This is a genomic window from Rahnella sp. AA, from assembly GCF_002834385.1.
Lineage (GTDB): Bacteria > Pseudomonadota > Gammaproteobacteria > Enterobacterales > Enterobacteriaceae > Rahnella.
Genome location: NZ_PITQ01000001.1, coordinates 922,742 through 1,038,084 on the forward strand (window position 1 = coordinate 922,742; position 115,343 = coordinate 1,038,084).

Genomic DNA, 115,343 nt, shown 5'->3' on the forward strand with positions numbered 1-115,343 from the left:
GCGTTTCGAATGGGTGGCGATCCTGACCATTTTGCCTGCGGCGCTGGTGGTCATTGCCGAGCACGTCGGGCATCTGGTCGTGACCGCGAACATCGTGAAGAAAGATTTGCTGCGTGATCCGGGTTTGCACCGTTCGATGCTGGCCAACGGTCTTTCTACCGTGTTGTCGGGTTTCTTCGGCTCTACCCCGAATACCACGTACGGTGAAAATATCGGCGTGATGGCGATCACCAAGGTTTACAGCACCTGGGTTATCGGCGGCGCGGCGATTCTGGCGATCCTGCTTTCCTGTATCGGAAAACTGGCGGCGGCAATCCAGGCCGTCCCTGTTCCGGTGATGGGCGGCGTTTCCCTGCTGTTGTATGGCGTGATTGGCGCGTCCGGTATCCGCGTGCTGATTGAATCTAAAGTCGATTACAACAAAGCGCAGAACCTGATCCTGACTGCGGTGATCCTCATCATCGGCGTCAGCGGCGCGAAGATCCACATCGGTGCGGCTGAGCTGAAAGGCATGGCGCTGGCTACGATCGTCGGTATCTTCCTGAGCCTGTTGTTCAAAGTAATCGAGATTTTCCGCGGCGAAGAACAGATCATTGATGTGGAAGACGAGCGGGAAAATCCGCCGGTCTGACGGTGATCATTCCTGGCCGGTTTGCCTGTACGCAACCGGCCAGGTGTTCGTATCGCAAGCGGTTGCACCCGGCACAGTTCATTTCACCACGGATCCTTGCTAGAATTCGGCAGTTCCTTTTATTGACGTGACAACATCTGCGGTCTTCATACCGCTTTGGTTGAGGTGCTTCTGAATACGCCGGCACAGCTTTCCCTGCCACTTTATCTTCCCGATGATGAAACCTTTGCCAGTTTTTATCCGGGGGAAAACCCTTCTCTGCTTTCTGCGATTCAGACCGCATTGCATCAGGAACACGGCACGTATATCTATTTTTGGTCCCGCGAAGGCGGCGGCCGGAGCCATCTTTTACACGCAGCCTGCGCCGAATTATCACAACGTGGTGAAGCCGTAGGTTATGTGCCTTTAGATAAACGCGCTTATTTTGTGCCTGAAGTACTGGACGGCATGGAACATCTGGCGCTGGTTTGTATTGATAATATCGAAGGGATTGCCGGGGATGATGAATGGGAAGCTGCCGTTTTCCATCTCTATAATCGCATTCTTGAAACCGGTCGCACGCGCCTGTTTATTACCGGCGATCGTCCTCCGCGCCAGCTGAATCTCAGCCTGCCGGATCTCGCCTCCCGCCTGGACTGGGGGCAAATCTACAAACTCCAGCCACTTTCTGATGAAGAAAAACTTCAGGCATTACAGCTGCGTGCCAAACTGCGCGGGTTTGAATTGCCGGAAGACGTGGGGCGCTTCCTGCTAAAACGTCTGGATCGTGAAATGCGGACATTGTTTATGACGTTGGATCAGCTCGATCGTGCGTCTATTACCGCGCAGCGGAAACTCACGATCCCGTTTGTGAAAGAAATTCTGGGGCTGTAATCCTGAAAAGTTCCGGGTTCGTGTGACGAACCCGGATTTGACGCGGGGAATCACAAAATCTCTTTCACCTGTTCCGGTGGCCGGCCTAAACGCGCTTTGCCGTTGGCGATCACAATAGGACGTTCAATCAGTTTCGGGTTTTCCACCATCGCCTGCAAAAGCTGAGTTTCACTCAGGTTTTTATCAGCCAGATTCAAGGTCTTATAAATCTCCTCGCCTTTGCGGATTAATTCCCGCGCTGAACTAAAGCCCAGTTTTTTCAACAGGCCTTGCAATGTCTCAACCGACGGAGGCGTATCGAGATAAAGGATAATCTCCGGAGAAATGCCTTCATCTTCCAGTAACTTCAACGTTTCCCGGCTCTTTGAACAGCGCGGATTGTGATAAATCGTCACTTCACCTGACATAATTTTCTCCCTGATAGATTCGGACGTCAGCCTTTCTGATACTGACGGAAACGCCCCTGCAACTGGCGGAGCTGATCGATACGGGCATCGTAACGGGCCTGCTCGAGGCTGCCCAATTTCTGCAATGCGCTGGCATTGCTCAGCATTTCAATTGCCTGATCCAGGCGCCCCACCAGCGCCATACTTTCAGCACGCGCGGCCAGTTCCTGCGCGCGCAGCCCTCGTGCAGCTGCGGCTTGCGACAATAAATCCCAGCCGTTCGGGTCACCCGGGTAATTGAATGTATAACGGTTGAGGATCTTCATCGCGTCAGCCGGTCTCGCACCCTCGAGATAGGCATTCGCCAGATTAAGTTGCAGCACGGCATTGGAACTGGTTGCCGCGCCGGCTTTCTCCAGCCTTGCAATGGCCTGTGGCGCTTTTTTACTGTCGATATCATTATCGGTCGCGAGATCGAGCAGCCATTCGTTACCCGGATACGCCACCAGCAGTGATTCAAGTATTGTGCGTGCCTGATCGTATTTTTTGGCTTTATAGAACTGCAGCGCCTGGCCATATTTCGACGCCAGCTGCTCGCGAACATTGCCATTCGCGAGTTTTTGCAAATAGTCATCGGTCAGCGGGAAGCTGTCAGAGCCGTACATACCGAGAATTCGCACCTTCGCCATCAGATAATCTTGCGAAGATTGAACGATGGGATGTGGCATCTGGTTAGCGCGGTTACGGATGTCAGAGAGGCGGCTGTCGGGCAAAGGGTGGGTCAGCAGCATTTCCGGCGGGCGTGTGGAGTAGCTCGCCTGATCTGCCAGTTTTTGCAAAAAGGCCGGCATTGCCTGCGGATCAAACCCTGAACGCTGCAACACCTGAATGCCAATACGATCGGCTTCCTGTTCGTTGGCCTGCGTGAAGCTGATCATCCCCTGTGCGGTTCCGGCCAGCGTGCCGGTCAGCGCCGCCATCCCCATTTGCGGGCTGGCCATCGCCAGGAGAATCGACCCCAGCGCCCCTACCCAGGTCAGCGGCGCATTGCGCTGCTGGTCTTCCATCGCACGCGCCAGATGGCGCTGTGTCACGTGGGAAATTTCGTGCGCCATGACAGAGGCCAGCTGACTTTCATTGTCGGTATAGCGGAAAAGCGCGGAGTGCAGCACCACGTTGCCGCCGAAGAAAGCAAATGCGTTCAGCTCATCGTTATTAACGATAAAGAAATGGAAGGGTGTACGAACAGAATAGGCATGCGAAACCAGGCGCTGTCCCAGTTCGTTAATGTATTGATTGAGCAGCGGATCGTTAATCAGCGGTGTGCTTGCTCGCATCTGGCGGACATAAAAATCGCCCATCTGCATTTCCTGATTGATACTGAGCGTGCCCCCTGCGGTGGTGCCGATATCAGGTAACTGGTCGCTTACCGGCGGGGCTAAAGGCGATGCCGTGTTTTTGGAGGCCCCCGCAGGCGTTGACCAGAACGAACTGTTGTCAGCGCCTGCGGGAAGGACTGTGCCAGTGAACAGGCTGCCCAGGCATAAGGCAATTACTGTTTTTTTCAACCGCATTACCATAAACATTTGCTTCCCAATAAGTTAACCGTGATGCCGATAAGCTTTAAAAGCTTTTCTTCCATGAAGATTAAGGATGTACGTTATTTTCTGGCGCTTTTCTTTGCGCCGATCCCTATAGTAGCTATCCTCGTCAAAGTTTAAAACACTCCAGAGCTACAGGAGTGTGACAACGAATTTTTGAGATAGTTACTTGTGTCTGGGTGCGCAGGGAACGAACAGCGCACACCCGCCAGGCCCGGAAATTACAGGAGCGTCATCTGATGTTGGACATGTTATTACAGTGGTATCGCCGGCGCTTTACCGATCCGCAGGCTATTGCGCTGCTGGCGATTCTGGTCGCGGGCTTCTGCATTCTTTATTTTCTTAATGGCATTCTTGCTCCGCTGCTGGTTGCGATTGTGCTGGCGTATTTGCTGGAGTGGCCAACGGTTCGTCTCCAACATTTTGGGCTATCCCGTACGCCGGCGGTCAGCGTCGTACTGATTATTTTTGCGGGTATTTTGTTGCTCGGAATGTTCGTCGTCGCACCGGTGACGTGGCAGCAGGGGGTTAATCTGCTGGCGGATTTACCGAGTATGCTTAACCGTTTCTACGATTTTGCCGCGACCTTGCCCAAACGTTATCCGGCGCTGGTGGATGCGGGCATTATCGATATGATGGCGGAAAATATGCGTAGCAAATTATCCGGGCTGGGCGAGTCGGTAGTGAAATATTCACTTGCGTCGCTGGTCGGGTTGTTGACGCTGGCGATTTACCTGATTCTGGTGCCGATGATGGTCTTTTTCCTGTTAAAGGACAAAGAGCAAATGCTGAATGCCGTGCGCCGCATTCTGCCTCGCGATCGTGGCCTGGCCGGGCAGGTTTGGGAGGAAATGAACCAGCAAATTACCAACTATATCCGTGGCAAAGTGCTGGAAATGATCATCGTTGGTGTAGCGACCTATGCCGTATTTGTCGTGATGGACCTGCGCTATTCGCTGCTGCTGGCCGTTCTGGTCGGTGTGTCGGTATTGATTCCGTATATCGGTGCAATGCTGGTGACCATTCCGGTGGTGATTGTCGCGATGTTCCAGTGGGGATTGGGGGCTGATTTCTGGACGCTGATTGTCGCGTATCTGGTGGTTCAGGGATTAGACGGCAACGTTATTGTGCCGCTGTTGTTCTCGGAAGCGGTAAATCTGCATCCGCTGGTGATTATCCTGTCAGTCGTTGTATTTGGCGGGCTGTGGGGGTTCTGGGGGGTGTTCTTTGCAATCCCGCTGGCGACGCTGGTCAAAGCCGTGGTTCACGTCTGGCCGGATGAATCCCTGAACGAAACGGTCTGAGTTTTTGCCCGGAAATGGAAAATAAAAAAAGCGCGTCTGCGCTTTTTTTTGTCCACCCTGACCCCTGACGTTATTTACCGTTCAGGTACGCCATTACGATGTCATGGTGATTGGTGGTTTTGAAATCGTCGAACACTTTTTCTACTGTGCCATTGCCGTCAAGCAGGAAGCTGATGCGATGGATCCCGTCATAGGTTTTCCCCATAAAGGATTTCTCGCCCCAGACACCAAACTGCTCGCAGACCTGGTGATCTTCGTCGGACAGCAGCGTGAAGTTCAGCAGCTCTTTCTCAGCAAAGCGTGACAGCTTTTCCGGTTTATCTGTGCTGATCCCCAGCACTTCAACACCGGCGCTTTTTAACTGATCCATGTTATCGCGCAGTCCACAGGCTTGCACGGTGCAGCCCGGAGTCATCGCTTTAGGGTAGAAATAGACCAGGACTTTCTGTCCCTGGAAGTCGGCCAGATTAATTTGTTCACCATCTTGATCGGGCAAACTAAATTGCGGCGCAGGGTCACCGGCTTTCAGTGGGCTCATTGTCTTTCTCCATATCTCGTAGCTGTTACTGCAGTTTATCTTCATTCTCAGAATAACTAACGACGTTAATACTGCCTTGCGCATTCAGTTCTGTACATAGCTGATGGAACGCTTGCTCAATAATTGCCGGGTCGGTATTGGCGGCACTGTGCGCGGTCATCTGAATAGATAACTGCGCAGGCGTGGTCGCATCGGCCGGACGTGTTTTTGACGCAAGTTCGGCGATATTCATCTGATGTGTATCGAATAAATCAGTAAAACGCTCAATCAGATGAGGGGAGTCTTTGACGTCAACTTTCACCCAAACCGTCGCAGGCATCGGCGGGCGTTCATGTGCGCTGGTACGTTTCATCACAATCAATAATTCCAGCTCTGCGCCTTTTTGCGGCAGGGTTGACTCGATAAGCGTGATGGCATTCCAGCTGCCTGAAAGTAGCATGATAAACGTAAATTCATCGCCGAGCATCGCCAGGCGGCTGTCTTCGATATTACAGCCGCAGCTGCTGACCTGACGGGTGATGGTGTTCACGATACCCGGGCGATCGGCACCTAACGCGGTGATAACCAGATAATGTTGTTGTGGCTGCGGCAAAATGAGTCTTCCTGTCGTGCTTGGGAGTATTCCCAAGGTAAACATAAAAAAAACCGCCGGACAAGCGCTTACCGCTCGTTGTTTGCTTGCTTTTGCAGTGGTGTCAAAAGTACCATGAGTGACCTGTTTGTGGAGGGGAAGGTCAATGTTTACGGGAAGTATTGTTGCACTGGTTACGCCGATGGACACCAAAGGTGCTGTCGATCGCGCGAGTCTGAAAAAACTGATTGATTATCATGTGTCCAGTGGTACTGCGGCGATCGTTTCCGTTGGCACGACCGGCGAGTCGGCCACGTTGAGCCATGAAGAACACGGTGACGTGGTGCTTCAGACGCTGGAACTGGCCGATGGGCGCATTCCTGTTATCGCAGGAACGGGGGCAAATGCCACCGCCGAAGCGATTTCTCTTACGCAACGTTTTGAAAAAAGTGGTGTTGTTGGCTGCCTGACGGTCACTCCTTATTACAACCGTCCGACTCAGGAAGGTTTGTATCAGCATTTCAAAGCCATTGCTGAAAATACCTCTCTGCCGCAAATTCTCTATAACGTGCCTTCACGTACCGGCTGCGATATGTTGCCGCCGACCATCGCGCGTTTAGCAAAATTGAAGAATATTGTTGCTGTTAAAGAAGCAACAGGGAACTTAAGTCGTGTTAGTCAGATCCAAGTGCTGGTTGATGATGAAGATTTCATTTTGCTGAGCGGCGATGACGCCAGTGGACTGGACTTTATGCAACTCGGTGGCAAAGGCGTTATTTCCGTTACTGCCAACGTAGCTGCCCGTGAAATGGCACAACTTTGTGAGCTGGCTGCACTCGGTAACTTTGCCGAAGCGCGTCGCCTGAATCAGCGCCTGATGCCGTTGCATCAGAATTTGTTTGTAGAAGCAAACCCAATCCCGGTGAAATGGGCCTGTAAGGCACTGGGATTGATGGCAACCGATACTCTGCGTCTGCCTATGACGCCGTTAACAGATGCTGCCCGTCCGGTCGTGGAAGAAGCATTAAAAAGCGCCGGTTTGCTGTAACTCTTAGGAAGATTTGATGGCCTCTTTATTTGACAAGAACAGTTTCCAGATGACCCGATTGCAAAAGACAGCCGTAGCGAAAGTGGTCGGGGTATCCCTGATTATGCTGCTGGCGGCCTGTTCAAGTGACCAACGTTACAAGCGCCAGGTGAGCGGCGATGAATCCTACCTGGATGCGGCTGCTCTGCATGAGCTTAAAGCACCGGCAGGGATGATTTTGCCTGTGCAGAATGGGACTTATGATATTCAGACTGGCACCATGCAGGGGGCTGTCGGTAAGCAACTCGACATCCGTCCACCATCCCAGCCATTGGCCTTGCTGAATGGTTCGCAGACACAGTTCGCGGGCGATACCAGTACTGTACTGCTGGAAAACACTGCGCAAAACCGCGATTTGTGGAACAGCGTAGTGAAAGCTGTTGAGCAAAATAAATACAAAATTGCCAGCCGCGATGATGCTAACCAGACTCTGTCTACCGATTTCGTTGACTGGAATCGCGCGGATGAAGATTTCCAGTATCAGGGCCGCTATCAGATCAGCGTGAAACAGCAGAGCTACCAGTTAGCGCTGACCGTGAAAACGCTTGAACTGAAACAGCAGGATAAAGCCGTGACTTCTACTGCGGAAATCCAGCGTTATAATAGCCAGATGATGAACTCCATCACCTCGAGCCTGGACAAAGTGCAGCAGGATACTCAGGCGCGCCTCGACAACCGTCGCGTGGGTGAGATTGACGTCCAGAGCGGTGCCGATGATACCGGTCTGCCGGTGCTGATCGTCCGCGCAACTTACGGCGTTGTTTGGGATCGCCTGCCGAATGCCCTGGCGAAAGCCGGTATGAAAGTGACTGACAGCAGTCGTCCGCAGGGGACGTTGTCAGTGACTTATAAACCGCTGAACGACGACGCGTGGCAGACACTGGGTGCGAAAGATCCGGGGCTGACTTCCGGTGATTACAAACTTCAGGTCGGTGACCTCGACAACCGTAGTAGCTTGCAGTTCCTTGATCCGAAAGGACATGCTCTCAGTCAGTCGCAAAACGATGCGATGGTGGCGGTCATGCAGGCCGCGTTTAGCCAGAGCAGCGCAAAATAATACCAAGGGGCTCCGGCCCCTTTTTACATCTGTTTTTTCCACTGGAGTAAGTAAAGATGCAAAAGTTAGCTGAGTTGTATCGCGGCAAGGCGAAAACCGTCTACACCACCGAAAACCCGGACCTGTTGGTACTGGAGTTCCGTAACGATACGTCAGCACTGGATGGTCAGCGTATTGAGCAGTTCGACCGTAAAGGGTTGGTTAATAACAAATTTAACCATTTCATCATGGCTAAGCTGGAAGAAGCGGGTATTCCTACTCAAATGGAACGCCTGTTGTCTGACACTGAAGTGCTGGTGAAAAAACTGGATATGGTCCCGGTTGAATGCGTTATCCGTAACCGTGCTGCTGGTTCGCTGGTAAAACGTCTGGGCATTGAAGAAGGTCTGGAACTGAACCCGCCATTGTTCGATCTGTTCCTGAAAAACGATGCGATGCACGACCCGATGATCAATGAGTCTTACTGCAAGACCTTTGGCTGGGTGAACGAGGAAAACCTCGCACGCATGAAAGAGCTGAGCTACAAAGCCAACGACGTTCTGAGCAAACTGTTTGACGATGCGGGTCTGATCCTGGTCGATTTCAAACTGGAATTCGGCCTGTTCAAGGGTGAAGTTGTGCTGGGTGATGAATTCTCACCGGACGGCAGCCGTCTGTGGGATAAAGAAACCCTGAACAAGATGGACAAAGACCGTTACCGCCAGAGCCTGGGTGGCCTGATCGAAGCGTACGAAGAAGTCGCGCATCGTATCGGTGTCAAACTGGACTAACCGACGACTATTTTTTTAGCCGGGGTGCGCAATCGTTTACGCGGTGCAGACCGGTGTTTAACGGGTGATGAAAATCATCACCCGCTCTTTTCTTTACGTTTTATTTTCTGTTTCCCTCACTGTTTTATTTCATTTAAATATTCCTCGCCTAAAATTACGCCCCTTCGCAGATGGTATTAATCGTTTGTGCTGGCTAGTCTTTAAAAAAACAGTCCGGAGGTGGGATATGCGTTGGCAAGGGCGTCGCGAAAGCGACAATGTAGAAGACAGACGCGGAGAAGGATCTAACGGCGGGCCGGGAATGGGCGGAGGCGGAATACGCATTCCTGTCCGTGGCAAAAGCGGCATTGTGATTATTATCGTGGTGCTGGTGGCGGGTTATTACGGCATCGATCTGACGCCGCTGATTGACGGCGGTCAGTCCGGCGACATACAGCGGCAGACGCAATCGCAATCCATCAGCCCGAAAGATGACGAGCAGGCAAAATTCACGTCCGTGATCCTCGCGTCAACAGAAGACACCTGGAAAGCCATTTTTCAGAAAGAGGGAATGACCTACCGCGAGCCGAAACTGGTGATGTACCGCGGCGCAACCCGAACCGGCTGTGGCACAGGTCAGTCGGTCATGGGGCCATTTTATTGCCCGGCTGACAGCACCGTTTACATTGATCTGTCCTTCTATCAGGATTTGCAGAATAAACTCGGCGCGGGCGGCGATTTTGCGCAGGGTTATGTGATTGCACACGAAGTCGGCCATCATGTGCAAAATCTGCTGGGCACAGAGCGTAAAGTCCGGCAGTTGCAGCAGGGCGCTTCGCAAACTGTGGTGAATCAGCTTTCCGTAAAAATGGAACTTCAGGCCGACTGTTATGCCGGTGTCTGGGGCCACGCGATGCAGCAGCAAAACGTTCTTGAACAAGGCGATTTAAAAGAAGCGCTGGATGCCGCGCAGGCCATCGGCGATGACCGTTTGCAACAGCAAAGTCAGGGGCGCGTGGTGCCAGACAGCTTTACGCACGGCACGTCCCAACAGCGCTATACCTGGTTTAAACGTGGGTTCGACACCGGTAATCCTGACCAGTGCAATACCTTCGCCAGCCGCTGATTAGATGAGAATAAGCTCTGGTCTGCCAGTAAAAACTGTTCAATAATCAATGTCCGACTCTGAGAGGCTCGCTGAGCCTCTCTTTCATCTGCATGTTGAACCGCTGGGAACGCCATGGCTTTTCTCGATCCAACCCTTTTAATTCTGCTTGTTTTTGCCGGTCTCGGAATTATCAGTCACAACAGTGCCGTCACTATCGCAATGTTTTTCCTCCTGACTGTGCGCATTACACCGCTCAACAATTTCTTTCCGTGGATTGAAAAATACGGCCTTACCATCGGTATTATTATTTTAACCATCGGCGTGATGGCGCCGATTGCCAGCGGCAAGATCAGCGCCAGTACGGTGGTGCACTCTTTCTTCCACTGGAAATCCATTCTGGCGATTCTGGTAGGTGTGCTGGTGTCATGGCTGGGCGGGCGCGGTTTAACGCTGATGGGTAGCCAGCCGCATCTGGTGGCGGGCCTGCTGGTTGGCACGGTGCTGGGCGTGGCGATGTTTAAAGGCGTACCGGTCGGACCGCTGATTGCGGCAGGCCTGCTGTCGATGCTGGTGGGAAAAACCTGAGCGGTAACCCATGGATATTACGCTAAAAAATACCCTGCAACGGCAGATGCTTGAACAAGGCGTTCGTCGTCTGCTGGTTTTCAGCGGCGAGGCCACGTGGTGTGCCGCACAGGCGGAGCAGTTCGCGCAAGGGCAACCTGGCGACTGGGTGTGGGTCGGCGGGAATTCCCCGGCAGGCGCGCAGTCTGTGACTTTTTCTGCAGTACACATGTTGCTGGGGCAGGAAAAACTGCACGGCGTATTCGACGCGCGAACCGGGCTGAATGCCGACGCGCTGGCGGTGTTTTCCGGCATTCTGAAAGCGGGAAGCTGGCTGATTTTACTGGTGCCTGAATGGGATGACTGGCCGCAGCGTCCTGATGCCGACAGTCTGCGCTGGAGCGAACAGCCGCAGGCGATCCCGGCTCCGCGTTTTATCCAACGCTTTCAGACTTTATTGCAAAGCCTTCCTGAAATTTCTGTATGTCGCCAGAATGCGGCTTTAGCCATTCAACCTTTATCGCCCGCCGTTCCGTGGACGCCCCCGGACGGCCAGCCAACGCCTCAGCAACACCTGATTTTACAACAGCTGATGAACGCGGACTCCGGCGTCTGGGTGCTGACGGCGCCGCGTGGTCGAGGGAAATCAACGCTGGCGGGAATGTTGACGAAACAGTGGCCGGGCACCTGCTGGATAACCGCACCGGGCAAATCTTCTGCAAACCAAATTCTCAGTCATCTGCCGGAGTCAGCCCGTTTTATCGCGCCGGATGCCTTGCTCGCATTATGTGACGCCGGGCCGGTGACGGACGCCGACTGGCTGATAATCGATGAAGCGGCGGCGATCCCCGCACCGATGCTGTCGGCGCTGATTGCGTCGTTTCCTCGTGTTTTACTTTCCACCACGGTTCAGGGCTATGAAGGCACTGGCCGCGGTTTTCTGCTCAAATTCTGCGCCTCGCTGCCGCACTGGCATGATTTGCGTCTGACCGAACCGGTCCGCTGGTCCGCAGGCGATTTGCTGGAGCCGTTCATCAGCGAGTTATTGCTGTTTTCGGAAGAAATTCCCGCCGGAGATACCACGACAGGAATGTCCGAAATATTCTCCATCGATGCCGGCGACTGGCTGCGTGAACCTGCGCTTTTACAGCAGTTTTACGGTTTACTGACCAGCGCGCATTACCGCACCTCGCCGCTGGATTTACGCCGCCTGCTCGATGCTCCGGGCATGATTTTCAGTGCCGCGCGGCAGAAAAACACGCTGACCGGTGCGCTGTGGCTGGTGGAAGAGGGCGGGCTGAGTGCGGAACTGGCGCATGAAGTCTGGGCCGGAAGGCGGCGTCCGCGCGGGAATCTGGTCGCACAATCTCTTGCCGCGCACGCCGGTTTCCCGCAGGCAGCGGTTTTGCGTTCGCGTCGCATCAGCCGTATTGCTGTTCATCCGGCGTTCCGGCGTCTGGGCATCGCCCGGGCGCTGTTGTTGGCACAAAAACAAAGTGTGCAGGATGCGGGGCTGGATTTTTTGTCCGTGAGCTTTGGTTATACGCAAGAGCTTGCCGCATTGTGGCAGCAGGCCGGTTTCCGTCTGGTGCGCGTGAGTACGCAGAAAGAAGCGAGCAGCGGATGTTATGCCGCTATGGCGCTGTTACCGTTAAGCCGTGCCGGAAAGGCGTTGACGGATGCCGCAGAGTCGCAGCTCAACCGTGACTGGCGCTGGCTGGCACCTCAGGTGGAGCTGACGTTGAATTTGGCCGACAGCCCCCAGCCTGATGAGCCTGACTGGCGTGAGCTCGCAGGATTTGCTTTTGCGCACCGCCCGCTGGAAAGCAGTTTACCTGCGTTAAATCGCCTGTTGCTGAGAAGTACTTTGCCTCTTCCTGCGCTGCGGGCTTCCCTGCAACAGGGGAAAAGTACGGCTGAAATTGTGCAAACGCTGGGGCTTTCAGGCCAGAAAGAATTGCTCGTACGCTGGCGTCAGGAAACACGGCTGGCGATGGAAAAAGCTGACGCAGCCGCCTGCGAACGCTGGCAACAGTTTGTCATCAGCCCGTATTCTGATGAATAAGCAGGCCGTTTCATTGCAAAAAATGGAAAGACTCGTTCAATAAAACCCGATTTCACTGACCGGCGGCCAGCGTATAGTGAAGGTATTAACCTAAAACGGGAGAAAACAATGAGCTCAGAACAGATCATCGTGCAACAGCCGGAAGAACGTGCTAACCAGCTGATTTTATTATTTCATGGTGTGGGTGATAACCCGATTTCCATGGGCGAAATCGGTAAGTTTTTCGCGACTTCATTTCCGCAGGCGCAGGTGATCAGCGTCGGCAGCCCGGATATTTGTGATTTTGGCCGTGGCTTCCAGTGGTTCTCTGTGCAAGGTGTTACGGAGCAAAACCGCCAGCCGCGCGTTGATGCTGCGATGCCTGTATTTATCGAAATTATTCGTGACTGGCAGCAGAAAACCGGTGTGACGCCGGAACAGACTACATTGGTCGGCTTCTCTCAGGGAACGATTATGGCGCTGGAATCGACCAAAGTGGAAGAGCATCTGGCTTCACGCATTATTGCGTTTAGCGGGCGTTTCTCTAATCTGCCGGAAAAACCGATTGCCGCAGGCACGGTGGTGCATTTCATCCACGGCGAGCAGGATCCGGTGATCAACCCGTTCCAGTCGAAAAGCGCGGCAGAACGCCTGAAATCGTTAGGCAATGAATGCACGCTGAATCTTCAGCCGGGTATGGGGCACGGGCTGGATTCACATATGATCAACACCGCGATTGCCCATCTGCAAAATTACGAGCCTAAATCGCATCAGCACTGATTTTCCCCTGATTTCATAAAAAACGCCTCCGCCGGATAACCCGCGGAGGCGTTTTTGTCGCTGTCAGGAGGATTATTTACGGTTTTTGCGCATGAAATCATCCATGAAGTTGGTCAGTTTCTCCGCGGCAGGCAGTGACAGTGCATTATAGATAGAGGCACGGATCCCCCCGATGGCGCGATGACCGGCCAGGCCAGAGAAACCTGCTTCATGGCTTTCCGACAGGAATTTTTTAACCAGTGTTTCATCCGGCAGTTTAAATGCCACGTTCATCTGTGAACGGTCTGCGACACTGCTCCAGCCATTGTAGAAACCGTCACTGTTATCGAGCATGGCGTACAGCAATTCGGCTTTATGGCGGTTGGTTTGCGCCATGTTTTCCAGGCCCCCCACGTCGTTGAGCAGCCAGCGGGTGACCAGCAGAACCACGTAAATTGCAAACACCGGCGGCGTATTCAGATTGGAATGGGATTCCACCTGGCGGCGGTAATTCAGGAACGATGGCAATTCTTCAGACGACGCTTTCACCACGGTGTCATGCACCAGCACGATAGTGACGCCTGCCGGGCCAATGTTTTTCTGAGCATGCGCGTAAATCACTGAGAATTTATTGGCATCGCAAGGCTTTGACAGGAAATCTGAGGACATATCGCAAACACGCGGGACGTCGTCGCGACCCAGGATACGCTGGAACTGCAACCCTTCAACGGTTTCGTTCGAGACGTAATGCAGATACGGTGCGTCCGGCGAAAACTCCAGTTCGTCATCCGCAGGCAGACGGTTAAAACCACAAGACTCACCGCTCCACAGTACTTTAACCGGGCCTTCACGACGCGCCTCGGTCACCACTTTGCTGCTCCAGTAGCCGGTATCGAGGTATTCAGCCGCATGCTTCTGGCCGCGAAGCAGCGTCATTGGCACCATCGAGAACTGCTGAGTCGCGCCCCCCTGCAGGAACAGGATGTGAAAATCTTTCGATAATCCCAGCAAAGTACGGATATTGTTTTCGGTTTCTTCAACAATCGCGGCAAACCAGTCAGAGCGATGGCTGATGCCGAGAATGGACAGCCCGACCTCCGGCACTTCTTTAATTGCGGCTTCAACCTGTGCGAGAACCGTTTCCGGTAATGCCCCCGGACCACCTGAGAAATTCAGAGCGTTGCGTGAAATCATGTTTATTCTTGTCCTGTTAGCGCATCAGCAGATGTATCGGTGTGCGCAAAGGCACGGGATAAAAGCAAATTGCGGCATGCTGTTTTAACTTTATTCATATGAATTTGTTTGTGCGGGAACATCACTTCCAGGTCCATGGCATGGACAACCATTGCCGGATCAATTTCAAATACCAGCAGCGTGCCTTCCGGCGTTTCACTACAATCGATACCCAGATAATCGAGCTGCGTGGTTTCGTAAATGGCCTTCAGCGCCTGTTGATGGCGGGCCGCAAATTCTTCGAAATGGTTCAGGAAATCAGCTTCTTCTTCGCGCTTCTTCTGGTCTTCGTACATGAAAGCATTGACGTAATGCACCATCCAGTGCGACGAAATTGCCATATGGCAGGCATAGGGCACACCGCTGATCAGTGAAATCCGGTACTTGCGAAACTGACCATCTTCGTTGCTGTAATCGATAAATTTTGACAGGAAATAGTCTTCGACCTGGACGCGAGCCAGATACCCGGCCAGTTCATCCTGGCGGGCGATTTTTTCCAGACCGTGGCCACCATGCGAACCCGCAGGGCGCAGGATCACCGGGAAGTGAGTGTCCGGCAGCGTCTCGCTAAGCACGGTTGTTCCGTCCGCGATGGCCGACAGCGTGGAAAATGTGACCGGATGTGCCTGCGCAATGGTCAACCCCGGTTTGTTCTGCAACAATTTGCTGGCCGTATGGCGTTCAGAGTTTGGGATATGCTGTGGCGCATTGATGACCGGCACTGGCCACTGATTCGTGATGCTTTCAAGTTGCTGTAGCAGGAACAGGTTTTCGGTGGTTGCGCTGATGCCAACCATCAGTAAATCGTGTTCAGGGATCGGCGCTTCGAAGGGCGCTTGTGGCGTAATGTAGTAATAAATCAGCTCGATATCGCTGTTTTCCAGCAGGCAATCGAGAGGCACATTGGCAGAGAGCGTGCCAGGTACCATCAGCATCAGTAAACGTAATTTTGCCGGGTGCCGCGCGGCTCTGAGGGTATAAACCTGTTGCATCGCCAGTGCCTGTTCCTGAATAGTCAGGCCCAGTTCAGTGCGTTGCAGGCACAGCATGACGGTGGACAGATTCATCCACAATACTGCGTCATCAGGAGTTTGTTGAGCGCGCGCGACCAGCTCTTGTGCTATCTGAGTGCATTCATCGCCCGCAATACTCATGCGTAAAAATGGCGCCAGCCCGAGAAACTGTGTTGCATCAAAAGGCTCAGACGCAGCCTGATCGGGGTGGGGAATATGTAATGTTTGCAATGGACTTGTTCTCTCCGTGCATCGGTTTCACGTCGCATGATATCGGGCAGGGAGAAAGTCAATCGGCGGAGAATCGCTACAATTTCCGCCGACTAATATTGATTAGATCTTTTGGCAGGGCAGTCTGGCGCTACTTTTTCTTCGGCCAGTCATCATCTTCATCCCATTCTGCATTATTATCGCGATGCGGTGGGATCTCCGGTTTATCTTTCAGATATTTTTTCACATCCACGCGGTTCAGCTCTTTGATGCCACTGATGAACATACCAACCAGAATGATCAGAACGATCCACCAGTAATCTTTAATCCACTCCATGGCGTGCTCCTTAATTTATGTAGGGTTTAGGGCGATAAAACGCGGAAAAATTGTCGCTATCTCACTGATGACCCAGTCAGAGCCGGCGATATCCTGGCCCTGCCACGCGCTGATAAGCACTTCCGGCGTCAGCTGTGATTCGCACTGCTGTGCCAGAGGGCGATAACTCAGGTGCCAGGGTTCAACGGCAACGCCGCCACGATCCTGCGCAAAAGGCCGGTAAAAGCCAAACGTTTCCATGTGCGCCGACATCCAGAGGTTCAGCGGATGAAAATAGCCGTTTTCCTCGTATTCCCACGGCTCCAGTTGCAGCGTCCGGCCTTCCGGCAGCAGAGACGGGTCGTAAACATCCAGATCGCTGCCCCAGTGGTGGCGGCTTGCGCCCGGCAGTGCCGACCAGCGCAGGATCAGTTCACAACGTTCAGCGGCAGACAACGTGCTGATGTCCACCGGCTGGCTGTTCTTATCTAATACTGGTCGCTCGCCGCGAAATTTGCCATTCCAGATGGCCTGCTGGCGACTGAAATCACGAAAAGTACTGGCGGGCTGCAAATTAAACCCGGCCTGCGCCGCTGCTTTTTGCATTTCTGCAAAGGCACCGGCGGCGGCTTTTTGTAACCGGTGCGGGCCTTCGCCCAATGTGACCAGATGCGCGTCTGAGCGGCCGGTCAGCATTTCGTGGCTGATCATGCGACTAACTGTTCCATGATGCGCTGATACATACGGCTGAGAACCTGCAAATCGGCGGCATGTACGCATTCGTTGATTTTGTGGATGGTGGCATTCACCGGCCCCAGTTCAACCACCTGAGCGCCCATCAGCGCGATGAAACGCCCGTCGGAGGTTCCGCCGGTGGTTTGCAGTTCTGGCGTGATTTCGCTGTAGTGGCGAACGGCATTCACGACGGCGTCAACCAGTTCACCGCGCGAGGTCAGGAACGGCTGGCCGGACACCACCCAGTTCAGGGTGTACTGAAGATTGTGGCGATCCAGCAGTTCAGCGACGCGCTGCTTAATGATGGCATCGGTCAGTTCCGTGCTGAAACGGAAGTTAAACTGCACATACAGCTCGCCGGGGATCACGTTATTGCTGCCGGTACCGGCGTTGATATTGGCGATTTGCATGCTGGTCGGCGGGAAGAATTCGTTGCCGTTATCCCAGACCGTTGCGACCAGTTCGTTGAGCGCTGGCATTGCGCGGTGCACCGGATTATCGGCCAGATGCGGATAGGCAACATGCCCCTGAACGCCATGCACGTGCAGGTTAGCGGTCATCGAGCCGCGACGGCCATTTTTCACAATATCGCCCACGCGCGTGGTGCTGGACGGCTCGCCGACCAGACAAAAATCCAGGCGCTCTTTGCGTTCCATCAGGGCGTTAACCACTTTGACGGTGCCGTTCACGGCGCTGGCTTCTTCATCGGAAGTGATCAGAAACGCCAGACGGCCTTTGTGATTCGGGTTTGCTGCCACAAAACGTTCAGCCGCGACCACCATCGCCGCCAGCGAACCTTTCATATCGGCAGCGCCACGGCCATACAACATGCCATCGCGCAGGGTCGGCTCGAACGGGCCGGTCACCCACAGATTGTGATCGCCGGTGGGTACGACGTCAGTGTGCCCGGCAAATGCCAGGGTTTTGCCTTCACCGCGCGTCGCCCAAAAATTCAGGGTATCGCCAAAATGCATCGGCTCAACGTGAAAACCCACGGCCTGCAGGCGGGCAATCATAATTTCCTGGCAGCCTGCATCGTCCGGGCTGAGGGAAGGGCGGCGGATTAACTGCTGGGCTAAATCGAGAACCGGACAACTCATGTTACTTCACCTGTGCGAGGAATTGCTGATAGGTTTCTGGTTTGAATCCCAGCAAAGACTGACCCTCCGGGGCCAGTAAAAATGGGCGTTTAATCACTGCGGGATGTTCAAGCATCACGGCTTTAGCGGCGGCTTCGTTATCACAGGCTGCGCGCGTGGCGTCATCCAGCTTGCGCCAGGTGGTGCCGCGGGTGTTGAGCATCGCTTCCCAACCCTGTTTGCTGATGAGGTTTTGCAGCAGCGCGTCGTCCAGGCCTTCAACCCGATAATCGTGGAACTGGCATTCAACGCCATTTTCTTCCAGCCAGCGGCGGGCTTTTTTGACGGTATCGCAATTTTTAATGCCGTAAAGAATAAAAGTGGTTTGAGCAGACGTCGTTGCCATAAAAAAACATAACCTGTGAGTAATAAAGGAACTTTTGACCAGCGCAAAAAGCGGGACACGAATAATTCACATAATGAGGCAAAATGCGGGCAGGATCCAGACGGGGCGGGATTGTGATCGCGATTAAACAATCGCGAATGAATTTTTGCGTGTACAAAAAATAGACGTATAATGATGCCGTCCAATCAAGGGGAGAAAAATGTTAGAGCAAGAATTAGGTAACTGGAAAGACTTTATCGACCGTATGTTGAAAGCGTAATTGCCCACAGTACCAGCGACAAAGCAAAGAGAAGATTTATTCACCGTGTCAGCGCGTCATAATAAAAACGTTTGTTCAGGAAGACCATTACGTCCATTTAGCGACGATTTACACCAGCCAATAAATCATTAATAAAAAAGGCGTTAATATCTATTAACGCCTTTTTTGTTTTCAGCGATTTGCGTTTCGTCAGTGTGTATCGGCTGGCGCTGTTTCAGCGATATCAGCAATCACCGGCTTACCACTTTTACCGGGGAAACGGCGGCGGATCAGCACAAAGAACAGCGGCACGAAGAAGATTGCCAGAACTGTCGCAGAAATCATCCCACCGATAACACCGGTCCCCACGGCGTGCTGGCTGCCCGAGCCTGCGCCCATGCTGGTCGCCATCGGCAGTACGCCGAAGATAAACGCCAGTGATGTCATCAGAATCGGCCGCAGGCGCATTCTGGCGGCTTCCAGTGTGGCTTCCAGCAACTCTTTGCCTTTAGTATTCAGATCGTTGGCAAATTCGACGATCAGAATGGCGTTTTTCGCTGACAAGCCGATGATCGTTAACATCCCGACCTGGAAATACACGTCGTTTTCCAGCCCGCGCAACCAGGTTGCGATGACAGCACCGATCACACCCAGCGGAACAACCAGCATAACGGAGAACGGTATCGACCAGCTTTCGTACAGGGCGGCCAGACACAGGAACACCACCAGCAAAGAAATTGCATACAGCGCCGGAGCTTGTGAGCCGGATAGCCTTTCCTGATACGACAGGCCGGTCCATTCCAAACCAATGCCCACCGGCAGTTTGGCGACCAGTTTTTCCATGTCATCCATGGCGGTACCGCTGCTGATACCTGTTGCCGGCTCGCCGACAATTTCGAGTGACGAGTAGCCATTATAACGTTCCAGACGTGGCGAACCGGTCAGCCAGTAAGACGTTGCGAATGCGGAAAAAGGCACCATGGTTCCCGCAGAGTTGCGGACGTACCAGCGGTTGACGTCGTCCGGCAACATACGGAACTGCGCCCCGGCTTGCACATACACTTTTTTGACACGCCCGCGATCAACGAAGTCGTTGACGTAGGTCGAGCCCCAGGCCGTACTGAGCGTACTGTTGATATCCGCAATCGCTACGCCAAGCGCCTGTGCTTTTACCTGATCAATGTTGATCTGCAACTGCGGGCTGTCATCCAGACCATTGTGGCGAACGCGGGTCAGGTTGCTGTCTTTTGAGGTCATTTCAAGCAACTGATCGCGGGCGGACATCAGGGCTGCGTGCCCAAGCCCGGCATGGTCTTGTAATTCCATATCAAAGCCGGTTGCGCTGCCAAGGCCGTTGATCGCCGGCGGGCTGCTGGCGATAACACGCGCTTCCTGAATTTTACGGAAGGCGGTGGTGGCTCGTTCAATCAGGTCAAATGAAGACTCTCCCGCGCCAGTACGCTGATCCCAGGGGGTAAGGCGTACGAACATACGGGCAACGTTCTGTCCGTTCCCGCCCGGGCCGGCACCGATGGTTGAAAACACGGAAAGCACATCTTTTTTATCTTCGGTCAGGAAATATTTCTCGACTTTTTCGACCACTTTTTGGGTTTGCTGCAATGTGGAACCCGGTGGCAATTGTATCTGAACGGTGAACACACCCTGATCTTCCAACGGCAGGAACGATGTCGGTAATTTGATGAACATAACGGCCAGTGCGACAACAATCAGCGCATAAGCCAGCATATAGCGCAGGCTGTTGCGTAAAATCCGCGCAACGCCATTTTCATAACGGCGGGCATTGCGGTCAAACATACGGTTAAACCAGCCGAAGAAGCCACGTTTGCCGTGATGGTGGCCCTGGGCGATAGGTTTGAGAATGGTGGAACAGAGCGCAGGCGTCAGCGTCAGTGCAACGAATACTGAAAGCACCATCGCGGAAACGATGGTAATGGAGAACTGGCGGTAAATCGCACCTGTGGTGCCGCCGAAGAAGGCCATGGGGACGAATACTGCGGACAACACCATCGTGATGCCGACGAGTGCGCTCTGGATTTGCCCCATCGATTTGCGCGTCGCTTCTCTGGGGCTAAGACCTTCTTCGCTCATCACGCGCTCGACGTTTTCTACCACCACAATGGCATCATCTACCAGCAAGCCGATCGCCAGAACCATCGCAAACATCGTCAATGTATTTATGCTGTAACCGAACTGATGCAATACCGCGAATGTGCCGAGCAATACCACGGGAACGGCAATCGTCGGGATCAATGTGGCGCGGAAATTTTGCAGGAACAGATACATCACCAGGAACACCAGTACGATCGCCTCGAACAGCGTTTTCACCACATCTGTGATGGCGGCTTTGACGAACGGCGTCGTTTCGTAGGCAATTTCGGCTTTCAGGCCATGTGGATAGTAGTGAGAAAGTTCATCCAGACGTGCACGAACGGCTTTATCAGTTTGTAACTCATTGGCCCCGGAAGCCAGTTTTACGCCCATCCCTGACGCTGCCTGCCCGTTATAGCGGCTGAGCAGAGCATAGTTTTCGGCACCCAGGCCAATGGTCGCGACATCACCAAGTTTGACCTGTGAACCATCCTGATTCACTTTCAGGGTGATCTGACGAAACTGCTCGGGTGTTTGAAGCTGTGCCTGCGCATTAATGGTGGCGTTGAGTGCCTGAAAATCAACGGAAGGCGCACCGCCAAGCTGTCCCACGGCAACCTGGCTGTTTTGTGCTTTGATTGCTGTGACAACATCTGCCGTCGTCAGCTCATAATTATTGAGCTTGTCCGGATCCAACCAGATGCGCATCGCGTACTGTGAGCCGTAGGCATCAATACTCCCGACGCCGTCGACACGGCTGAGTGGATCCTGAATGTTCGACGCCACATAGTCGGCGATATCCTGCTTATCCATGCTGCCATCGGTGGACACGAACGCCACCATCATCAGGTTCGTATCACCGGTTTTCGACACAGTGACACCCTGAGTCTGGACATCTTGCGGCAGTCGTTTCAGCGCCTGTTGCAGTTGGTTTTGCACCTGTTGCAGGGCTTCGTTGGGGTCTGTTCCGGCGGTAAAACTCAGGGTTATTTGCGATTTGCCGTCGTTACTGCTCTGCGAGGACATATACATCAGATTATCGAGGCCAGTCATATTCTGTTCGATAATCTGCGTAACGGTATTTTCTAATGTTTGTGCTGATGCGCCCGGATAGGTCGCAGAGATCCTGACATTCGGCGGAGCCAGATCAGGATACTGTTCAACCGGCAGAAAATAGATAGCGAGTGCGCCGGACAAGGAAATGATGATCGCTAAAACCCAGGCAAAGATTGGGCGATCGATAAAAAAGTTAGCCATGCGTCAAGAACCTCGTTGTCACTCTGGCTGAGTGACTAACATCAGCAAACAAACATAACGTCAGTAATCTGACAAAAAAATCCCTGAGAGTATTTTCACAGGGGCGGTGCTGTCCGGAAAGAACTGAGCGAGTGTTAGAGTATCGTTCTATGTCAGTGCACTTTACCTGCTCACAACGCATAAAACGTGGAGAAATAAAGGAGATGATGTAAAAAAGCCCCCCCACACACGGGGTTATATCTCAGACATGTTCGCTGAAACAGTCTACGCTTTGACTGCCATCTTTATATGACAAAATTTTTTTACCGACACGCAGGAGCTGTCCAGATGAGTTTGACTTTAAATTCGGTATTTGCCCGCCGTCTCTATCTTTGCTGGTTGCTGGACAATGAACCTAAACTGAATGTGCCGAAGCTGATGGAAATCACCGGCTGGCCTAGACGTACTTTGCAGGATGTGCTGAAAGCGTTACCGGGCATGGGTATCGAACTGGAGTTTGTGCAGCAGGGCGTGCGCAATAACGACGGCTACTATCAGATTTCCGGCTGGGGACCGCTGGATCCTCAATGGATTGCCCGACATCGCGGGCAACTTCTCGATGCAATTGAGCACGGCTGACGCTGGCAGGGGCGTACTATTGCGGCTATGATATCGGGCTTCTCTCACCCTTTCTGAGCGGAGGCACGCTAAATGTCATCTCATGGCAGGTCATCTAAAATCGAAAACGTCCAGACCGAGTTACTCTCTGATAACTGGTATGTTCTTCGAAAATTCACCTACGATTTAATCAAACGCAACGGTGAACGTCAGCCGCAATCCCGTGAAGTGTATGATCGGGGAAACGGTGCGACTATTCTGCTTTATAACCGGCCAAAGAAAACCGTTCTGCTGATCAATCAGTTTCGTATGCCGACGTATGTCAACGGCAACCCGACCGGCATGTTGCTGGAAACCTGCGCAGGTTTGCTGGATGACGATTCACCGGAAGATTGCATCCGCAAAGAAGCGATTGAAGAAACCGGTTTTGCCGTCGGGCACGTCGAAAAATTATTCGAATGCTATATGTCGCCGGGCAGCGTGACGGAAATCGTACACTTTTTTGCCGCAGAATATGATGAATCGCAGCGGGCGAATGCGGGCGGCGGCGTGGAAGATGAAGATATTGATGTGCTGGAAGTGCCGTTCAACGAAGCGCTGGCGATGATTAAAGATGGCCGCATCAAAGACGGTAAAACGATTATGCTGCTGCAATACGCGCAGTTGCAGGGCTGGCTGGCATAACGGCGATGCGTTATCTCGTGATGTAAATAACAAAGGCACCCGGAGGTGCCTTTGCTGTTTCAGTGGGTGAGACTGAGCGGAGTACTGCCTGCGTGACCTTTTATTGCTGACCAGGGGAGAACTGACCATTCCGGGCCTTCACATGAACGCAGCACACGGGCAAACGTTGGGTCAAAATACAGCCCCTGGGGAGTGAAATACCACGCAGGAAACTGCCAGACCGAAGGATCTGAATAATCACAATCATCTTCACTTTCGTCTGTCGGTTTTTGCATTTGCTGCGGGTACGCGGCCGTCAGTTGTTTCACCAGCCACGGTGCCCATTTTTTCGCGCGGTATTGCGCAAAAGTATCGAAATCCACATCATTTTTCCCTGTGAGGGCGCGGTCTTCCGCATTCAGATAATGGGAGGGCGCACCGTCTCCGACCCAGACAACATCTTCCAGGGTCAGCGTTTCCGCATTTTTAGCATTCAGATTGACAGGGGCTTCGCCGAAATCCGGATGTGCGCCGCCACAGTCGTAAGAAGTGAAGACGCTCACGCTGACGACCTCCGGGCTCAGGTATTCCGGCGTCACCGTTTGCTGATATTCACCCTGCCCAAAGCGGCTGGCGCCGAGCATACAGGCGTGCCAGCTGCTGACTTCCTGCCACAGACGGGCACGCAGCTTTTGGTTAATCGCCTGCAGACCAGCCTCGGGATAACCCGAAACAATCTCAAATAAACTGATTTTAGATTGCGGTTCAGTCCACCATTGCAGCTGATACCCCATCAGATTTTCGCTTTTGCCGGCCTTTAGCTGCAGCGCAGATAACCGCAAATACTCGTAGGGATCGATATGGATAAGCGAGCTGAGATAGCTGTCATCCGCCGCCGTTGCCGGCAATTGCGCAGGTTGCAACGTAACCGGTAAGGTTTTGCCTTTCGGATCCGTCCAGCTGCCTTGCCAGCCGCCATTCTCAGTTTTCGTGAGTGAAAGCTCAGGGCGTGGCGTATCGTCAAAATCATCCAATCCTTCCTGTAGCTTCAGGTCCTGACCATCCAGTGAACCATTCAGCGGCAGATCCAGACGATATTTCTGATAAAAATATCGACCGGTGACTTCATCTGGCTTATTTAAGTCCAGTTCGACAACAATATTGGTTTTACCCAGCGTACCGGAATACACCACAGGTGGCTCTTCAGCCAGCGCTGGTAGCGAGAACAGTGCTATCAGCCAAATCAATAACTTCATCCGTATCTCCCAGAGAAATGAACAGCATCCTTCCTGCTTGCCATTATTGTTTGTTTTAGGCGTGACCAGTGTACTGAAAGTTTCGTGACGTCACCATTACGTGATTTCGTACGTCATGAAAAATTATTATCGCTATGACCACAAATCTGGCTGAGTATCTCTTTCTTATTTCGAATAAAAAATGCTGGATTGTTGGCACTCTCCTGGCGAGGGTTACGCTATTATCAGAGGGATAATTTCGAACAGAGCTGAAACTCATAATGAGCAGATGGATAACCGCCCCTTTATGCCTGCTGGCCGGAATGCTGGTTTTTAGCACACAGGCTGAGCCGCTGCAGGCAATTTATAATGACTGGCAGGTCAGTTGCGACAATCTGAATCACTGTGTGGCGCGTAATTCTCAGGATGGACAGGAACTGGTGATGAAAATCACCCGCGAAGCTGGCCCTGAAGGGAAATCGTCAGTCAGTATTGATTACCAGCGCAACAGTGACGAACAGACGACGGATGCGCCGATTGCCAGCCGCCTGCAAATGAATGGCAAAACGCTGAGCTTTAATCACCGGGAATGGGATACCAGTAAAAAACATCTTTCGACCAGTAACCGTTTGGTGGTGAATGATTTTATCGAAGATATCCGTGAAGGCAGCAGTATCCAGTTGGCCGTGAAAGCGGACCCTTCTCAAACGGTAAAACCGGTGATTTCGCTCAAAGGGATAAAAGCAGCGCTGCTGGCAATTGACGCGCAACAAGGGCGCGTTGGTACGAAAACAGCCTGGATAAGCCGGGGTGGTAAACCGGCGAACGCTGTTCCGCCAGCCCCGGTTTCACCGGTTCTGCCGCGTTTCAGTGAGCCTCATGCCTTGTCTGAAACAGAGATTTCGGCCATTACCCAGAATGCCGCCACGACGATTGAAAATAACGATTGCAGCCTCGATCCTTCTGAGCGTGAAGTACACATTTTTGCCCTGAGCAATGACAAAGCGCTGATGACCGTTAATTGTGATATGGGCGCATACAATCTCTATACTTTGGGTTTTTTGGTTTCCCGCCAGCCACCTTATAAAATGGATAATCTGGCGCTGAATATGCCCTTCAAACTGGGGGAAGACGACGAATCACCGGAGCTTATCAACGCTGATTTTGATCCGAAGACCGGCATGCTTTCAACCTATGATAAAGGGCGTGGCGTTGGCGATTGCGGGGTGTCTTCACGTTGGTTGTTCGACGGAAAAGCGTTTCGGCTGGCTGCCTTCGCTTCTGAGCCAAGCTGTGACGGCTACAGCCGTGGCGGCGAATGGCCGGTGCTTTGGGTGACGCAGGTTCAGTAGGCTTTATTCCAATACAAAAATGCCCTGCCAGCGTGAAGCGAACAGGGCATTTTTTTGCAACAAAACCGCTTAAATCGTTATGCGGATGCTTTCACGACCACTTTGTTGCTGGCAAATTCGACCTGCTGATCGGCAACAATTTTGCAGCGTTTGCGGGTTTCGATTTTACCGTTGACCTTAACCTGGCCTTCTGCGATCACCGCTTTTGCGGTACCGCCGCTGTCACACCAGCCCATAAATTTGAGCAGATCGCACAGTTCAACGTGCGGGTGTTGTTCGAGAAAAAAAGTTTCCATGTGTTCCTGACTTTTTGTGTAGTGCTGCTTGTTTAAGGCTTACTGGCGCTGATGTCATGATATTCCTCGCACGCCTGCAAGGTATTTTGAATCAACGTTGCGACCGTCATCGGGCCTACGCCGCCCGGCACCGGTGTGATAAAGGAAGCGCGCTCGGCGGCGGCATCATATTCCACATCGCCGACAACTTTACCACTTTCCAGACGGTTAATACCGACATCAATGACGATTGCGCCTGGTTTAATCCATTCGCCCGGGATAAAGCCCGGTTTGCCAACGGCCACCACAACCAAATCTGCATTTTCAACGTGATGGCGCAGATTTTTAGTAAAACGGTGCGTAACCGTGGTTGTACAACCGGCCAGCAGTAGTTCCATGCTCATCGGGCGGCCAACAATATTGGATGCACCGATCACCACCGCATTCAGGCCAAAAGTATCGATACCGTAACGCTCGAGCAAGGTGACGATGCCGCGCGGAGTACAAGGGCGTAGCGTCGGAGCGCGCTGGCAAAGGCGACCCACATTATAAGGATGGAAACCATCAACATCTTTGCCCGGATGAATGCGTTCCAGCACTTTAATGTTATCGATGCCCGCAGGCAGCGGTAACTGGACCAGAATACCGTCGATTTCGTTATCGTTGTTCAGTTTTTCGATAAGATCCAGAAGCTCTGCTTCACTGGTGGTTGCGGGTAAATCGTAAGAGCGGGAAATAAACCCCACCTCTTCACACGAGCGGCGTTTGCTGGCGACATAAATCTGCGATGCCGGGTTTTCACCCACCAGCACAACGGCCAGCCCCGGTGCGCGCTTTCCTTGCGCCAGTCGTTGTTGAACACGCGCTGCAACTTCGCTTCTGACTTGCTGCGCAATCGTTTTACCGTCAATAATCTTTGCTGCCATCAGGGGATAAATCCATCAATTAATAAATGCAGGGGGATGCGGCTATTTTGTCAGAAGCGGCGGGCGCTGTCAGGCGCTGAATGCGAATAACTTCTGATTTTCGGGGACAAATTAACCTGAGACAGTGGCGAAAAAAGTGTCTATTTTAGAAACAGGTCTTTTTAAATCATAAGGAAAGGAACCAATGACACGCAAAGTGGGGATCATCGGCGCGGGGCATGTCGGCGCTGACGTTGCATTTTCTTTAGTCACGCAGGGATTGTGTGACGTGATTGTTTTGTTGGATGAAAACGAGCCTAAAGCAGCCAGCCAGGCACTTGAACTACGCGATATGGCCTCGCTCACTGTCTCCCGTGTTCAGATTATTGCTAACGATTACAGTGAACTGTCTGACGCTGACGTGCTGGTGGTGGCTGTCGGCCCGAAAACTCTGCTGCGTGAAGATCGCCTTGAGGAACTGGCTGAGACCCGTGCTGCCGTGCGTGAAGTTATTCCGCGCGTGATCGCCAGCGGCTTTGGTGGCGTGATTGTCAACATCACCAATCCGTGTGATGTCATCACACAGATTATTCAGCAGACCAGTGGTTTTCCGGATACTCAAGTTTTCGGCACCGGCACTTCGCTTGATACCGCCCGCATGAAACGCGTTGTGGGTGAGTTCTTTGGGTTTGATCCGAAAAGTGTCACGGGCTATGTGATGGGGGAGCATGGAGAGTCGCAGTTTGTCGCATGGAGCACCGTCACCCTTGGCGGGCGTCCGGTTGCAGAACTGGCGGGCGACCGGGATGTTGACTGGGCGAAAATGGACAATGCAGTACGCGGTGGTGGCTGGGAAATCCTGCAAGGGAAGGGCTGGACCAGTTTTGGTATTGCTACGGCCACTTCGCGTCTGGTGAGTGCAATTTTATCCGATTCGCACAGCGTGTATCCGGTTTCTGCGTGGGATGACGAATTGAGTGTGTATATCGGACAACCTGCGGTTATCGGTAAGAAAGGTGTGGTACGAACGCTGCAACCGGAACTGACGGCCTATGAGGGTGTGGCATACCATGCCTCTGCGCGCGTCATCGCCGCTGCGCTGAAATCCGAAAAATAGACGATACGGATCACATAACATGGCAAAGCAGCCCGGGAGTTACTGCAAATTGTTCAGGCATTAAGCAGTGAGTTCGAAACCCATTGACTCGACCCGGTCTGCCCGTATAATCCGAACCCGCAACGCTCCTGAAAGGGACAAGCAATGCGCCCTTAGCTCAGTTGGATAGAGCAACGGCCTTCTAAGCCGTAGGTCACAGGTTCGAGCCCTGTAGGGCGTACCATTTCTATAGATTCCCAGCCTCCCATTTCCTGCAATGCCGAAAGTGGTACTCCGGTCTGAACTAACCAGCTTGCCCACGTATGTCTCTGGTCATTAAAACGGAAGTTTTGGATCCCGGCACGCTTCAGTGCCAAACGCCATGCCGTATTCGAATCGACACGCAGTTTCCTGACTGCAGCGTAGCAAAATAAGAAATCGTGGATCCCGTCGTAACCGTTATTACGCCCGGAGCTCTTTCCTGAAGCAATCAGTACCATTTCAACCCCCAAATGGTATATTTTGACCGCCTGTCCCCGTTCCTGATTCTATTTGAAAATTCCCACGCTATATCTGTCTATGTTTAATTTTCAATTCATTCGAATTTTCACTTTGCTTACTATTTCTTATCTATTAATTATCCATGAGTATGAAATAGAACGATTCTGGCTAATTTATCTCATGAGGCTTGTTTTATAAAGCCGGAGAAAAGCTGATCAGGATCAATTTTATTGATCTGCAAAGTTATAACATTCCGGAGCTAACTTTACTTTGGGTGAAATATGAAAATAAAAGAGTTATTTGTTATGACTGCTCCGGGAAGGCGCAGATACGGTGTGGCTTTATTTGTCGGTATCATTTCTGGAGTTATTTCTGCATTTGTAAAATGGGGCGCGGAAGTTCCTTTACCTCCACGTACATTCTCAGGCGGGCGCGACGAGTTTAATCCTCCTTTTATTTTCCTGAGAGATTACATGGGGATTGACCCGACGCAGGCTATATATCATTTTTCTGAACATATAATAAACCCCGTCCATGTTACTCATATAATATTTTCTCTTGTGTTTGCTATTGGTTACTGCCTGGTTGCTGAGGTTTTCCCTAAAGTTAAATTATGGCAAGGTGCGCTGGCAGGTATAATCGTCACTGTTATTGTTCACGGGATAAGTATCCCTTTACTGGGATTAAGCCCTTCATTATCAGAAATCCCGGTCGATGAATATATCTCCGAAATCGTGGGCCATATATTCTGGTTTTGGGCGATTGAAATGATCCGCCGTGATTTACGTAACAGAATCACGCATGAACCTGATGCCGAAGTCCCTATCAATTCGCTCTCCCGTTAATACCTTTCGTTTTTCAATGAAACCACCAGCGCAATACTGGTGGTTTATAGCGTGCTCTTTTCTGTTGGCGCTGTTCGCCTGAAAAGGGGCGTCAGGCTGCCTGCTACTGGTGATCCCGATCACAAAAAATCCGGCGCAGCACGATTGTGTATATATGTGCCTTTCCTGCTCTCACCCCAATGATGACTTCTGCTTATCGTAACTGCGGAATGATTTTTTTCTGATGTCCGTTGCTGTATCCACTTTCCGGAGAAAAAAATGTCGTCATCTGATGTGGCAAAACTGACTGAAAGCCCGCTCAAAAATACCAAGGTTATGAACCTGTTCGTGTCTTTCGCTGCTGCAATGGCGGGACTACTGTTTGGCCTCGATATTGGTGTGATTTCGGGAGCGCTTCCCTTTATTACCGAACACTTCGTTCTCAGCAGCAGGCTGCAGGAGTGGGTAGTGAGTATCATGATGCTGGGCGCAGCATTAGGTGCGCTGGCCAATGGCTGGCTCTCTTTCCGGCTGGGGCGCAAGTACAGCCTGATGGCGGCAGCGCTGCTGTTTATTCTCGGTTCGCTCGGCTCATCCTTCGCTTCTAATGTCGAGATCCTGATGGTATCGCGCCTGATACTGGGGTTTGCCGTAGGCATTGCGTCTTATACCGCCCCCCTGTATCTGTCTGAAATGGCATCAGAAACTATTCGCGGCAAAATGATTGCGATGTACCAGCTCATGGTTACTCTCGGTATTCTGCTGGCGTTTCTTTCTGATACTGCATTCAGCGCCAGCGGAGACTGGCGTGCCATGTTGGGTATTCTGGCGGTCCCTGCATTTATACTGATGGTTGCCGTTTGTTTTTTACCCAACAGCCCGCGTTGGCTGGCCGCCAAAGGGCAGCATATTGAGGCTGAGCGCGTGCTGCGGATGCTGCGTGATACGTCTGAAAAGGCGCGCCAGGAGCTCAATGAAATTCGTGAAAGTCTGAAACTGAAACAAGGGGGCTGGGGGTTATTCAAAGCTAACAGCAATGTGCGTCGTGCTGTCGGGCTGGGCATGTTATTACAGGCCATGCAGCAGTTTACCGGCATGAACATCATTATGTATTACGCGCCAAAAATATTTAATCTGGCCGGATTCACCAATACGCGACAGCAAATGATTGCGACCATCATTGTGGGGCTGACATTTGTGCTGGCGACGTTTATCGCTATCGGAATGGTTGATAAAGCAGGGCGCAAACCCGCACTCAAAATAGGATTCAGCGTCATTGCGTTAGGAACGCTGGTGCTGGGTTATTGCCTTCAGCAAATTAATGCAGGATCAACCAGCGTTGGGCTTTCCTGGCTATCTGTCGGGATGACCATGATGTGCATTGCCGGTTATGCGATGAGCGCTGCGCCGGTCGTCTGGATCCTCTGTTCCGAAATCCAGCCGTTAAAAAGCCGCGATTTTGGCATCACCTGTTCGACAACCACTAACTGGATTTCCAATATGATTATCGGCGCGACGTTCCTGACGTTGATGGACAATATTGGTGCCGCAGGGACATTCTGGTTGTACACCGCGCTGAATGTGGTGTTTGTGGTGATAACGTTCATCCTGATACCTGAAACCAAAAACGTCACGCTTGAACAAATCGAAAGAAATCTTATGGCCGGTAAAAAGCTGCGTGACATCGGGCAGTAAGGCTGACGGAAATTTCATTCCGGATGTGGAATCTGAGCAGGGAGCGGAATATGCGAGACTTAATGAAAATGACCCGCGGGATGGATTACCAAATCAATGATGATGAATTGCGCGAAATTCGTTATCAGACCCGCGATATCGTGGATGCGTTTAACGCGCTGAGCGCCAGACAAACCGTTGAAAAGGATGCGTTGATCAGAAAGATATTTGGCCAGGTCGGGAGCAACGTTCATTTCGAAAAAGGGATGTGTATTGACTACGGCATGAATACGCATATTGGTGATAACGTTTTTATCAATTTCAATTTCGTATTACTGGATTGCGCGCAGGTCACGATCGGAAATAATGTCTTTATCGGGCCGGATGTGCAAATTTATACCGCACAACATCCGCTGGATATTAATTTGCGTCGCACACATATCGGCAGCGCCCGACCCGTGCACATTGGCAACGATGTCTGGATTGGCGGGGGATGCGTGGTTTTGCCGGGGGTAAACATCGGTGATGGCAGCACAATCGGTGCTGGCAGCGTGGTGACCCGTTCAGTTCCGGCGGGCGTTATCGCCGCCGGGAACCCATGTCGCGTGATAAAAAATATCGGGTGATGAGCTGCAATATCGTTTTTAGAAAAATGCACCATACTTGGGGAAGTGTTCATCCATCCCCCGCTTTGAGCATTTTAAAGGAATGATATATGCAGCCATTATTAAGTCATCCGGCTTTCTTTTTTGTGGTCTGTTTTGTTTTGATGTCGCTGGGCGGTTGTGGAAGTATTTTTGTATTGAGGCGTAAGAAAAAACTGGAAAGTGATGTGCTGGAGGATTTTGGCGTTGTGCAGGCCGCGACGTTGACATTACTGGCACTGCTGATCGGTTTTAGTTTTTCTATGGCAGTAAGCCGTTACGATCAGCGTAAAAATTATGAAGAAGAAGAGGCGAATGCCATAGGCACGGAGTATTTGCGGGCAGATCTGGCTCAGGAGGAAAATGCCGGCGAAATTCGCCTTCTGCTTAAAAGTTACCTTGCGCAACGCGTGGCATTTTATCAGGCTCACGGCAAGGCACAGCTGGATAGGATTGATGCACATACCGGTGTTCTGGAAAACAGGCTCTGGCAGGCGGTATTAGTGGAAGCTAAAAACAACCCGACGCCGGTAGTCGCATTGCTGGTGTCTGGTATGAATGATGTGATTAATACGCAGGGCTATACACAGGCAGCCTGGTGGAACCGAATTCCGGTTTCAGCCTGGGTACTGCTGATGGTTATCGCGTTATTCAGCAGCATGCTGGTGGGATACGGAGCGCGGAGTAATTCGGCCAAAAGTGCGTACTTACTTATCCTGCCGTTGATGGTTTCGCTTTCTCTTGCGCTGATCGCCGACATCGACAGCCCCCGGGGCGGGTTGATCCGCGTTGTGCCACAGAATCTGATTAGCCTGCAACACTCTCTGGGGTAATAACCGGAAGGTAATAATATTCCGTATGCAATATTATTAATATTCAGGCTATTTATACGCATAAAAAAGCCCGCTCCAGGCGGGCTGCAAATGCAAAAAATACAATATTTCTTAAAGTGTGCACAGGATGAATTAAAAATTATATAAAATCAATTAATTATTATTAAAAATAAAGAAGGTTCATTTCATGACTGCATTGATCAAATATTGATCATTATCCTTTCTGATGTTTTTCTTATTATCAATGCTAAATGGTCCGCTAATAAAAAAATCAGATTTTCTTCAGGTTTACGTAACTAAAGTAAGTTATTAAATTTTAGTTAGGGCAAGAATAAAAAAACATTTCACCGCGATTAATGAATGAAACTCATAACCTCATCCCAATTCAGGGACTTAATTACGCCGCAATATCCGGTTAAATTCTAAACTCCCTTATGAAATTTACGCCAGTTGCCAGATTTTGGCTGATGGCCAGCCAGAAGAAAATACTATGCGGATGGGCAATATGGAAACGCAGGCTCAGGCTTCTTCGCCAGGGAATATGCTGATGCGTCTTTTTAATGTGCACCAGGGAGAAGGCCGGGCGCTGGTCTGGGCCGGGCTTTACATTTTTTCGCTATTTCTGGCGTATTACGTCTTGCGCCCCGTACGCGATGAGCTCGGTGTTGCAGGGGGAGTACGACATTTGCCCTGGCTGTTTACCGGTACATTGCTGGCGATGCTGGCGATAAATCCGCTGTTTGCTGCCGCAGTACGCCGCTGGTCGCGGGAACGATTTATTGCGGTGACTTACCGGTTTTTCATGTTCAATCTGCTGATTTTTATGGCGCTGATGCATTTTTCCAGTGCGTCGCAACTGATCTGGGTTGGCAGGGCATTTTTCATCTGGGTATCCGTATTCAATCTTTTTGTCGTCTCGGTATTCTGGTCTTTTGTCGTCGATATTTTCGGGCAGGAACAAGGAAAGCGGTTGTTTGGTGTTCTTGCAGCGGGCGCAACGTTGGGCGGCATCGTGGGTTCCGTGCTGACTGTCAGCCTGGTTGAATTTATTGGTCAGCAGGGGTTGTTACTGATCGCCGTTGTGTTGCTCGAAGTGGCTGTCATGACGTCCCGGGGGCTGGCGCGCCACAGTGATGCGTTCCATACACCGCTGCAGCGCGAAGATAATCATAAAGCTCTGGGCGGGGGGATTTTCAGTGGCATGACGCACACTTTCCGCTCGCCGCGGTTACTGGGGATCGCCGTGTTTATGCTGCTTTATAGCATGACATCCACATTTTTGTATTTTCAGCAGGCAGCAATTGCAGAAAGCGCGTTTGCAGACAGTGCGTCACGCATTGCTTTCTTTGCCAGCATTGATTTTTGGGTTAACAGCCTGACGCTGGCGCTGCAGCTATTTCTGACCGGCAGGCTAATCAGCTGGTTTGGCGTCGCCGCAACGTTGTGCTCACTGCCATTCATCAGCCTTGCAGGATTTGCCGGTTTAGCCGCATGGCCGACGGTGACGGTATTTGTGGTTATTCAGGTGGCGAGGCGGGTCAGTAATTTCGGTCTGGCACGGCCTGCCCGCGAAGTTCTGTTTACCTGGGTTGTCCGCGAGGATCGCTATAAAGCCAAAAATTTTATCGATACGGTGGTGTACCGCACCGGCGACCAGGTCGCTGGCTGGAGTTACGCCGGTCTGGCTGCGCTTGGCCTGAGCATGACCGGTGTCTCGCTGGTCGCCGTGCCGCTGTCGGCATTGTGGCTGCTGCTTAGCTTCTGGCTTGGCAGGCAAAAATTTTCTCAACCTTCTGCTAAGGAGATTTAAGATGAAATTCTCACGACGTTCGGTTCTTGGCGCTGCGGGCGCGATGGTGTCTGTCAGTTTGCTGAACGGCATGATCTCTTTTTCTGCAATGGCCGATGCCCTTAACCCGACCGGTAGCCCTAAACGCATCGGAGTCATCGGCGCGGGCTGGCTGGGCGGAACAGTTGGCAGTGTGTGGGTTAAAGCGGGGCACGAGGTGATGTTTTCCTCCCGTCACCCTGATGAGCTAAAAAGCATGGTCAGCAAACTCGGGGACAAAGCTTCTGTGGGGACAGTACGCGAAGCCGCTGAATTTGGTGATGTGCTGTTGTTTGCGGTGCCTTATGCTGCGCTTCCACAGCTTGGAGGCGATCTGGCCGGGCTTATTCGGGGGAAAATCGTACTTGATGCCTGCAACTCATCGGCATCTTCTTCCGATGCTCTGACGCGTGAAGCACATGCTAATGGTGATGCAGTCACCACAGCTAAATATCTGGCGGGTGCCAATGTCGTTCGTGCGTTCAGTGCGGTTGATGCGACGGCCGTTGAGGCATCAGCGGCCAGAAACACTAATAAACTGGGGGTGCCAATAGCGGGTGATGACCTTAAAGCTGTGCAGGTGGTGGCTCAGTTAGTCACTGATGCCGGCTGCGTGCCCGTTGTGGTTGGCAAACTGGCTGATGCCACCAGTTTCCAGCGCGGCGGGCCAGGTTTTCGTGCGAATACCAACGCGCCGGAATTACGTCGTATGCTGAATTTGCCCGCAGAAAGTTGAGTGGCCGTACTGACATAACGGATGGCGGAAATACCGCTGTCCGTTATGTCAGTGAATGGAAATCAGAAGGGCGGGGTTACTTTTTATATCGCAAAGCATCAAGTAATAATGCAAAGGCGGTGGTGTGCTGTTTTCTGCTTGGGTAATAAAGATAATAACCGGGGAACGGTTCGCACCATTCTTCCAGCACCCGGATTAACTGACCGCTGGCGATTTCATTTTTCACGGAATCTTCGGGTACATAAGCCAGGCCAAATCCGGTGATCGCCGCATCAATTCTCTGACGTAAGCTATTGAAGGTTAATTGCCCGTCAACACGAACTTTTAATTCGCGGCCATCTTTGCCAAATTCCCAGGCATAAATGCCGCCCATCGTCGGCAGACGCATATTAATACAACGGTGGGACTGTAATTCCGGAGGTGTTAAAGGAATGTCCTGATGGGCGAAATAAGACGGAGAACCGACGACGGCCATGCTCATTTCTGGCCCGATACGAACCGCAATCATGTCTTTGGCAACTTGTTCACCGAGGCGGATCCCGGCATCAAACCGGCCTGTCACAATATCGGTGAGGGCATTATCGAGGGTGATTTCAATATTAATATCGGTGTATTCGGCCAGAAATGTTTTTAATACCGGCCAGAGAATTGAATCTACCGCGTGTTCACCGGCGGTAATGCGGATATTTCCGGCCGGGCGTTCGCGCATTTCGCTCAACGCTTCCAGCTCAGATTCAATTTCGGCAAAGCGTGGGCCGAGGCTGGCGACCATTTTTTCCCCGGCTTCCGTGGGGGCGACGCTGCGCGTCGTCCGGGTCAGCAGACGCAGTTCCAGCCTTTCTTCCAGGCCCCGTATGGAATGGCTGAGCGCGGATTGTGAAACGCCCAATTTTGCTGCGGCTTTGGTAAAACTGCGTTCTCTTGCGACAACGAGAAACGAAATTAAATCGTTGAAATTCTCTTTTAACATTCCGGACCTGATCTTACGGATGGGCTATTGGATAGATTATAATCAGTTGGTCTTTTTTATGCGACGGTTATTAATGTGTTTACGTTCATGATTAATGAATGGCATTCATAACGGCATTCGTAATTTACTGTCTTATAACGCGGTATTACGAATGTTAATATAACCCCATAAGAGTGAGGCTAACCCGGTCGCATGTAATCTTATCCACGCCATATCACCGCTGTTATTTTCAATCATCGCTTGAAAGCAGTTGTCATCTGAAAACAAAAACCAGTGTGATCTTGTTTCGAATCGCGCACTAAATACTCTATTTCTAAGAGGTATCTTGTGATGCACAGTGAAGTTATTAAATCTCTGATAGGTTGGATCGATGAAAATATCGATAAACCTTTGAAAATACGTGATGTCGCTGAAAAGTCAGGCTATTCAAAATGGCATCTGCAAAGAATGTTTCACCAGGTCATCGGAGAGACTTTAGGCAATTATATTCGCGATCGTAAGCTTGAATTAGCGGCGGATGAACTTCTCCATACAAAGAATGCGGTAATAGATATTTCCTTTAAGTACGGTTATGACTCACAGCAGTCATTTTCACGGACATTCTCGCGTAAATACAGTTTACCGCCACAGGCATACAGACGGATGCATCAGTCAAATTTAGCGTAATAACTATTTTATGATTTATTTTTGATTTTATTTTTATTTAACACAAATCCGCTTTTTTAGCGGAAATTCAGTTGGGAATATTGAGGTGGGAAACCATGAATGATTTGGGGCGTATCAGGCCTTTGGCAGCTTTTTGTCTGTTATCCGGGAGTTTGTTATTTGCGGGGTGCGATAACGGTAAAAATGCAGCCTCCGCTCAGCCAGCATTACCGGACGTCAGTGTTGTAAAACTGAGCACCGCGCCGCTGAGTATGACGTCTGAATTGCCGGGCAGAACTTCGGCGCTGCGCGTTGCTGACGTGCGTCCGCAGGTCTCCGGCATCGTGCAAAAGCGTTTGTTTACCGAAGGCAGTGATATCGCCGCCGGGCAGGCGCTGTATCAGATTGAACCGGCACCTTATCAGGCTGTTCTTGACAATGCTCTCGGTAGCCTGGCCGAGGCCGAGGCCAGCGCCCGCATTGCCGTCACCACCGTGAACCGCTACCGCACACTCACCGGAACACATTATATCAGTCAGCAGGATTACGATCAGGCGCAAGCCACGGCGCAGCAGGCCCGGGCGGTTGTGGTCGCAGCTCAGGCCGCCGTGAAATCCGCGCGTATCAATCTGGAATACACCACCGTGAGATCGCCGATTTCCGGCCGCATTGGCCGATCTTCGGTGACGGAAGGCGCGCTGGTTCAGAACGCGCAAACCGCTGCACTGGCAACGGTTCAGCAACTCGACACGTTGTATGTCGATGTCACACAGTCGGGTGATGAGTTTCTGCGTCTGCGTCAGGCGATGTCCCGCGGTGAGATTAAGCAGGTCAATGGCAAAGCTGAAGTCACGGTCGTGCTTTCTGACGGCGACACTTATACACCGAAAGGTACGCTGGAATTTTCCGATGTGACCGTGGATGAAACCACCGGCTCAATCACTTTGCGCGCTGTAGTGCCCAATCCTCAGCACCGTTTATTACCGGGAATGTTTGTGCGGGCACGGCTGGAAGAAGGAGTGGAACCCTCTGCATTGTTAGTGCCACAGGTCGCGGTAACCCGCAATCCGCGTGGTGATGCAATCGCCTGGGTGGTGGGTACGGATAATAAAGTGACGCTGAAAAATATCACCACCGGTAAAGCCTACGGCGATCAGTGGCAGGTGACGTCCGGCCTGGAAGCAGGCGATCGCGTGGTGGTCTCAGGCGTACAAAAAATTAAACCGGGTGAAGCCGTTGCGCCGCACGAGCAGCCGGTAAAGTCTTAATCAGGGAACGCGCAAATCATGTCTAAATTCTTTATCGACAGGCCTATTTTTGCCTGGGTGATTGCCATAATCGTGATGCTGGCCGGGGCAATTTCGATTCTCAATTTGCCGGTTGAACAGTACCCGAGCGTTGCGCCTCCGGCGATCCAAATCCGTGCACAGTATCCGGGTGCGGATGCCACAACCTTGCAAAACTCGGTGACCCAGGTCATTGAGCAAAATATGAATGGCCTCGACGGGTTGATGTATATGTCATCGACCAGTGATTCGTCGGGCACCTTGCAGTTGACACTGTCGTTTAAAACCGGAACCGACGCGGATATTGCTCAGGTTCAGGTGCAAAACAAATTGCAGCTGGCAACGCCGTTATTGCCGTCGGAAGTGCAGCAACAGGGGATTACCGTCAGGAAGTCATCCAGCACATTCATGATGGTTGTTGGTTTTGTGAACAGTAACGGCACCATGACGCAGCAGGATATTTCAGACTACGTCGGATCGAATATTAAAGATCCGATCAGCCGCATTGATGGTGTCGGCGATACGCAGATCTTTGGTTCGCAGTACGCCATGCGCATCTGGCTGGATCCGAACAAACTGAATAACTATCAGATGACGCCGGTGGATGTGATCAGTGAGCTGAACACCCAAAACGCGCAGGTCGCTGCCGGGCAAATCGGGGGCGCGCCACCGGTGCCGGGGCAGCAACTCAATGCTTCATTGATCGCGCAAACCCGCCTGATTTCACCCGAGGAGTTTGGCGACATTCTGCTGAAAGTGAATGCCGATGGCTCGCAGGTACGCCTGCGCGACGTCGCCCGTATTGAACGCGGGGGGGAAGATTATCAGTTCGTGGTGAAAATCAATGGACAACCGGCATCCGCGCTGGGCATCCAGCTGGCCACCGGGGCGAACGCACTGGATACGGCGGCGGCGGTACGCACTCAGCTGGAACAGCTCAAACCGTTCTTCCCGGAGGGTTTGCAGGTGGTGTATCCGTATGACACCACGCCGTTTATCAAAATCTCGATTAACGAGGTGGTGAAAACGCTGTTCGAAGCGATCGTTCTGGTGTTCCTGGTGATGTTCCTGTTCCTGCAAAACTTCAGGGCGACGCTGATCCCGACGATTGCCGTCCCCGTCGTATTGCTGGGCACATTCGGGATCCTGGCCGCCTGCGGTTTCACCATCAATACACTGACAATGTTCGGGATGGTGCTGGCAATCGGGCTGCTGGTGGATGATGCCATTGTGGTGGTGGAAAACGTCGAACGTGTAATGGCAGAAGAGGGGCTTTCTCCGAAAGCCGCGACGCGAAAATCGATGGCGCAAATCCAGGGGGCGCTGGTTGGCATTGCGCTGGTGCTGTCAGCGGTCTTTGTCCCGATGGCATTTTTCGGCGGCACAACCGGCGTCATCTACCGTCAGTTCTCGATAACGATCGTTTCGGCAATGGCATTGTCGGTTCTGGTGGCGTTAATCCTGACGCCGGCGTTGTGCGTAACCTTACTCAGGCCCGTCGCAAAAGGTAGCCACGGAAAAACCCGCGGTTTCTTTGGCTGGTTCAACCGTAAGTTCGATCAGAGCACACAGCATTACACCTCATCGGTTGGGCGGATTTTACAAAGCACCGGCAGGTACATTGTCATTTACCTGCTGATCGTGGCGGGCATGGTGGCCATGTTTATGCATCTGCCGACGTCCTTCCTGCCTGAGGAAGATCAGGGGGTGCTGGCAACGCAGGCGATTTTACCGGCTGGTGCGACGCAGGAGCGGACGCAGAAAGTGCTCGACACCATTACGGCGCACTACATGGATGACGAAAAAAGCAATGTGGCGAACGTGCTGACCGTCAATGGCTTTGGTTTTGCCGGACGCGGGCAGAACGTCGGGATTGCCTTTATCGGCCTGAAGGACTGGAGCGAACGTGCGGGGAATGCCAACAAAGTGACGGCGATTGTTCAGCGCGCCAATGCGGCATTTTCGAAAATTATTGATGGCACCGTAGTGGCCTTTAACCTGCCGCCGATTATCGCGCTGGGTAATGCCACCGGTTTTGACTTTGAGCTGATCGACCGTGGCAATCTGGGGCATCAGAAACTGCTTGAAGCACGAAATCAGCTGCTGGCGCTGGCTGCACAACATCCTGATGTGCTGATGGCCGTACGCCCGAATGGCATGGAAGATACGCCGCAGTACAAAGTGACGATTGATCAGGAAAAAGCCAAAGCGCTGGGGCTATCGCTGTCGGATATCAACACAACTTTATCGGCAGCCTGGGGCGGCAGTTATGTGAACGACTTTATCGATAATGGCCGGGTGAAGAAAGTTTACGTGATGAGTGATGCGCCATACCGCATGATGCCTGACGATCTCAACAACTGGTTTGTGCGTGCCACCAACGGGAAAATGGTGCCTTTTGCCAGTTTCTCGACCGCAAAATGGGTTTACGGATCGCCACGTCTGGAGCGTTACAACGGTCTGTCCTCACTGGAAATTCTCGGCCAGCCGGCACCGGGGAAAAGTTCGGGTGAAGCAATGGCGCTGATGGAACAACTGGCGGCGCAGTTACCGGCGGGTATCGGTCACGACTGGACGGGCATGTCCTATCAGGAACGGATGAGCGGAGAGCAGGCACCGGCACTGTATGCTATTTCATTGGTGGTCGTGTTCCTGTGTCTGGCGGCATTGTATGAAAGCTGGTCGATTCCGTTCTCTGTGATGCTGGTGGTGCCGCTGGGGGTTGTGGGGGCATTGCTGGCGACCAGCCTGCGTGGATTAAATAACGACGTTTACTTCGTGGTCGGGTTGCTGACGACCATCGGGCTGGCGGCGAAAAACGCCATTCTGATCGTTGAATTTGCCAACGACCTGATGCTTAAAGAAGGCAAACCACTGATTGAAGCGACGCTCGAGGCGGTACGCATGCGTTTACGCCCCATTCTGATGACGTCGCTGGCATTCATCCTCGGGGTTCTGCCGCTGGCTATCAGCAATGGTGCAGGGTCGGGCGCACAGAATGCCGTGGGCACCGGCGTGATGGGCGGGATGATTTCTGCCACGCTGCTGGCGATCTTCTTCGTGCCGGTGTTCTTCGTGGTAGTACGCCGTCGTTTTAGCCAGACCGGCATCAAAACAGAAGAGTGATAAACTTTTAAACATCAAGGTATTGCGCCTTACCGGCTCGGTGGGGGAAGGCGCATTGATGAGCTAAACTCATAGCTCCTTTCATATTTTGCTACCTAGTCCTCATAACCGATTGACGGTAACGTTTATCCGAACGTTGAGACGGTCATTATTTCAGGAGGAAGTGAAGATGAAAGGTTTAGCGGCAACGACGCTTTCACTGTCCATGATAATTTCCGGCGCTACGCTGGCTGCGACAACAGAGGCCAGAGGTGGTAACGAAGATTCATCCCGCGAGGAGAAGATAACCATGGTTTCACCTGCACTCGAAAATTACCAACGCAAAACCCTGGAAGGCGATTTATGGAAGCGCCAGGCTCTTTCGGCGCGTGACCGAAGTGTGATCACTGTCGCGGCAATTATCGCCCGTAACCAGGTTGCGTTAATGCCCGCGCAGTTTGCTCTGGCACTCGATAACGGGGTCAAGCCTGGCGAACTGTCAGAAATTATTACGCATCTGGCATTTTATTCCGGTTGGGGGAATGCGGCGGCGGCCATTGACGTGGCGCGCCCGCTGTTCCGGCAGCGCGGTATTACCGAAAAGGATTTGCCTGTGGCTCATCCGGAGTTGCTGCCACTCAATGAAAAGGCGGAGCAACTGCGCGTCAATGCGGTTGAGCAGTCTGTCGGCAGTGCGCAGTTCCCGGGGCTGGTCGGCTACACCACCGATGTTCTCTTCCACGATTTATGGCTGCGCCCGGCACTGGCACCACGCGATCGCAGTCTGGTTACGGTCAGTGCGCTGATTGCCGCAGGGCAGGTTGCCCAGGTGACTTTCCATCTTAATAAAGCGATGGATAACGGACTGACCGAAGCACAGGCTTCCGAAGTGGTGACGCATCTGGCGTTTTATGTGGGCTGGCCCAATGCAATGTCGGCTGTGCCTGTTGTCAAAGACGTGTTCGCTAAGCGTACCTAATCTTAACGGAGGTATGGCATGAACTTCCTTGCTGCATCTGCCGTAATCCTTTCTATGTTAGCGCCGGCCGCATACGCCGGAGCGGAGAATGAAATGACTGATACATTAAAAATCACCAAAAGCGGTTCCGTTCCTTCACAAAATGGCCCGGAAAATTACTTCACCGGCAAGGTTCGCATTGATTCACCTTTTAGCGGTACTGAACCCGCCCGTGTGGGAGGCGCGACGGTGACATTTGAACCCGGTGCCCGCACTGCATGGCATACACATCCGCTCGGTCAGACATTGATCATCACGCAGGGGCGTGGCTGGTTGCAGGAAGAAGGCGGGGAAATCCGCGAAATGAATGTCGGCGATATCGTGTGGATCCCTGAAGGTGTAAAACACTGGCACGGGGCAACGCCTGACAATTCCATGACCCACATCGCGATTGCCGAATCCCTGAATGGCAGCCCGGTTCAGTGGATGGAAAAAGTCACAGACGCGCAATACAGCAAATAAGTCTTCCCGGCTGACTCTCTCATCCTGCCCGGCCTTACCGGGCGGGATTTCTGACTTGATACCTATGCAGGAATAAAGAAATGACTCTTAAAGTTCTCGGTTACGCTGCACAGTCAGCAAAAGTTCCTTTAGCGCCTTTTGTGTTCGAGCAGCGTGATCCCCGCGACGATGACGTGGTGATTGACGTGCTGTATTGCGGTGTTTGCCATTCCGATTTGCATCAGGCACGAAATGACTGGGGGTTCAGTACCTATCCTCTGGTTCCCGGCCATGAAGTGGTCGGCCGCGTGGCAAAAGTCGGTAAAAATGTCACGAAATTCAAGGTCGGTGATTATGCCGGGATTGGCTGTATGGTTGATTCCTGCCGGGAATGCAATCCGTGCAAAAAGGGCCTTGAGCAGTATTGCGAAGAAGGCAATGTGCAGACTTATAACAGCGCTGACCGCCACGACCATATGCCAACCTACGGCGGTTATTCAAAGTCGATCATTGCGACGGAAGATTTCGTTCTGAAAATGCCGGAAGGGCTGGATCTGAAAGCGGCTGCGCCGTTGCTGTGTGCCGGTATCACGACCTGGTCACCACTGCGTCACTGGAATGTCACGAAAGGCAGCAAAGTGGCCGTCGTCGGTCTGGGCGGTCTGGGTCATATGGCCTTGAAACTGGCAAATGCGCTGGGTGCGGAAGTCACATTGTTTACCCGTTCAGCCAGTAAAGCCGAAGATGGCCGCCGCCTGGGCGCGCATCATATTGTGGTGTCTACCGATGAAGCGCAGATGTCTGCGATTAAAGGCGAGTTTGATCTGATTATTGATACCGTCCCTTATGTTCACGACATCAATCCCTACATGCCGACGCTGAATGTGGATGGTACGCTGGTGTTTGTCGGCTACCTGGGCGATATCAATCCGATGCTCAATACCATCACAATGATCCTGGGGCGCCGTTCTGTCGCCGGTTCGTGCATTGGCGGTATTGCGGAAACTCAGGAAATGCTCGATTTCTGCGCCAGACACGGCATTGGTTCTGATATCGAAATGATCAACATGCAGGACATCAATGACGCATATGAACGTATGCTGAAAAGTGATGTGAAATACCGCTTCGTCATCGATATGGCGACGCTGACGGCATAATCTTTAGAATTAACGGTGAGAAACGGCTGCCCGGAGGCGGCCGTTTTTGTTTTTATCCCCGCGGACTTTTTCTCGGTTTTGTCATTGAATTGCTCAACTCGTAAAGCCGGTTCATGGTTTGCAACGGGACTTTAGGCGATGAGGCGGCCAGTGCCAGCACCAGAATTTCCAGGCAGATCATCGGCGTGCCGTGAACCGGGATCTTTTCTGCATCAGCGCTGCGCGGGATGAAGACCACACAGTCTGCCTCTTTAATAAATACCGAATCATTGGTGCCGGTCAGCAGAATCGTTGAAATCCCCAGTCTTTTAGCTTCGGCCAGCGTCGTTAAACCTTCCCGGTGAGCACTGCGCTGCGCCATCATTATCAGGACATCGCCGGGACGCATGTTAATCAACTGCTCGCTGAGCGATGCGCCGGTACGGTTTAACACGTAAGCCGGCGTGCCGTTACGATTAAACAGGCGGGCCGTGTATTCCGCCAGCAGCGCCGACGCACCGATGCCGAAAATCGCCACCCGCTCTGCGGCCTGTAATAACCCGTTGGCATGTGAAAGGGCCAGCCGGTTTTTCTCTTCCGACAGCATCTGGCAGGTGTAGAGATACCCCTCAAGAACGAAATCAATGCTCGAATTGGTATCCGGCGTCAGTGAATTTACCGTGGTTGCCATTTTTGCCGATGACGTCAGCGTTTCCCCCAGGTAACTCGCCAGTACGTTTTTCAGGTCACGCAAACCGGAGAAACCCAGCGCCTGAATTGCCCGTACGACAGTGGCGTCAGAGCTTTGCGTATCTGCCGCAATTTCCAGCGCTGTTTTATCCAGCACGGCACCCCTGTGGGTATGGATATATTGTGCGACCGCAAACAGACGGGGGGAAAGCTGATCTTTACGCAGACGAAAACGCTCACCATAAAGATCCTGACGTGAACGGTTAGAAGAGTTTTTCGGGTTTTTCACAGTAGCGCCCATGGGTTCTCAATGCTGTTTGTTTTAAACAGGGTACCGGCAAAGCGGGTTACAGGCCTGCCAGATGTTCACGCTGAATTTCAAGCATTGCCGGTTCCAGGGGAACATAACCTTCCGGGCTGTGAGTTTGAGCTGCCACAATGGCCTGACCGGCGGCGGACAGCGTCAGTGCCACCCATTCTTTCACCTGCAGATCGAGTTTTTCTCCCGGCGGCAGATCGAAATACAGCGAAACATAACTGGAGAGCGGATATTTTCCCTGTTCTACATGCGAAAGCTGCGGCGAGTAGAATGCAGGATCACCCTGCGCTGCCAGCGGTAAAATGCGGACATCCTGCGAAAATAACGCCGCATTACACCACCCCAGAGAAGCCATGCCGAACGGGTCTTGCGCCACTGCCTCAACGATTGCGCGACGATCGGCCAGGCCTTCGTAATGACCCGGATAATGGTGGCCCGCCAGATGTGCCTGGCGAAACGCCGTGGCGTACTTGCCATTATCACGCAAGCCATAAAGGTGGATGCGCCGCGCCTTCCATTTGCCTTCAAGGCCGAGCTGTTGCCAGCGGGTGATGTCTCCGGCCGGGGTGCCGGCAGAGAAAACAGATGCAAGCTGCGTCATCGTCATCCCAGCCAGCGGGTTATCGCGGTGGACATAAATTGCTGGCGGGCTTTTCGCATCGGGGCGCGGGCCATGTCCGGTATAACCGACGTGGATCGCCGTCGGCAGGTAGCCTTTCGCCTGCCTGAACGCGGCCAGTTCATGCGGCCAGGGGGCACGCGACATCGGTGCAAGCCAGCTGGCATCGGCGGCCAGTGCCATGATCGCGGTCGACGAGCCTTCCAGTGTGCAATCGAAAGAAATGTCCGGATGCCTGTCGCCAAAGAGTGCGCACCACGGAAGAACCAGAGAAGCCATTCCGTCGTTACCGACGATCGGCAGCGGTGAAGCAAAGGAGTTTGAATTCATGAATGTACCGATAATAAAGCACGTTGCTGGCTGAGTTCACCAGGGTGTAAAGGGGTAAATGCAGAAGTCGCGATAATCGCCTGCCCGGCATCGGACAAAAGGAAATCAGCAAATTTTTGCGACGCGCTGTCGGTGATGCCCGAAGCATCCAACGGCAGATAAAGATGCAAAAAACGGGTCAGCGGCGTGGCGGGCTCCGCCAGTTTTACTGCACGGAGTTTTGGGTTTTCAATGCCATATTCAGCAATTCCAATACCATTCGGTGTGTTTTCCAGCTTTTTTAACAAACTCTCTGAGTCTGTGGCATATTCCGTGCGTGCGCTAAGTTCGCGCCCGGCAAAGTGATGTTTTTGCATGTATGTCTGAAGTGTACTGTCTTCAGGAAGGCTGAGCGGGCAAAGGTTGCCGCTTTTCTGTGCCCCCGGCACCTGTTCCCACCCGGAAAAATCACCCTGCGGGTTACCCTGAGTGAAAATCTGCGACAACTGCACTGCGGAAATCTCGACCAGCGGATTGCTGTGATGAACGTACAGCGTGGGAGGATCCGGGCTGATGGCAACTTGCAGGGCAAAGGGACGAGTTCCGCGCTGCTTTTTATAGGGCACGGCCTCAGTCGGTGTGATTTCCCGCTCAATCAGCGCCATTGAAGAACGGTCATTAATCAGAAAAGAGAAAGCGGAAGCTTCATGACATCCCTGTGTTATCACCTGAACTGACGGATGAATTGGCGTAAATGCGGTAATGAGCTTTTCGAGATACGGGATCAGTACAGGTTCCGCAGTAATGCGGATAACGGTCTGATTTGCATTATTACCCTGTATCGCGTGGGTATGACTGTCCGGGTTCAATCTGTATGGCCTCTCTTCTGATAAAGATTATCATTATCCTTTAAAATCATGATGAAGTACGTAACTGTAGTAGTCAACGTTACAAGGCGTGTTGCCACCTGACCGGAATTAAATGAAGTGAATTTTGTTTTGCCACCTGTTTTTTATTCTTTATATTTCAATGTCATGAAAAATAAACAGGGTGCCAGTTTTTCGTTTTAACCGGCTGTTTTCGCCGCAATAAGGTCTGTCATTTACTACTACATTCCCTTGTGTTGGAATGAGAATCATTCTAATTAAGTGGGCCTTTTATCTCAACGGGATCCGGATGGGATCTGGCACGGTGTTGCCGCTATTTCGCGGCATAACATTATAAATAATCAGGGTTATTACCTGACTGCGTCTGTACCCAGGTGCTGACGCAATAATAAAACCGGCCTGAAATAAATTTTGATTTAAATACTTTTACAGATGCTTTGGGGATGGTATGAACTTCAACACAATGAAAAAAAACAGCCTGGCGGTGTTAATCGCCAGCGTCCCGGTCTTATTCCCAGTCAGGGAAAGTCTGGCGCAGACTTATTCCGGGGAAAATAACGTCGCGTCCGCGAATAACCCTGAAATACGCAGTGATAATAAAAATTCACCGAAAGATGACACCATTGAAGTTAACGGTACTGCGTATAGCGAACCTTCCGGATACGTGCCGGGATACGCTGACGTTGGTGCTTATCAGGGGCGCGATATGATGGATGTGCCTGCATCGGTCAGCGTGGTTTCAAAAGAGGTGATTCAGGCGCAGCAGGGCACGGGGTTATTTGATGCACTGCGCAATGTCGCAGGTATTGTCCGTCAGCAGCAAAGCGGTATTGCTTACGACCAGCTTTCCGTGCGCGGTATTAACCTCGATAACCGCTCCAGTTATATGTTTAATGGCGTTTTGCCCTTTGATAATAACCTGCCTATTCCGATGGAAGATAAAGAGCGGATGGAAGTACTGAAAGGCGCATCAGCACTTTATTATGGTTTTGTTGCGCCGGGCGGGGTGGTGAATATGGTCACTAAACGAGCCGGACAGGAGCCGGTCAGGGCCGTTACGTTTTCCACTGACGATCAGGGTTCTTCGCTTGTGCACGTCGATCTGGCCGACCGTTTTGGCGAAGAGAAAAATTTTGGCGTTCGAATCAATGCCGTCACCAATAATATCCATACCCCTATTGACGGTGATAACGGCAATCGCCGGATGTTCAGTGCGGCGCTTGACTGGCAGGCAACGGACCGGTTAGCGCTCAAATATGATTACGAGTCAATTCGCGCCCGTATCACCGAGCAGGCAGCAATCGCGACACCCACGGCGGTCAACGGTGTAATGACGGTTCCGTCAATTCCTGACCCGAAAAAGTTGTTATCGATGAAGGGGAAAGACACACATTCTTCCGCTGAAACCCATTTATTGCAGGCCGAATATGCGCTGAGCAGCAGCTGGACCGGTAAGGTTAGCGCCGGACAATCCCGAACCAAGCGCGACCGCTGGCTGTGGGTGTTTGATAATTACAACGCGCAAACGGGCGCGGGGACGGTGTATGGCGCAGATCAACCGGGTCAGGATTACCTGAACCAGAATGTGCGGGCTGAGATCAAAGGGACGTTCGATACCGGTTCGGTAGGGCATGAATTGCTTTTCGGCGGCAGCCAGAATCGCCTTTTCCAGCCAAGTTTCCAGACTTACATGTATTCAGCATCGCAGAATATGTATGACCCGGTGACCATTACGTCTCTGACGCGAGCGGCGAAAAATACAAAGAAAACCCTGACTGACCGGGGTTTTAATAAGCAGACTATCCGTGATGGCGGCCTGTTCCTGCAAGACTGGATCACGTTAAACGATCAGTGGCAGGTGACCGGCGCTGTGCGCTACGGGCGTTACACCAGTACGCAGGTCGATGCGGCCTCCGAGGACGTTCACGCAGTGACCCCGGCCTTCAGCGTGCTGTATAAAGTGACGCCGGATATCAGCCTGTACGGCAGTTATGTGGAAGGACTGGAATCTGCGGGAACGGCACCTTCTACGGCGGCTAATGCCGGAGAATCGCTGAAAGCGGCCGTCAGTAAGCAAAAAGAGATCGGTATCCGTACACGAGTCTATGGTGAGCTTTATGCGTCAGCAGCCTATTTCGAACTGAAACAGCCTTCCGCCAGCACCGGGGATGACGATATTTATGCCCTCAACGGTGAAGCACGTTTTCGTGGCGGCGAGTTTTCGCTGCAGGGGGATATCACGGAAAATACGTCAGTCATGAGTTCGCTGATGTTGCTGAGCGCTGAGGTGACGTCAACCACCAATGAAAAGTTGCTGGGCAAAACGCCGGAAAATACGCCGAAGAAAGTCGCGAATGTGTTTATCAATCATAAACTCAGCGTTATTGACGGACTGGCAGTAAATGGCGGCGCTTATTATGTCGGGTCACGGCCGGTTAATGCGCAGAATCAGGCGTTTGTGGCCGGGTATACCACCTACAATGTCGGTGCCAGTTACACCACCAAACTGGCTGGCACCAAGGCGACCTTCCAGGCGACCGTCAATAATGTCACTGATAAACGCTACTGGAGTGCCGCAGGCAGCGGTCAGCTCGCGGTCGGAATGCCGAGGACATTACTGCTATCCTCAACGTTTGAATTTTAACCGCAGATCCAGATGTAATGCGGGCAGCCTTTGGGTTGCCCGTTTTTTATTCGACGTTTTAACTTGAGCCTGCAATGCGTGCGGTTATTTCTTCTTTTGAACCCTTTTATCCTAAATTATCTGCTCAACAGATAGCCCGTCATATTTAAGGTAAAAAACACCCGTTGTTCGGGGCATTAAAACCGGTGCTTTCTGTAGCTCTGACATAAGTAACTCGACTAATATAAATAAAAATCTACTAAAGAGTCGTTTCCGGTATGCCATATTATTCTCCAGGTGAAAGTCTCGTCCGTGAGCGCTCCGATCGCTTCTTACGACGAATGTACTTAATGCGCATGCTGGGCACTTTCCTCTGCTTTTTTCCGATCGTTTCCGTTCTTTTTGAACGCGACGTTTCTCTGATCCCGATATGTCTGCTGGTACTGAATGCTTTTATCTGGCCACACGTCGCGATGCTGATTTCCCATCGTTCGAAACACCCGAATCAGGCCGAATTCAGAAATCTTGCCTTTGATGCTATTGCGGGCGGTGCGTGGGTGGCGATGATGGGTGTTTGCCCGCTGCCGTCCGCTATTATTACCTCCATCCTGATTGCTGACCGTTTTTCCGCCGGTGGCTGGCAATTGCTGCGGCGCGCGGCGCTGTTTTACTGCGCCGGCTTTATTGTGTGCTGGCCGCTTTCTGGCATGACGTTCTATCCCACAGTGACCGACAGGACGTTGTGGCTGACGCTGCCGCTTTCCACCCTTTATATTATTGCGTTCAGCGCGGCAAATTACGCCATCTCCAGAAAGCTGCGCGATAAACAACACGAGCTGGAGAAGGCCGCGCTGATGGATCCTTTTCTCGGTCTGCCTAACCGTCGCTTACTCGACCGCCGGCTGATGCTGGAATTTGAACGCTCGAAGCATGATTTGTCATGCCTGATGGTATTGGGTGTTGATGATTTGAAAATGGTGAATGATCTGTTCGGGCGTGAGGCCGGGGATTCTGTTTTGCGTGCCGTTTCAGCCATTCTTCGTCAGGAAACGGGCCAGAATGATTTCCCTGCCATTCTTGGTGGCGATGAGTTTGTCGTGGTGTTACCGGGGGTCTCGGAAGAAGAGGCTTATGCTGTCGGATATCGCCTGCTGCTGAAAACGTCGGAAATCCGCTTATCGCAGGACTCCGGCTTCCAGTGTTCGTTAAGCATTGGGGTGGCGATGTCGAGAAATCATGAGAACTATAACCAGTGGCTGGCGGCAGCCGAGCGCGCATTGGTAAACGTGAAACAGAATGGTAAAAACAGTATTGGCAGCGTGGGAATGGCAGAAACCGCCAGTCAGCTACAATAAATTAAGATTAATGTTTTCCGGGATGAGTAATGAAAAATATCACAATAATACTGGTGGCAACGATGACAGTTACGGGCTTGCTGGCAGGATGCTCAGCGATTGATTCACCGGTCGGGCCTGAAACTTACCGTCCGGCTAATTACGATCCCTCCTATACTCAGGGGGAAGCAAGTTATACAACGTCAGTCTTCTCAATACTTGAGCGCCAGCGCCGTGCGGATACTTATCAAAAGATATTCGATTTTTGTACCGGCAAATTCCAGACTCTGGGCGAAAGTAACGACGGTGAAAAAGTGCACATCAGGTTTGCGTGCTTGCCGAAAGAGACTATTCAGAGTTCTTACTCTATGCAGCAGAAGTCACCTACGCTGTATTAAACACGTGAGACCGGAGGAAGTATGGGCAAGGAAAGACCTGATTTCATTCGTCACTGGACCGAACTTGAAGGGCCTGACGAAGGCACTTACCCTGGCGATGACGAGCTGATGTCGCAGGGGGCTCCGCTGGGCAAAGCTCTCGGGCTGACGCGCATTGGTATTCATCACGAGCGTTTATTGCCGGGACGTCGTACCTGCTACGCGCATGCAGAAAGTGCAGAAGATGAGTTTGTGTATGTGCTGGAAGGTCGTCCCGATGCCTGGATTAACGGCACGCTGTATCCGCTCAAACCGGGCGATGCGGTGGCGTTTCCGCATGGGACGGGCATCTGTCATACCTTCATCAATAACAGTGATGAAGACGTTCGTTTGCTGGTGGTCGGTGAGGCCAATAAGCCGGAAAACCGGATTTACTACCCGTTAAATCAGGAATATGAAGCGACGCGTAAAGACCGCTGGCTGGATGTTCCAGGGCAGGAATTTGGCAATCACGACAGCCTGTCAGATTTGCGGCGTCAGCAAAAGAAAAAACCGGTTTGATCAGAACCGGTTTCGCCGCACGTGCCGTGGCATAACAGGATTTACTGGACAGAAAGTGACTGCCAGCGTTGCTGGCAATACGGCATCATGCGGTGAATTTTCAGACTTTGTGCCTTATGCCGGTTCAGGGAATAGCCTTCCGGGGTAATTTCTAAGGTATCGCCGGTTTTCAGTGTAAAGTCATTATCGACAGACAGAATCAGTTTCAGATTTTTAAACGCCTGAATGCAGACATATTTTAACCCTGTCTGCGGGATGTTCAGGATATCAATGATTTTCCATTCCATACTTTCACTCCTGTTGGCCTGATTTCTACCTCTGTTTTTAACTCAAAAATGCGTCATTTTTTGTTATCACAAAGTAATGTTTTCTTTATAGGCGTTCCGATAACTTCAATGCTTGAACTGACTCACAAAAAAATACGGGGGTATCTTCGCGGGATCGCAGAATGCGTTAATTAAGACAAAATGCGGCGACAACGCATCCTTCCCCAACGCATAAAAGACTTGAAATTGTCAGGACAAAGCGGGTATTTCTGAATCCTTTCTGATTTTCAGGGCTGAATATCATGACAACTGATTCAATTTTTCCACCGCAGGATGAGTTCATCTGGCTAGAAGGTTTACGTAACGAAAAAGCACTGGTCTGGGCGCATGAGCAGAATGCGATTACGCTGGACGACTTTACATCAGGCAATGATTTTAACCTTGTCCGCGAAAAAGTGTTGAGCGGCCTGAATTCACCAGAACAAATCCCCGGTATCTGGAAGTGTGGTCACGACTGGTATAATTTCTGGCAGGATGCGAAGAACCCGAAAGGGCTGTTGCGTAAGACAACGCTCGATGAATTTCGTAAAAACGAACCGCATTGGGAAACCGTGCTCGATATTGATGCGCTCGGTAAAGCGGAGGGTACTGAGTGGGTTTTCTCCGGTTTCTGGAACCTGAAGCCGGGCTTTGAGCGTGCCTTTGTGGTGCTTTCACCGGATGGCGGCGATGCCTGTGAAGTTCGTGAATTCGATTTGCTGACCAAAGAATTTGTCGCCGGCGGTTTTTATCTGCCGGTTGCCAAAAGCCGCATCAGCTGGATTGATTTCGACCATATGTTTGTCGCCACCGATTTTGGCGAAGGTTCGATGACCGATTCCGGTTATCCGCGCATCGTAAAAATCTGGCAACGTGGAACCCCGCTCAGCGAAGCGGTGACGGTTTACAGCGCGGGCCAAAAAGACATGATGGCCGCAGGCTATCAGGAAGCTGGTGAAGGCTACAAACGCAATTATGTAGTGCGGGTCATCGACTTTTATCATCGGGAAGTTTTTCTGGTCGGTAACGCTGGCGCACTGGTCAAAATCGATATTCCGGCCGATGCCAAATTCATCACCTGGCAGGAATGGATCCTCATCGAACCGTCCAGCGAATGGCAGGTGAATGGCCAGTGCTGGCCATCCGGCTCGCTGCTGACCATGAATTTCGACGCTTTTATGGCCGGTGAGCGCACGCTGCAACCGCTGTTTGTTCCGGATACCGGTTCGGCGCTCAGCGGTGTGACGCAAACCCGCGATCAGCTCAACGGTTTCTCGCATACCCGCGATCACATCATTCTCAGCCTCACCCGTGATGTGGTGAATCGTCTTGAGGTGCTGACGCCTGAGAATGGCGAATGGCGACGTGAGCCGTTCGGCCATGTGCCGGAGCTGAGTAAAATCAGCGCCTGGGGCGTGGATGATAAAACCAACGAATACTTCATGAGCGTCAGTGGTTTCCTGCAACCCGCGAGCCTCTCGTTGGGCAATCTGGACAACGGCGCTGACGCCGAAGCCGAATTGCTGAAGCAGGACCCGTCGCATTTTGACGCTTCCCGCTATCAGGTCAGCCAGCATTTTGCGCAATCTGACGACGGGGCGCGCGTGCCTTATTTCGTGGTCAGCCGCAAAGATGTGGTTTATGACGGCGAGAACCCGACGCTGTTGTACGGATATGGCGGTTTTGAAGTGTCGTTGGATCCGTACTATCTGGGCGTGAGCGGTGTTTCATGGCTGGATCGCGGCGGTATATTTGTTGTCGCTAATATTCGCGGCGGTGGTGAATACGGTCCGGAATGGCATAAAGCCGCGCTGAAAGAAAAACGTCTGCGCGCGTATGAGGATTTCTCGTCAGTGGCGAAGGCGCTGATCGCCAGCAATATTACCTCACCGGCGCATCTGGCGGCGCAGGGCGGGAGCAACGGCGGATTGTTGGTGGGCAATATGCTGACACGCTATCCGGAACTGTTCGGCGCGATAGTCTGCGAGGTGCCTCTGCTGGATATGTACCGCTACACGCAGATTTCCGCCGGGGCTTCGTGGATTGCAGAATACGGCGACCCGCAAAAGCCGGAAGAATGGGCGTATATTCGTGAATTCTCGCCGTATCACAATATCGATCCGCACAAAAAATACCCGCCGGTATTGTTCTCCACGGCAACCAGCGATGATCGCGTAGGGCCAGACCATGCACGTAAAATGGCCGCAAAGATGCAGGCACTGGGTATTCCTGACGTGTATTTCTATGAGAATACCGAAGGCGGGCACAGCGCGGCGGCGGACAAAACGCAGTCGGCGTTTAAACGCGCGTTGGTGAGTGAGTTCCTGCTGCACTTCATCGGGCGTCAGTCTTCCCTGTAATCTTAAACCTAATGTAAACGGGATACCCTGTGAGGTATCCCGTTCATATTTCGACATGTTTTCCCGTCGCTATTTGCTGCAAAAACGTTGCCTCGCTAACCCTTCCTTGTTTATTATTTCTCCTTCATTTGATAACAATTATCAAAATCATTTCTTATTCATTCTCATTTTCGGGGTTTTGCATGTTAAAAAACACTGCTCGTGTGCTGTCTGTTGCCGGTCTGATGGCCACTTCGTTTGCCAGTTTTGCGACCACTTACCCGCTGACCGTGACGGATATGACCGGGCAAAAAGTCACTATCGATAAAGCTCCGCAGCGTCTGATTTTACAAGACGGGCGCGATATTCTGGCGCTGGCGGTGCTGGATAAAGCCAACCCTTTTCAGCACGTCGTTGCGTGGAATAATTTGCTGAAAAAAACCGACAGCGGTACCTGGGACATGCTGAAAAGCAAATGGCCTGAATCGGCGAAAATCCTCGATATGGGATTCAACGATAAAGGGCAGGTTGATTTGGAAACAGTGATTGCGAAAAAGCCTGACCTGATGATTGCACAGGTTCGTGCGAAAGAATCACTGGCACAGGCAGGGGTGCTGGATAAACTTTCAGCGCTGCATATCCCGGTGCTGTTCCTTGATTACGAACTGGATCCGGCAAAAGACACTGCGCCAAGCATCGAACTGTTGGGCAAAGTGATGAATCAGGAAGATAACGCCCGTGCCTATACCACGTTCTATAACGAGCATTTCCAGAATATTAAAAAAGCCGTTGCCGCGATTAAAAACAAACCGAATGTCTTTATCGAACCTATCGCCGGCCGTGACGATTCATGCTGCTTTACGCACGGTAATGCGGGCTGGGGTAAACTGATCCAGGCGGTGGATGCGAACAATATTGGTTCTAAACTGCTGCCGGGGGCATCCGGTTCCGTTTCTCTGGAACAGGTGATCAGCATGAAACCCGATGTTTACATCATGACGGGTTCATCCCGCCCGAAAAGTGGTTCTGTGACGCATATCCTGCCGTTCGGTTATGGCGCGAACGAAGCTGACGTTGATAAAGAAGCTAACGTGTTACTGTCACGCACCGGTGTTGCGCAGATCCCTGCGGTCAATGCGGGTCACGTTTATGGCGTTTACCATCAGTTCTACAACCATCCGTATAACATCGTCGGGATGGAATATCTGGCGAAGTTCATTTACCCGGAACAGTTTAAAGATCTGGACCCTGCGAAGACATATCATGATCTGGTGCGTAATTACACGAATTTGCCAGACCAAAACTTCATCTTTGGCTGGTCACCGAAAAAATAACTATATGATATTTCCGCCTGCGGTTTCGCAGGCGGGTTTTCAACCCCGCAACATTCCTTCTGCATTAACTTTACCTCCGTCACATTTGTTGACACTCCGTTAATTCATACCGAAATATAACTGTATTACTGTATCGGTATAACGTCGGCTGACGTAGTACGACATACCAACAAGGTGAATTTATGCAATCTGAAGAACAGCGTTTAATTGACGGGCTTTTTAGTCGCTTACAACAGGCTGAGTCCAATACGGCACCGCGTGATGCGGAAGCTGAGCGTGTGATTCAGGCCCATATTCGTCAGCAACCGTCCGCACCTTACTACATGGCGCAGGCGATGATCATTCAGGAAGCGGCGCTGACCAAGCTGAATGCTCAGGTGAAAGAACTGCAACAGCAAAACGAACAGTTGCAACAGCAGGCGCAGAACGCGAAACCGCAAAGTACCGGCTTCCTCGCCGGGCTGTTCGGCGGCGGTTCGGCACAACCTGAGCCAGCGCGCTCGTCCTCACAAGGCAGCCAGCCGATCCCTGGCACGCAAGCCTGGGGCGCCCAGCCACAACAGCAGCAATATGCCTCACAGCCACAATATGCACAGCAGCAGCAGGCTCCTGCGCAAACTGCGCCACAGGCACCGGGCTTTTTGGGCAGCGCACTGCGCACTGCGGCGGGTGTTGCCGGCGGGGTCGTTCTGGCGGATATGCTGACTGGGATGTTCCACCACAGCCAGCCACAGGAAATTGTTAACATTATCGAAGAGCCGCCGGTGCAGGATCTTAATCCTGCGGATAGCAGTTTCCTCGATAATAATCAGGGGTTCGACAGCAACCAGCCATCCTGGGAGGATGCGTCGCTGCGCAGCGATAATTCTGATCTCGGATTTGGCTCTGACGACTATGATTCAGATGATTACAGCAACGATGACGATTCGTTTTTCTAACCGGTTGATGTCAGAAGGCTATTAAACGCCATTTTGGCAGCAGAAAAAGGCAACAGAAAGCCAAGAGTGAGAGGTTTATCGCTTATTGCCATCAGAATTCTGGACAAAAGTTAAATCTGTTGCTGTACTGTATTTGACACACATTTTGTGTCCAACATTCACGTAAAGGTAAGTTTGATGTCTAAGATTAAAGGTAGCGTTAAGTGGTTCAATGAATCAAAAGGTTTTGGTTTCATTACCCCTGAAGATGGCAGCAAAGATGTTTTCGTTCATTTCTCTGCTATTTCAAGCAACGGTTTCAAGACCCTTGCTGAAGGCCAGCGTGTAGAGTTCGAAATCACCAATGGTGCCAAAGGCCCGTCGGCTGCTAACGTTATCGCTATCTGACTTTAGCCGAATTCTTAAAAAACCCGCCGAAGCGGGTTTTTTTTTGCCCTTACCACGGCAAATACTATGCCGCTTTACGCACCAATATCACGAACAGCGCAATGGCGATAGCGTAGCAACCCAGGATCGTCAGCGCCATCGACAATGCAGGCATGCTGCCCAATCCGGTGATTGGCACAGCGATTGCGCCAAGTGCAAACATACACACCCCCAGCAGCGCCGACGCACTGCCCGCGTTTTTTCCCTGGCTTTGCATCGCCAGAGACCCGGCGTTCGGGCCGATAATCCCGATCACCATCACCGAGAAGAACAGCGGCACCAGCAGCGTCACCAGCGGGGCATTCAGGCTGGCAGCAATCACCAGCGCAACAGACGCCACGGCGGCGATAGCTAATCCGGCTTTGACCAGTGCCATTTCGCCAAAGTGGCGGCTCAGACGTGTGGAAACTTGTGCGGAAATCACCAGTCCGATGCCGTTAATGGCGAAACAGAGGCTGAACATTTGCGGGCTGAGGTGATAAATCTGCTGTAAGACAAAAGGCGAAGCGCCGATGTAGGCAAACATCCCGGCCATGATGAAGCCTTGTGTCAGGCAGAGCCCCATAAATGGCCGATGTTTCAGCAAGCCGAACACAGAACCCAGCATGCTGATAATGCCGCCTTGCGCGCGGCGTTCAGGCAACAGCGTTTCGTGAAGTTTTAGTGAAGAGAAGCTGAACAGCAAAATGGCGATAAACGCCAGAACGCCGAAAATCCCCCGCCAGTTAACCCAATTGAGCAAGGCCCCCCCTAATACCGGGGCGACGATTGGCGCCAGCCCGTTGACCAGCATCAGGAGTGCAAAAAAACGGGTTAATTCATGACCATTATACAAATCCCTGGCGACGGCACGCGAAAGAACTGCACCGCCGGCGCCGGCAATACCCTGCAACAGACGGGCAACAATCAGCTGGTTGATGTCCTGTGCTACGGCGCACCAAACGGAGGCGGCGAGCAATAAAGCCAGCGACCATAATAAAGGGCGCATACGTCCGTAGCGGTCACTCAGCGGGCCAAACAGCAGTTGCCCGAAACCGAGGCCAAGCAAACCTGCGGTCAGGCTAAGCTGCGCACTGGCCGTAGAAGTACTCAGGTCACCCGCCATTTCAGGTAAAGCCGGTAAATAGAGATCGGTACATAGCGGGCCGAGGGCGGCAAGCGAGCCGAGAACCAGGGCGTAACCGAGGCGTTTTTCTTGCAGATGAGCGCTCATGGTAAAAGTTTATTCCAGTTTGCTGGTGGTTAAATCCGTTTCAAAGAGATCCTGGAAGTAGCGATTGTATAAAGCTTCCAGATGCTCTGCGTCGGCGTGAACGGTCGTCATACGTCGGAATGCGGTGCCTTCACAAATCACCGCTAAAGATTCCACTTTCGCCGTCATTTCAGCTTCTGAAAACTGCGGGAAAGTGGCACTGAGAAGCGATTTCGCTTCGTTGAATAGTTGTTTTTCTGACTCACGCCAGATGTTTTCCACGATGGGATTACGGGTGGCTTCTGCGGCAACTTCCAGCATCAAAGCGTGGTCAATTTCGGCCTGTTCTTTTTGTTCGGTGCATTGATCTTCTTTATAAGGCGCACTCAGATTACCGATCCGCCGGTGCGCCAGATTGTGTGCTACCTGCTGCAAATTGTGTGCGTTGCCGGTCATCAGGCGGATTTTTTTCATCACAATACGGCGCACTATGTCTTCGATGATGGCGTCTTTATTCGCAAAATATCGGTAGATCTGTCCCACACTAAGCTGCGAAGTCTTGGCGATTTCAGCCATGCCAGCACCATGAAATCCATGCTTGCGAAAACACAAACGTGCGGCGGCAATGATCTGGTCGCGTCGTGCGCTGATGCGCTCGTCTTTACTGCATTGTTGTGGGTGAAGCATGAGTTACCTGATAGCCTGGCCAATGTTGAGTGTGAACGATCATTCTCAATTATAGGCAATAAGGAGGAACAGGTAAATATTTGTATTATGAATGAAATGAAAAGTGACGTTTCGTTTCGGTGCGATTGATCCCGACGCAGAAATGCCAACGGCGCATCCATATGGAATGCGCCGTTGGCGGGAAGAGAGAGTCAGTTTTGTTGTTTGCGCGCTGTCGCTTCTGAAGGCTTAATTAAGAAAAATAGGCCTGTAAAAATGCGGCTACGGTTAACACACACAGGGCAACAGCCAGAAATTCAGAAGACGTTTTTGGTGCAGAAAACATGGCATACCTCAATTAATGAACCTGAGTAATTCGTGCCATTATCAGCATAAAACATGAAGGAAACATTAAGAGAGTGCGCGGGGAAATGAATCGGCGTCACAAATTCGTAACAACGATGCCTTTGTCATAAAAAAGGCATCGCCAGTGAGTAGGATTAGTGCGCGGTATACCAGCTGACCAGCATAAAACCGAGCAGGGTCAGGGCGATAGAACCGAAAAGATTGAGGGCGATATTCAGCAAGGCATCGCCAAATCGACCCATTTGCAACAGTGTTACCACTTCCAGTGAAAACGTTGAAAAGGTTGTCAGACCACCGCAAAACCCGGTAGTAATGAGTGCCTTAACGACGGGATCGACGCTGTTCATCCGGCCAAAAATAGCGATGGCAAGACCAATGATAAACGCACCTATCAGATTGACTGCCAGCGTGCCAAGGGGAATGACGGGGGTGATCGTGTTCATTTTCAGCCCGAGATACCAGCGAGCGACACTGCCAACCGCACCACCAATCAATACAGCAAGAAAGGTACTGAACATAAAAAAAACCTTAAAAATAAGTGAGGTTTAGAAAGGTCCGGACGCAATGCTACGAACCTCTCACGAGATTGCGTAGACATCATCAGCCGGTAAAAGGCGGTTTGGGAGGAATGTCATCTCCATATTGCAGACGCTGAGTTTACCTTGTAGGGCTGCGCTTGTGTAGCCGCGATACAGAAACAGACCGTTTTTATCAGGGGAAATGCCATGTTAATCAGAGAAGGTGTGGTAACGGATGCACAGATTTTGGCGCAATTACTTGGGGATCTGGATTATCCCAATCAGCCTGAAGCGATAGCAGAACGTGTGGCGAAAATGGCCGCCAATCCGGACAGCCGCCTGCTGGTGGCTGAAATAGAAGGCAATGCCGTCGGTTTTATTTCGCTGCATTTTATTCCACAAATCGCACTGGCCGGAGAATTTTGTCGTATCAGCTATTTATGCGTTAGCGACCTGTACCGCGGTAGTGGCATAGGTCAAAAACTGGTAGATGAAGCTGAACGGTTGGCCGCAGAGCGTGGCTGCGACCGGATGGAAGTTCACAGCCATACCCGCCGTGTGCGTGCTCACCAGTTTTATGCACGGGCAGGGTACGGGGAGTCGCCTAAATATCTGCTTAAAAAGCTCCCCCCTCGCTGAGGGCCTCAGGCACCTAACGCCAGTACGATGGCATCGGCAATCAGATCAACCTGCTCAGGTTTCATCTGGCTGGTGCTGATGCGAATAAACTGCCCCGGCCCGATGCGGCTGCGCTCGCCGGGCAATACGGCAATGCCCCGCGCGGCCAGAGTGACCAGTGCGAACTGCTCGGACGGCACCGGGATCCACATCGCCAGTCCGTCACGTTCAGGGATATTCACACCACGAATGCGCAGGGCATCCGACATTGCTTTACGGCGTTTTGCATAGGTATTTTTGGCGAGTGAAATACCTTCCTGTGTTTTAGGATCTTTGATAAGCCAGGCCAGCGCTTCCTGCAAAATCCGGCTTGACCAGCCAGCACCAAAATTACGGAATGATTTGATTTGTTTGATTAAATCATTCGACCCGGAGATAACCGCCAGCCGTAAATCGGGGCCGTATGCTTTGGAATAGGATCGAACATGCACTGTGCGGTCAGGCAATTTACTGCCCATGCTGAGCGGTGGATGACAGGATAATTGCCCGATACCATCATCCTCAATAATCAGCGTATTGCTTTGGCTGAGAATTCCCACCAGCGCAGCATAGCGTTCTGCATTGATAGCGTGCCCGCAATGGGAATGCGTGCGCGGTTGAAAAATAAATGCAGAAGGATTTTTGAGCAGTGCCTGAGCCAGGGATTCCGGTATGGGCCCGAACTCATCGCATTTCACCGGGATAACCTGTGCACCGAGGTTATCCAGCATATCCAGCAGGCGTGTTGCCGTCGGGTCTTCAATTGCAACCACTGAGCCCTGCATCAGCAGGGTTTGCAGTGTGAGGTTCATACCGTCAAATCCGCCGTCGGCAGACATAAACGCCGGTGCGTCGTAAGGCCAGTCGTGACGTGCGGCTTCCAGCAGAGAAGGCGCGATGGCTTCGCGCTGATAGCTGTTCAGATTATCTGCGTCAACGCCGTGCTGCATGGCTTCGCGTAAATCCGGCAACAGAGCAGGGTCGGGTGATGACAGCGCCAGATCGGCAATAATATGTTCGCCAAAATTGCCGATTTTTTCAAACCGAGCTGGCCGTGGCGACAGCATGTCACCACACACCCAGACGCCGTTGCGGCCTCGCCCTGCAATCACTTTTTGGCGGCGCAGCTGTCCCCAGGCGGCAGATACCGTGGCCGGGCTCACGCCGAGCGCCAGTGCCAGCTCCCGTACGGCAGGCAGGTGTGTGCCAATCTCGATGACGCCGGAACGGATCATCGCCGCAGTCTCAATGGCAATGCCCCGCATGGAACGATCCTGAAGTTGCGTTGCTAACCAACCCGCATCCAGCGTTTTTTCAAGAGAGTTTTCTGCCATTTTTTCGCCTTTTGTTCAGTAACAAAGATTCTATTGTACATATTAATTTATGCCATTAGTATCAAACTTAGCCAACGGAGGCGATAAAATAATCACAATGCAGTGAAGATGATCTCCTTCGTAAAAGAATCTGGTGCGTTTTCGATAGGGTTTGTAAACGCACAGTTGTTTTTCTGCATATCAACCATGCTGACACTTAAGGGGATAGATGTGACGATTACCATCAGGCTGGCAGTTCGTGACTGGGATTATTTTACGCCGCTGGCGTTAGGCGACCTTAAACCGGAAGGTTTCAATCTTGAGATAGACCGCGTGGGGACTTTGGTTGATAACCTGGCCACCAGCGACAAATATGATGCGGGTGAAGTGTCTTTCAGCCGTTATGCACAAGGGCGGGCTCGCGGTGAATCTGATCTGCTGGCGATCCCACACTTCCTGATGCGCGGCTTCCGCCAGCGCTGCATCATCACCCGTGAAGACAGCCCGCTGACTGAACTTTCCCAACTGGCGGGTAAACGCATTGGCCTGACCGGCTGGCAGGACTCAGGTAACACCTGGACACGAACGCTACTGGCGCTGGAAGGTGTCGGTATCGAAGATGCAAACTGGTACGTTGGCCGCCTGACGGCTGCGCATCCGATTGTCGACCGTCTGGCCGGGTTTGGCCGTGAAGGGCGCATCGAAGCCGTACCGGAAGAACGTCCTATGATGGAACTGTTGCAGGAAGGCTGGCTGGACGCCATTTTCACGCCTTTCATGCCTGATGGTTTCTTCAAGCCTGGTTCAGGTTTCCGCCAGTTCCAGCCCGATTTTCGCGCGGCAGAACTGGCCTATTTCAACCGCGTAGGTTACATCCCCGGTATTCATCTGCTGGCCATCAAACCCGTGCTGGCCGAAGAGCATCCGTGGCTGCCGCAGGCGCTGAGTGAAATCATTGACCGTTCTTATCAGGTCTGGATGGATAAACGCGCGAAATATGCCGATACCACACCGTGGCTGCTGGACGACCTGCGTCGTACGGTGGTTGATTTACCGGCGGACTGGAACGCAAACGGTTTCGCTGCCAATGAAAAAATGATTGATGATTTTGCTCAGGAATTACATGTCCAGGGGCTGACGGCGCAGCGCCTGACGCCGGCTGATTTGTTCCCTCAGTTCGCCACGCAAAAGTGACGGGAGAGTCAAAATGAAAGTTGCATTAGGTCAGTTTGCTGTTTCCCGCGAGTGGGAAGCCAACGTTGAAACCTGCCTTTCGCTGATGGCGAAATCTCTGGAAGCAGGCGTGGATCTACTGGTCTTGCCGGAAGGTATTCTGGCTCGCGATATCACCGATCCGGATTTGGTTCTGAAAGCCGCGCAGCCGCTGGATGGCCCGTTTGTCAGCCAGCTCGTTGCCGCAAGCCGTGGCAATCAGATGACCACCATGATGAGCGTACATACGCCAGCGCCAGATGGACGTGCGTTTAACGTACTGATTTCTATCCGTAATGGTGAAATTATTTCTGAATATCAGAAGTTACATCTTTATGATGCATTCTCTTCTCAGGAATCCAAAAACGTAACGCCTGGCGACGATGTTCCGCCGCTGGTTAACGTCGCCGGTTTTAATGTCGGCCTGATGACCTGCTATGACGTCCGTTTCCCTGAACTCGCGCGTCGTCTGGTGCTTGATGGCGCAGACGTGCTGGTATTGCCAGCTGCATGGGTCAAAGGCCCGTTGAAAGAGATGCATTGGGAAGTGCTGGTCACGGCACGCGCACTGGAAAACACCACGTATATGGTGGCCGTGGGCGAATGTGGCGAGCGCAATATTGGGAATAGCATGGTCGTCGATCCTCTGGGCGTGGCGATTGCCCGCGCAGCAGAAGCACCCGCACTGGTGTTTGCTGAACTGGATAAAGATCGTCTGGCGCATGCCCGTAAAGTGTTGCCGGTGCTGGCGAACCGTCGTTTTGGTTTACCGCAGTTGCGTAACGACTAAACCTGCCGGCTGCCGGTCCTCAACGGTAGCCGTTCAGGTTTCAAGCAGTACCGCGCCCTCACCAGGGAACGCGTTATCAGTAAAAGAAACATCCGGAAACTTGCCACGGAAGGTACTCACTATAAATACACAACACTCATAAACTCACAGACCGATTTTTTAGACAGAGGAATAAGAGAATGATGGCAAAACAACTACGTCAGGCTGCTGTACTGACTGCTGCATTACTTTCCGTATCTTCCATAAATGCCTTTGCTGCTGAAAATGTGACAATTCCGACTCAGACGATGGATCCGGCGATCCACGCTAAATTACCTGCAGATATCCAGAAGTCAGGCGTCATGACCTCCGTGAACAATGGCTCTTTCCCTCCATATGAAATTGTGACTGGCGCTAATGGCCTCGATGGGGCGAGTGCGGATCTGGCGCATGCGCTGGCCGAAGTGATGGGCGTAAAAATTGAACATGCCTCTGTCAGCGGTTTATCCGGCATCCTCAGCGGCATGGCCGCAGGGCGTTATCAGATGGGCATTGGCCCGATCGGTGATTACCCGGACCGTCAGGCAAAGAATGATTTCATCGACTTTGTAAAAGAATACGTGGTGTTTGGCGTGCGCAAAGGCAATCCGGAAAAGATTAATTCTCTGGACGACACCTGCGGTAAACGTATTGCCGTCATGGCGGGCGGTTCTGCTGAGCAGGTGATCCGCAAGCAATCTGATGTTTGTGTGAAAGACGGTAAACCGGCGGTGACAGTTCAATCTTTCAGCGATCAGCCAACGTCTATTCTGGCGGTCCGCTCCAATCGCTCTGATGCTTTCTTCTCTTCTCAGGCACCGCTGACCTATTTCGTTGAGAAAGCGAATGGCCAGCTGGAACTGACCGGTACCGGAAAATCCAACGGCTTTGGTGATATTTTCCAGGGCACCGTGGTGGCTAAAGATTCCCCTGTGCGTGATGCGATTCTGGCCGGTTATCAGAAGTTGTTCGATAACGGCACTTACGCCATCATCATGAAAAAATGGGGCCTGGAAGGCAATATGATTCCAGCACCGGGCATCAACCTGGCAAAGGCGCAGGCTAAATGACTGATAAAACGTATAGTTCAAAGCCGGCAGTCAAGGACGACTATACGCAGGATCCTCGACGTAACGTTGAGTTTTCCCATGCATCGCGTCACTACGGCCGCTGGATTGCCTGGATAGTTGTGTTACTGATTGCCGCTGATGTGATTTGGGCGGTTTCCCACAACCCCAATTTCGAATGGCATGTTGTTGCACAGTGGTTTACAGAAGGTTCGATCATCAAAGGCCTGGGCGTTACGCTCGGCCTTACCGTGGTTTCGATGGTACTTGGTGTCTTCATCGGCCTGATGCTGGCGATTGCCCGTTTATCTGACAGCCTGCTGCTGCGCAAACTGGCCGGTTTGTACATCTGGTTTTTCCGTGGCACGCCGCTGCTGGTTCAGCTGTTGTTCTGGTACAACATGTCGACGTTATTCCCCCGTGTGGTTTTAGGGATCCCGTTCGGCCCGGAATATATGAGCTGGAATACCAATGATCTGATCACGCCGCTGACCGCCGCGATTGCCGGGCTGGCGCTGAATGAAGCCGCTTATATGGCGGAAATCATCCGTGCCGGCTTGTTGTCTGTTGATAACGGGCAGGCGGAAACGGCTCAGGCATTTGGGATGAGCCGCGGGCGCGCGCTGCGTCGGATTATCATTCCTCAGGCTATGCGTTCAATCATTCCGCCGACGGGAAACCAGCTGATCAGCATGATCAAAGCGACGTCGCTGGTCAGCGTTATCGCCATGGGAGATTTGCTGTATTCGGTACAAACCGTCTACAACCGCACGTTTGAAGTGGTGCCGATGCTGATGGTTGCTGTGATCTGGTATTTGTTTATTACGTCATTGCTGAATCTCGGGCAGTCAGCGATTGAGCGCTATTATTCCCGTGGCACCCGCCGCACGTTGCCAGGCGTAAAACGACGTCCGGGCAAGACGGAAGAGAAAGCCACGCCGATCATCAATTCACCGGGCCTGGCCCAAAAGGAGGACTTATGAGTCAAATGCCATCCGACGCGCAGTCATCCGAACAGGCTTCTCTGGTCGTCGCCCGTAACATACATAAAAGTTACGGTGATAACGAAGTGCTGAAGGGGATTGATCTCGATGTTAAACCGAGTGAAGTTGTTGTGATCCTCGGGCCATCTGGCTCGGGTAAATCGACATTCCTGCGCTGTATTAATCATCTGGAAGATATCGATCGCGGCTCTATTATGGTCGGCGGTGAACAAATCGGTTATGAACTGCGTGGTGACCGCCTGCACAAACTGTCTGAGCGGGCGATTGCGCGCCAGCGTCGTGATATCGGTATGGTTTTCCAGCAATTCAATCTTTATCCCCACATGACCGTGCTGCAAAACATCATTGAAGCGCCGGTGGGAGTCCATAAAGAAAGTCGTCATGAGGCGGAGAAATATGCCCGGGAGTTGCTGCAAAAAGTCGGTCTGAGCGATAAAGCGGAAGCATATCCGCGGCATCTTTCAGGCGGCCAGCAGCAGCGTGTTGCTATTGCCCGCGCTCTGGCAGTCAAACCTAAGCTGATGCTGTTTGATGAGCCCACGTCGGCGCTTGACCCGGAACTGGTGGGGGAGGTGTTAGCCACGATGAAAGATCTGGCGCAACAAGGGCTGACGATGATTGTCGTGACCCATGAGATTGGTTTTGCGAAAGAAGCCGCCGATCGCGTGGTGTTCATGGATCGCGGGGTTGTTGTCGAACAGGGGGCGGCTGATGATGTGTTGGTGAACCCTCAGCATCCGAGAACGCAGGCTTTCCTGAGCCGCTTTATCTGACGAAACACGGGTTGAATCCGGGGCTGCAGAAAACGTTACTCTGCGATTTCTACCCGGTTTCGCCCGTTTTTTTTCGCTTCATATAATGCGTGGTCTGCCGCATTCAGCCATTGCGTGGGGGTTTCCTGTGTATCATCACATTCGGCAATTCCTGCGCTGATATGGATATGCAGTTGCGGATGCTGCGGGAACAGGTTGTTAGCCAGGCGGCTTTGCAGACGCTCTATCGCGCGTTTGGCCTGTAGTTTGGTGCTGTGCGGTAAAATAGCGGCAAATTCGTCACCGCCAAAGCGCCCGATGATATCGGCGGCGCGCATGGTTTGTTTTAGCTCCTGTGCCAGCAAAATAATGGCCTGATCGCCCACGCTGTGGCCGTAGCTATCATTAATGGCTTTGAAACTGTCAATGTCGATCAGGATCAGCGTCGTTTTGTGCCGGTAGCGGCGAAAGCTTTCCAGTTCATTGCTTAGCAGTGATTCCCAATGGCGACGATTGTATAGGCCCGTCAGGCCATCGCGTACGCTGATTTGCATAATGGCCTGCTTATGTTCAGCCAGTTTGCGGGACGTCCTGTAAGTCACGTTTCCCAGAAAAATAGGGTAAATCATGATCATCGGCAGGCAAAGATAGAGCTGGAAGGGCGTAGTTTGTGGCTGGAAAGGAAGTTCGGCGACAAATAATAATGCCAGAGCAGCCGTGATTTGCGCGGTAGCGCACCGGAAGAATAACGACTTTCCGCCTGCAGAGATATTATTCATGCCCATCATGGCAAAAATGGTGGCCGAGGGCAGGGCATTGAACCCCATGATGGCAATCCAGATCCCCCCAAAAACCGCATCAGCCTGAAGGTTGTGGATTTCACTGCGGAAAGGGGCCGATGAATGTTTGGCTTTCCAGTAGGCAATGTGGGGCCAGATAAACCCGTTGATAAACAGTAATAACCATAACCAGCCTGGCGTTGTGTGCTCAATCATCACTGAGCCGACGCAAAAGCTACCCGTGCCAAGCCCGACAATACGGGGCAAATAAGTCCGTTTCGCGAAACGCAGCCCGGAATGGTGAGTATCGTTGACCAGAGTCGTATGAAGCTTTTTCGGCATCGGTTCTCATTACAGGGCAAGTTAACCCAGGTGAATAAATCTGGTCGAAATCAATTTTAAAGCCATCTGGCTGCAAATAAAGACAGAATTACTTTATGAGTATCATATTCACGCTCATAATAACTCACTATGGTCACAATGCGCACAGTTCTGGATCCGTTCTGTTACATTTTCGGGTTGTATTAACGTCGCGAATGGCCGTTAATAACGGCAAATTGCCACTGCTGTTTTCCAGCACTCAGTGTAAAGAAGGTATGTATGGAAGGTTTAAGTATTACTAAATTGTTGGTGGTCGGCGTGCTGATCGTTCTGTTGTTCGGTACCAGCAAACTGCGTTCTCTGGGCGGTGACCTGGGTGCTGCACTGCGTGGCTTCAAGAAAGCCATGAACGATGACCCTGCCCCCGCTGAAAAAACGACAGCCGAAGAAAAACCGGCTGAACGCGTCGAGCACAAAGACTGAGTTATCGTACGAAAGTCTTTTCTGTGCCTCCCCGATGTAAAAAAGGTTGTTCTTGCGAACAACCTTTTTTTGCCTGTAAGCATGAAGAAGTAACAAAATATTAAACGCAGCGCTTGTGCGCTGCGCCGGCTATTATTTGACTTCCAGCCCTTTGGCTTGCAGATCTGCATGATAAGAAGAACGCACAAACGGGCCGCAGGCGGCGTGCGTGAAGCCCATTTCCATCGCCGCTTCTTTCATCTGATCGAACTCTTCCGGGCTGACATAACGTTGCACTGGCAGGTGATGGCGGCTTGGCTGCAAGTACTGGCCGAGTGTCAGCATCGTGACACCGTGGCGGCGCAAATCACGCATCACTTCAATGATTTCTTCGTTAGTTTCACCCAAACCGACCATCAGACCTGATTTTGTCGGGATTTCGGGATGTGCTTCTTTGAAGCGCTGCAGCAACGTCAGTGACCACTCGTAGTTAGCGCCCGGACGAACCTGGCGGTAAACACGCGGCACGTTTTCCAGATTGTGGTTAAACACATCCGGCGGGCTGGCATTGAGGATATCCAGCGCGCGATCCATGCGTCCACGGAAATCTGGAACCAGCGTCTCGATTTTGATGGTCGGATTTTTAGCGCGGATCGCCGTGATACAGTCGGCAAAGTGCTGCGCACCACCGTCACGTAAATCATCACGGTCAACCGAGGTGATGACGACATAACGTAATCCCATATCCGCGATGGTTTGTGCCAGTTTTTCCGGCTCATTGGCATCCGGCGCGGTCGGGCGACCGTGTGCCACGTCGCAGAACGGGCAGCGGCGGGTACAAATGGCGCCAAGGATCATGAAGGTCGCTGTGCCGTGGTTAAAGCACTCTGAAAGGTTCGGGCATGCGGCTTCTTCACAAACGGAGTGAAGGCCATTCTTACGAAGTGCGGATTTAATGCCCTGAATTTTTGTTGAGTCAGCAGGCAACTTGATTTTCATCCATGCCGGCTTACGTAACATTTCCTGCCGGTCACTGACCACGGTTTTCACCGGGATTAACGCCATCTTATCTGCATCGCGGTATTTGACGCCGCGTTCCATCTGAATCGGTTTACTCATAATCTTGCAGCTTCCAGGTTCGTCTCTTGTAACTCGAGTTTTTTCAGGACATTCAATGAACTGGCTGATTCATCAAAAAAAGTAGAAATAATGCGGAAATTATATCATCGAAGCATCCTCACGTTCAGCCCTTCGTCATGGCTGGAAGTGCTAAATGCTGCAATTTTTTAACCTTAAATAAGAATTACTCTCGAAAACGTAAAGGTGAAATGAGATTAATTTATTGAAAATAATGGGGAATGCTATTTCCTGCGGGCATGGTCTGTGCGGTGTTAATGGTGTGTAAATATTTTTAGAGTCAGCGCCTATTTATCCGAAGAGGCTTCCTGGTGGGCAAAAGCCTGGCCGATCGCGGTGATAATCATACTCAGCGTCTTATCATCCTTCACCGTTTTGTTGTAATACATGATGATGTCGTAGCCCAGCGGGGGAATTTCACATTCCAGGATTTGAACCGGAAATGTCTCTTTGAAAAGCTCGACCATTTTTTCCGGCAAAATGCCCACTAAATCAGTACTGGCCACCATGGAGAGAATATTGATGGCATTGTAACTGGTAAACACGACAGGCCGCTCGGGGAGTGATTCGCTGAGCTCGAAGTGCATCCTTTTGAGATCACTGGCATTGGTCATTATCGCTGTTTGTGGCATCACCTGCGCCTGCTCCGCAGAGAGTGTTTTATCCAGCACCGGATGGTTTTTGCTGCAAACGAAAACCGTGTTATCCGACATCAGCTTTATGCCTTTGAGTGATTTGTTGAATAACGGGCTGATATCGATCACCAGGTCTGCACGATGCTGAATAAGGGTATCTTCAGGGTCATTCAGTGGCAGGTGTTTCAGTGTGTAGTTGTTGTTAATCTTCTTCAGTTCTTTGAGGATCAGCGGAAAAGTAATCAGGGCGACAAAGGGATAACAACTGACCGTCAGAACGCGTGATTTATCGTTATCGTGCGTGAAGTCCAGGCCGGTCAGAATGGCGTTAAGCCCCTGGCTGATATGATTGTGCAGATTTGTGGCATAAGTTGTCGGGCTTATTCCCTGACCATTGCGGATAAAAAGCGGATCCGGAAATGTATTACGTAGCTTTTGAATGGACTGGCTCACCGAGGACGGTGTCAGTTTCAGTGCTTTCGCCGCATTGACGATGCCTTTATGCAAGTACACGGCTTCAAAAACGGTGAGTAAATTGAGGTCGAGTTTGTGAAGCTTATTCAGGCTGGCGCTAATATTTTTATTATCCATATAACATTCCTGACAGTGATAGAACTGTCCCGGCAGATGTTTGCCGGGGAGTGCGCTTATCCGTAAGCGATGAACTGCCGGGAAGCCAGTTGACGATACTAAAACAGAATTAAGTGTAAATGCGTTTATTTATCAATTAACTGGAAGCAAAATCACAGAGGGGATGTGGCATATTGTTCAAGTTGCCACGGGAGATAGTCAACCTGTTGGTAATCCAGGCGATGATTGAACGATTTCACCAGCACGGGCATGACCTGATCGACGGTTAGCCCCGGTTTCTCCCGGCTGGCCTGTGTCATTTCCAGACCGGCATATCCGCACGGATTAATACGGTGGAAGGGCTCCAGATCCATATCGATATTCAATGCCAGACCGTGCAGGGAGCACCCTTTACGGATACGTAACCCCAGCGAACAAATCTTTTTTCCATCGACATAAACGCCGGGCGCATCAGCTCGCGGATAGGCATCGATAGAAAAGTGCGCCAGCGTATCTACTACGGTTTGTTCGATAGCCGTGACTAACTGACGGACGCCCAGTTTTTTCCGCTTTAAATCGACCATCACGTACATCACCTGCTGGCCCGGTCCGTGATACGTGACCTGACCGCCGCGATCGCTCTGAATAACCGGAATATCGCCGGGCATTAAAACGTGCTCTGCCTTTCCTGCCTGACCCTGAGTAAATACGCGCGGATGCTGAACCAGCCAGATTTCGTCCAGTGAGTCGGCGTTCCGGTGCTCAGTGAAATGGTGCATGGCCAGAGAGACAGGCTCATACGGCTGAAGGCCAAGCTGGCGCAGTACGATACGTTCTTGCGGATTATGTGATTGCACGGCAGTTATCGTCAGTAGGAGGAGGGAAAACGCGCGACAGAGTTTCTCTCGCGCGGGCCGGTCAGAAAGGGCTTACAGCACCATGCGGACAATTTCGATATTACCCAACTCAGAATACAGAGTTTCGACCTGATCGATGTGGGTGGCGGTGATCGTAATTGAAACGGAGTGGTAATTCCCTTTACTGCTCGGTTTTACCTGAGGATTGTAGTCGCCAGGCGCATGGCGTTGCACGACTTCCACAACCTGGTCTACCAGCTCGGGTTGTGCCAGGCCCATTACTTTGTAGGTAAAGGAGCAAGGGAATTCGAGCAGTTCGTTCAGTTTGGTTTTCATGTGCACTCCAGCGTATTAAGTATTATCTCTGAAAGTATAACTCCCGCCGTAGCGGGAGCCATAATCTATACCGATTATATGGGGATTGTTGCAAACTTTTTCAAGCGGGCAACTTAGCCAAACCAGTGGTGGAACATCAGCTTGATATAATCGACGATACGACCGAAGAAACCGCCTTCTTTCACTTCGTTCATCACCACAAGAGGGCGTTCATCAATCGTTTTACCATCAAGCTGGAAATTGATGGAGCCAACAACCTGATTTTTCTGCAATGGTGCGTGCAGCTCTGGCGTGTTCAGCACGTAGCTGGCTTTCAAATCTTTCATGCGGCCACGCGGGATAGTCAGATAAGCATCTTTCTCAACGCCCAGCGCAACGCGATCGGTATCACCAAACCAGACTGGCTCCGAGGCGAACTCTTTTCCGGCCTTCAGCGGAGAAACGGTTTCGAAGAAACGGAAGCCCCAGGTCAGCAGTTTTTTACTTTCAACTTCACGGCCTTTATAAGTATGGCCGCCCATCACGGCAGAAATCAGGCGCATCTGGCCTTCAGTTGCGGATGCCACCAGGTTATAACCGGCGGAATCGGTATGGCCGGTTTTGATGCCGTCAACGTTCAGGCTGTTATCCCATAGCAAACCGTTACGGTTCATCTGGCGGATATTGTTGAACGTGAACTCTTTTTCTTTATAGGTAGCGTACTCTTCCGGCACGTCGCGGATCAGCGCCTGGCCAATCAATGCCATGTCGCGCGCAGAGCTGTACTGACCGGCAGCATCCAGACCATGAACGGTACCGAAATGGGTGTTTTTCAGGCCCAGCGCGTTCACGTAGTTGTTCATGATGGCAACGAACGCATCCTGACTTCCGGCTACGTGGTCGGCCATCGCGACGCAAGCGTCGTTACCTGATTGCAGGATAATCCCGCGGTTAAGTTCAGAAACCGGCACGCGATCGCCGGGTTTAAGGAACATCAGCGATGAACCTTTGAACACCGGATTACCGGTTGCCCATGCGTCCGGGCCGACGGTAACGATATCAGTCGGGGAAATTTTGCCGGCTTTGATAGACTGACCGATGACATAGCTGGTCATCATTTTTGTCAGGCTGGCAGGGTCACGGCGCGCATCGGCATTCATTTCTGCCAGAACTTTGCCGGAGTTGTAGTCGATCAGGACGTAGGCTTCTGCATCAATTTGCGGAACGCCAGGGATCATTGTTTTTAGATTAACATCGTCGGCATAGGCGGACGCTGCACTGAAAGTGATTACGGTGCCAAATGCGAGGCTTTTGACTAAACGTGAAGTATTTACAAGTTTCATGATCGGGACAACAACATCCGTGGGAGTAAGTGATAAACGTGCGCCACTATAGCAGAAGAGTCATAAGTCAGACATCTTCGATTACCGGCGCTTACTGACTTTTACTTATAAGAACGGGGCCGGAGCCCCGTATTTTAGATTACATACTGGCGGTGACAAAAGACTGCTGCTGGGCTTCACTGGCCAGTCGCTGTTGCAACTGAACGGCCTGCTGGCGGGTACTGAACGGCCCGAGCTGGACGCGGTAAGTACTGCCATTAGCCTGAACTTTTCCCGGAACAGAGAAGCGCTGGCTGAGGCTTTTTTGCCACAGTTGGGCGTTTTGGGCATTGCTGAGTGCACCGACCTGAACCATAAAGCCAGAGGATGGAATTGCGGCGGTATGCGCGGGTGCTGCGGCAACCGGTGCCGCAGAGGCGATAACCGGTGCTGCGCTGGCTGCCACCACCGGGGTTGCCGGTGCGCTGCCTTCAAGTACGCCTGCGCGCAATGGCGTAGGAGCACTCAGAAAACCGCCGCCGCTGTTGCCTGACATCGTTGTAGCAGCAGGCACATTTCCGTTGCTGTTATCTTCATCGTTGGTCAGCGGTGCTGCGTTCGGATTACTCAGCGTACTGTTGCTGATCGGGCGCACGTCAGAGGTGTTCACCGGTTGAGTAGAAAGCGTCGGGGTCCCCAGCTCACTGGCACCGAGACTTGGACGCGATGGCAGAGCATAAGATTGTTTCGCGACGGTCGTACCGATAGTACCTGGCCCGGAAAGTGTTCCATCAGGTGCAACGTTGATAAAATCAATGCGTACTTTCGTACTATTCGTCAGGTTTAAACGATCCGCAGCGGCCTGAGATAAGTCAATGATTTTACCCGGCACATACGGGCCACGATCATTAACACGAACAACCAGCATACGGCCAGTGGCCATGTTGGTGACGCGAACATAACTTGGTATCGGCAATGTTGGATGTGCGGCCGTCATGGCGGTCGGGTCGAATTCCTCGCCAGTCGCCGTGGTATTTCTACCATTTTCCTGCCCGTACCAGGCAGCCTGACCAACCTGAGAGAAGTTAGAAGGGTCTTTGACTATTTTATAGGTTTTACCATTAACGGTATAATCCTGCATTGTGCCCTGGTTATAAGGTTCGTAACGCGGATCGGCCCCGCCGATTTCCACCACCGGGCCGTTGTAGGCTTGCTGCGGTGCCGGTTGTTGTTGCTGAGTATCGTCAGTGGCGCAACCACTTAACAGCAAACCGATAATGACAGCTCCAAGCCACTCCTTACGCATTGCTCACCTCTATAAATTCTTCGACAACATTTTCCGATGAGTATGTATCGACATGACGATACCAAACCCTGCCATTAGCACGATGAGTGCTGACCCGCCATAGCTGACCAGAGGCAAAGGTACCCCAACTACCGGGACAATGCCACTGACCATACCGATGTTAACAAACACATAAACGAACAGAATCAACATCAATCCGCCGGACATCACACGGCCAAAAGTTGTTTGTGCGTTGGCTGCAATGACCAGGCCACGCATGATGAGACATAAGTACAGCCCAAGCAGCACCAATACGCCAATCAGTCCCAGCTCTTCTGCCAGGACGGCAAAGATAAAGTCGGTATGTCGCTCTGGCAGGAATTCAAGCTGGGATTGGGTGCCATGCAACCAGCCCTTGCCGGAAAGCCCGCCTGAGCCGATAGCAATTTTTGACTGAATAATATGGTAACCGGCCCCGAGCGGGTCGCTTTCCGGATCAAGTAGCATCATGACGCGATCCCGCTGATACCCATGCATCAGGAAAAACCACAGAATAGGGATAAAGGCGGCAACCAGAATCGCCGCGACCGCAATCAGTTTCCAGCTCATGCCCGAAAGGAACAAGACGAATAAGCCGGATGCGGCGATGAGAATCGACGTCCCGAGGTCAGGCTGCGCAGCAACCAGCAGGGTAGGGATGAAAATCAGCGCCAGCGCAATGGCCGTATTTTTCAGAGACGGCGGGCAAACGTCGCGGTTGATAAAACGGGCGACCATCAGCGGAACGGCAATTTTCGCCAGCTCCGAAGGCTGGAATTTGATGATCCCTAAATCCAGCCACCGCTGCGCACCTTTACTGATACTGCCGAATGCATCGACCAGTACCAACAGAAAGACACAAAATATATACAGATAGGGCGCCCAGCTTTCATAAACACGGGGGGGAATTTGTGCCATCACCAGCATGATCACCAGACCCATCAGGATCTGGCCGATTTTGCGTTCCATCATGCCCATGTCCTGACCGCTGGCACTCCACATCACGAAAGCACTGTACGTCAGCAGTGCAAGCACAATAAGCAGCATCGTCAGGTCGATATGCATTTTCGACCACAATGATCTTTTTTGTTGGTTCTCAGTCATTGCTGGTTAATCACCTTCGGTTCCAGGCGGCGCAGGCGCGTCGGCCGGTAATTGTGTCGTGTTATCGCCCAATAAAATATGGTCGAGTATCTGGCGCGAAATTGTCCCAACCGCCGGGCCTGCTCCGCCGTTTTCCAGTACGACCGCAACGGCCACCGTCGGTTTGTCGAACGGCGCAAAAGAGGTCATCAGCTTGTGGTCACGCAGATGCTCAGCAATCTTATGTGCATTATAGATTTCATTGGCTTTCAAACCGTAAACTTGTGCTGTACCTGATTTGGCTGCGGCTCTGTAAGGCGCATCAGCAAAGTATTTGCGGGCGGTACCGTTCGGACGGTTAGCTACGCCGTACATCCCGTCTTTGGCAACTTCCCAATAACCGGAATGAACATCCCCAATTTGGGTGGTTTCCTGCTGTTTATACGGCACCTGCTGCCCGTCAACTTTAGTACTTAGTAACAAATGCGGCGTTTTGACGTTGCCGTCATTAATCAGTGTGGTCATAGCTTTCATGATTTGCACCGGGGTTGCGGTCCAGTAACCCTGGCCGATACCCACCGGAATGGTATCACCCTGATACCAGGGCTTTTTAAAACGCTTAAATTTCCAGTCGCGGTTTGGCATGTTGCCGCTGCGTTCTTCCGACAAATCAATGCCGCTGTACTGGCCGTAACCGAATTTTCCCATCCATTCAGAAAGCCTGTCGATGCCCATATCATAGGCAACCTGATAGAAGAAGGTATCAGCAGACTCTTCCAGTGATTTTGTGACATTCAGGCGTCCATGGCCCCAGTGCTTCCAGTCACGATAGCGCTTGTCTGAACCGGGTAATTGCCACCAGCCAGGGTCAAACAGTGACGTGTTTCTGGTGATCACACCCGAAGTGAGGGCCGAAACGGCAATGTAGGGTTTCACCGTTGAGGCCGGTGGATAAACGCCCTGCGTTGTCCGGTTGATCAAAGGCTTGTTCGGATCGTTAAGCAGCGTGCTGTAATCTTTGCTGGAGATACCATCAACAAACAGATTGGGATCGTAGCTCGGATTAGAAACCAGTGCCCGGATAGCGCCGTCCCGCGGATCAGTGACCACTACCGCAGCACGGCTACCGGTCAGTAATTCTTCAATGTATTGCTGCAAAGGCAGGTCAATCGTCAGATAGATATCTTTGCCTGCCTGAGGAGGTTCTTCATGAAGCTGGCGGATCACACGTCCACGGTTATTGACTTCGACTTCTTCGTAGCCGGTTTTACCGTGGAGCGTATCTTCGTAATAGCGTTCAATGCCCAGCTTACCGATGTCGTGGGTGGCTGCGTAGTTGGCCAGAATACCGTCTTTATCCAGACGTTCCACATCACGGTCGTTAATTTTTGAGACATAACCGATAACGTGCGTCAGGGCGGAACCATAAGGATAATAGCGCCGCTGATAGCCTTTGACTTCAACGCCGGGGAAGTGGAACTGGTTCACAGAAAAGCGCGCGACCTGGACTTCCGTCAGCGCTGTTTTGACCGCTATAGAGGTAAAGCGCCGTGAGCGCTGACGTTCTTTTTTGAAGTTATCGATATCTTCAGGCGTGAGGTCGACGATAGGTTTGAGGCCTTCAAGCGTAGCCTGCAGATTATCGACTTTTTCCGGCACCAGTTCGAGCTGATAAATAGTACGATTTAACGCCAGCGGGGTTCCGTTGCGGTCATAGATAATGCCACGGCTTGGTGCAATAGGGACCAGCTTGATGCGGTTATCGTTGGAACGGGTCTGATAATCCTGAAAGCGAACAATTTGCAGGTTATACAAATTGAAAGCCAGGATACCGCTAAGTAGCAGAATGCCGATGAACGCCACCAGTGCACGGCGCACAAAGAGGGCTGATTCAGCCGTATAGTCGCGAAAAGGGTTACGATCTATTTTCATCCCACTACTTAATTCATGTTGCTGACATTCACCACCCGTTATTCGCGGTGGTATGGATGATTAGTGGTAATACTCCAGGCGCGGTAAAGACTTTCCGCGACCAGAACCCGAACCAGCGGGTGAGGAAGTGTCAACGGAGAGAGCGACCAGCTCTGTTCCGCTGCGGCTTTACAGGCCGGAGCCAACCCTTCCGGACCGCCGATTAACAGGCTGACATTTCGTCCGTCCTGCTTCCAGCGTTCCAGTTGTTGTGCCAGTTGCGGGGTTTCCCACGGCGTGCCTGGGATATCCAGGGTCACAATGCGATTTCCCTTACCGACGGCGGCCAGCATCTGTTCGCCTTCTTTTTCAAGAATGCGTTTGATATCTGCGTTCTTACCCCGTTTCCCCGCCGGAACTTCAGTCAGTTCAAACGGCATATCTTTCGGAAAACGGTGCAGGTAATCGTTAAAACCGGTTTGCACCCAGTCAGGCATTTTTGTGCCGACGGCGACAAGTTGCAGTTTCACGCATTAACCCCAGAGTTTCTCAAGCTCATAAAGCTGACGGCTTTCTTCCTGCATGACGTGGACGATGACTTCGCCCAGATCGACTACGACCCAGTCTGCTTCGTTAATGCCTTTTACGCCCATGGCGTCCATACCGGCCGCTTTCACTTCTTCAACCAGATGTCCTGCGATAGCCACAACGTGGCGGCTTGATGTACCGGTACAAATAACCATGCAGTCAGTGATACTGGATTTACCTTTAACATCAATGGCGATGATGTCTTGTGCTTTCAGGTCGTCGACTTTATCGACAACAAAATCTTGGAGCGCTTTACCTTGCAAAGGTTCCCCCTGGGGATATTTGAAACAATTGACCTCATGAGCGGTTCGCCGGTATGACACCGGAGCGATGAACATTCTCATGATGGATAAACATAGCGGTTGTCTGGAAAATAGCTTAAAGCGTTTAACAATCAATACATTGTACTGGTTTATGACGCAGCGTTATCAAGAGCCGAAATTAAGCGGCGCAGTATAGCACGCGTTGGCTACTCGCGGTATAAGCCCTGTGATTCTATGTAGCGCTCAACGGCGTAAGGTAATAAATCTGAACAATCAAGACCCGCATGGCGGCGCTCACGGATTTCAGTTGCTGAGATATCCAGCAGCGGCGTATTGACCTGATAAATAAATCCCGCAGGGTTTTGTTTAAGTTGCTGAGCATCCGTGGCCCGATGGATGTCATACCAACTCTGTAGCGCCGGTGTGTCGAGTTGCTCCTGATATCCCGGACGTGCCATCACCACCAGATGGCATACATTCAGCAGCGACTCCCAGCGGTGCCACCTATGCAGCGTCAGCAACGAATCCTGACCGATGATAAACGCCAGCGGGCAATGTTCGCCATGCTCTTTACGTAACGTTTCAAGCGTCTCGATCGTATAAGACGGCGTATCAACACAAAGCTCCCGGGGATCAACCGAAAACAGCGGGTTTCCTGCCACAGCAAGTTCCACCATATGCAGGCGTTGCTGAGGATTGGCTTCAGGCTGCGGGCGGTGAGGAGGAACATTATTAGGCAGCAGGATCACCTGATCAAACCCGGCATGTTGCGCCAGGCTGGCGACAGGTTTCAGATGACCATAATGGATAGGATCAAAAGTCCCGCCAAAAAAAGCCAGCAGTTTTTCCGGGCTGGCAGAAGAATGAGGGGGCATGAGTGGCATAGCGGTGTCCTGCTTCAATACAAGTCCGAACCTGCGAAACTGGTCGGTAGTGGTTTTCCACACAATAACATTGAGAGGCTTTCCAGCTCAGACCAGACGGATTGGCCGTAATCCTGCTTCAGCGTAATTTCCATTTGCGTCAGCATACGAACTGCCTGGGATAGTTGCCCAAGAGACAGCCGTTGGAGGGCTTGTGTCACCAGCGTCCGCCTGTTTTGCCATACTTTTTGCTGGTCAAATAGCGTGCGTAATGGTGTCGAGTCCATTTTGCGCTTCAGATTAAGCAGCATCAGAAGTTCGCGTTGCACCGTTCTCAGCAGAATAACCGGCTCGCTGTCTTCCTGCTGGAGCTGACGTAAAATATGCCATGCGCGTTTGCTTTTTCCGGCAAGCAGGGCATCCAGCCAGTGATAAGGTGTGAAATGTGCGGCATCGTTGACGGCTTCTTCAACGCGCGGGAGCGTGAGTTTGCCATCCGGATAGAGCAGGGAAAGCCGCTCAAGAGATTGCGCTAAAGCCAGCAGATTACCTTCGTAGCAATAGCATAAAAGCTGATTAGCGGGCTCGTCGAGTTCAAGCGACAACGCTTTGGCACGTCGTGTGACCCAGCGTGGTAACTGAGCCTGTTCGGGGGTCTGGCAACTGACAAACACGCCTTTATCGCTCAGCGCCTTAAACCATGCGCTGTTTTCCTGCCCTTTGGTCAGTTTCGTTCCGCGTAGCACCAGTAAAATGTCGTCATGCAACAAAGTGGTCAGCTTAAGTAACTGTTCCGACATCGGAGCCGTTGGGCCATTTTCGGGTAAAATAAGCGTCAGGGTCTGGCGGCTGGCAAAGAGGCTGAGCGCCCTGCAGATACTGAAAATCGACTCCCATTCGGTATGAAGGTCAAGAACGTATGTGTAGTGTTCCTGAAAATCAGCCCGTTGAGCCGCTTTGCGGATACTGTCCTGGCTTTCCTGCAAAAGCAGGGGGTCGTTTCCACACAGCACATAACAAGCGCGCAGCCCCTCATGGAGCTGCGCGTCGAGTTGCTCCGGATAAACTCGGATCATTGTGGGGAAATGCTGGCCGGTGCCACTGTCGTTGTTGAAACGGCAGAGGCATCAGACGACTTGCTGGCCGATGAACCCGTAGAAATGACCTCTATCTGGCGTCCGCCGACGTCGTCAGCTTTATGCAGTTCTGATGCATGGACCGTCAGCAGTTTACGAATTAACTGCTGTGCAGCCTGCTGTCGCATCTCTTCCACAATAATGTCCTGCTCGTTATCTTTAGCCAGCGCCGTTAACGGGTTGTCAAAGAAGGAGCGGAACACTTTCACATGGATCGGATAGAGATCTTTACCCGGCATCAGGACCGTTGCATTGACGTCCATCTGCATCTGATATTCAGCCGTTTTACCGTCCTGGAAGATTGATGCAGTACTTCTGCCCGTTGATTCAGCACCGATACGCAGGGACGGAACATCCTTGCGTTGCTGAGTCGTCGGATCATCAATAATCGTCACGTTACTAAGGCGAAGCTGAGTACGGATATCACGCGTTAGCGGACCATAGGGATCTCCACTGTCCAGAACGATGGTTCTCAGCTCGTCCGGAACGTTGGTTTTCCCACGTAAATGGAATCCACAACCTGCTGTAACCATGACTGCTGCGCTCAGCAGCAGTGTCATTATGGGATGTCGCACAGATCCTCCTTGACTCAACCTACTACCAGGTTAAGCAGTTTGCCCGGGACATAGATTACTTTGCGAACCGTAACCCCATCCAGATATTTCGCGACCAAATGTTCTTCTGCCGCGCGCTCGCGCACTTGCTGCTCGGTAGCATCAGCGGCAACGGTGATTTTAGCACGTACTTTACCATTCACCTGTACAACGACCAGCTTGGAATCTTCAACCATAGCCTGTTCGTCAGCCTGTGGCCATGGTGCGGTATCCACGTCACCTTCTCCGTTCAGCGACTGCCAGAGGCTGAAGCAAACGTGCGGGGTAAACGGATAAAGCATGCGGACAACGGCCAGCAGAGCTTCCTGCAGCAGTGCGCGATCCTGTTCAGTTTCCTGAGGAGCACGGCCCAGCTTGTTCATCAATTCCATCACAGCGGCAATGGCGGTGTTGAAGGTCTGACGACGGCCAATATCATCGGTGACTTTAGCGATGGTTTTGTGCAGGTCGCGGCGCAGGTCTTTTTGCGTTTCGTTCAGTGAAGCCGCATCCAGAGCAACGGTTACGCCTTTTTCTGAGTGCTCGAACGCCAGTTTCCAGACACGTTTCAGGAAGCGGTTTGCCCCTTCAACGCCGGATTCCTGCCATTCCAGCGTCATTTCTGCCGGAGAAGCGAACATCATGAACAGACGTACGGTATCGGCGCCGTATTTATCTACCATGACCTGCGGGTCGATGCCGTTGTTTTTAGACTTGGACATCTTGCTCATGCCGGCATATACCAGCTCACGGCCCTGCGGGTCGGTAGCTTTAGTAATACGGCCTTTTTCGTCACGCTCGACGGTGGCATCAGCCGGGGAAACCCAGACGCGCTCGCCGCCGCTGCCGGTGTAGTAGAACGCATCAGCCAGAACCATGCCCTGACAAAGCAGGCGCTTAGCCGGTTCGTCAGAATCGACCAGGCCCGCATCACGCATCAGTTTATGGAAGAAGCGGAAATACATCAGGTGCATGATAGCGTGTTCGATACCGCCAACATACTGATCAACCGGCAGCCAGTAGTTAGCCGCAGCCGGGTCCAGCATGCCTTCGTCATACTGCGGGCAGGTGTAACGCGCGTAGTACCAGGAAGATTCCATGAAGGTATCAAAGGTGTCGGTTTCACGCAGGCCCGGAATGCCATTGACGGTGGTTTTTGCCCACTCAGGATCAGCTTTAATCGGGCTGGTGATGCCGTCCATAACAACGTCTTCCGGCAGAATAACCGGCAGCTGATCTTCTGGTGTCGGGACAACGGTACCGTCTTCCAGTGTGATCATCGGGATTGGCGCACCCCAGTAACGCTGACGGGAAACACCCCAGTCGCGCAGACGATAGTTAACTTTGCGCTGGCCCACGCCCTGGGCGACCAGTTTGTCGGCAATCGCATTGAAGCCGTCTTCGTGATTCAGGCCATCGAACTCACCAGAATTAAACAGCGTGCCTTTTTCGGTCATGGCTTCCGCAGTGACGTCCGGCTGGCTGCCATCCAGATTCAGGATAACGGGCTTAATTTGCAGGTTATATTTGGTCGCAAATTCCCAGTCGCGCTGGTCGTGCCCGGGAACGGCCATAACAGCGCCTGTACCGTATTCCATCAGGACAAAGTTGGCTGCCCAGATCGGCAGTTTTTCGCCCGACAGCGGATGAACCGCATACAGGCCCGTTGCCATGCCTTTTTTCTCCATGGTTGCCATTTCTGCTTCGGCAACTTTGGTATTACGGCATTCGTCGATGAAATCGTTCAGGGCTGGATTATTGATGGCTCCCTGCTGTGCCAGCGGATGGCCGGCGGCAACGGCCACATAGGTCGCGCCCAGGAAAGTATCAGGACGGGTGGTGTAAACCGTGACTTTTTCGTCGCTGTCTGCCACGTCGAAAGTGATTTCCACACCTTCGGAACGGCCAATCCAGTTACGCTGCATGGTCTTAACCTGCTCAGGCCAGCTTTCCAGCGTGTCCAGATCGTTGAGCAGCTGATCGGCGTAATCGGTGATTTTGATAAACCACTGTGGAATTTCTTTACGTTCAACCTTGGTGTCACAACGCCAGCAGCAACCGTCGATAACCTGTTCGTTCGCCAGAACGGTCAGGTCATGCGGGCACCAGTTAACGGCAGAAGTCTTCTTATAAACCAGGCCTTTTTCATAAAGCTTGGTGAAGAACCACTGTTCCCAACGGTAGTAATCCGGTTTGCAGGTCGCGATTTCGCGATCCCAGTCATAGCCGAAGCCCAGCAGTTTCAGCTGGTTCTTCATGTATTCGATGTTTTCGTAAGTCCACGGCGCCGGTGCTGTGTTGTTTTTCACCGCAGCACCTTCGGCTGGCAGGCCGAATGCATCCCAGCCGATAGGCTGCAGGACGTTTTTACCGAGCATGCGCTGATAACGGGAAATCACATCACCGATGGTGTAGTTACGCACGTGTCCCATGTGGAGACGGCCCGACGGATAAGGCAACATGGAGAGACAGTAATATTTCTCCTTGCCAGGCTGTTCGGTAACTTTGAAGGTTTGCTTCTCTTGCCAGTGAAGCTGAACGTGTGACTCGATGTCTTCTGGACGGTATTGCTCTTGCATGGCGGCCGGTGGTCCTGTGAGTGAAAACAGCTACGCCTGTAGCTCAAAAAGTTTTAATCAAAAGATCCGCATAGCATAGCTGATAAGCGGCGGGAGCAACAACACCCAGCGAAGGCTAAAGGGCATTTCTGCCTTCTGCCGGGGCAATATTCACAATCTGCGAGCCTGCATGGGCTAATCTGCGCAACGGATCAGGGATTTACGACTAAAATAAAGACAATATGTACCGGTCGTGCGAACCGTCATGTCAGTTCAAGGAGAAGAGAATATGAGCCATATTACGCAATCTTATCGCCAGTTGGTGACATCGCTGACGGAGCGATTAAAAAATGGGGAACGTGATATCAGCGAACTGGTACGGGAGGCGCACATCAGTTTGCAAAATGAAGGCAAATTGACAGAAATTCAAATTGAGCAGCTCACATCGGCTGTAAGACGGGATTTGCATGAGTTTGCCCGCAGTTACGAAGAAAACCAGAAAGTCGTTGAAGAAGATGATGGTACTGACAGCGTCTTTATGCGCGTGATTAAAGAAAGCCTGTGGAAAGAGCTGGCTGATATGACGGATAAAACCCAACTGGAGTGGAAAGAAGTCTTTAAAGATGTCAGCCACCACGGGATTTATCACAGCGGGGAAGTGGTCGGGCTGGGGAATCTGGTGTGTGAAAATTGTCATTTCCACCTGGCAGTCTATACGCCGGAAATTTTGAGTAAATGTCCGAAATGTGGGAATACAGAGTTTACTCGCCGGCCATTTGAACCGTGATCATTAAAACCCTCAGCACGTAAATCAGATTAGGTGCTGAGGGTATTTTTCATTAGTGCAGGATTTTCGCCAGGAAATCCCGGGCACGATCTGATTCCGGGTTATTGAAGAAATCGTCTTTATTGCGATCTTCCACAATCTTCCCTTCATCCATGAAAATCACGCGGTTCGCCACTTTACGGGCAAAGCCCATTTCGTGGGTGACCACCATCATTGTCATGCCTTCGTTTGCCAGCTCAACCATAACGTCCAGCACTTCGTTGATCATCTCCGGATCAAGGGCTGAGGTCGGTTCGTCGAACAGCATGGCGATAGGATCCATACACAATGCGCGGGCGATAGCGACACGCTGCTGCTGTCCGCCGGAAAGCTGGCCGGGGAATTTGTTGGCGTGAGCGGATAAGCCCACACGTTCCAGCAGTTTCAGGCCTTTTTCTTTCGAGGCTGCTTTATCACGTTTGAGCACTTTCACCTGCGCAAGCGTCAGGTTATCGATGATCGACAAATGCGGGAACAGTTCGAAATGCTGGAACACCATGCCCACCTTCGCGCGCAGTTGCGCAAGGTTGGTTTTCTTATCATTAACCGCCGTACCGTTAACTGATATTTCGCCTTTCTGAATGGGCTCCAGCCCGTTAACGGTTTTGATCAGCGTTGATTTACCTGACCCGGAAGGCCCGCAAACTACCACAACTTCACCTTTTTTAACTTCGGTGCTGCAATCGGTGAGCACCTGAAAGTGCCCGTACCATTTAGAAACATTCTTCAGTGAAATCATGAAACGGTCCTTTTCTTCAAATAACGCACCAGCAAGGAAGCGGAAAGGCTGATAACAAAATAAATAAACCCTGCAAACAGCACCATCTCAACCAGCGTACCGTCACGGTCGCCAATATTGGATGCGCTGCGGAAGAAGTCAGCGAGGCCCAGAACATAGACCAGCGAGGTATCCTGGAATAAAACAATCGCCTGCGTCAGTAACAGAGGAACCATCGCGCGGAAGGCCTGTGGCAAAATCACCAACTGCATGGATTGCCATTGGGTCATGCCCAGCGCCAGCGCGGCGGAAGATTGCCCGCGGGCAATACTGATAATCCCTGCACGAATGATTTCGGAATAGTAGGCCGCTTCAAACAAGGCAAACGCGACCATCGCTGAAATCAGACGGATATCCGTTTTAGGGGATAAACCGAGCACTTTTTGCAGGAAGCCGGGCACAATCAGGTAGAACCATAACAGCACCATAACCAGCGGTACGGCGCGAAACAGATTGACGTAAGCCGAGGCAAACCAGCGGACAGGTTTGAATGACGACAGGCGCATCACGGCCAGCAGAGTACCCCAGAGGATACCGACCACAATCGCCAGCGACGTGATTTTCAGGGTGATGATCATACCCTGCCACAAATAAGGCAGGCCGGGGCCGATAGAACTCCAGTCAAATTCATGCATTCTTATTTACCTCCCATGTTGCCCGGCAGGCGGACTTTACGTTCTACAAAATGCATCAGAAGCATGATGACGGCATTGATAAGAACATAGGCAACGGTAATTGCAGTAAATGATTCATACGCATGAGCGGAGTAATCAAGCAACTTGCCGGCTTGTGCAGCCATATCGACCAGACCGATGGTGGAAGCAATGGCCGAGTTTTTCACCAGGTTAACCATTTCGGAGGTCATTGGTGGCACGATCACGCGGTAAGCATTAGGCAGTAGCACATAACGGTAGGTTTGTGGCAGCGTGAGCCCCATTGCCAGCCCTGCATTTCGTTGCCCACGCGGTAGTGACTGGATGGCCGCCCGTACTTGCTCGCATACGCGGGCAGCGGTGAACAAACCGAGACAAACCATTGATGACGTAAAGAACTGGACGTTAGGTGCCAGCCCGGATTTAAACCAGGTGCCAAGGCTTTCCGGAACCAGTTCCGGTACCACCAGATACCAGATAAAGAATTGCACGATCAGCGGCACGTTGCGGAATAGTTCAACGTAACAGGTGCCGATGCCTGAAAGGATGCGGTTGGGAACGGTACGCAGTATCCCGAAGAGTGAACCGACGAAGAACGCGATGATCCAGGCGCAAATCGACAGCGCGACGGTGACCTGAAATCCATTCCAAATCCAGCCCAGATAAGTGGTATTACCGAAGGGGGCTTGTTGCAGAAAAATGCCCCAGTTCCAATCTATTGACATAAAAACTCCGTAAAACGGGCAATGAATTACCCTCTGAGTGATGACGTAATCCGCGTGAAAATCAATAAGGGAATGCGGAGTGGGGAACGACCACCCCGCATCGGGTTTGCATCATCACAGGCTGGTGGGCCAGCCTTGTATTTTAGTTACTTCTCACTTCTCTTTGTCATACCCGTCCGTCTGGTATTTATTACAGCGCTTTATCGTTAGGCGCTTTGAACAGAGCTTTCATGTCGTCGGACAATTCAAAGTTCATGTTCAGGTTTTTCGGAGGAATAGGTTTTTTGAACCATGTTTCAAACCATTTGCCCGCTTCACCGGAGGTTTGCGCTTTCACAATGGTGTCATCAACCAGTTTTTTGAACTCGGTATCGTCTTTGCGCATCATGCAGCCATACGCTTCTTTCGACTGTGGCGTACCCAAGATGACCCAGTCATCCGGTTTCTTAGCTTTAGCACGTTCACCAGCCAGCAGCGCATCATCCATCATGAAGGCAACGGCACGACCCGTTTCCAGCGTACGGAAGGAGTCACCGTGGTCTTTCGCACTGATGATACGCATATCCAATTTCTTCTCTTCGTTCAGCTTGTTCAGCAGTACTTCTGAGGTGGTGCCTGACGTCACAACCACTGTTTTGCCTTTGAGATCAGCAAAGTCTTTGATGTCGGATCCTTTTTTAACCAGCAGACGAGTGCCGATCACGAAGATAGTGTCTGAGAAGGCCGCTTGCTGCTGGCGTTCCAGATTGTTAGTCGTTGAACCGCATTCAAAATCGTACGTACCGTTTTGCAGCAACGGAATACGGTTCTGCGAAGTAATTGGCATCATTTTGACTTGCAGGTTTGGCAGATTCAGCTTTTTCTTGACTGCGTCAACGATAGCGTCGGAATAGTCTTGTGAATAACCCACGACTTTTTGCTCGTTGTTGTAGTAAGAAAAAGGTACGGAGGATTCGCGGTGACCTACAACGATAACACCATTGTCTTTGATTTTTTTCAGGGTGCCGGTCAGTTCTTCTGCGTGAGCAAAGCTGCTTACGGTAACGCTTGCCAACAGTACTGATAACGCCAATTTACGCAATTGCATGTCCAACTCCTTGCTGTCATTAGGGATCCAAACTTAGGGATCAGAAAGTGCTAATGCCTCGTCATATGAAGCTAGAAAATAGCTGAATGTGAATATTATGAAACCACAATGTTTCTTTTTTGAGACGAAGCGCGCACCAAATCGAAGCAAGTAAAAAGCTATGCACCTATAAAGTGCATGAGGAGTAGCTTGTTTGTGCCAAAATGATGCATGACGTCATAAAAAGTAACTAATCAGATATCTTTCAATCAGATGTAGCAAGAGTCGTGCCAGATAGCCTGATTTAACTTCATTGCCGGTCAGATAATCAGCGCTTAATGCCGGGTTTATGACAAACGGCAGCAGGTAAAAGGGGGATGATGCAGAACGGGAAAAGGAGATGCGACAAAACAGTTCAGGCGCCTAAGGCGCCTGATTTAAAGAGAGATTCCGTAAAACTAGTCTTTACGACGGCGCAACCACAGTGCTGCAACCGCCATGATGAGCGTCACTATCCACACCGGCCACCAGCCAAGGCGCGCATACGGCGTCATACCCGTTGTCGGTGTGACCTTCACGTTCAGCACCTGGCGGGTAAATTGTGGAATTTCGTCGGTCACATCACCCTGAGCATTCACCACAGCAGTGATGCCATTGTTGGTGCTGCGCAGCAGCGGGCGGCCTAATTCCAGCGAACGCATACGCGCCATCTGGAAATGTTGCCACGGGCCAATTGAGTGACCGAACCAGGCATCGTTGGAAATGGTCAGCAGGAAGTCGGTGTCGGGCCGCAGGTTATCGCGCACCTGCTCACCAAATACCACTTCATAACAAATGGCGGTGGTCAGATTGAGCCCGCTGACAAACAAAGGCTTCTGCACATAGTCGCCGCTGGTCAGGCCCGACATCGGTAAATCGAAGAACGGTGCGAGTGGGCGCAGCAACGCTTCCAGAGGAACGAACTCCCCAAAAGGCACCAGATGGTGCTTGTTGAAACGGTTGTCATCCGGATAGCGATAAGCCCGTTCACCGCCCAGCACGATGGCGCTGTTATACACCTTCATACCTTCTGCATTGCGACGTGCGTCGATAATCCCGGTGATCAGCTGAGTCCCGTGTGAACGGTAGATATCATCCACCATGCTCAGGAAACTCTGCTGATCGGATTCAATATCTGAAATCGCGGATTCCGGCCAGATGATCATGCTGGATTTACCCAGATTAGGACGGCTGAGATCCAGATACGTTTGCAGTGCGCTTTCCAGCGCCTTCGGATCCCATTTCATGGATTGCGGAATATTGCCCTGAACCAGCGCAACGTCGACAGTTTTTTCCGGTTGTTCCTGATACCAGTGGATATAGCGCAGCGGCCATGGCAGCAACAACATTGCCAGCGCAACAACCCCCGGGGCTTTCCGGCGCTGGTAAATGGCATAAACCAGCAGACCGCTCAGTGAAGTCAGTAACAGCGTAATGCCGTTCACACCAGTGATTGGCGCAAGGCCTTTCAGCGGGCCATTGATCTGGCTGTAACCGAATTCAAGCCACGGAAAGCCGGTCAGTACCCAACCGCGTAGGAATTCGATAATTTGCCACAATGCAGGCGCGGCAATTGCCAGTTTCCACCAAGTGGTTTTTGGCCAGAGTTTGCTGAAAATACCGGCAAACAGCATGGTGTACAGCGACAAATAAGCCGCCAGCAAAATCACCAGGAACAGGTTGATGGCTTCCGGCATGCCGCCAAAGGTGGCGATACTGACGTAAACCCAGTTGACGCCTGTTCCAAACAGGCCAAATCCCCAGCAGAAACCTATCCACGCGGATTGTGCCGGACGGCGATCCAGCGTTAATGCCAGCAGACCGCAGAGTGAGACGATTGCGGCAGGCCAGAAATCATAGGGGGAAAAAGCGAGGGTGCCACAGGCACCGAATAAGAGCGCCAGCAGGGCGCGAACCCGCTGGCGTTGATATAAAGAGGCAATTGCCATGGAGTAATTATTCTTCCAGTATCGGTTGCGGCGCGTCGTCCGGTATTTTTACGTGAACCTGAATAATACGGCGGCTGTCGGCCATCGCAACTTTGAACAGGTAACCGTCAATTTCAATGCTTTCGCCCCGTGCCGGTAAATGGCCGAAGGATTGCATCACCAGGCCGCCAATCGTGTCGACTTCGTCGTCACTGTAATGGGTCTGAAAAACTTCATTAAAATCTTCAATAGGGGCCAGCGCGCGGACGGTGTAGGTATGGCGGCTAAGCTGGCGGATATCCAGATCTTCAGCTTCGTCATACTCATCGTCGATCTCGCCGACAATCAGTTCGAGAATATCTTCGATAGTGACCAGGCCGGATACGCCCCCGAATTCATCGACAACAATCGCCATATGGTAACGCTGGGAGCGGAACTCCTTCAGCATGCGGTCAACACGTTTGCTTTCGGGAACCACCACGGCGGTTCTCAGCACTTTATCAATGCTGAATGGCTCGGACTCTGTGCGCATAAACGGCAGCAGGTCTTTGGCCATCAGGATGCCTTCAATGTGATCCTTATCTTCGCTGATCACCGGGAAGCGTGAGTGTGCGGATTCGATGATGACATCGAGGCACTCTTCCAGCGGCTGATTGCGTTTGAGCGTGATCATCTGAGAACGTGGGATCATGATGTCCCGGACGCGCTGTTCGGCGATATCCATCACGCCTTCCAGCATGTCACGGGTATCGGGGTCGATCAGATCGTTTTGTTCTGAGTCACGGATCAGTTCAACCAAATCGCCACGGTTTTTGGGTTCACCGTGAAAGAGCTGGTTAAGAATAAGGGAAAAGAAGCCCTTCTTGGGACTGGGGCTGTCACTATTTTGTGAATGGTCATCGCTCATGGCGTTTGGTTTGTTTTACTCGTGTTAGTTGAAAATTATAATTAGGTCTTAATCCACAACGCCTGCCGGTAAGCAGGCGCTATGCGATTTAACGCTAATCTCAGTTATCTTCTTTCTCTGAAATATACGGATCCGGATAGCCCAGGCCCTGCATAATTTCAGTTTCAATCGATTCCATCTCTTCGGCTTCTTCGTCAACGATATGGTCATACCCCAGCAAATGCAAACTGCCGTGAATGACCATATGCGCCCAGTGAGCCAGAAGTTCTTTTTCCTGCTCTTTGGCTTCCTTCTCAACGACCTGGCGACAAATAATCAGGTCGCCGAGCAGCGGCATTTCCATGCCAGGAGGTGCTTCGAACGGGAAGGATAACACGTTGGTCGGTTTATCCATGCCACGATAAGTCATGTTTAATTCATGACTTTCCGGGATATCGACCAGACGGATGGTCACTTCCGACTCTTCCTGAAACTGTGGAAGCACAGCTTCCAGCCAGGTCTGGAAGTCATTTTCTGACGGTAAGCCTGCGTTTTCTTCACAAGCGATCTGTAAATCGAGGATTACCGTATTCATTGACTTACCTGCTGGGATGCGTTGTTTTGGTGTTCATGCTTACGCTCTGCGGCAATCGCATCGCGACGTTTCTGGTCTTCTTCTTCCCACGCTTCGTAAGCTACAACAATTCGTGCGACAACAGGATGACGGACAACGTCCTCACTGTGGAAAAAGTTAAAGCTCAGTTCTTCGACAGACGACAGCACTTCAATGGCGTGGCGCAGGCCTGATTTCTGATGGCGCGGCAAGTCGATTTGCGTCACGTCACCGGTAATCACCGCTTTGGAGTTAAAACCAATACGCGTCAGGAACATCTTCATCTGTTCGATGGAGGTGTTCTGGCTTTCATCGAGAATAATAAAGGCGTCATTGAGCGTACGACCGCGCATATACGCCAGCGGAGCCACTTCAATAACGTTACGTTCAATCAGTTTCTCAACTTTCTCAAAGCCCAACATCTCGAACAGCGCGTCATACAGCGGGCGCAGATACGGGTCAACTTTCTGGCTGAGATCGCCCGGCAGGAAGCCCAGTTTTTCACCGGCTTCAACGGCAGGGCGCGTCAGCAGAATACGACGCACTTCCTGACGTTCCAGCGCATCAACGGCGGCAGCCACGGCAAGATACGTTTTCCCCGTCCCGGCAGGGCCGATACCGAAAGTAATGTCGTGGTCCAGAATATTGGCGATGTACTGCGCCTGATTCGGTGTACGCGGTTTGACCATACCACGCTTAGTTTTAATGATGACCGCTTTGCCAAAATCAGGCACGCTTTCAGCCGTTTGCTCAAGCACGCGGCTTTCTTTAATTGCCAGATGGATTTTTTCAGGGTCGATATCCTGAATCTCACCACGCAGCGGCGCGGTATCTACGTACAGGTCGCGCAGAATATCAGCGGCTGCCGCAACCGGCAGGCTCTTTCCAACAAGTTTAAATGCGTTATCACGACGGTTGATTTCAACGCCCAACCGGCGTTCCAGTTGTTTGATATTGTCATCAAACGGCCCGCACAGGCTCAGCAGGCGCTGATTGTCTTCGGGCTCCAGTAAAATCTCTTGTGTTACAACGTTCAAACTTATCCTCTGGGTCACTCTGGACCAGTTTACCCTTCATACTTCGGGGACGTTCTGTGAGACACGCGGCTGGAAAATGCTTTCAGCCGTCAACCATACCTGAGTTAATAATACATGCCCTTGGCAAAATATGCTGCGGCTTGCAGACAGTTACAGGGGCCATCAACCGAATATGCGGCCTTTGCTGGAAAATTAAACCCTTGAAGCCGGTACCGCGTCCGAATTTTCAAAAGAAACAGGACGCCGGAGCGCCCTGTGGGGTTTTGTTATTCTTTGCTTCAATGTTTTAGGGCTGATATATCCCAACGCCTGATTCATTCTCTTTGCGGGTACGCGCAATAACAGATTCGGGTGATTCGTGCAGACGCAGCGCCATTTGCTCTTCTGTACGTACGACCACGCCGCGCAGGGAGTTGGCGTAGACATCGACAATTTCGACATCCACGAATTTGCCAATCATGTCCGGCGTGCCTTCAAAATTGACCACGCGGTTGCATTCAGTACGTCCGGTCAGCTCCATAATGTCCTTACGGGATGTCCCTTCCACCAGAATCCGCTGAACGGTGCCCAGCGTGGCGCGGCTAAACCGCATCACCTGTTGTGTGATCCGGTCCTGTAACAGCGACAGACGCTGTTTCTTCTCGTCCATGCTCACGTCATCGACCATGTCGGCCGCCGGCGTTCCAGGGCGCGGAGAGTAGATAAAGCTGAAGCTGACGTCGTAATTGACCTGTGCAATCAAATCCATAGTGCGTTCGAAATCATCATTGGATTCGCCTGGGAAGCCGATGATGAAGTCAGAACTGAAATGGATATCCGGACGCGCAGCACGCAGTTTACGGATAGTCGATTTGTATTCCAGCACGGTGTGAGGGCGTTTCATCATGGTCAGAATGCGATCAGAACCGCTTTGAATAGGCAGATGCAGGAAGCTCACGACTTCAGGCGTGTCTTTATAGACCTCGATGATATCGTCGGTAAATTCTACCGGATGGCTGGTGGTAAAGCGGATGCGGTCAATACCGTCGATGGCCGCCACCAGACGCAGTAATTCTGCAAACGTGCAGATGCCGCCGTCAAAAGAGTCGCCACGGTAGGCATTGACGTTTTGCCCCAGCAGATTAACTTCGCGCACGCCCTGGGCGGCAAGCTGAGCGACTTCGAACAGGACATCATCACACGGGCGGCTGACTTCTTCGCCGCGCGTGTAAGGCACCACGCAGAAGCTGCAATATTTGTTGCAGCCTTCCATGATGGAGACAAATGCGGTCGGGCCATCTGCGCGTGGCTCCGGCAGTCGGTCGAATTTTTCAATTTCCGGGAAGCTGATATCCACGACCGGGCTTTTGGTGCCACGAACGTGATTGACCATTTCTGGCAGACGATGCAGCGTTTGCGGGCCAAAGACAATATCGACGCAAGGCGCGCGTTTACGCAGTAGTTCACCTTCCTGCGAAGCCACACAACCGCCGACGCCGATGATGATATCCGGGTTTTTCTTCTTTAATAGTTTCCAGTGGCCGAGCAGGCTGAAAACTTTCTCCTGCGCTTTTTCCCTGATTGAACAGGTGTTCAGCAGCAGAATGTCTGCTTCTTCAGCGTTATCCGTCAGCTGGTAACCGTGGGTGCTGTCGAGAAGGTCGGCCATTTTGGATGAATCGTATTCATTCATCTGGCAGCCCCAGGTTTTTATGTGCAGTTTTTTAGTCATCAGCGTGTCAGTACTCAATACGGGGAACGTTAGATCGGCAGTGCCGCAGTGCATAGCGTTGTTCAGGGGCGGTATTGTAAACCCTCACCTTAGCGCTGACCAGTGCGGGAAAGCAGCTTAGGCCCTGATGCTGACACAAAAATCCGGTACACTTCGCATAATGAACTGATATAGAAAGCTGGAATAAAATGAATAATTCAGAGAAGTCATTTGATGCAGTGATTGTCGGTGGTGGGATGGTAGGCGCGGCGGCGGCTCTCGGGCTGGCACGGCAGGGGCTTCAGGTTGCGCTTATTGAAAATGAAAAACCGGCTGGGTTTGATGCATCTGCGTCAGCCGACCTGCGGATCTCCGCGATAGGTTGTGCCTCTGTGCGGTTTTTGCAGAAACTCGAGGCGTGGCCCGCTGTTGAAAAAATGCGCTCGGTGCCGTATCGCCGTCTGGAAACCTGGGAAGTCGACGGTTCTGACGTGAAATTCGATGCGCAATCGCTCGGATTGCCGGAACTGGGATTCATGGTTGAAAACCGCGTGCTTCAGTTGGCGCTCTGGCAACAATTTGACGCCTTTCCGAATCTGATCCGTTTTTGCCCGGCGAAGCTGCGTCACCTTCTGCAACATGATGATAAAACCTGGTCACTTCAGCTGACGACCGGCGAACTGCTGCGCACAAATCTGGTCGTCGCAGCCGACGGCGCGAACTCTCTGGTACGCCAGCTGGCGGGTATTGGCGTTGATGGTTGGGAATATCGCCAGCACTGCATGCTGATTAACGTTGAAACTGAAACGCCGGATCAGGATGTCACCTGGCAGCAGTTTTTCCCTTCCGGCCCGCGTGCGTTCCTGCCGTTGTTTGGCAATCAGGCGTCGCTGGTGTGGTATGACAGCCCGCAGCGCATCCGTTATCTGAAAACGCTGAACATGAAACAGCTGACGGCGGAGGTTATGCAGGCCTTCCCACCACGCCTTGGAAAAATCAATGCAATAGCAGCAGGCGCGTTCCCGCTGGTTCGCCGCCATGCGCAGCGTTATGTCCTGCCGGGGCTGGCGCTGGTGGGCGATGCGGCGCATACGATCAATCCGCTGGCCGGGCAGGGCGTGAATCTGGGGTATCGCGACGTAGAGGCGTTGCTTTCAGTACTGGAAAAAGCCCGTGACCACGATGAAGCGTGGAGCAGCGAGAGCGTGCTGCTACGCTATCAGCGTCAGCGTCGCCTGGATAATCTGCTGATGCAAAGCGGTATGGATTTGTTCTACACCGCGTTCAGTAACGATCTGGCGCCTGTCAAAGTATTGAGAAATCTGGCTCTCATGACGGCACAGCGTGCAGGCGCACTGAAAACCAAAGCGCTGAAATATGCATTAGGAATTTAATGAAGTGAGAGCAGGGCAGGCCGGACGAATGTCGGTTTGCCCTTGTTTGAGTCTGACTCAACCGACAGATAGCAAAAAGCCCGCACGAGGCGGGCTTTCTTAATGTGGCTGGGGTGCCAGGATTCGAACCTGGGTATGCTGGTATCAGAAACCAGAGCCTTACCGCTTGGCGACACCCCAATTTTAAAACTCACTACCTTTTGAGCAGTGCACTGCAAGTAAAATGGTGGCTACGACGGGATTTGAACCTGTGACCCCATCATTATGAGTGATGTGCTCTAACCAGCTGAGCTACGTAGCCAAATTCTACTGACTTACTTCAAAACTTCAAGCACTAATTTAACTAACTTAATAATAAATTTCAAGTGCTTACCAATTATACAGAAAGAAGTATGGCTGGGGTACCTGGATTCGAACCAGGGTATGCTGGTATCAAAAACCAGTGCCTTACCGCTTGGCGATACCCCAACAGTACAACTTCTTCAAATTGGTTTTTTCTCACATTCACACCAGAGATGCGAAGGGTAAGAAAATGGCTGGGGTACCAGGATTCGAACCTGGGAATGCTGGTATCAAAAACCAGTGCCTTACCGCTTGGCGATACCCCAACTGTGCTGCCGACTCGATGAAATGGTGCGGGAGGCGAGACTTGAACTCGCACACCTTGCGGCGCTAGAACCTAAATCTAGTGCGTCTACCAATTTCGCCACTCCCGCAAAAAAGATGGTGGCTACGACGGGATTCGAACCTGTGACCCCATCATTATGAGTGATGTGCTCTAACCAACTGAGCTACGTAGCCATCTTTTTTCGCGCTACCTTCATCGGCGTTGCGGGGCGCATTATGCGTATATGACCGTTTTGCGTCAACACCTTTTTTGGAGAAAAAGGCGTGAGAGCGTCCATTTGTCTGGCTTATAACCACTCTGGTGATTAATTGGGCAAAAGACATTATTTTTACTGGCTTTACCCATAAAAAAACGGGCCTGAAAAGGCCCGCTTGCTTCATGAAGAATAACCGGTAAAGGCTTATTTATACGCTGACTGGTGAACGCCAACCGCACGGCCAGAAGGGTCATCCATGTTTTTGAATGCTTCATCCCATTCGATGGCTTTCGCTGAAGAACAGGCCACTGACGGACCGCCAGGAACACATTCTGCCGCGCTTGGAACCGGGAACAGTTCTTCGAAAATGGTGCGGTACAGGTAGCCTTCTTTAGACGTCGGCGTGTTGTACGGGAAACGGAAATGCGCAGTTTCGAGCTGTTGATCGGTAATCTGCTGAGACGCGACTTCTTTTAACGTATCGATCCAGCTGTAGCCCACGCCGTCAGAGAACTGTTCTTTCTGGCGCCATGCAACGCTGTGTGGCAGATAAGATTCAAAACATTCGCGCAGGATATGTTTTTCCATTTTGCCGTTGCCGCACATTTTGTCTTTCGGGTTGATGCGCATTGCGACGTCGAGGAATTTTTTATCCAGGAACGGTACGCGGGCTTCAACACCCCAGGCGGACATGGCTTTGTTGGCACGGGCACAGTCATACATGTGCAGGGCCAGCAATTTACGCACGGTTTCTTCGTGGAATTCTTTCGCGTTCGGCGCTTTATGGAAGTACAGGTAACCACCCAGCACTTCGTCGGCACCTTCGCCGGACAACACCATTTTAATGCCCATCGCTTTGATCTTGCGGGACATCAGATACATTGGCGTTGACGCACGAATGGTGGTTACGTCGTAAGTTTCGATGTGATAAATCACGTCACGGATGGCATCCAGACCTTCCTGCACGGTGAAGTGAATTTCATGGTGCACGGTGCCTAAATGGTTTGCGACTTCCTGAGCAGCGCGTAAATCCGGGGAGCCTTCCAGACCGACCGCGAAGGAGTGCAACTGTGGCCACCAGGCTTCACTCTGATCTTTATCTTCAATACGGCGACCGGCAAATTTCTTGGTAATCGCTGAAATTACGGAAGAATCCAGACCACCGGACAGCAGCACGCCGTAAGGCACGTCAGACATCAAATGGCTTTTCACTGATTCTTCCAACGCGTCTTTCAGTGCCGCAGCGTCAGTAACGTTGTCTTTGACGTTTTCGAAATCGAACCAGTCACGCTGGTAATATTCACGGATTTCGCCGTCCTGGCTCCACAGATAGCTGCCCGCCGGGAATTCTTTGATGGTGCGGCAAACCGGCACCAGCGCTTTCATTTCAGACGCCACGTACATGTTGCCGTGTTCGTCATAACCCATGTAAAGCGGGATGATGCCCAGGTGGTCGCGGCCAATCAGGTACGCGTCTTTTTCTGTGTCATACAGAATGAAGGCGAACATGCCTTGCAACTCATCGAGGAAATCAGGGCCTTTTTCCTGGTACAGCGCCAGAATGACTTCACAGTCAGACGCGGTTTGGAACTCATACTTGTCGCCCAATTCAGCGCGCAGAGCCTGATGGTTGTAGATTTCGCCGTTTACAGCCAGAACGTGGGTATGTGCTGCGTTGTACAAAGGCTGTGCGCCGTTGTTCACGTCGACAATCGACAGACGCTCATGGCACAGAATCGCTTTGTCGCTGGCGAACACGCCGGACCAGTCAGGCCCGCGGTGACGCATCAGGCGCGAGAGTTCCAGCGCTTTTTTGCGCAGCTCGACGGAGTCAGTTTTGATATCGAGCACACCGAAAATTGAACACATATTTCTATCTCCCTAACGACGTTTCTCTGGCTGTCATTTTTATGTTTGCGAATGAGGATCAACGTTGCCGTTCTTTCAGTTTTAGTCAGGCTTTGTTGCGTTGCTGACTATGAAAATGCGTCAAAACCCCTGTGTTGTGCAAGCGGTTTAACGCTCTTCTGATAAATAGTGTGTTGGTGAGGCTGGTTTGTTAGCGGATGTTCAATTTAATGGCTTTTTCGTTGATGGATTATCAATTTAATGCCGAAAAATTGGTGGGAATTCAAAAAAACAAAAAAACGGATAAAAATCAGTCAGCAAGGTAAAAAAAAACGAGCCTGAATGCAGATTCAGACTCGTTTTCACAGGCTTACCCGACGCGGTCAGATGATATCGATATCCGCGACTGAAGGATAAATCCAGGTCGGGCGGAAAGGCATTCCTTCAATATCGTTCAGTGAAGAAACACCGCTCAGCACCAGGATCGTTTCCAGACCCGCCTGAAAACCGGCCAGAATGTCAGTTCGCAGGTTATCGCCAACGATGACCGTACCTTCTGAATGTGCCTGCATTTTATTCAGGGCAGAACGGATAATCCACGGGCTCGGTTTGCCGACATAAAACGGCTTACGTCCGGTGATTTTCTCAATCGGCGCGCATAACGCGCCGCAGGCAGGAACGAAACCGTGGCCGTGATTGTCCGGGTTTGTCGCAATAAAACGCGCACCGTTCGCCACGAAATAGGCCGCTTTATGGATCATGTCCCAGTTGTACGAACGCGTTTCGCCGACGATCACAAAATCAGGGTTGATATCTGTGATGGTAAAACCCGCTTTATACAGTTCGTGGATCAGAGCGCCTTCGCCAACGACGTAAGCTTTTTTGCCTTCCTGACGTTTCAGGAAATCAGCCGTCGCCATCGCGGACGTGAAGAACGCGCTTTCCGGCACTTCAAGACCGGCAGCGCTGAAGCGGTTTGCCAGATCCTGAGCGGTTTGGGAAGGGTAGTTGGTGAGAATGACCAGAGGCATTCCCTGTTCCTGAATTCGGGCCAGAAAGCGATCGGCGCCGGGTACAGCTGTGTTGTCGTGCAACAGCACGCCATCAATGTCACAGATTACATTCTTTATTGTCATGATTTCCAAACCCACATTTTCAGCCCCATTCCTGGCAGCCCTCTACTATAGCACGTCTTAATTTTCCATCAGACGCTGCAACAGAACGCCATTCAGCATAGCCCGTTTGACCAGCGCAAACGCACCAATCGCGGACTGATGGTTAAGCGCGGAAGTCACAACCGGCAAATTGCGGCGGAAATCTTTCAAAACCTGAGCATTAATGCAATTTTGGATAGCCGGCAGCAGGACTTTATCCGCTTCAGTAATTTCACCGGCAATCACCACTTTTTGCGGATTAAACAGGTTGATAGCGATGGAAACGCCTTTGCCAAGCTGACGGCCCACGTGTTCAATCACTTCGGTAGCCAGCGCATCATGGCGGTTGGCGGCTTTACAGATCGCGGAAATTGAGCAGTCGTTAAGGCTGAGTTTGCTGGCGTAACCCTGCGTGAGCAGATGGCGTACACGGTTTTCGATGGCGGCATTCGCAGCGACCGTTTCCAGACAGCCGAAGTTGCCGCAATGGCACCGTTCGCCCAGCGGGTCGATCTGAATATGGCCGATTTCGCCTACGTTGCCGTTGCTGCCGAGGAAAATCTGCCCGTTAACGATAATTCCTGCGCCGGTTCCCCGGTGCAGACGAACCAAAATGGAGTCCTGGCAGTCGCGGGTTGCTCCAAAATAGTGCTCGGCCAGTGCCAGGCTGCGGATATCGTGGCCGACAAAACTGGTGACTTTGAATCTGGCTTCCAGTGCATCGACTAATTTCCACGCGCCGACGCTGATATGCGGCATGTAGCGGACGATGCCTTTATTCGGATCGACGAGGCCTGGCAGGATCACGGAAATGGCTATCAGCTCGCGAATTTTGCGCTGATTCAGTTCGATAAATTGCGCGATCGACTCAAATAAGGCGTTCTCGAGCGTTTCCTGTGTACGTTCTGGCAGGGAATAATGCTGTTCGGCCAGTGATTTGGCACTGAGATCGTAGAGCGTGATGGTCGCGTCATGGCGACCAAGACGAACGGCGATGGTATGAAAAGGACGGGTTTCGGTGATGATTGAAATAGCGCGGCGTCCCCCGGTGGAAGCCTGCTGATCCACTTCTTTTATCAGCCCGCGCTCGAGTAACTGTCGGGTAATTTTGGTGACACTGGCGGGCGCTAACTGGCTCATGTCGGCGATTTGAATGCGCGAAATGGGCCCTTGTTGGTCAATCAGGCGGTAAACCGCCGCGCCGTTTAACTGCTTAACCAGATCAACGTTGCCGATTTGTGCCTGCTGTCCGCCAGTTGTCATCAATGCTGTTATCCGCTCAATTAAACTTCGTCACCATTAACGATAGTTTTTGTGATTTTAAAATCATGAGTGAACGCGGTGAGGTTGGCGACTTTGCCTGCTTCAATGCTGCCCAGCTGGCCGTCGAGGCCAATCGCGCGGGCCGGATAAAGCGATGCCATACGCAACGTTTCATCCAGTGCAATGCCGACATGTTCGACGCTGTTTTGAACTGCTTCAATCATGGTCAGCGCAGAGCCGCTCAGTGTTCCGTTTTCGTCCACACAGAGTCCGTCACGGTAGTATATTGTTTTACCGGCAAAAATGAACTCATCAATATTTGCACCCGCTGGCGCAGTGGCGTCGGTGACCAGTACCAGTTTCTCGCCTTTGAGCTTTTTCGCGTTGCGAATATTGGCGTAATCGACGTGCAAACCGTCCGCAATCACACCGGTATACACTTCCGGTGTATCGAAAATTGCACCAATCAGGCCAGGCTGACGACCTGTAATCGCCGGCATTGCATTATAAAGGTGCGTTGCGAAGCTGATACCGGCCGCAAAACCGGCGCGGGCTTCAGCATATGTCGAATTAGAGTGGCCGGCGGAAATAACAATACCGGCAGCGCGCAACTGGCGGATATAGCGGGCATCAACCTGTTCCGGCGCAAGCGTCAGTTGAGTGATCACATCGGCATTTTCACACAGAAAATCAATCATCGCGCTGTCAGGCTTGCGGATAAAGGCCGGATTGTGAGTGCCTTTTTTCAACGGGCTCAGATACGGGCCTTCAAGATGCAGACCCAGCGCCTGATTCGGATATTTTTCCAGATACGTGCGCATTACGCTGACGCCGTGCTTCATGTAGTCATCGCTACAGGTGATCAGCGTAGGTAAAAAACTGGTACAGCCGGATTTTTCGTTGGCTTTCTGCATGATTTCTAACGTTTCTACGGAAATCGCTTCCAGTGAATCGTTGAACTGCACGCCGCCACAACCATTAAGTTGCAGGTCGATAAATCCGGGGGCAAGAATGGCACCGTCCAGATCGCGGGTTTCCACATTGTCCGGCAGCTCGCTGACCGCGCAGACACGTTCGATTTTGCCATCGGCAATCACGACCGCATGGTTATCCAGAACGTCGTGGCCGGTATATACCCGGCCGTTAATCAAAGCGTACATCATGCCCCCTTGTTCGCTTGCCCTTCTCCAGTCACGCTGCTTCTGCGTTGGCTGCCTCACTCACTCCGGTCACTTACTTCAGTAAGCTCCCGGAGATTCGCGTCGTTGCCGCCTTGCTGCAACGCGACTGGCTTTGGGCATAAATTTTGTTAAAGGTTTTTCATATTTTCCGCTTCTAACTCGCGGAAATATTTAACAGTTTTGACTTTCAGTTCCATGGTGGACGGCTCGTCACACACCATAACGGCTTTTGCGTGCAATTGCAGGCAGCTGATGGTCCACATGTGGTTAATGTTGCCTTCGACGGCGGCTTCAAGTGCCTGCGCCTTCGCGTGGCTTGTCACCAAAATCATCACTTCTTCTGCATCCAGCAGTGTGCCTACGCCAACGGTCAGGGCGTATTTTGGCACCTGAGAGACGTCATTGTCGAAGAAACGGGAGTTAGCGATGCGGGTTTCGTGTGTCAGGGTTTTGATACGGGTGCGTGAAGCCAGTGAAGATGCCGGTTCGTTGAAGGCAATGTGCCCGTCGTTGCCCACGCCACCCATGAACAGGTGAATTTTACCGTAAGACTTAATTTTTGCTTCGTACTGACGGCATTCTTCGTTGACGTCTGGTGCATTCCCGTTCAGTAAGTTGATGTTTTCACGGGGAATATCTACATGATCAAAGAAATTTTTATACATGAAAGTATGATAGCTTTCAGGGTGTTCCTGCGGTAAGCCAACATATTCGTCCATGTTGAAAGTCACCACGTTCTTGAAGCTAACCTGGCCTGCTTTATGCATGGCGATTAAATGTTTGTAAGCTTCGAGTGGGGTGCCGCCGGTAGGTAAGCCCAAAATGAACGGGCGGTCGGCAGTGGGGTTGAAAGCGTTGATACGCTCAACGATATGACGTGCAGCCCATTTGCCAACTTCAGTGGTGGTGTTTAAAGGAATTAGTCTCATCACGTACCTCTAGTTTCAGAATATTGAATATACTGTTGATATCCTTTGTCCTTGACCTTGCAGGGCGTTGGCTGCTCTCGTTCACCCGAATCACTTACCTGCGTAAGCTCATCGGGATTTACTCGATTGCCGTCTTCCTGCAACGTCAATAACTGCGGATACACGTAGTCAAAGTAAAAACTAAGTTCGTCAGTTCAAAGGCGGTCTTGTTAAGCGTAAACCACCGAGGTGGTTTATGACTGGCACAATGCCGTCTAGATTTTTTTAATGATAAAATAAGTTTTGTGTCTTGACCAGTCTGATGGCATGTTATGACCTCTTTTTGGTGATAATTATCACAAAAAGAGAGGTTTTAATTTGCGATACGAAATAATCTTTTTACACTCGCAGTGCTGTTGGTTAAAAGTGCAGTTGGTTAAATCGGAACGGTAAATGTAAAGGTAGTAACCATACTAATTAAACTACTTAGGTGATTCGCCTGACGGCGGATAGGGGGAAATGTGAATATTCTTGGATTCTTTCAGCGTTTAGGCAGAGCGCTTCAGCTGCCGATAGCCGTATTGCCGGTCGCTGCTTTATTGCTGCGTTTCGGTCAGCCAGATCTACTTAACATGCCTTTCATCGCACAAGCGGGTGGCGGGATCTTCGATAACCTGGCCCTGATTTTTGCCATTGGCGTGGCATCAAGCTGGTCTAAAGACAGCGCAGGTGCTGCTGCATTAGCGGGCGGTATTGGCTATTTCATCCTGACGAAGGCAATGATTACCATCAACCCGGCCGTCAACATGGGCGTTCTGGCAGGTATCATCACCGGTCTGGTCGGCGGTATGGTTTACAACCGCTGGTCTGATATCAAACTTCCTGATTTCCTGAGCTTCTTCGGTGGGAAACGTTTCGTTCCTATCGCAACGGGCTTCTTCTGTCTGATTCTGGCCGCGATCTTCGGTTACGTCTGGCCTCCTGTGCAGGATGCAATCCGCGCCGGTGGTGAGTGGATCGTAGGCGCAGGCGCATTCGGTGCGGGTATCTTCGGTTTCGTAAACCGTTTGCTGATCCCAACCGGTCTGCATCAGGTGCTGAACACCATCGCATGGTTCCAGATTGGTGATTTCACCAACGCAGCAGGCACAGTATTCCATGGCGACATCAACCGCTTCTACGCAGGTGATGGCACCGCAGGGATGTTCATGTCCGGCTTCTTCCCAATCATGATGTTTGGTCTGCCAGGCGCAGCGTGCGCAATGTACTTCGCAGCACCTAAAGAACGTCGTCCATTGGTGGGCGGTATGCTGGTCTCCGTTGCGGTGACTGCATTCCTGACCGGTGTGACTGAGCCGTTAGAATTCCTGTTCATGTTCCTTGCCCCATTGTTGTATTTAGTCCACGCCATCCTGACCGGGATCAGCCTGTACGTTGCCACCGCGCTGGGTATCCACGCCGGCTTCTCCTTCTCTGCGGGTGCGATTGACTATGCGTTGATGTACAACCTGCCAGCGGCAAGTAAAAACGTCTGGATGTTGCTGGTGATGGGCGTTGTATTCTTCGTCATCTACTTCGTACTGTTCAGCGTGATTATCCGCATGTTCAACCTGAAAACGCCGGGCCGTGAAGACGACGCCGAGCATATCGGTGAGCCGGAAGCAAACAGCAATACCGAAGAAGGCCTGAACCAGCTGGCGGCAAGCTACATCAGCGCACTGGGCGGTTCTGATAACTTCAAAGGGATTGATGCCTGTATCACCCGTCTGCGTCTGAATGTGAAAGATGCCGGTACTGTTGATGATGCTGCCTGTAAACGTCTGGGGGCGTCCGGTATTGTTCGCCTGAACAAACAAAGCATTCAGGTTATTGTCGGTGCAAAAGCAGAATCTCTGGCTGATGCAATGAAGAAAGTGATGGCGCGCGGCCCGGTTGCCGCAGGCAGCGCAACCGCGCCAGTGACCGCCAAAGCGGTGCCACAGGCGGTGCCGAACAGCGTTAAAGCGGTCGTTGAAACACTGGTTGCGCCGGTTACCGGTGACATCGTGGCGCTGGATCAGGTGCCAGATGAAGCCTTCGCCAGCAAAGCCGTCGGCGACGGCGTGGCAATTCGTCCGACGGATAAAACCGTCGTGGCACCGGCTGCGGGTACCGTGGTAAAAATCTTCAATACCAACCATGCGTTCTGCCTGGAAACCACTTCCGGCGCTGAAATCGTGGTGCACATGGGCATCGACACGGTCACGCTCAACGGTCAGGGCTTCACCCGACTGGTCGAAGAAGGCGCGACGGTTGCTGCCGGTCAGCCTGTACTGGAACTTGATCTGGCTTATCTGAACGCTAACGCGCGCTCAATGATTAGCCCGGTTGTGGTCAGCAACATCGATGATTACACCGGTGTGATTTCACTGGCCAGCGGTTCAGTCGTAGCCGGTCAGACCAAACTGTTTGAGATTCAGGGTAAATAATTTCCTGACGCCGATTCAGTTGAGTTAAGTCTTAGCGGGAAGAGAGCAATCTCTTCCCGTTTTTTATTGTTTACGGACACGCGGTATGCAGATAACCACGATTTTATGCAACTAACGGTTGTTTCCCGACGTGGCTTGTTGGAACATAACAGGTTATCTGTAGAGTCAATGTTGCGTAGAGGAATTGCACAATGAGTGAGGCTGAAGCCCGCCCAACAAATTTTATCCGTCAGATTATTGATGAAGATCTGGCGACCGGGAAACACAATACCGTTCATACCCGTTTCCCGCCCGAGCCTAATGGTTATCTGCATATCGGCCATGCGAAGTCTATCTGCCTGAACTTCGGTATTGCGCAAGACTATCAGGGGCAGTGCAACCTGCGTTTTGACGATACCAACCCGGCAAAAGAAGACATCGAATTCGTTGAGTCGATCAAACACGACGTCCAGTGGTTAGGTTTCGGCTGGAGCGGTGATATTCACTATTCTTCCGACTACTTCGATCAACTGCACGGTTACGCGCTGGAGCTGATCAATAAAGGTCTGGCTTACGTTGACGAACTGTCTCCGGATGAAATCCGCGAATACCGTGGCTCGCTGACATCTCCGGGCAAGAACAGCCCGTACCGCGATCGCAGCGTAGAAGAAAACATCGCGCTGTTCGAAAAAATGCGCAGCGGCGAATTCGCTGAAGGCGCGGCGTGTCTGCGTGCAAAAATCGATATGGCGTCGCCATTCTTCGTTATGCGCGATCCGGTTCTCTACCGTATTAAATTTGCGGAACACCATCAGACCGGCAAAAAATGGTGCATCTATCCGATGTATGATTTCACCCACTGCATTTCCGATGCGCTGGAAGGGATCACCCATTCGCTGTGTACGCTGGAATTCCAGGACAATCGCCGTCTGTACGACTGGGTTCTCGACAACATCACGATCCCATGCCACCCGCGTCAGTACGAATTCTCCCGTCTGAATCTCGAATATTCCATCATGTCCAAGCGTAAGCTGAACCTGCTGGTGACGGATAAAATCGTGGAAGGCTGGGACGACCCGCGTATGCCGACCGTTTCTGGTCTGCGTCGCCGTGGCTATACCGCCGCTTCTATTCGTGAATTCTGCCGCCGTATCGGCGTAACAAAACAGGATAACAACGTCGAAATGATGGCGCTGGAGTCTTGTATTCGTGATGATCTGAACGAAAACGCACCGCGCGCCATGGCTGTCATCAATCCGGTTAAAGTGATCATTGAGAACTTTACCGGTGATGACGTGCAGATGGTGAAAATGCCTAATCATCCGAGCAAACCGGAGATGGGTACACGTGAAGTGCCGTTCACCCGTGAGATTTATATCGATCAGGCCGATTTCCGCGAAGAAGCGAACAAACAGTACAAACGTCTGGTGCTGGGCAAAGAAGTTCGTCTGCGCAATGCGTATGTCATCAAAGCTGAACGCATTGAGAAAGATGCCGAAGGTAATGTGACAACGATCTTCTGCTCATACGACATCGAAACGCTGAGCAAAGATCCTGCCGATGGCCGCAAGGTGAAAGGTGTGATCCACTGGGTTTCCGCTACTGAAGGCAAACCGGCGGAATTCCGTCTGTATGACCGTCTGTTCAGCGTGGCAAACCCGGGCCAGGCAGAAGACTTCCTGACCACGATCAACCCGGAATCCCTGGTGATCGCGCACGGTTTCGTTGAGCCTTCTCTGGTGGCTGCTCAGGCTGAAATCAGCCTGCAGTTCGAACGTGAAGGTTACTTCTGTGCTGACAGCCGCTATTCCAGCGCTGAAAATCTGGTCTTCAACCGTACCGTTGGCTTGCGTGATACCTGGGAATCAAAACCCGTCGCGTAATTCACCGATGAATGATTGCTAAACGCAGCTCCGGCTGCGTTTTTTATGTCAGAAATTCACGTAATTTTCTTTTTCATCGCGAATTAATGCATTTTTCATGTTTACTTTTTAGGACCTTCCTTTCCGAATATCAGAGTGCTGAAACGTTTAAACCAAGACAGTTTTTACTTAATTATCTGTTTTAGTTATCGATTACCAGAGTCCACTGATTTAATCCTTCGTATTCCTCGTTTGTTACACTTTTTCATCTTTATGTGCACTTTGTCATACTTCAGCTACCAGGGTTTAATTACTCATTGATAATTCGCGTCGCGAAAAATACTCTTGATCCTGCTTTATACGGTTACGCCTCTGGCGGCCGCTTTTAATACCCGTTTGGGTTTTGCACGTTTTTTAGTCAAAATGAGGAATTTCTATGCATAAGCACCTTAACAGGGGCAGGGGATCGGCTTACCTGAAACCTGTGATGTACACGCTGGCTGGCACTTTGTTGGGCGGCGGAATGATGTTCCCTGAAGAGGCCAGAGCGGCTGGCTTTATTGATGATTCGACACTGACCGGTGGTGTGTATTACTGGCAGCGCGAACGCGACCGCAAAGATTTGAACAAAACGAAAGAAGAAACCCGCCCTGACGGCACAAAAGTCACGGTGAATAACCCCGATTACGATAAATATGCCACCAACCTTTCGCACTCGACCGCTAACCTGAATCTCGATTTCTCCTCCGGCTACGCCTGGGATATGTTCGGTATCGACGTCGCCGCATTTACCGCGATCGAATTAGCCGAAGCCAGCGACAGCGGCCACCCGAACGAAATCGCGTTCTCCTCCAAAAACCATGCGTATGACGAAGACTACTCCGGCGATAAAGGCGGCGTCAGCCTCTACAAAGCCGCCGGTAAATTCAAATACGGCGGATTCTGGGGTCATGCCGGTTACATTCAGCCCACCGGACAAACGCTGATCGCCCCGCACTGGAGCTTTATGCCGGGTACCTATCGCGGTGCCGAAGCCGGGTATAAACATGATTTTGGCGATCCGGGCGAGCTGAGTTTCTCCTACATGTGGGCGGATGAATACAAATCGCCGTGGCATCTGGAAATGGATGATTTCCGTCAGAACGACAAGAAAACCGGTGTTTCCTATATTCACTCGCTGGGTGCGAAATACGACTTCAAAAATGATCTCGTGCTGGAAGCGGCTTTCGGTCAGGCTGAAAGTTACGTCGATCAGTACTTCGCCAAAGCGTCGTACAAAATTGATCTGATGGGCAATCCGCTCACTACCAGCTACCAGTTCTACGGCGCCGAAGATCGTATCAGCAACCAGAACGATCCGAATAGCCTGTATGACGGTTTAGCCTGGTTGCAGGCACTGACTTTCGGTTACACCACTGGCCAGTTCAACTGGCGTCTGGAAGGGACGATGGTCAAAGCTGAGGGGAATCAGGGGTATTTTTTACAGCGCATGACCCCGACGTATTCTTCTTCAAACGGACGTCTTGATGTGTGGTGGGATAACCGTTCTGACTTCAACGCCAACGGCGAAAAAGCGGTTTACGCTGGTGTGTTATACGATCTGGCAAAATGGGATCTGCCGGGCTTCGCAGTGGGCGGTTCTTATGTTTACGCGTGGGATGCCAAACCGAGTACCAATCCAATCTATGATCAGAGCCAGCGCCTGAAAGAAAGTGCCTGGAGCCTTGATGCGCTGTACACCATTCAGGAAGGTCGCGCGAAAGGTACGCTGTTCAAACTGCATTACACCCAGTACGACAACCACTCGGATATCCCGAGCTGGGGCGGCGGTTACGGCAACATTTTCCAAGATGAAAAAGACGTGAAATTCATCGTTATCGCTCCATTCACTATTTTCTGAGGACACTAAACCGATGAATAAATTACTGATGATGGTCGGGACTTCCCTGTTGCTGGCAGGTTGTGCACCAACGGCTACGCAAACCGAAAATGCGAAACTGCGTCAGGCGTACAGCAACTGCATCATAAAAGCAGAAGGCTCGCCGGACAAAGTGGCGTCGTGCCAGACCATTCTTGATGTTCTGAAACAGGAACAGGAGCACAAGCAGTTTGCCGAGCAGGAAACCGTGCGTGTTGTGGATTATCAGCGCTGTCTGACTGCGCGTAAAACCGGCGATGGCCAGGCTTTCGCGGCAGACTGCGGCAAAATCTGGCAGGAAATTCGTTCTAACAATTCGCCAAAGCCAACCAATTAACAGGACGTGAACACTGAATTCAGATTTTGGCTCCTGATATAAAGAAACAACAAACCCCGGCTTGCCGGGGTTTTGCGTTTTAACTCTCCGCCTGAATCGAAGACATAAAAAAACCGCCTTTCAGCGGTTAATTTATTCAGACTGACCGTGCAGATTACTGCGCAGGTTTATCATTATGCAAAGATTCATCTTCGCGACAATCACCTGTTTCACAGTGGCCGTACAAGTACAGGCTGTGGTTGGTCAGTTTGATACCGTGTTTCTTCGCAATCTCACGCTGACGGCCTTCAATGTATTCGTCGCGGAATTCAATAACGCGGCCGCAATCGAGGCAGATCAGGTGATCATGGTGATGTTGCTGAGTCAGTTCGAAAACAGATTTCCCGCCTTCGAAGTTATGACGGGTAACGATACCGGCATCATCAAACTGGTTCAGTACGCGGTAAACCGTCGCCAGGCCAATTTCTTCACCCATATCAATCAGTTGTTTGTACAGATCTTCCGCACTAACGTGATGACCTTCCGGCGCTTGCAGCACTTCCAGGATTTTGAGGCGCGGAAGCGTGACTTTTAAGCCGGCTTTCTTCAGTGCGGTGTTGTTGTCAGTCATGCGGATTCAGTCCTGTTACTATGTGCTAATCAAGTTGAGGCATGCAGCCTGTGGCATCGGCGGCACAAAAATTTGTCGTTTAAGGATTCTTCGCTTAAGGGAAGTGTACCAATTCCCAAAAACGACAGCCTGTTAATAAAGATCACAAAATGCCTGTCACATTCGATAATGCAACGACTTGATCGATAGAAAAAACAGATGAACTCAGTGTACCTTGATACCACCGAAAGTTACAATTTTGTAGCGGTTAAATTGTTAATTTCAGTAATAGTTTGGCCCTTCAATTGTAGAATAAATCCTCAGGGCCAACAGGGTTTTTAGCCAATAATTTCTGAAAGGCTCAGTTCTTCTTTAATCTGTTTGACCCATGCGTCAACACGTTCGTTGGTCAGCTCAGGCTGACGATCTTCGTCAATTGCCAGCCCGATGAAGTGTTTATCATCTGCCAGACCTTTTGATGCTTCAAAGTGATAGCCTTCGGTTGGCCAGTGTCCAACAATCACTGCACCGCGTGGCTCAATGATGTCACGCACGGTACCCAGCGCATCACAGAAGTATTCGGCATAGTCTTCCTGGTCGCCACAGCCAAACAGCGCGACCAGCTTACCGTCGAAATCTATCTCTTCCAGCGTCGGGAAAAAGTCGTCCCAGTCACACTGCGCTTCGCCGTAATACCAGGTTGGAATTCCGATCAGCAAAATGTCGAATTTTTCCAGATCCTCTTTGCTGCTCTTCGCAATGTCATGCACCTCTGCAACATCTTTACCCAATTGCTTTTGGATCATTTTCGCGATGTTTTCGGTGTTACCTGTATCGGATCCAAAGAAGATACCCACTACGGCCATAAGATTACCTAACCTCTTGTTCTCAATGAAGTGCTCTGCATTGCAGGCAATAATAACGCAGATGATAGCAAACTCGCGAGGCGGAGAATATGTTTCAGCTCGCCTTCTTAACTGGTGGATAAGTTTATCGGGCAATCTTTTTAAGTGTTATCGCCTTCGTGTGCTTTCAGTTGCATTGCATTAACCACAAACTTATTGAGGTCAAAAGCAAAATTAAGAAATATGTTCTCACAATACTAAATTTTGAGAATAACCCGCCGATAGATGATGCGAGAGGAATCTCAACATAATAAAGAAATCGATGCCCGGAGAGGTGTTCAAACATGTCCGGGGGCAAAAGCCTGCCGGCTACCTGTCTTGATTCTCCGCATCCCCGTCAATCCTCAGACCAGAAACAGTTCTGTTTCGAGAGAGGCATACCGTGCAGTTTTTAAAAAATATCACCATCAGGGCCGCTTTATTAACCATTCTTGGCATCTTTTGTGTCATGTGGGCCAGTGTCTCTATTTACACCGTCTCATCCCTGAATACGCTGACGCAAAATACCAAGAATAGTACTGAGCTGGTCAACAATATGGCGCTGATCAGTAAAGGAAACGATCAGTATTTTCGCACCGTGACCCGCTTAAGCCGTGCCGTATCTCAGAACCAGGCCGACCCGTCAAAAGGGCCGGAAATTTTTGATACGGCAAAACAATCACTTGATGGTCTTTCTCAGGCTCTGGCAAGCTTTAAAACGACTCCGCATCCGGGGTTAGACGATGCCTCGGTTCAGGAGTTGATCTCCAGTTGGGAAACTCTGGTGACGCAGGGCGTTGCACCTCTTTATGCAGCGGCAAGTGGCAAGAATTACGATACTTATAATCAGCTGTCCAATGATACCGTCCCTGCCCTGAGCCGTAATTTTGGCGTATCAATGACGAAGGTCAGCGGGCAGATTGCGGTTGATTTCGAGGCTGCTCAGACCCAGTCTAACCATCTGACTTATTACAGCAAAGTTATCCTGCTGACCGCTTTTTCAATCGGCCTGATTATTCTGCTTCTGACGGATCGTTATCTGGTGATGGCGCTGGTGAAACCGCTGGATAAAATCCGTGATCACTTCGCTGTTATCGCCAGCGGCGATCTGACGCATTATCTGGAAGAGTTTGGTAAAAACTGTGCGGGCAAACTGATCCCGTTACTCAACGTGATGCAGTCAAGCCTGGCCAATACCGTTCAGACTATCCGTAACTGTACTAACCACATCTATCAGGGCGCGTCTGAAATTTCTGCCGGGAATAACGATTTATCTTCCCGCACCGAAGAACAGGCATCCGCACTGGAAGAAACCGCAGCCAGTATGGAAGAACTGACGGCAACGGTGAAACACAATGCGGACAACGCGCATCACGCGAGCCAGCTGGTGATGGAAGCGTCTTCTACCGCGCAAAAGGGCGGCAACATTGTGGCTGATGTCGTCAGTACCATGAAAGATATCTCCGGCAGTTCGAAGAAAATCGCGGAAATTACCTCTGTAATCAACAGCATTGCCTTCCAGACTAACATTCTGGCGCTGAATGCCGCAGTAGAAGCAGCGCGCGCGGGCGAGCAGGGGCGTGGATTTGCGGTGGTTGCCAGCGAAGTGCGTAATCTGGCCCAGCGCAGTGCGCAGGCAGCGAAAGAAATTGAATCGCTTATCAGCGAATCGGTTTCCCGCGTTGACAGCGGTTCTAAACTGGTCGAAAACGCCGGTCAGACAATGAATGAAGTCGTGCGCTCCATTACGCACGTCACCGATATCATGGCTGAAATTGCTTCCGCGTCTGATGAACAAAGTAAAGGCATCAGCCAGGTTGCCGTTGCGGTAACGCAGATGGACAGCGTAACGCAGCAAAACGCCGCGCTGGTCGAGCAGGCATCACACGCCGCGGTATCTCTGGAAGAGCAGGCGTCATTACTCAACAATGCAGTCGCAACCTTTAAGTTAAAAGACGTTGTCACTAACGTGACGTCACGGTCTGCGAAAGCTGTTTCAGCGCCATTATTGCGCCCGGATACAGGCATGATTTCAGCGAAGAGTTCTGAAAACTGGGAAACGTTCTGAGTAAGAAGCAGGAAGTAAAGAATTAGAAAAAACAAACGGGTAGCCTGAGAGGGTTACCCGTTTTTCAATCAGCCTTCATGACCGTTAAGGTGCGACAGCAGCATCTCTTCAATCAATTCGCTACGGCTGATATTGCGTTCTTCTGCCAGCTTATTGAGCGTATCAACAGCATCGGCGTTCATTTTCAGCTCCACGCGACGCAGGCCGCTCGCTTTATCGCGGCGTAACTGGTTGCGCTTATTGATCCTGAGCTGTTCATCACGGGAAAGCGGATTAGTTTTTGGACGCCCCGGACGGCGGTCATCTGCGAACAGATCAATCGTCGTGCGATCCAGTTGTTCTTTTGCCATAGGTAGCGGTACAACCAGGGAAGTTTTTACATCGGAAAACGGCAAGCCGATTCCTGACGAGCGTTTCACACATTTCGGGCTAAGAAACCCTGACCCAATTCACCTCCCGCCACTCAACCTGAGTAAAACGGGCGGCAAAATTATAGCGCGCAATCATACACTGGCGCGCCTGGGGTTCACAACGCTTAATAGCCCTGATTTCATGATAACTTTCGAAGTTGTGCAGGCTTTTTGCACAATTTATCCCCAGGATGTTAAACCTCAGGCCGCATCGATGAATCGGTGCACAGCGCGCAGCACCGCATCAGGTTTTTCCGCATGCACCCAATGACCGGCTCCTGCGACCACATAGGCTTTTGCCTGCGGGAACTGGCGGGCAATATTTTCACGATAGGCGTCCTGCACATAAGGTGAATCACCGCCGCGGATGAACAGCGCCGGACGCCTCCACGCCGGGACCTCTTCCCAGCCGACAATTTTTGCGTACTCATTCAGCAGAACCGGCACATTGAAACGCCATTCTCCCTGCTGGAAAGATTTCAGCAAAAACTGAATCACGCCGTCTTCCTTTATATACTGATGCATACATTCGGTGGCGGAAGAGCGGTCGCGCAATCCGGCTTCGGTGACGGCATTAATGGCGGCAAAAATCTCATCGTGGCGACGGACGTGATAATCCACCGGCGCGATATCAATGGCGATGAGCTTCTCAATTCTTTCGGGGATCAGCGCCGTCAGTGCCATAGCCGCTTTTCCGCCCATGGAATGGCCGATTACGATGAATTTTTGGAAACCGACTTCATCTAACGTTTCCATTAAATCCTGCGCCATCGCGGCGTAGGACATTTCCGGTGAACGCCCGGACTGGCCATGGTTACGCAAATCAACCTGCAACACGCTATGCTGTTGTTTCAGGTCACGGGCCAGAATGCCCAGATTATCAAGGGTTCCGAACAACCCGTGGATCAGGAGAACCGGCAGCGCATTGCTGCCGTCGGCTTCAGGTTCTTGCAGGCGATAATGTAATTTCATGGCGAAGTTCATACAGATAAACAATCTCATTAGGTTATCATGAGTGGCGGATGATTTTTTTAAAACAGAAAGTTTCTGCCAGATGCCTGAGCGGGATTTGACAACGTGGGACAGAACAGACTGTCGGCTGCGAAAACGGGAAGTAATCTGCTTTTTGCTTAGCGACACAATTCATCTGTTTGTGAACGCGTAGAAATTTGTATAATCCTTTTGAATGAATTTAGTAGAAAAAACAGTACTGGATAAAAATGAAAACTATTGAGGTTGACGAAGAACTCTACCGCTACATTGCCAGCCACACGCAAGCAATCGGTGAAAGTGCGTCTGATATTTTGCGCCGTATGTTGAAATTTACTGCCGGCCAGACCGCTCCTGCCGCACCCGTCACGACAGCCGTTATTGCCGGAACCGTCGCACAGGAAAAACCTGCCGCCGCCGCCGCGCCTACGTCGCGTGAAAAAGTCCGTGCCGTGCGCGAACTGTTGTTGTCTGACGAATATGCAGAGCAGACCAAAGCGGTTAACCGCTTTATGCTGATCCTGTCGACCTTGTATATCCTGAACCCTAAAGAATTTGCTACGGCGACCGACTCTCTGACGGGTCGCACGCGTACCTATTTTGCCGGTGACCAGCAAACCTTGCTGCAAAACGGAATCCATACCAAACCTAAACACGTTCCCGGAACGCCGTATTGGGTTATTACGAATACCAACACAGGTCGCAAACGCAGCATGATAGAGCACATCATGCAACTCATGCAGTTCCCGGCGGAACTGACTGAGAAAGTGTGCGGCACCCTCTAATTTCAGCGTCTGGGAGAAACGCCAGTGGCTAATCACCCCCGTGCAGGGCAACCTGCTCAGCAAAGCGATTTGATCAATGTGGCGCAGTTAGCGTCACAGTATTACGTCCTGCAACCGGACCCGCAAAACCCGGCTCATGCCGTGAAATTCGGTACGTCCGGTCACCGCGGCAGCGCGTTGCGTCACAGCTTTAATGAAGCACATATTCTGGCAATTGCGCAGGCGATTGCTGAAGTGCGTAAAGAGCAGGGTACAACCGGCCCGTGCTACGTGGGGAAAGACACCCACGCGCTGTCCGAACCGGCGTTTATCTCTGTGCTGGAAGTACTGACGGCCAACGGCGTTGACGTCATTGTGCAGGAAGATAACGGTTTCACCCCGACACCGGCGGTGTCTCACGCCATTCTTACGCACAACCGCAACGGCGGCGCACTGGCGGATGGCATCGTCATCACGCCTTCGCACAACCCACCGGAAGATGGCGGGATTAAATACAACCCGACCAACGGCGGCCCGGCTGATACCAATCTGACGTCTGTGATTGAGAAACGCGCTAACGCACTGCTGGCGGCGAAGCTCGCGGGCGTCAAGCGTCAGTCGCTGGATCTGGCGTGGAAGAGTGGCCATCTGGTGGCGCAGGATCTGGTTCAGCCGTTTGTTGAAGGGCTGACTGACATCGTGGATATGGCCGCGATTCAGAAAGCAGGTCTGAAACTGGGTGTGGATCCTCTCGGCGGTTCCGGTATCGAATACTGGAAGCGTATCGCAGAGCATTACAAACTGGATCTGACGCTGGTTAACGACGAAGTTGACCAGACTTTCCGCTTCATGCATCTCGACCACGACGGCGTGATCCGCATGGACTGCTCGTCTGAATCCGCAATGGCCGGCTTACTGGCGCTGCGTGATAAATTCGATCTGGCCTTTGCTAACGACCCGGACTATGACCGCCACGGTATCGTGACGCCTGCCGGTCTGATGAACCCGAACCATTATCTGGCGGTGGCGATTCAGTATCTGTTCCAGCATCGTCCGCAGTGGGGCAAAGACGTCGCCGTCGGCAAAACGCTGGTCTCCAGCGCGATGATCGACCGCGTTGTTGAAGACTTAGGCCGTAAACTGGTCGAAGTCCCGGTCGGTTTCAAATGGTTCGTGGATGGCCTGTTTGACGGCAGCTTCGGTTTTGGTGGCGAAGAAAGTGCAGGGGCTTCTTTCCTGCGTTTCAACGGCACGCCGTGGTCTACCGACAAAGACGGGATCATCATGTGCCTGCTG

At 51.7% G+C, this 115,343-nt stretch carries 107 protein-coding genes, 7 tRNA genes, 1 pseudogene and 1 riboswitch (2 of these 116 running past the window's edge); of the genes and pseudogenes, 52 read left to right on the forward strand and 63 right to left on the reverse strand.

Annotated elements, in window-relative coordinates; translation table 11 throughout:
- Both uraA and hda read left to right on the forward strand, forming a co-directional pair.
- Window positions 1-631 carry the 3' end of a uracil permease gene (uraA, locus tag CWS43_RS04160; RefSeq protein ID WP_101075559.1) on the forward strand. Its footprint begins 662 nt before the window's first position, so the window shows 631 of its 1,293 coding nt (coding positions 663-1,293); its start codon lies off the left edge, out of view; the stop codon is at window positions 629-631.
- A 165-nt stretch (window positions 632-796) separates the two neighbouring features.
- Complete coding sequence (gene hda / locus CWS43_RS04165) at window positions 797-1,504, forward strand: DnaA inactivator Hda (protein WP_101075803.1); 708 nt, start codon at window positions 797-799, stop codon at window positions 1,502-1,504.
- Window positions 1,505-1,554: 50 nt separating this feature from the next.
- Here the strand turns inward: hda and arsC are convergent, their stop codons facing one another.
- Both arsC and CWS43_RS04175 read right to left on the reverse strand, forming a co-directional pair.
- Window positions 1,555-1,911 (reverse strand): arsenate reductase (glutaredoxin), encoded by a 357-nt coding sequence (gene arsC / locus CWS43_RS04170; protein ID WP_101075560.1) that lies wholly within the window; start codon window positions 1,909-1,911, stop codon window positions 1,555-1,557.
- Between the two features lie 26 nt (window positions 1,912-1,937).
- The gene (locus CWS43_RS04175) at window positions 1,938-3,470 is read right to left on the reverse strand and encodes a M48 family metallopeptidase (RefSeq protein WP_198555777.1); all 1,533 of its coding nucleotides are present in this window, start codon (window positions 3,468-3,470) and stop codon (window positions 1,938-1,940) included.
- Window positions 3,471-3,730: 260 nt separating this feature from the next.
- Here CWS43_RS04175 and CWS43_RS04180 point away from each other — a divergent pair, with 260 nt between their 5' ends.
- Window positions 3,731-4,795, forward strand: a complete 1,065-nt coding sequence (locus CWS43_RS04180) for an AI-2E family transporter (protein WP_101075562.1) — start codon at window positions 3,731-3,733, stop codon at window positions 4,793-4,795.
- A 70-nt stretch (window positions 4,796-4,865) separates the two neighbouring features.
- Here the strand turns inward: CWS43_RS04180 and bcp are convergent, their stop codons facing one another.
- Entirely contained in the window at window positions 4,866-5,333 is a 468-nt protein-coding gene (bcp, locus tag CWS43_RS04185) for a thioredoxin-dependent thiol peroxidase (RefSeq protein WP_101075563.1), read from the reverse strand.
- Between the two features lie 25 nt (window positions 5,334-5,358).
- Entirely contained in the window at window positions 5,359-5,970 is a 612-nt protein-coding gene (locus tag CWS43_RS04190) for a glycine cleavage system transcriptional repressor (RefSeq protein WP_198555765.1), read from the reverse strand.
- Between the two features lie 100 nt (window positions 5,971-6,070).
- Here CWS43_RS04190 and dapA point away from each other — a divergent pair, with 100 nt between their 5' ends.
- The 7 genes from dapA (at window position 6,071) to ypfH (ending at window position 13,293) form a co-directional block, all read left to right on the forward strand.
- Window positions 6,071-6,952: a 4-hydroxy-tetrahydrodipicolinate synthase gene (gene dapA / locus CWS43_RS04195; RefSeq protein WP_101075565.1), complete on the forward strand. Its 882-nt coding sequence runs from the start codon at window positions 6,071-6,073 to the stop codon at window positions 6,950-6,952.
- Window positions 6,953-6,968: 16 nt separating this feature from the next.
- A complete protein-coding gene (gene bamC / locus CWS43_RS04200) occupies window positions 6,969-8,048 on the forward strand; it encodes an outer membrane protein assembly factor BamC (RefSeq protein ID WP_101075566.1) in 1,080 nt (359 codons plus the stop codon).
- A gap of 56 nt (window positions 8,049-8,104) precedes the next feature.
- Window positions 8,105-8,818, forward strand: a complete 714-nt coding sequence (gene purC, locus CWS43_RS04205) for a phosphoribosylaminoimidazolesuccinocarboxamide synthase (protein WP_101075567.1) — start codon at window positions 8,105-8,107, stop codon at window positions 8,816-8,818.
- A gap of 226 nt (window positions 8,819-9,044) precedes the next feature.
- Window positions 9,045-9,923: a neutral zinc metallopeptidase gene (locus CWS43_RS04210; RefSeq protein WP_101075568.1), complete on the forward strand. Its 879-nt coding sequence runs from the start codon at window positions 9,045-9,047 to the stop codon at window positions 9,921-9,923.
- A gap of 114 nt (window positions 9,924-10,037) precedes the next feature.
- A complete protein-coding gene (locus tag CWS43_RS04215) occupies window positions 10,038-10,490 on the forward strand; it encodes a DUF441 domain-containing protein (protein ID WP_101075569.1) in 453 nt (150 codons plus the stop codon).
- A gap of 10 nt (window positions 10,491-10,500) precedes the next feature.
- Window positions 10,501-12,534, forward strand: coding sequence for a tRNA(Met) cytidine acetyltransferase TmcA (locus CWS43_RS04220; protein WP_101075570.1), 2,034 nt, complete (start codon window positions 10,501-10,503; stop codon window positions 12,532-12,534).
- Window positions 12,535-12,642: 108 nt separating this feature from the next.
- Window positions 12,643-13,293 carry an esterase gene (gene ypfH / locus CWS43_RS04225; RefSeq protein ID WP_101075571.1) on the forward strand — a complete coding sequence of 217 codons (651 nt, stop codon included), beginning with the start codon at window positions 12,643-12,645 and terminating at the stop codon, window positions 13,291-13,293.
- Between the two features lie 72 nt (window positions 13,294-13,365).
- Here the strand turns inward: ypfH and CWS43_RS04230 are convergent, their stop codons facing one another.
- The 6 genes from CWS43_RS04230 to CWS43_RS04255 form a co-directional block, all read right to left on the reverse strand.
- Window positions 13,366-14,466: a phosphoserine transaminase gene (locus CWS43_RS04230; RefSeq protein ID WP_101075572.1), complete on the reverse strand. Its 1,101-nt coding sequence runs from the start codon at window positions 14,464-14,466 to the stop codon at window positions 13,366-13,368.
- A 2-nt stretch (window positions 14,467-14,468) separates the two neighbouring features.
- Window positions 14,469-15,749 (reverse strand): RimK family alpha-L-glutamate ligase, encoded by a 1,281-nt coding sequence (locus CWS43_RS04235; protein ID WP_101075573.1) that lies wholly within the window; start codon window positions 15,747-15,749, stop codon window positions 14,469-14,471.
- Window positions 15,750-15,879: 130 nt separating this feature from the next.
- Window positions 15,880-16,065: a YpfN family protein gene (locus tag CWS43_RS04240; RefSeq protein WP_101075574.1), complete on the reverse strand. Its 186-nt coding sequence runs from the start codon at window positions 16,063-16,065 to the stop codon at window positions 15,880-15,882.
- Between the two features lie 15 nt (window positions 16,066-16,080).
- Complete coding sequence (locus CWS43_RS04245) at window positions 16,081-16,755, reverse strand: M15 family metallopeptidase (protein ID WP_101075575.1); 675 nt, start codon at window positions 16,753-16,755, stop codon at window positions 16,081-16,083.
- Window positions 16,752-17,879: a succinyl-diaminopimelate desuccinylase gene (gene dapE, locus CWS43_RS04250; RefSeq protein WP_101075576.1), complete on the reverse strand. Its 1,128-nt coding sequence runs from the start codon at window positions 17,877-17,879 to the stop codon at window positions 16,752-16,754. Before dapE ends, CWS43_RS04245 begins: the two co-directional genes overlap by 4 nt.
- Window position 17,880: 1 nt before the next feature.
- Window positions 17,881-18,264 (reverse strand): ArsC family reductase, encoded by a 384-nt coding sequence (locus CWS43_RS04255; protein ID WP_101075577.1) that lies wholly within the window; start codon window positions 18,262-18,264, stop codon window positions 17,881-17,883.
- Window positions 18,265-18,463: 199 nt separating this feature from the next.
- Between CWS43_RS04255 and ypfM the strand changes: the two genes are divergently transcribed.
- The gene (ypfM, locus tag CWS43_RS27745) at window positions 18,464-18,523 is read left to right on the forward strand and encodes a protein YpfM (protein WP_152328030.1); all 60 of its coding nucleotides are present in this window, start codon (window positions 18,464-18,466) and stop codon (window positions 18,521-18,523) included.
- A gap of 189 nt (window positions 18,524-18,712) precedes the next feature.
- Here ypfM and acrD read toward each other — a convergent pair whose 3' ends face one another.
- Window positions 18,713-21,868, reverse strand: coding sequence for a multidrug efflux RND transporter permease AcrD (gene acrD, locus CWS43_RS04260; protein ID WP_101075578.1), 3,156 nt, complete (start codon window positions 21,866-21,868; stop codon window positions 18,713-18,715).
- A 327-nt stretch (window positions 21,869-22,195) separates the two neighbouring features.
- Between acrD and CWS43_RS04265 the strand changes: the two genes are divergently transcribed.
- Both CWS43_RS04265 and nudK read left to right on the forward strand, forming a co-directional pair.
- Window positions 22,196-22,486: a helix-turn-helix domain-containing protein gene (locus CWS43_RS04265; protein ID WP_101075579.1), complete on the forward strand. Its 291-nt coding sequence runs from the start codon at window positions 22,196-22,198 to the stop codon at window positions 22,484-22,486.
- Window positions 22,487-22,558: 72 nt separating this feature from the next.
- Window positions 22,559-23,149 carry a GDP-mannose pyrophosphatase NudK gene (gene nudK / locus CWS43_RS04270; RefSeq protein WP_101075580.1) on the forward strand — a complete coding sequence of 197 codons (591 nt, stop codon included), beginning with the start codon at window positions 22,559-22,561 and terminating at the stop codon, window positions 23,147-23,149.
- 59 nt (window positions 23,150-23,208) lie between these two features.
- Here the strand turns inward: nudK and CWS43_RS04275 are convergent, their stop codons facing one another.
- The gene (locus CWS43_RS04275) at window positions 23,209-24,384 is read right to left on the reverse strand and encodes a hypothetical protein (RefSeq protein WP_101075581.1); all 1,176 of its coding nucleotides are present in this window, start codon (window positions 24,382-24,384) and stop codon (window positions 23,209-23,211) included.
- Between the two features lie 260 nt (window positions 24,385-24,644).
- On the opposite strand from CWS43_RS04275, the gene CWS43_RS04280 reads away from it, so the two are divergent.
- The gene (locus CWS43_RS04280) at window positions 24,645-25,715 is read left to right on the forward strand and encodes a DUF1176 domain-containing protein (protein WP_101075582.1); all 1,071 of its coding nucleotides are present in this window, start codon (window positions 24,645-24,647) and stop codon (window positions 25,713-25,715) included.
- Between the two features lie 77 nt (window positions 25,716-25,792).
- Here CWS43_RS04280 and ybcJ read toward each other — a convergent pair whose 3' ends face one another.
- Both ybcJ and folD read right to left on the reverse strand, forming a co-directional pair.
- Window positions 25,793-26,011: a ribosome-associated protein YbcJ gene (ybcJ, locus tag CWS43_RS04285; protein WP_101075584.1), complete on the reverse strand. Its 219-nt coding sequence runs from the start codon at window positions 26,009-26,011 to the stop codon at window positions 25,793-25,795.
- A gap of 32 nt (window positions 26,012-26,043) precedes the next feature.
- Window positions 26,044-26,916, reverse strand: coding sequence for a bifunctional methylenetetrahydrofolate dehydrogenase/methenyltetrahydrofolate cyclohydrolase FolD (gene folD, locus CWS43_RS04290; RefSeq protein WP_101075585.1), 873 nt, complete (start codon window positions 26,914-26,916; stop codon window positions 26,044-26,046).
- Between the two features lie 184 nt (window positions 26,917-27,100).
- On the opposite strand from folD, the gene CWS43_RS04295 reads away from it, so the two are divergent.
- Both CWS43_RS04295 and CWS43_RS04300 read left to right on the forward strand, forming a co-directional pair.
- Complete coding sequence (locus CWS43_RS04295) at window positions 27,101-28,012, forward strand: L-lactate dehydrogenase (protein ID WP_101075587.1); 912 nt, start codon at window positions 27,101-27,103, stop codon at window positions 28,010-28,012.
- A gap of 146 nt (window positions 28,013-28,158) precedes the next feature.
- Window positions 28,159-28,235 (forward strand) — tRNA-Arg (locus CWS43_RS04300).
- Window positions 28,236-28,239: 4 nt separating this feature from the next.
- Here the strand turns inward: CWS43_RS04300 and CWS43_RS27750 are convergent.
- Window positions 28,240-28,491, reverse strand: a pseudogene (locus CWS43_RS27750) (tyrosine-type recombinase/integrase); the annotation flags it as partial.
- Between the two features lie 282 nt (window positions 28,492-28,773).
- Here CWS43_RS27750 and CWS43_RS04310 point away from each other — a divergent pair.
- From CWS43_RS04310 to CWS43_RS04335, 6 genes are all read left to right on the forward strand, one after another.
- Window positions 28,774-29,337: a DUF1440 domain-containing protein gene (locus CWS43_RS04310; protein ID WP_101075589.1), complete on the forward strand. Its 564-nt coding sequence runs from the start codon at window positions 28,774-28,776 to the stop codon at window positions 29,335-29,337.
- Between the two features lie 258 nt (window positions 29,338-29,595).
- Window positions 29,596-31,011, forward strand: a complete 1,416-nt coding sequence (locus CWS43_RS04315; protein WP_101075591.1) for a sugar porter family MFS transporter — start codon at window positions 29,596-29,598, stop codon at window positions 31,009-31,011.
- Window positions 31,012-31,061: 50 nt separating this feature from the next.
- Window positions 31,062-31,616, forward strand: coding sequence for a sugar O-acetyltransferase (locus CWS43_RS04320; RefSeq protein WP_101075593.1), 555 nt, complete (start codon window positions 31,062-31,064; stop codon window positions 31,614-31,616).
- 89 nt (window positions 31,617-31,705) lie between these two features.
- Window positions 31,706-32,467, forward strand: a complete 762-nt coding sequence (locus tag CWS43_RS04325) for a hypothetical protein (RefSeq protein WP_101075594.1) — start codon at window positions 31,706-31,708, stop codon at window positions 32,465-32,467.
- Between the two features lie 490 nt (window positions 32,468-32,957).
- Window positions 32,958-34,277, forward strand: coding sequence for an NTP/NDP exchange transporter (locus CWS43_RS04330; protein WP_232776649.1), 1,320 nt, complete (start codon window positions 32,958-32,960; stop codon window positions 34,275-34,277).
- A gap of 1 nt (window position 34,278) precedes the next feature.
- Window positions 34,279-35,031: an NADPH-dependent F420 reductase gene (locus CWS43_RS04335; RefSeq protein ID WP_232776652.1), complete on the forward strand. Its 753-nt coding sequence runs from the start codon at window positions 34,279-34,281 to the stop codon at window positions 35,029-35,031.
- Between the two features lie 76 nt (window positions 35,032-35,107).
- Here the strand turns inward: CWS43_RS04335 and CWS43_RS04340 are convergent, their stop codons facing one another.
- Window positions 35,108-36,001 (reverse strand): LysR family transcriptional regulator, encoded by an 894-nt coding sequence (locus CWS43_RS04340; RefSeq protein WP_101075596.1) that lies wholly within the window; start codon window positions 35,999-36,001, stop codon window positions 35,108-35,110.
- Between the two features lie 330 nt (window positions 36,002-36,331).
- On the opposite strand from CWS43_RS04340, the gene CWS43_RS04345 reads away from it, so the two are divergent.
- The 6 genes from CWS43_RS04345 (at window position 36,332) to CWS43_RS04370 (ending at window position 43,653) form a co-directional block, all read left to right on the forward strand.
- A complete protein-coding gene (locus tag CWS43_RS04345; protein WP_101075598.1) occupies window positions 36,332-36,667 on the forward strand; it encodes a helix-turn-helix domain-containing protein in 336 nt (111 codons plus the stop codon).
- Between the two features lie 95 nt (window positions 36,668-36,762).
- Window positions 36,763-37,914, forward strand: coding sequence for an efflux RND transporter periplasmic adaptor subunit (locus CWS43_RS04350; RefSeq protein WP_101075599.1), 1,152 nt, complete (start codon window positions 36,763-36,765; stop codon window positions 37,912-37,914).
- Window positions 37,915-37,932: 18 nt separating this feature from the next.
- Window positions 37,933-41,058 (forward strand): efflux RND transporter permease subunit, encoded by a 3,126-nt coding sequence (locus CWS43_RS04355; RefSeq protein ID WP_101075601.1) that lies wholly within the window; start codon window positions 37,933-37,935, stop codon window positions 41,056-41,058.
- 169 nt (window positions 41,059-41,227) lie between these two features.
- Entirely contained in the window at window positions 41,228-42,016 is a 789-nt protein-coding gene (locus CWS43_RS04360) for a carboxymuconolactone decarboxylase family protein (RefSeq protein ID WP_101075602.1), read from the forward strand.
- A 54-nt stretch (window positions 42,017-42,070) separates the two neighbouring features.
- Entirely contained in the window at window positions 42,071-42,517 is a 447-nt protein-coding gene (locus tag CWS43_RS04365) for a cupin domain-containing protein (RefSeq protein WP_101075806.1), read from the forward strand.
- 80 nt (window positions 42,518-42,597) lie between these two features.
- On the forward strand, window positions 42,598-43,653 hold the full coding sequence (locus tag CWS43_RS04370; RefSeq protein ID WP_101075604.1) for an NAD(P)-dependent alcohol dehydrogenase: 1,056 nt from the start codon (window positions 42,598-42,600) through the stop codon (window positions 43,651-43,653).
- A gap of 52 nt (window positions 43,654-43,705) precedes the next feature.
- On the opposite strand, the gene CWS43_RS04375 is transcribed toward CWS43_RS04370, so the two are convergent.
- The 3 genes from CWS43_RS04375 to CWS43_RS04385 are packed head-to-tail and all read right to left on the reverse strand — an operon-like array spanning window position 43,706 to window position 46,438.
- Window positions 43,706-44,623: a MurR/RpiR family transcriptional regulator gene (locus CWS43_RS04375; RefSeq protein ID WP_101075606.1), complete on the reverse strand. Its 918-nt coding sequence runs from the start codon at window positions 44,621-44,623 to the stop codon at window positions 43,706-43,708.
- Window positions 44,624-44,669: 46 nt separating this feature from the next.
- Window positions 44,670-45,590, reverse strand: a complete 921-nt coding sequence (locus CWS43_RS04380) for a PstS family phosphate ABC transporter substrate-binding protein (protein WP_101075609.1) — start codon at window positions 45,588-45,590, stop codon at window positions 44,670-44,672.
- Window positions 45,587-46,438, reverse strand: a complete 852-nt coding sequence (locus CWS43_RS04385; protein ID WP_101075611.1) for a PstS family phosphate ABC transporter substrate-binding protein — start codon at window positions 46,436-46,438, stop codon at window positions 45,587-45,589. The genes CWS43_RS04380 and CWS43_RS04385 overlap by 4 nt, the downstream gene beginning before the upstream one ends.
- Window positions 46,439-46,919: 481 nt before the next feature.
- Here CWS43_RS04385 and CWS43_RS04390 point away from each other — a divergent pair, with 481 nt between their 5' ends.
- From CWS43_RS04390 to CWS43_RS04405, 4 genes are all read left to right on the forward strand, one after another.
- Window positions 46,920-49,100, forward strand: a complete 2,181-nt coding sequence (locus CWS43_RS04390; protein WP_232776654.1) for a TonB-dependent siderophore receptor — start codon at window positions 46,920-46,922, stop codon at window positions 49,098-49,100.
- A 329-nt stretch (window positions 49,101-49,429) separates the two neighbouring features.
- Entirely contained in the window at window positions 49,430-50,434 is a 1,005-nt protein-coding gene (locus CWS43_RS04395; protein WP_232776657.1) for a diguanylate cyclase domain-containing protein, read from the forward strand.
- Between the two features lie 29 nt (window positions 50,435-50,463).
- A complete protein-coding gene (locus tag CWS43_RS04400) occupies window positions 50,464-50,811 on the forward strand; it encodes a hypothetical protein (protein WP_101075616.1) in 348 nt (115 codons plus the stop codon).
- A 21-nt stretch (window positions 50,812-50,832) separates the two neighbouring features.
- Window positions 50,833-51,351, forward strand: coding sequence for a cupin domain-containing protein (locus CWS43_RS04405; RefSeq protein ID WP_101075618.1), 519 nt, complete (start codon window positions 50,833-50,835; stop codon window positions 51,349-51,351).
- Window positions 51,352-51,392: 41 nt separating this feature from the next.
- Here the strand turns inward: CWS43_RS04405 and CWS43_RS04410 are convergent, their stop codons facing one another.
- Window positions 51,393-51,638: a hypothetical protein gene (locus CWS43_RS04410; RefSeq protein ID WP_101075620.1), complete on the reverse strand. Its 246-nt coding sequence runs from the start codon at window positions 51,636-51,638 to the stop codon at window positions 51,393-51,395.
- Window positions 51,639-51,919: 281 nt separating this feature from the next.
- Between CWS43_RS04410 and CWS43_RS04415 the strand changes: the two genes are divergently transcribed.
- The 4 genes from CWS43_RS04415 (at window position 51,920) to cspE (ending at window position 56,654) form a co-directional block, all read left to right on the forward strand.
- Window positions 51,920-54,016 (forward strand): prolyl oligopeptidase family protein, encoded by a 2,097-nt coding sequence (locus tag CWS43_RS04415; protein WP_101075622.1) that lies wholly within the window; start codon window positions 51,920-51,922, stop codon window positions 54,014-54,016.
- A 182-nt stretch (window positions 54,017-54,198) separates the two neighbouring features.
- The gene (locus CWS43_RS04420) at window positions 54,199-55,329 is read left to right on the forward strand and encodes an ABC transporter substrate-binding protein (protein WP_101075624.1); all 1,131 of its coding nucleotides are present in this window, start codon (window positions 54,199-54,201) and stop codon (window positions 55,327-55,329) included.
- A 182-nt stretch (window positions 55,330-55,511) separates the two neighbouring features.
- Entirely contained in the window at window positions 55,512-56,267 is a 756-nt protein-coding gene (locus CWS43_RS04425; RefSeq protein ID WP_101075626.1) for a DUF2076 domain-containing protein, read from the forward strand.
- 177 nt (window positions 56,268-56,444) lie between these two features.
- Window positions 56,445-56,654, forward strand: a complete 210-nt coding sequence (gene cspE / locus CWS43_RS04430) for a transcription antiterminator/RNA stability regulator CspE (RefSeq protein WP_009636912.1) — start codon at window positions 56,445-56,447, stop codon at window positions 56,652-56,654.
- A 64-nt stretch (window positions 56,655-56,718) separates the two neighbouring features.
- Here the strand turns inward: cspE and CWS43_RS04435 are convergent, their stop codons facing one another.
- From CWS43_RS04435 to crcB, 3 genes are all read right to left on the reverse strand, one after another.
- The gene (locus tag CWS43_RS04435; protein ID WP_101075628.1) at window positions 56,719-57,906 is read right to left on the reverse strand and encodes a multidrug effflux MFS transporter; all 1,188 of its coding nucleotides are present in this window, start codon (window positions 57,904-57,906) and stop codon (window positions 56,719-56,721) included.
- A gap of 9 nt (window positions 57,907-57,915) precedes the next feature.
- On the reverse strand, window positions 57,916-58,572 hold the full coding sequence (locus CWS43_RS04440) for a TetR family transcriptional regulator (RefSeq protein ID WP_101075631.1): 657 nt from the start codon (window positions 58,570-58,572) through the stop codon (window positions 57,916-57,918).
- Between the two features lie 479 nt (window positions 58,573-59,051).
- A complete protein-coding gene (crcB, locus tag CWS43_RS04445) occupies window positions 59,052-59,435 on the reverse strand; it encodes a fluoride efflux transporter CrcB (RefSeq protein ID WP_101075633.1) in 384 nt (127 codons plus the stop codon).
- A 66-nt stretch (window positions 59,436-59,501) separates the two neighbouring features.
- A riboswitch (Fluoride riboswitch) is annotated at window positions 59,502-59,565 on the reverse strand.
- 77 nt (window positions 59,566-59,642) lie between these two features.
- Here crcB and CWS43_RS04450 point away from each other — a divergent pair.
- On the forward strand, window positions 59,643-60,074 hold the full coding sequence (locus CWS43_RS04450; protein WP_101075634.1) for a GNAT family N-acetyltransferase: 432 nt from the start codon (window positions 59,643-59,645) through the stop codon (window positions 60,072-60,074).
- Between the two features lie 5 nt (window positions 60,075-60,079).
- On the opposite strand, the gene CWS43_RS04455 is transcribed toward CWS43_RS04450, so the two are convergent.
- Window positions 60,080-61,426, reverse strand: coding sequence for an aminotransferase class I/II-fold pyridoxal phosphate-dependent enzyme (locus CWS43_RS04455; RefSeq protein WP_101075636.1), 1,347 nt, complete (start codon window positions 61,424-61,426; stop codon window positions 60,080-60,082).
- A 210-nt stretch (window positions 61,427-61,636) separates the two neighbouring features.
- On the opposite strand from CWS43_RS04455, the gene CWS43_RS04460 reads away from it, so the two are divergent.
- From CWS43_RS04460 to CWS43_RS04480, 5 genes are all read left to right on the forward strand, one after another.
- On the forward strand, window positions 61,637-62,599 hold the full coding sequence (locus tag CWS43_RS04460) for a nitrate ABC transporter substrate-binding protein (protein WP_101075638.1): 963 nt from the start codon (window positions 61,637-61,639) through the stop codon (window positions 62,597-62,599).
- Window positions 62,600-62,612: 13 nt separating this feature from the next.
- Entirely contained in the window at window positions 62,613-63,407 is a 795-nt protein-coding gene (locus CWS43_RS04465) for a deaminated glutathione amidase (RefSeq protein WP_101075641.1), read from the forward strand.
- Between the two features lie 179 nt (window positions 63,408-63,586).
- Complete coding sequence (locus CWS43_RS04470; protein ID WP_101075643.1) at window positions 63,587-64,495, forward strand: ABC transporter substrate-binding protein; 909 nt, start codon at window positions 63,587-63,589, stop codon at window positions 64,493-64,495.
- A complete protein-coding gene (locus tag CWS43_RS04475) occupies window positions 64,492-65,475 on the forward strand; it encodes an amino acid ABC transporter permease (protein ID WP_101075645.1) in 984 nt (327 codons plus the stop codon). The genes CWS43_RS04470 and CWS43_RS04475 overlap by 4 nt, the downstream gene beginning before the upstream one ends.
- Window positions 65,472-66,269, forward strand: a complete 798-nt coding sequence (locus tag CWS43_RS04480) for an amino acid ABC transporter ATP-binding protein (RefSeq protein WP_101075647.1) — start codon at window positions 65,472-65,474, stop codon at window positions 66,267-66,269. The genes CWS43_RS04475 and CWS43_RS04480 overlap by 4 nt, the downstream gene beginning before the upstream one ends.
- A gap of 35 nt (window positions 66,270-66,304) precedes the next feature.
- On the opposite strand, the gene CWS43_RS04485 is transcribed toward CWS43_RS04480, so the two are convergent.
- Window positions 66,305-67,369 (reverse strand): diguanylate cyclase, encoded by a 1,065-nt coding sequence (locus tag CWS43_RS04485; protein WP_101075649.1) that lies wholly within the window; start codon window positions 67,367-67,369, stop codon window positions 66,305-66,307.
- Between the two features lie 258 nt (window positions 67,370-67,627).
- On the opposite strand from CWS43_RS04485, the gene tatE reads away from it, so the two are divergent.
- Window positions 67,628-67,831, forward strand: a complete 204-nt coding sequence (tatE, locus tag CWS43_RS04490; RefSeq protein ID WP_095921144.1) for a twin-arginine translocase subunit TatE — start codon at window positions 67,628-67,630, stop codon at window positions 67,829-67,831.
- Between the two features lie 132 nt (window positions 67,832-67,963).
- Here tatE and lipA read toward each other — a convergent pair whose 3' ends face one another.
- From lipA to leuS, 14 genes are all read right to left on the reverse strand, one after another.
- Window positions 67,964-68,929 carry a lipoyl synthase gene (gene lipA / locus CWS43_RS04495; protein ID WP_101075651.1) on the reverse strand — a complete coding sequence of 322 codons (966 nt, stop codon included), beginning with the start codon at window positions 68,927-68,929 and terminating at the stop codon, window positions 67,964-67,966.
- Window positions 68,930-69,234: 305 nt separating this feature from the next.
- Window positions 69,235-70,173 (reverse strand): YbeF family transcriptional regulator, encoded by a 939-nt coding sequence (locus CWS43_RS04500; RefSeq protein WP_101075652.1) that lies wholly within the window; start codon window positions 70,171-70,173, stop codon window positions 69,235-69,237.
- A gap of 152 nt (window positions 70,174-70,325) precedes the next feature.
- Window positions 70,326-71,009: a lipoyl(octanoyl) transferase LipB gene (lipB, locus tag CWS43_RS04505; RefSeq protein ID WP_101075654.1), complete on the reverse strand. Its 684-nt coding sequence runs from the start codon at window positions 71,007-71,009 to the stop codon at window positions 70,326-70,328.
- A gap of 72 nt (window positions 71,010-71,081) precedes the next feature.
- Window positions 71,082-71,345 carry a DUF493 family protein YbeD gene (gene ybeD / locus CWS43_RS04510; RefSeq protein WP_101075657.1) on the reverse strand — a complete coding sequence of 88 codons (264 nt, stop codon included), beginning with the start codon at window positions 71,343-71,345 and terminating at the stop codon, window positions 71,082-71,084.
- 113 nt (window positions 71,346-71,458) lie between these two features.
- Complete coding sequence (gene dacA / locus CWS43_RS04515; RefSeq protein ID WP_101075658.1) at window positions 71,459-72,667, reverse strand: D-alanyl-D-alanine carboxypeptidase DacA; 1,209 nt, start codon at window positions 72,665-72,667, stop codon at window positions 71,459-71,461.
- 139 nt (window positions 72,668-72,806) lie between these two features.
- On the reverse strand, window positions 72,807-73,952 hold the full coding sequence (gene rlpA, locus CWS43_RS04520) for an endolytic peptidoglycan transglycosylase RlpA (protein WP_101075660.1): 1,146 nt from the start codon (window positions 73,950-73,952) through the stop codon (window positions 72,807-72,809).
- 9 nt (window positions 73,953-73,961) lie between these two features.
- Entirely contained in the window at window positions 73,962-75,074 is a 1,113-nt protein-coding gene (gene mrdB, locus CWS43_RS04525; protein ID WP_101075662.1) for a peptidoglycan glycosyltransferase MrdB, read from the reverse strand.
- 6 nt (window positions 75,075-75,080) lie between these two features.
- Complete coding sequence (gene mrdA, locus CWS43_RS04530) at window positions 75,081-76,985, reverse strand: peptidoglycan DD-transpeptidase MrdA (RefSeq protein WP_101075664.1); 1,905 nt, start codon at window positions 76,983-76,985, stop codon at window positions 75,081-75,083.
- A 38-nt stretch (window positions 76,986-77,023) separates the two neighbouring features.
- The gene (gene rlmH / locus CWS43_RS04535) at window positions 77,024-77,494 is read right to left on the reverse strand and encodes a 23S rRNA (pseudouridine(1915)-N(3))-methyltransferase RlmH (RefSeq protein WP_013576495.1); all 471 of its coding nucleotides are present in this window, start codon (window positions 77,492-77,494) and stop codon (window positions 77,024-77,026) included.
- Window positions 77,495-77,497: 3 nt separating this feature from the next.
- Window positions 77,498-77,815, reverse strand: a complete 318-nt coding sequence (gene rsfS / locus CWS43_RS04540) for a ribosome silencing factor (protein ID WP_101075665.1) — start codon at window positions 77,813-77,815, stop codon at window positions 77,498-77,500.
- 206 nt (window positions 77,816-78,021) lie between these two features.
- Window positions 78,022-78,690: a nicotinate-nucleotide adenylyltransferase gene (gene nadD / locus CWS43_RS04545; protein ID WP_101075807.1), complete on the reverse strand. Its 669-nt coding sequence runs from the start codon at window positions 78,688-78,690 to the stop codon at window positions 78,022-78,024.
- Between the two features lie 23 nt (window positions 78,691-78,713).
- A complete protein-coding gene (gene holA / locus CWS43_RS04550) occupies window positions 78,714-79,754 on the reverse strand; it encodes a DNA polymerase III subunit delta (RefSeq protein ID WP_101075667.1) in 1,041 nt (346 codons plus the stop codon).
- Entirely contained in the window at window positions 79,751-80,389 is a 639-nt protein-coding gene (gene lptE / locus CWS43_RS04555) for an LPS assembly lipoprotein LptE (RefSeq protein ID WP_101075669.1), read from the reverse strand. Before lptE ends, holA begins: the two co-directional genes overlap by 4 nt.
- A 14-nt stretch (window positions 80,390-80,403) precedes the next feature.
- Entirely contained in the window at window positions 80,404-82,986 is a 2,583-nt protein-coding gene (gene leuS / locus CWS43_RS04560) for a leucine--tRNA ligase (RefSeq protein WP_101075671.1), read from the reverse strand.
- A gap of 268 nt (window positions 82,987-83,254) precedes the next feature.
- Between leuS and CWS43_RS04565 the strand changes: the two genes are divergently transcribed.
- Window positions 83,255-83,752 (forward strand): zinc ribbon-containing protein, encoded by a 498-nt coding sequence (locus CWS43_RS04565; protein WP_101075673.1) that lies wholly within the window; start codon window positions 83,255-83,257, stop codon window positions 83,750-83,752.
- Window positions 83,753-83,804: 52 nt separating this feature from the next.
- On the opposite strand, the gene CWS43_RS04570 is transcribed toward CWS43_RS04565, so the two are convergent.
- From CWS43_RS04570 to miaB, 9 genes are all read right to left on the reverse strand, one after another.
- On the reverse strand, window positions 83,805-84,530 hold the full coding sequence (locus CWS43_RS04570) for an amino acid ABC transporter ATP-binding protein (protein WP_101075675.1): 726 nt from the start codon (window positions 84,528-84,530) through the stop codon (window positions 83,805-83,807).
- The gene (gltK, locus tag CWS43_RS04575; protein ID WP_101075677.1) at window positions 84,527-85,204 is read right to left on the reverse strand and encodes a glutamate/aspartate ABC transporter permease GltK; all 678 of its coding nucleotides are present in this window, start codon (window positions 85,202-85,204) and stop codon (window positions 84,527-84,529) included. Before gltK ends, CWS43_RS04570 begins: the two co-directional genes overlap by 4 nt.
- 2 nt (window positions 85,205-85,206) lie before the next feature.
- Window positions 85,207-85,947: an amino acid ABC transporter permease gene (locus tag CWS43_RS04580; RefSeq protein WP_101075679.1), complete on the reverse strand. Its 741-nt coding sequence runs from the start codon at window positions 85,945-85,947 to the stop codon at window positions 85,207-85,209.
- A gap of 190 nt (window positions 85,948-86,137) precedes the next feature.
- Window positions 86,138-87,034 carry an amino acid ABC transporter substrate-binding protein gene (locus CWS43_RS04585; RefSeq protein WP_101075681.1) on the reverse strand — a complete coding sequence of 299 codons (897 nt, stop codon included), beginning with the start codon at window positions 87,032-87,034 and terminating at the stop codon, window positions 86,138-86,140.
- Between the two features lie 437 nt (window positions 87,035-87,471).
- Window positions 87,472-89,001, reverse strand: coding sequence for an apolipoprotein N-acyltransferase (lnt, locus tag CWS43_RS04590; RefSeq protein ID WP_101075683.1), 1,530 nt, complete (start codon window positions 88,999-89,001; stop codon window positions 87,472-87,474).
- 7 nt (window positions 89,002-89,008) lie between these two features.
- Window positions 89,009-89,887, reverse strand: a complete 879-nt coding sequence (gene corC / locus CWS43_RS04595) for a CNNM family magnesium/cobalt transport protein CorC (protein ID WP_101075684.1) — start codon at window positions 89,885-89,887, stop codon at window positions 89,009-89,011.
- Between the two features lie 100 nt (window positions 89,888-89,987).
- Entirely contained in the window at window positions 89,988-90,461 is a 474-nt protein-coding gene (ybeY, locus tag CWS43_RS04600; protein WP_101075686.1) for an rRNA maturation RNase YbeY, read from the reverse strand.
- Entirely contained in the window at window positions 90,458-91,534 is a 1,077-nt protein-coding gene (locus CWS43_RS04605; protein WP_101075688.1) for a PhoH family protein, read from the reverse strand. The genes ybeY and CWS43_RS04605 overlap by 4 nt, the downstream gene beginning before the upstream one ends.
- A gap of 268 nt (window positions 91,535-91,802) precedes the next feature.
- Window positions 91,803-93,227, reverse strand: coding sequence for a tRNA (N6-isopentenyl adenosine(37)-C2)-methylthiotransferase MiaB (miaB, locus tag CWS43_RS04610; RefSeq protein WP_101075808.1), 1,425 nt, complete (start codon window positions 93,225-93,227; stop codon window positions 91,803-91,805).
- A 188-nt stretch (window positions 93,228-93,415) separates the two neighbouring features.
- On the opposite strand from miaB, the gene ubiF reads away from it, so the two are divergent.
- Entirely contained in the window at window positions 93,416-94,600 is a 1,185-nt protein-coding gene (ubiF, locus tag CWS43_RS04615) for a 3-demethoxyubiquinol 3-hydroxylase (RefSeq protein ID WP_101075690.1), read from the forward strand.
- A gap of 105 nt (window positions 94,601-94,705) precedes the next feature.
- Here ubiF and CWS43_RS04620 read toward each other — a convergent pair.
- From CWS43_RS04620 to nagB, 11 genes are all read right to left on the reverse strand, one after another.
- Window positions 94,706-94,780 (reverse strand) — tRNA-Gln (locus CWS43_RS04620).
- 44 nt (window positions 94,781-94,824) lie between these two features.
- Window positions 94,825-94,901, reverse strand: a tRNA-Met gene (locus CWS43_RS04625).
- A 92-nt stretch (window positions 94,902-94,993) separates the two neighbouring features.
- Window positions 94,994-95,068: transfer RNA gene (locus CWS43_RS04630), tRNA-Gln, on the reverse strand.
- 65 nt (window positions 95,069-95,133) lie between these two features.
- A tRNA-Gln gene (locus CWS43_RS04635) sits at window positions 95,134-95,208 on the reverse strand.
- Between the two features lie 23 nt (window positions 95,209-95,231).
- Window positions 95,232-95,316: transfer RNA gene (locus CWS43_RS04640), tRNA-Leu, on the reverse strand.
- A gap of 8 nt (window positions 95,317-95,324) precedes the next feature.
- Window positions 95,325-95,401 (reverse strand) — tRNA-Met (locus tag CWS43_RS04645).
- A 227-nt stretch (window positions 95,402-95,628) separates the two neighbouring features.
- Entirely contained in the window at window positions 95,629-97,293 is a 1,665-nt protein-coding gene (asnB, locus tag CWS43_RS04650; RefSeq protein WP_101075692.1) for an asparagine synthase B, read from the reverse strand.
- 362 nt (window positions 97,294-97,655) lie between these two features.
- Window positions 97,656-98,408, reverse strand: a complete 753-nt coding sequence (locus CWS43_RS04655) for an HAD-IIA family hydrolase (RefSeq protein ID WP_101075809.1) — start codon at window positions 98,406-98,408, stop codon at window positions 97,656-97,658.
- Between the two features lie 57 nt (window positions 98,409-98,465).
- Entirely contained in the window at window positions 98,466-99,689 is a 1,224-nt protein-coding gene (locus CWS43_RS04660) for an N-acetylglucosamine repressor (RefSeq protein ID WP_101075694.1), read from the reverse strand.
- 20 nt (window positions 99,690-99,709) lie between these two features.
- Window positions 99,710-100,849 (reverse strand): N-acetylglucosamine-6-phosphate deacetylase, encoded by a 1,140-nt coding sequence (nagA, locus tag CWS43_RS04665; protein WP_101075696.1) that lies wholly within the window; start codon window positions 100,847-100,849, stop codon window positions 99,710-99,712.
- Between the two features lie 149 nt (window positions 100,850-100,998).
- Window positions 100,999-101,799 carry a glucosamine-6-phosphate deaminase gene (gene nagB, locus CWS43_RS04670; protein WP_101075698.1) on the reverse strand — a complete coding sequence of 267 codons (801 nt, stop codon included), beginning with the start codon at window positions 101,797-101,799 and terminating at the stop codon, window positions 100,999-101,001.
- Window positions 101,800-102,299: 500 nt separating this feature from the next.
- Here nagB and nagE point away from each other — a divergent pair, with 500 nt between their 5' ends.
- The 4 genes from nagE to chiQ all read left to right on the forward strand — a co-directional run bounded on the left by nagE (window position 102,300) and on the right by chiQ (window position 108,342).
- Entirely contained in the window at window positions 102,300-104,246 is a 1,947-nt protein-coding gene (gene nagE / locus CWS43_RS04675; protein WP_101075700.1) for a PTS N-acetyl glucosamine transporter subunit IIABC, read from the forward strand.
- 191 nt (window positions 104,247-104,437) lie between these two features.
- Window positions 104,438-106,108 (forward strand): glutamine--tRNA ligase, encoded by a 1,671-nt coding sequence (gene glnS, locus CWS43_RS04680; RefSeq protein WP_101075702.1) that lies wholly within the window; start codon window positions 104,438-104,440, stop codon window positions 106,106-106,108.
- Window positions 106,109-106,574: 466 nt separating this feature from the next.
- The gene (locus CWS43_RS04685) at window positions 106,575-107,987 is read left to right on the forward strand and encodes an OprD family outer membrane porin (RefSeq protein ID WP_198555780.1); all 1,413 of its coding nucleotides are present in this window, start codon (window positions 106,575-106,577) and stop codon (window positions 107,985-107,987) included.
- Between the two features lie 13 nt (window positions 107,988-108,000).
- Window positions 108,001-108,342 (forward strand): ChiQ/YbfN family lipoprotein, encoded by a 342-nt coding sequence (chiQ, locus tag CWS43_RS04690; protein WP_101075706.1) that lies wholly within the window; start codon window positions 108,001-108,003, stop codon window positions 108,340-108,342.
- Between the two features lie 154 nt (window positions 108,343-108,496).
- Here chiQ and fur read toward each other — a convergent pair whose 3' ends face one another.
- Window positions 108,497-108,952: a ferric iron uptake transcriptional regulator gene (gene fur, locus CWS43_RS04695; RefSeq protein ID WP_101075708.1), complete on the reverse strand. Its 456-nt coding sequence runs from the start codon at window positions 108,950-108,952 to the stop codon at window positions 108,497-108,499.
- Between the two features lie 317 nt (window positions 108,953-109,269).
- Window positions 109,270-109,797 carry a flavodoxin FldA gene (gene fldA, locus CWS43_RS04700; protein WP_101075710.1) on the reverse strand — a complete coding sequence of 176 codons (528 nt, stop codon included), beginning with the start codon at window positions 109,795-109,797 and terminating at the stop codon, window positions 109,270-109,272.
- A gap of 421 nt (window positions 109,798-110,218) precedes the next feature.
- On the opposite strand from fldA, the gene CWS43_RS04705 reads away from it, so the two are divergent.
- Entirely contained in the window at window positions 110,219-111,883 is a 1,665-nt protein-coding gene (locus CWS43_RS04705) for a methyl-accepting chemotaxis protein (RefSeq protein WP_101075712.1), read from the forward strand.
- Between the two features lie 68 nt (window positions 111,884-111,951).
- On the opposite strand, the gene ybfE is transcribed toward CWS43_RS04705, so the two are convergent.
- Together ybfE and ybfF are read right to left on the reverse strand one after the other, a co-directional pair.
- Window positions 111,952-112,233, reverse strand: a complete 282-nt coding sequence (ybfE, locus tag CWS43_RS04710; RefSeq protein WP_101075810.1) for a LexA regulated protein — start codon at window positions 112,231-112,233, stop codon at window positions 111,952-111,954.
- Window positions 112,234-112,494: 261 nt separating this feature from the next.
- Entirely contained in the window at window positions 112,495-113,277 is a 783-nt protein-coding gene (gene ybfF / locus CWS43_RS04715; RefSeq protein WP_101075714.1) for an esterase, read from the reverse strand.
- A gap of 236 nt (window positions 113,278-113,513) precedes the next feature.
- Here ybfF and seqA point away from each other — a divergent pair, with 236 nt between their 5' ends.
- A complete protein-coding gene (gene seqA, locus CWS43_RS04720; RefSeq protein WP_101075716.1) occupies window positions 113,514-114,068 on the forward strand; it encodes a replication initiation negative regulator SeqA in 555 nt (184 codons plus the stop codon).
- 24 nt (window positions 114,069-114,092) lie between these two features.
- A protein-coding gene (gene pgm, locus CWS43_RS04725; RefSeq protein WP_101075718.1) for a phosphoglucomutase (alpha-D-glucose-1,6-bisphosphate-dependent) crosses the window boundary here: on the forward strand, window positions 114,093-115,343 show its 5' portion. It continues 393 nt past the right edge of the window; the window shows 1,251 of its 1,644 coding nt (coding positions 1-1,251); its start codon is at window positions 114,093-114,095; the stop codon falls past the right edge of the window.

What these genes read in the sequence shown, in the direction of transcription:
- CWS43_RS04350 (WP_101075599.1), top strand. Translation starts at nt 36,763, where the DNA reads ATGAATGATTTGGGGCGTATCAGGCCTTTGGCAGCTTTTTGTCTGTTA.
- mrdA (WP_101075664.1), bottom strand. Translation starts at nt 76,985, where the DNA reads ATGAAAATAGATCGTAACCCTTTTCGCGACTATACGGCTGAATCAGCC.
- nagA (WP_101075696.1), bottom strand. Translation starts at nt 100,849, where the DNA reads ATGTACGCTTTGATTAACGGCCGGGTATATACCGGCCACGACGTTCTG.
- CWS43_RS04355 (WP_101075601.1), top strand. Translation starts at nt 37,933, where the DNA reads ATGTCTAAATTCTTTATCGACAGGCCTATTTTTGCCTGGGTGATTGCC.
- corC (WP_101075684.1), bottom strand. Translation starts at nt 89,887, where the DNA reads ATGAGCGATGACCATTCACAAAATAGTGACAGCCCCAGTCCCAAGAAG.
- miaB (WP_101075808.1), bottom strand. Translation starts at nt 93,227, where the DNA reads ATGACTAAAAAACTGCACATAAAAACCTGGGGCTGCCAGATGAATGAA.
- ybcJ (WP_101075584.1), bottom strand. Translation starts at nt 26,011, where the DNA reads ATGGAAACTTTTTTTCTCGAACAACACCCGCACGTTGAACTGTGCGAT.
- purC (WP_101075567.1), top strand. Translation starts at nt 8,105, where the DNA reads ATGCAAAAGTTAGCTGAGTTGTATCGCGGCAAGGCGAAAACCGTCTAC.
- CWS43_RS04255 (WP_101075577.1), bottom strand. Translation starts at nt 18,264, where the DNA reads ATGGCAACGACGTCTGCTCAAACCACTTTTATTCTTTACGGCATTAAA.
- CWS43_RS04175 (WP_198555777.1), bottom strand. Translation starts at nt 3,470, where the DNA reads ATGGTAATGCGGTTGAAAAAAACAGTAATTGCCTTATGCCTGGGCAGC.
- CWS43_RS04210 (WP_101075568.1), top strand. Translation starts at nt 9,045, where the DNA reads ATGCGTTGGCAAGGGCGTCGCGAAAGCGACAATGTAGAAGACAGACGC.
- gltK (WP_101075677.1), bottom strand. Translation starts at nt 85,204, where the DNA reads ATGCATGAATTTGACTGGAGTTCTATCGGCCCCGGCCTGCCTTATTTG.
- CWS43_RS04190 (WP_198555765.1), bottom strand. Translation starts at nt 5,970, where the DNA reads ATGTTTACCTTGGGAATACTCCCAAGCACGACAGGAAGACTCATTTTG.
- CWS43_RS04405 (WP_101075618.1), top strand. Translation starts at nt 50,833, where the DNA reads ATGGGCAAGGAAAGACCTGATTTCATTCGTCACTGGACCGAACTTGAA.
- nudK (WP_101075580.1), top strand. Translation starts at nt 22,559, where the DNA reads ATGTCATCTCATGGCAGGTCATCTAAAATCGAAAACGTCCAGACCGAG.
- CWS43_RS04280 (WP_101075582.1), top strand. Translation starts at nt 24,645, where the DNA reads ATGAGCAGATGGATAACCGCCCCTTTATGCCTGCTGGCCGGAATGCTG.
- CWS43_RS04390 (WP_232776654.1), top strand. Translation starts at nt 46,920, where the DNA reads ATGAAAAAAAACAGCCTGGCGGTGTTAATCGCCAGCGTCCCGGTCTTA.
- CWS43_RS04400 (WP_101075616.1), top strand. Translation starts at nt 50,464, where the DNA reads ATGAAAAATATCACAATAATACTGGTGGCAACGATGACAGTTACGGGC.
- CWS43_RS04415 (WP_101075622.1), top strand. Translation starts at nt 51,920, where the DNA reads ATGACAACTGATTCAATTTTTCCACCGCAGGATGAGTTCATCTGGCTA.
- ybeY (WP_101075686.1), bottom strand. Translation starts at nt 90,461, where the DNA reads ATGAATACGGTAATCCTCGATTTACAGATCGCTTGTGAAGAAAACGCA.
- arsC (WP_101075560.1), bottom strand. Translation starts at nt 1,911, where the DNA reads ATGTCAGGTGAAGTGACGATTTATCACAATCCGCGCTGTTCAAAGAGC.
- CWS43_RS04585 (WP_101075681.1), bottom strand. Translation starts at nt 87,034, where the DNA reads ATGCAATTGCGTAAATTGGCGTTATCAGTACTGTTGGCAAGCGTTACC.
- fur (WP_101075708.1), bottom strand. Translation starts at nt 108,952, where the DNA reads ATGACTGACAACAACACCGCACTGAAGAAAGCCGGCTTAAAAGTCACG.
- CWS43_RS04660 (WP_101075694.1), bottom strand. Translation starts at nt 99,689, where the DNA reads ATGACAACTGGCGGACAGCAGGCACAAATCGGCAACGTTGATCTGGTT.
- ypfH (WP_101075571.1), top strand. Translation starts at nt 12,643, where the DNA reads ATGAGCTCAGAACAGATCATCGTGCAACAGCCGGAAGAACGTGCTAAC.
- CWS43_RS04335 (WP_232776652.1), top strand. Translation starts at nt 34,279, where the DNA reads ATGAAATTCTCACGACGTTCGGTTCTTGGCGCTGCGGGCGCGATGGTG.
- CWS43_RS04395 (WP_232776657.1), top strand. Translation starts at nt 49,430, where the DNA reads ATGCGCATGCTGGGCACTTTCCTCTGCTTTTTTCCGATCGTTTCCGTT.
- CWS43_RS04180 (WP_101075562.1), top strand. Translation starts at nt 3,731, where the DNA reads ATGTTGGACATGTTATTACAGTGGTATCGCCGGCGCTTTACCGATCCG.
- CWS43_RS04245 (WP_101075575.1), bottom strand. Translation starts at nt 16,755, where the DNA reads ATGATCAGCCACGAAATGCTGACCGGCCGCTCAGACGCGCATCTGGTC.
- CWS43_RS04450 (WP_101075634.1), top strand. Translation starts at nt 59,643, where the DNA reads ATGTTAATCAGAGAAGGTGTGGTAACGGATGCACAGATTTTGGCGCAA.
- dapE (WP_101075576.1), bottom strand. Translation starts at nt 17,879, where the DNA reads ATGAGTTGTCCGGTTCTCGATTTAGCCCAGCAGTTAATCCGCCGCCCT.
- CWS43_RS04295 (WP_101075587.1), top strand. Translation starts at nt 27,101, where the DNA reads ATGACACGCAAAGTGGGGATCATCGGCGCGGGGCATGTCGGCGCTGAC.
- CWS43_RS04215 (WP_101075569.1), top strand. Translation starts at nt 10,038, where the DNA reads ATGGCTTTTCTCGATCCAACCCTTTTAATTCTGCTTGTTTTTGCCGGT.
- ybfF (WP_101075714.1), bottom strand. Translation starts at nt 113,277, where the DNA reads ATGAACTTCGCCATGAAATTACATTATCGCCTGCAAGAACCTGAAGCC.
- bamC (WP_101075566.1), top strand. Translation starts at nt 6,969, where the DNA reads ATGGCCTCTTTATTTGACAAGAACAGTTTCCAGATGACCCGATTGCAA.
- mrdB (WP_101075662.1), bottom strand. Translation starts at nt 75,074, where the DNA reads ATGACTGAGAACCAACAAAAAAGATCATTGTGGTCGAAAATGCATATC.
- CWS43_RS04375 (WP_101075606.1), bottom strand. Translation starts at nt 44,623, where the DNA reads ATGGGCGCTACTGTGAAAAACCCGAAAAACTCTTCTAACCGTTCACGT.
- CWS43_RS04240 (WP_101075574.1), bottom strand. Translation starts at nt 16,065, where the DNA reads ATGGAGTGGATTAAAGATTACTGGTGGATCGTTCTGATCATTCTGGTT.
- nagB (WP_101075698.1), bottom strand. Translation starts at nt 101,799, where the DNA reads ATGAGACTAATTCCTTTAAACACCACCACTGAAGTTGGCAAATGGGCT.
- CWS43_RS04320 (WP_101075593.1), top strand. Translation starts at nt 31,062, where the DNA reads ATGCGAGACTTAATGAAAATGACCCGCGGGATGGATTACCAAATCAAT.
- ybeD (WP_101075657.1), bottom strand. Translation starts at nt 71,345, where the DNA reads ATGAAAACCAAACTGAACGAACTGCTCGAATTCCCTTGCTCCTTTACC.
- CWS43_RS04365 (WP_101075806.1), top strand. Translation starts at nt 42,071, where the DNA reads ATGTTAGCGCCGGCCGCATACGCCGGAGCGGAGAATGAAATGACTGAT.
- CWS43_RS04310 (WP_101075589.1), top strand. Translation starts at nt 28,774, where the DNA reads ATGAAAATAAAAGAGTTATTTGTTATGACTGCTCCGGGAAGGCGCAGA.
- CWS43_RS04380 (WP_101075609.1), bottom strand. Translation starts at nt 45,590, where the DNA reads ATGAATTCAAACTCCTTTGCTTCACCGCTGCCGATCGTCGGTAACGAC.
- nadD (WP_101075807.1), bottom strand. Translation starts at nt 78,690, where the DNA reads ATGCCCCCTCATTCTTCTGCCAGCCCGGAAAAACTGCTGGCTTTTTTT.
- CWS43_RS04480 (WP_101075647.1), top strand. Translation starts at nt 65,472, where the DNA reads ATGAGTCAAATGCCATCCGACGCGCAGTCATCCGAACAGGCTTCTCTG.
- holA (WP_101075667.1), bottom strand. Translation starts at nt 79,754, where the DNA reads ATGATCCGAGTTTATCCGGAGCAACTCGACGCGCAGCTCCATGAGGGG.
- CWS43_RS04655 (WP_101075809.1), bottom strand. Translation starts at nt 98,408, where the DNA reads ATGACAATAAAGAATGTAATCTGTGACATTGATGGCGTGCTGTTGCAC.
- lipA (WP_101075651.1), bottom strand. Translation starts at nt 68,929, where the DNA reads ATGAGTAAACCGATTCAGATGGAACGCGGCGTCAAATACCGCGATGCA.
- CWS43_RS04435 (WP_101075628.1), bottom strand. Translation starts at nt 57,906, where the DNA reads ATGAGCGCTCATCTGCAAGAAAAACGCCTCGGTTACGCCCTGGTTCTC.
- dapA (WP_101075565.1), top strand. Translation starts at nt 6,071, where the DNA reads ATGTTTACGGGAAGTATTGTTGCACTGGTTACGCCGATGGACACCAAA.
- CWS43_RS04500 (WP_101075652.1), bottom strand. Translation starts at nt 70,173, where the DNA reads ATGGATAATAAAAATATTAGCGCCAGCCTGAATAAGCTTCACAAACTC.
- ybfE (WP_101075810.1), bottom strand. Translation starts at nt 112,233, where the DNA reads ATGGCAAAAGAACAACTGGATCGCACGACGATTGATCTGTTCGCAGAT.
- fldA (WP_101075710.1), bottom strand. Translation starts at nt 109,797, where the DNA reads ATGGCCGTAGTGGGTATCTTCTTTGGATCCGATACAGGTAACACCGAA.
- CWS43_RS04565 (WP_101075673.1), top strand. Translation starts at nt 83,255, where the DNA reads ATGAGCCATATTACGCAATCTTATCGCCAGTTGGTGACATCGCTGACG.
- tatE (WP_095921144.1), top strand. Translation starts at nt 67,628, where the DNA reads ATGGAAGGTTTAAGTATTACTAAATTGTTGGTGGTCGGCGTGCTGATC.
- CWS43_RS04425 (WP_101075626.1), top strand. Translation starts at nt 55,512, where the DNA reads ATGCAATCTGAAGAACAGCGTTTAATTGACGGGCTTTTTAGTCGCTTA.
- CWS43_RS04420 (WP_101075624.1), top strand. Translation starts at nt 54,199, where the DNA reads ATGTTAAAAAACACTGCTCGTGTGCTGTCTGTTGCCGGTCTGATGGCC.
- CWS43_RS04570 (WP_101075675.1), bottom strand. Translation starts at nt 84,530, where the DNA reads ATGATTTCACTGAAGAATGTTTCTAAATGGTACGGGCACTTTCAGGTG.
- CWS43_RS04470 (WP_101075643.1), top strand. Translation starts at nt 63,587, where the DNA reads ATGATGGCAAAACAACTACGTCAGGCTGCTGTACTGACTGCTGCATTA.
- CWS43_RS04340 (WP_101075596.1), bottom strand. Translation starts at nt 36,001, where the DNA reads ATGTTAAAAGAGAATTTCAACGATTTAATTTCGTTTCTCGTTGTCGCA.
- CWS43_RS04275 (WP_101075581.1), bottom strand. Translation starts at nt 24,384, where the DNA reads ATGAAGTTATTGATTTGGCTGATAGCACTGTTCTCGCTACCAGCGCTG.
- CWS43_RS04325 (WP_101075594.1), top strand. Translation starts at nt 31,706, where the DNA reads ATGCAGCCATTATTAAGTCATCCGGCTTTCTTTTTTGTGGTCTGTTTT.
- CWS43_RS04475 (WP_101075645.1), top strand. Translation starts at nt 64,492, where the DNA reads ATGACTGATAAAACGTATAGTTCAAAGCCGGCAGTCAAGGACGACTAT.
- CWS43_RS04330 (WP_232776649.1), top strand. Translation starts at nt 32,958, where the DNA reads ATGCGGATGGGCAATATGGAAACGCAGGCTCAGGCTTCTTCGCCAGGG.
- cspE (WP_009636912.1), top strand. Translation starts at nt 56,445, where the DNA reads ATGTCTAAGATTAAAGGTAGCGTTAAGTGGTTCAATGAATCAAAAGGT.
- CWS43_RS04685 (WP_198555780.1), top strand. Translation starts at nt 106,575, where the DNA reads ATGTACACGCTGGCTGGCACTTTGTTGGGCGGCGGAATGATGTTCCCT.
- acrD (WP_101075578.1), bottom strand. Translation starts at nt 21,868, where the DNA reads ATGGCTAACTTTTTTATCGATCGCCCAATCTTTGCCTGGGTTTTAGCG.
- seqA (WP_101075716.1), top strand. Translation starts at nt 113,514, where the DNA reads ATGAAAACTATTGAGGTTGACGAAGAACTCTACCGCTACATTGCCAGC.
- CWS43_RS04230 (WP_101075572.1), bottom strand. Translation starts at nt 14,466, where the DNA reads ATGATTTCACGCAACGCTCTGAATTTCTCAGGTGGTCCGGGGGCATTA.
- CWS43_RS04485 (WP_101075649.1), bottom strand. Translation starts at nt 67,369, where the DNA reads ATGCCGAAAAAGCTTCATACGACTCTGGTCAACGATACTCACCATTCC.
- CWS43_RS04455 (WP_101075636.1), bottom strand. Translation starts at nt 61,426, where the DNA reads ATGGCAGAAAACTCTCTTGAAAAAACGCTGGATGCGGGTTGGTTAGCA.
- CWS43_RS04265 (WP_101075579.1), top strand. Translation starts at nt 22,196, where the DNA reads ATGAGTTTGACTTTAAATTCGGTATTTGCCCGCCGTCTCTATCTTTGC.
- CWS43_RS04370 (WP_101075604.1), top strand. Translation starts at nt 42,598, where the DNA reads ATGACTCTTAAAGTTCTCGGTTACGCTGCACAGTCAGCAAAAGTTCCT.
- crcB (WP_101075633.1), bottom strand. Translation starts at nt 59,435, where the DNA reads ATGTTCAGTACCTTTCTTGCTGTATTGATTGGTGGTGCGGTTGGCAGT.
- rlpA (WP_101075660.1), bottom strand. Translation starts at nt 73,952, where the DNA reads ATGCGTAAGGAGTGGCTTGGAGCTGTCATTATCGGTTTGCTGTTAAGT.
- glnS (WP_101075702.1), top strand. Translation starts at nt 104,438, where the DNA reads ATGAGTGAGGCTGAAGCCCGCCCAACAAATTTTATCCGTCAGATTATT.
- bcp (WP_101075563.1), bottom strand. Translation starts at nt 5,333, where the DNA reads ATGAGCCCACTGAAAGCCGGTGACCCTGCGCCGCAATTTAGTTTGCCC.
- CWS43_RS04440 (WP_101075631.1), bottom strand. Translation starts at nt 58,572, where the DNA reads ATGCTTCACCCACAACAATGCAGTAAAGACGAGCGCATCAGCGCACGA.
- lnt (WP_101075683.1), bottom strand. Translation starts at nt 89,001, where the DNA reads ATGGCAATTGCCTCTTTATATCAACGCCAGCGGGTTCGCGCCCTGCTG.
- leuS (WP_101075671.1), bottom strand. Translation starts at nt 82,986, where the DNA reads ATGCAAGAGCAATACCGTCCAGAAGACATCGAGTCACACGTTCAGCTT.
- CWS43_RS04315 (WP_101075591.1), top strand. Translation starts at nt 29,596, where the DNA reads ATGTCGTCATCTGATGTGGCAAAACTGACTGAAAGCCCGCTCAAAAAT.
- CWS43_RS04345 (WP_101075598.1), top strand. Translation starts at nt 36,332, where the DNA reads ATGCACAGTGAAGTTATTAAATCTCTGATAGGTTGGATCGATGAAAAT.
- CWS43_RS04580 (WP_101075679.1), bottom strand. Translation starts at nt 85,947, where the DNA reads ATGTCAATAGATTGGAACTGGGGCATTTTTCTGCAACAAGCCCCCTTC.
- ubiF (WP_101075690.1), top strand. Translation starts at nt 93,416, where the DNA reads ATGAATAATTCAGAGAAGTCATTTGATGCAGTGATTGTCGGTGGTGGG.
- dacA (WP_101075658.1), bottom strand. Translation starts at nt 72,667, where the DNA reads ATGAAACTTGTAAATACTTCACGTTTAGTCAAAAGCCTCGCATTTGGC.
- CWS43_RS04410 (WP_101075620.1), bottom strand. Translation starts at nt 51,638, where the DNA reads ATGGAATGGAAAATCATTGATATCCTGAACATCCCGCAGACAGGGTTA.
- asnB (WP_101075692.1), bottom strand. Translation starts at nt 97,293, where the DNA reads ATGTGTTCAATTTTCGGTGTGCTCGATATCAAAACTGACTCCGTCGAG.
- CWS43_RS04465 (WP_101075641.1), top strand. Translation starts at nt 62,613, where the DNA reads ATGAAAGTTGCATTAGGTCAGTTTGCTGTTTCCCGCGAGTGGGAAGCC.
- CWS43_RS04360 (WP_101075602.1), top strand. Translation starts at nt 41,228, where the DNA reads ATGAAAGGTTTAGCGGCAACGACGCTTTCACTGTCCATGATAATTTCC.
- chiQ (WP_101075706.1), top strand. Translation starts at nt 108,001, where the DNA reads ATGAATAAATTACTGATGATGGTCGGGACTTCCCTGTTGCTGGCAGGT.
- folD (WP_101075585.1), bottom strand. Translation starts at nt 26,916, where the DNA reads ATGGCAGCAAAGATTATTGACGGTAAAACGATTGCGCAGCAAGTCAGA.
- CWS43_RS04220 (WP_101075570.1), top strand. Translation starts at nt 10,501, where the DNA reads ATGGATATTACGCTAAAAAATACCCTGCAACGGCAGATGCTTGAACAA.